Source organism: Chlorobium sp. (genome assembly GCF_021740465.1).
GTDB lineage: Bacteria > Bacteroidota > Chlorobiia > Chlorobiales > Chlorobiaceae > Chlorobium.
The window spans coordinates 1-87,017 of the sequence record NZ_JAIOZR010000009.1 but is presented as its reverse complement, the minus strand read 5'-3'; the positions used below and the strand labels follow the sequence as shown (position 1 = coordinate 87,017).

Below are 87,017 nucleotides of genomic sequence, written 5' to 3'. Positions count from 1 at the left end.
ACATACCATGGGGACTCAAGTCCCAAGGCCATCTGAAAAAGGGTAAGGTCGTTCATGAGCGTACTGGTTACTGGCTTAGTTGGTTACACCACAATATACGCTTCTGATATCATCACCCACTTGAAACAGCGAGGAGCCCAAAAAAAGTTGTTACGCGCCCCAATTGCTCGGGTTGGTCGGTTCCGGACAATGTGCCCTTATTCGTCCTGATTCGGCTTTATGTCTGTAATGGTTCTGGCGAAAGCCGCGTCGGGAAAAGGACGGTTTGCAATAAGGCCCGATGGTTCAGGGAAATAAGTAAATGACAAGGATCGTGCATCATGGCTGTTCAACATGAATCTCCCTACGTCGTTCATGTTTTTGTCTGTACCAATGATCGTGGCGGAGAAAGAAAATCATGTGCGGACGACGGCAGTCTGCCCGTAAAAGAGGCCTTGAAGCGGGCTGTTGACGAGAAAGGGTGGAAAGGAAAGGTGAGGGTTTCAGCGTCCGGCTGCATGGGGCTTTGCACCACGGGACCCAATGTGATGATCTACCCGCAGAAGGTACTGTTTTCGGGGGTATCGCCGGATGATTTCGAGAGCATTGTGTCGGCTGTTGAACGGTTCGTCGCCGATTCCTGAACATCGGTATTGGTCGCAGGTTTTTATTTGCAAAGCGTCACAAAACAGCGAAGCGCAGCTTTTCGGGCTGCGCTTCCTGTTTATGCGGCAAGGCGTTCCAGGTGATTAATCGTCTTCCTGGTCGCGGAGGTTCTCCAGCACGCCGAAATCTTCGAGCGTGGTGACGTCGCCCTTGATCTCGTTGCTTGTGGCAAGTTCACGCAGCAGTCTGCGCATGATTTTGCCGCTCCGGGTTTTCGGGAGGCCTTTTGCCCAGCGGATTTCGTCCGGTTTGGCGATAGGCCCGATCTCCTTGGCAACGTGGTTGCGGAGCGCTTCGCGGAGCTTCATGTCGCCCTCGTACTCGTCCTTGAGGGTAACGAACGCCACGAGAGCGTTGCCCTTGATGTCGTCCGGACGGCTGACCACAGCGGCTTCTGCGACTGCCTCGTACGAGACGAGCGCGCTTTCGACCTCGCTGGTGCCGAGACGGTGGCCGGATACGTTGACCACGTCATCGACGCGGCCCATGATCCAGATGTAACCGTCTTCGTCCTTGCGGGCGCCGTCGCCGGTGAAGTACATGTCCTCGAATTCCGACCAGTAGGTTTTTTCGTACCGTTCGTTATCGCCGTAAATGGTTCTGAGCATCGACGGCCAGGGTTTTTTGATGACCAGGTATCCGCCTTCGTTGGCCAGGCAGGGTGTGCCGTCCTTGTGCACGACATCGACCATGATGCCGGGAAGGGGACGGGTTGCCGTACCGGGTTTTGTCGGGGTCGCACCGGGAAGCGGAGAGACCATGATGCCGCCGGTTTCGGTCTGCCACCAGGTATCGACGATCGGGCATTTTTCCTGACCGACCACCTTGTGGTACCACATCCAGGCTTCGGGATTGATCGGTTCGCCGACCGTACCGAGCAGGCGAAGCGAGCTGAGATCGTGTTTGGTGACCCATTCGTTGCCGGCGCGGATGAATGCGCGGATGGCGGTAGGAGCGGTGTAGAGAATGGTGACCTTGTGACGGTTGATGATATCCCAGAAACGGTCCCACTGAGGGTAGTTCGGGGCACCTTCGTACATAAGCAGGGTTGCGCCGTTAAGCAGCGGTCCATAGACCATGTAGCTGTGTCCGGTGATCCAGCCTACATCGGCGGTGCACCAGTAGATGTCCTCGTCCTTGATGTCGAACACATATCTGAAGGAGCTTGCGGCATGAACCATGTAGCCGGCCGTCGTGTGCAGAATGCCTTTCGGCTTGCCCGTCGATCCGCTGGTATAGAGTACGAAAAGCGGATGCTCCGATTCGACGTGAACAGGTTCGCAGACATCCATGGCCAGACCCATGAGATCGTGCCACCAATGGTCCATTCCGTCGTGCATGCTGACCTCTTCGCCGGTCACTTTCAGGACGATGACGCTGCGTACCGAAGGGGTGTTGACGATGGCATCGTCGACAATTTTTTTCAGGTTGATGGAGCTTCCGCGACGCCTTGTGCCGTCACAGCAGATCACGAGCTTGGCGCGTGAATCGTTGACTCGTTCGGTAATGGCATGAGCGGAAAAACCTGCGAAAATGACGTTGTGGACGGCCCCAACCCTTGCACAGGCAAGCACGGCAATAACGAGTTCGGGAACCATGCCCATGTATATGGCGACGCGGTCGCCGGGCTGAATGCCTGCAATTTTCAGTACATTGGCGAATTTGCTGACCTGACGGTGCAGTTCGCCGTAAGTGATAACCTGCTGATTTCCCTCTTCACCTTCCCAGATAATGGCCGCCTTGTTCTTTCTCCAGCTCTTCATGTGCACGTCGACGGCGTTGTAGCAGATATTGGTCTGGCCGCCGTTGAACCATTTTGCATAAGGAGTGTTCCATTCGAGCACACTTTCCCATTTCTTGAACCAGTGGAACTGTTCAGCAATACCGGCCCAGTAGGATTCGGGATTTTCGGCTGCAGCGGCATAGAGCTTCTCGTACTCCTCCATCGATGATATGTGAGCGTTTTGCGAGAACTCAGCTGCAGGCGGAAATTTGCGTTTTTCCGACAGAACGGAGCTGATTGAATCCTGATTGGTTGATGTTTTTTCGTCTGTAGCCATTGATCCGGTTTTTATGGGTTAACTGAAAAAGAATATCTACATCACAGGTAAGTGAACAGCAAGATTGAACGGTGGCGGCGGAAATTACAGGCTCGGATAGCGAGTGCATGCACAATCCTGATTTTACATAAAAAAAGAATAGTTATCAATAATTGTTACCGGTACTATATGACATTCCTGTAGTTTCTTTTCGCCTATTTTACAGCAAAGTTTACAAGCTTGTCGGGAACCGTGATTTCCCGGACAATTGTCTTTCCTTCGAGGAATTTAACGACCGATTCGACGCGTTTTGCCTGGTCGAGAATTATCTCTTTCTCCGTGCCGGCAGCAGCGTTGAATGTTCCCCGGAGCTTTCCGTTGACCTGAACGGCAATTTCGACAACGGTGTCTGTGGACAGGCCGGAGTCGTATGCCGGGAACCGTTCACGGCTTATCGATCCGCCGTGGCCAAGTGCCTGCCATAGCTCTTCGGTAATATGCGGTGCATAGGGTGCAAGCAGCAGAAGCAGGGTTTCAACTGCCTCTTTGCTGCGCAGTCCGCTGCGCTGCAGTTCATTGACGAACACCATCATTTCGGCTATGGCGGTATTGAACTTGAGGGCCTCGGTGTCTTCTCCTACTTTTCTGATGGTTTTATGCATGCGCCGCAGCAGATCTTCGGGCATAGCCTCTCCGGACAGTTCAGCAATGGAGCCTTCCTGTTCCGGCCAGACGAGTCGCCATACCTTGCCGAGAAAACGACTGATCCCTTCGATGCCGTTGGTGTTCCAGGGCTTGACCTGTTCGAGAGGTCCGAGGAACATTTCGTAGAGTCTGACGGCATCAGCGCCGTAGGTTTTCAGTACATGGTCGGCAGGGATGACGTTGCCCCTCGATTTGGACATTTTTTCATTGTCCTCGCCGAGGATCATTCCCTGATTGAAGAGTTTCCGGAACGGTTCCGGGGTGGAGACCACGCCCAGGTCGAAAAGCACCTTGTGCCAGAAACGGGCATAAAGCAGGTGCAGCACGGCATGTTCGGCTCCTCCGATATAGAGATCGACGTTCATCCAGTACCGCTCCTTCTCCGGATCGATCAGCTTTTCGCTGTTTTGCGGGTCGATGAAGCGGAGGTAGTACCAGCAGCTTCCGGCCCATTGCGGCATGGTGTTGGTTTCCCTTCTGAATGCGCCATGCTCATCGGTTCCGTACAGCCAGTCGTGGATGGTGGCAAGCGGCGATTCGCCGGTTTCGGAGGGCTGATAGGCCTCGACTTCCGGAAGTGTGAGCGGCAGGCTGGTTTCGGTGCGCAGCGTGCCGTCTTCATAGTGTTTTACCGGAATGGGCTCGCCCCAGTATCGCTGGCGGCTGAAAATCCAGTCGCGGAGTCTGTAGTTGACGGTGCGCTTTCCGGCGCCTCTGCTTTCGAGCCACGAGGCCATGCGGTCGAACGCATCCCTGAAGAGCAGTCCGTCTATGCTGATTTCGCTGTTTGAGGAGTTGACCGGGACGCTCTCTTTTCCCTCGAAAACAGCTTCGTTGACATCATGAGGGCTTTTGATGACCTCGATGATGGGCAGGTTGAATTTTTTTGCGAACTCCCAGTCGCGGCTGTCGTGGGCCGGGACCGACATGATGGCTCCCGTACCGTAGCTTGTGAGCACGAAATCCGAAATCCAGACCGGAAGCGGCTCTCCGGTGGCGGGGTTGATGGCGTAGGAGCCGGTGAAGACACCGGTTTTTTCTTTCTGCAGCCCGGTGCGCTCAAGTTCTGTTTTTAACTTCGCGCGGCCGATGTAGGCTTTGACTTCCTTGAGGTTGTCCGCAGTGGCGAGTTTTTCGGCCAGCGGGTGTTCGGGAGAGACCACCAGATAGGTCGCGCCGAAGAGGGTATCGGGACGTGTGGTGTAGACCCGGAGGTTTTTACCGTGACAGCGCAGTTTGAAATCGATTTCCACGCCTTCGGAGCGTCCGATCCAGTTTCGTTGCATCTGCTTGACGTTCTCCGGCCAGTCGAGCAGGTCGAGGTCGGCCAGCAGCCGTTCGGCATAAGCCGTGATTTTCAGCACCCACTGTCGCAGCGGGCGGCGCACTACCGTATGTCCTTCGGCAATCTTTTCGTCCACCTCTTCGTTGGCAAGCACGGTTTTGAGCTCCGGGCACCAGTTGACGTCCACATCCGACATGTAGGCGAGCCCCATGTCATGGAGGCGCAGAAAAATCCACTGGGTCCATTTGAAGTAGGTTGGGTCGGTTGTATTGATCTCGCGTGACCAGTCGTAGGAAAAGCCCATTGCCTGGAGGGTTTCCCTGAAACTGCGGATATTGTTTTCGGTCGTCGTTTTTGGATGCGTGCCGGTTTTGATGGCGTACTGCTCGGCTGGAAGCCCGAATGCGTCCCAGCCCATCGGGTGAAGCACGTTGAAACCTTTGCTGCGTTTGTACCGGGCGATAATGTCCGAAGCGGTGTACCCTTCCAGATGCCCTACATGCAGGCCCGACCCGCTTGGGTAGGGGAACATGTCGAGCACGTAGTATTTTGGCCTGTCATGCTCTTCACCTGTACCGAATGTGTCGTTTTCCTGCCACGTCGCCTGCCATTTTTTCTCGATCGCTGAAAAATCGTACCGCATGATTTTCTTTTCTCTTCAAATTCCTGTTTTTGCTTTCGTAAGCATAAAAAGTATGCTGAAAATATGAATAGCCGTCCGCCGAAAAAACGGGGTTCCTAAAAAAAAAGCAGTGCAGGACGGCCTGCACTGCTTTTGGTGCGCAGATTTTTCTCTACTGGTTTTCCTTGTTGTTCTCTTGTGTAGCACCGTTGGCCGCGTCGATTTCGACCGCTCTCATTGAGAGCGCGAAGCGGGTTTTACCGGTACGGGGATCCTTGCGGACATCAACCAGCTTGACCTTTATGCGGTCACCGATTTTAAGATGGTCACTTACTTTGGCGACCCGTTCTGTTGCCGATATTTCCGAAATGTGAACAAGTCCGTCGGTTTTCGGAAGGAATTCAACAAAGGCGCCAAGCTCATCGCGTATGTCGCGAACCTTGCCGAGGTAGGTCGTGCCGACTTCGGGTTTGGCCAGGAGGGTCTTTATGGTGGCAAGGGCGGCGTGGGTGCCTTCGACGTTCGAACAGGCGATGGTCACGGTTCCGTCGTCCTCGATATTGATTTCGGCGCCGGTCTCTTCGGTGATGCTGCGGATGGTCTCTCCGCCCTTGCCGATAATGAGGCCGATGGCGTCAACCGGAATCTGGATGGTGGTGAGTCTCGGTGCGTAGGCGGCCAGTTCCTCACGGGAAGCAGGAATGGCCTCTTCCATTTTGCCGAGAATGTGGAGCCGTCCTTTGCGGGCCTGTTCGAGAGCGTTTTCAAGAATGTGGTAGTCGAGGCCGTCGATTTTGATGTCCATCTGGCAGGCGGTAATGCCGTCTGCGGTACCGGACACCTTGAAGTCCATGTCGCCGAGATGGTCCTCATTGCCGAGAATATCCGAAAGCACCGCGTATTCGGAGCCATCCTTGATAAGTCCCATGGCTATGCCGGAAACCGGTTTTCTGATGGGAACACCGCCGTCCATGAGGGCAAGCGTACCGCCGCATACCGAGGCCATGGAGGACGAGCCGTTCGACTCGAGAATGTCGGAAACGATCCTGACCGTGTAGGGGAACTCCTGTTCCGAAGGTGCGACCATCCTGATTGCCCGTTCTGCAAGGTTGCCGTGACCGATCTCCCTGCGGCTGGTTCCGCCCATGCGGCCGGTTTCGCCGACCGAGAAGGGAGGGAAGTTGTAGTGCAGCATGAACCGCTTGTCGGCGGTGTCGGTAAGGGTATCGACCGACTGGGCGTCTTTTTTCGTGCCGAGTGTGACCGTAACGAGCGCCTGTGTTTCGCCGCGGGTGAAGAGGGCCGATCCGTGCGCTCTCGGAATGACGCCGAGTTCGATACTGATGGGGCGAACCTGTTCGAGGCTTCTGCCGTCAAGGCGCTTGCCGTCGTCGAGAATCATGCGGCGCATGACTTTTTTCTCGATCGAGTGGATCTCGTCCTTGATGATATGTTCGTTGGTGCAGAGGGCTTTTGCCGGGTCGGCTTCTATCTCTTCGCTCTGGAAGGCTTCCTTGAAGTGATCGAGCGCGGCTTTCAGGGTTTCGTTGTAGATAAGCGCGGTTTCCGATGCGCGAATCTCTTTTGCGAGCGGGTTGTAGGCGAGTTCCTTCAGACGCTGTTCACAGAGCTGGCGGACTTTCTCCGTAAGCTCCAGAGGTACGGCAACCGGAGTGAACGGCCGTTTTGCCCTGGCGATTTCAGCAGCCATCTCATCCTGGACAGCACAGATTCTGCGGATGGCGTCGTGGCCGAATTTTATGGCTTCGAGCATTTCCGTCTCGGAAATTTCCTTCATCTCTCCTTCAAGCATGCAGACAGTATGGGCTGTGCCGCCGATGCAGATGTCAAGGTCGCTTTTCTGCAGCTCGTTGATGTCGGGGTTGACGATGAACTCGCCGTTGATCCTTCCGACGCGCACTTCGGACATGGCGTTCGGGAAGGGGATATCGGAAACCATGATGGCAGCCGAGGCTGCAATGCCGCCGAGCACGTCGGAATCGTTCAGCTGATCGGAAGAGATAACCGATACGATAACCTGGGTTTCATAATAGTAGCCGTCGGGAAAGAGCGGACGGAGAGCCCGGTCAATCAGACGGGCTGACAGAATTTCCTTTTCGGAGGGGCGGCTTTCGCGCTTGAAGAAGCCTCCGGGGAATTTGCCGGCAGCGGAATATTTTTCGCGGTATTCGACCTGGAGCGGAAAGTAGTCCTGATTAGGGGAGGGAGGTGTTTTGCTGGAGACGACCGTCGCAAGCACCATCGTGTCGCCAAGGCGGACAACTGCGGAGCCGTCAGCCTGTTTTGCCATTTTACCGGTTTCGATCGAGATTATTTTTCCCTGGCCAAGATCAATTACTTTGTTGATAATCATGGAAATCGTTTGAAAATTAGTGATAAAAGTGTTCCCCATCTCCTTTGCATAGCCTCGATGAGCCGCCTTCCGGGTTCTGTCGTTTGTTCCGGCAGCGGAACAGAAAAACAATCAATCCTTCAATATAATAAAAAAAGTGTTTCAAGGTAACCTGCTTTCGGGGGTGCCCCTCACGTTTTGAACAGACGGTTGTCGATCAGCCGGACGGTTCCGGCCCAGGCTGCAATCAGGAGCCGGTACTCCCTTTCCGGTTCGGCCGTTTCAGCGGTAATGAAGCTCCGGTCATCGACGAAACTGACATAGTCCGGCCGGCATTCGGGTTCACGCTCGATCATCGCTCTGATCTCCTCGGCGATAGCCGCAAGGTCGGTACGCTTTTTTTCAAGTTCCATGCCGGCCTGCCGTATGCCCCTGAAAAGCACCGATGCCGATTCCCTCTGTTCCCTGGAGAGATAGATGTTTCTGGAACTCACCGCAAGACCACTTTTCTCCCGTACGACAGGTGACGAAACGATATCGACATCGATATTCAGATCGCGCACCATCCGGAGGATTACGGCAAGCTGCTGGGCATCCTTTTCCCCGAATATGGCCGCATGGGGTTTGGTGATCTGCAGGAGTTTCGTGACGACGGTCGCGACTCCGTTGAAATGTCCGGGACGTTTGGTGCCTTCGAATCCTTCTGCGATGGCTCCTGCATGAATCGTGGTCTGGAAACCTTCCGGATAGACGGCCTCGGGGGAAGGGGCGAAAAGGTAATCGACGCCCGCGGCCTTCGCATGTGCGGCGTCCTGCTCGAACGGTCTCGGATAGCGGTGGAAATCCTCATCCGGGCCGAACTGTTTCGGATTGACGAAAATGGTCATGATGACCGTTCCCGCGATGCTGCGGGCTTTTTCCACCAGACTGAGATGGCCCTCGTGGAGCGCTCCCATGGTCATGACAACGGCGATGCGTTGCCGGTTCAGGCGCAGTTTTTCTACGGCTGCCTGCATCAGGCCGGGTTCAGTGATGATCTGCATGTTCCTCGTACTTGTTGGGTAAGGGGTTTTTCCCGGGGCTTGAGGCGCTTCCGGGATGAACGACCACGACAAACTCCCCTCGAACCTTCTCTTCCGGGAGCTTTTCGATGATGGTTTCGACGGAGCCGCTCAGATACTCTTCATGTATTTTGGTCATCTCCCTGGCGATAAAGATTTCCGCGTCGGGAAGCAGCAGGGCAAGTTCACCGAGCAGCTTTCTGACGCGGTAGGGCGATTCATAGAGCACAAAGGTGGCGCCAAGGGATGAAAGCTGTTCCAGGCGGGTTTTTCTTCCCTTCTTGTGGGGAAGAAACCCGGCAAAAAGAAAGCTGTTGACAGGCAGCGGACAAACGGAGAGCGCCGCAGTCAGGGCGCTGGGCCCCGGGATAGGAAGTACCGTGAACCCTTTTTCCCTGAGTGTGCGAACCATGAGAAAGCCGGGATCGCTTATGGCCGGGGTGCCTGCATCGGTAATGAGCGAGACATCGACGCCCTCTTCGAGCAGGCGGATGATGCGGCTTATGGCCGCCGGTTCGTTGAAATCGTGATAACTGATCAGCTGCTTTCCGCTGATGCCGAGATGGCGGAGCAGAATGGAGGAGCGCCGGGTGTCTTCGCAGGCGATCGCTTCCGAATTCTGAAGGGTTTTTATGGCTCTCAGTGTAATATCGTCGAGGTTGCCCAGCGGTGTCGCAACCACATAAAGGGTGCCGGTATGTCGGAGTCCAGAAGGCAAAATAGTTAAGACCGGATTGCGGCTCAGGTTTCTTATGATAGTTTCAGCATGCGTTTTATTATACTAATAAAAATAGGATAAACAGCTATTCCGGTAACGATGGACCCACAACGACAGCTTCTTTCGGCAAAGGATATTTTTGTTCATTTTCCCGTCAAGGCGGCAGGGCTTGGAGGCAGGCCAAGGCGTGTCAGTGCCGTCAACGGCGTGTCTTTCGAGGTCTACCGTGGGGAGACTCTCGGGCTCGTCGGCGAATCGGGATGCGGCAAGACGACGCTCGGAAGGGCCATTATGCGTATCGGTCACGGGATGGTGAGCGGCAGGATAGATTTTGACGGCCGGGAGATATCCTCTCTGGGAAACAGCGCGTTCAGGCCGTTGCGCAAGGAGATGCAGATGATTTTTCAGGATCCGTTCGGCTCCCTGAACCCGCGCCTTACCGTGGGCCAGATGCTTGGCGAGGTGCTTGCCGTTCATCGTATCGCAAAGGGTGAGGCCGCAAGGAAGCGGATACTCGAACTGCTCGATACGGTGGGCCTGAACCGAGAGTACGCCAACCGTTATCCTCACGAGTTTTCGGGAGGACAGCGGCAGCGGCTCGGTATTGCAAGGGCGTTGGCCGTCAATCCGAAGTTCATCATCTGCGACGAGCCGGTTTCGGCGCTCGATGTTTCGATTCAGTCGCAGATCATAAATCTCCTGAAGGATCTCCAGCGGGATTTTGGCCTTACCTATCTTTTCATTGCGCACGATCTCTCGGTGGTCGAATACATTTCGGACCGTGTTGCGGTGATGTACCTGGGAAAAATCGTGGAGATAGCTCCAGCCGAGGATCTTTACAGCAATCCGAAACACCCCTATACGCAGGCGCTGCTTTCCGCAATTCCGGTGCCGGAACCTGATGGCAGCAGAGAGCGTATTCTTCTGAAAGGGGATCTGCCCGGTCCGATGAACGTTCCGCCGGGGTGCGGTTTTCATCCCCGCTGTCCGGTCGCCATGCCGGAATGCAGCAGAAAGGAGCCCTGTCTCCTGCCCCAGGGAGGCAATGGCGACCATCAGGTAAGCTGCCTGCTTTATGAGAGATGCGAGGATGCCGTTGCATGTTGCTCCGTGTGAAGGGTTTGTCATGTTGATTGCCACTACTAATCCGATACTATGAAAGGAAAAAGCTGCCTGCGCAGGGGATGTCTGTTCTCGCTTGTCATTCCCGCCATTCTTGCCGTGCTGTTCTTCCTGCTCTTTCGCTCCTCGCACGATCTTCAGGACCGCTTCGTGCTTGTCGTCCCTGTTGGCGGCTCGCTCGAAGAGCGGAGCGCCGAATCCGTTTCGGTGCCTTTTCTCATGGAGGAGGGAGAGCTTTCGTTTCAGGATATGCTTTTCATGTTCAATCAGGCTGCCACGGACAAGCGGATCAAGACCGTTCTGCTTGAAATAGGCAACGTACAGGCATCTCCGGCCAAAATCACCGAACTGCGTCAGGCCATCGCCAGACTCAGGGCCGGCGGGCGGAAGGTTGTCGCATGGCTTCATTCCGCCGAGGACAGCGACTACATGCTGGCTGCCGCATGTGATTCCGTTATTGTGGAACGGGGCGGCTATCTGCTGCTCGACGGTCTCAAGGCCGAAACGCTTTACTATACCGGGGCACTCGGCAAAGTCGGCGTCTCCTTTCAGGCGGCGCAGTGGAAGAGGTACAAAAGCGGCGTCGAACCTTTTACCAGAACCGGAGCGAGCCCGGAATATATCGAACAGATCAATGCCCTGCTCGATGCCGTCTACAGCGATTATACGGCCTACGTTTCGAAACGGCGGGGCATAAGCCGCGATTCCATTGTTTCGATTATCGACAACATTGCCCTTGTCAAGGCCGCCGAAGCCGTAAGGCTCGGCCTTGTTGACGGCGTTGCCTCGAACTGGGAGCTGAAGCGCGCGCTTTCGCGCCGCATAACCGGCAAGCCGCCCGAGGAGAGCCTTGATCTTTTCGTTTCGGCCGGTGCATACCGCGAAACGCTCGACTGGCCGGTAAAGGCCGCGCAGAGGGATGCGGTTGCCGTTATCACGATTTCCGGTCCGATTGTACGGAGCGTCGGAGGTGCCGCCATGGCCAGTGATGAGGGCACCGATGTGGGCACGCTTCGTCGTTCGCTCGATGCGGTTCTTCAGGACGATCGGGTGAAGGCGCTGGTGCTTCGCATCGACAGTCCCGGCGGAGATGCGCTTGCCTCGTCCGACATGCTGCAGATGCTCGATTCCGCAGCGGTAAAAAAACCTCTCGTCGTCTCTATGTCGGGTATTGCCGCATCGGGTGGCTATATGGCGGCGCTTGCGGGCAAAACGGTTTATGCGCAGCCGCTAACCATAACCGGTTCGATAGGGGTCTATGCGCTTAAACCCGAGATCAGCGATCTTGCCGAAAAGATCGGCCTCGAAAGGAGCGTGGCGACCCGGGGACGTTTTGCCGACGCCAATACCCTGTTCAAGCCGCTTGAAGGCGAAGCGTATGAAAAATTTATCGGCGCTTCCGGCGATATCTACCTCGACTTCATCGGAAAGGTGGCAAGGTCGAGGAAGATGACCGTGGCTGCTGTGGATTCGGTAGCCGGGGGACGGGTGTGGACCGGCAGGGCGGCATTGCCGAAAGGGCTCGTCGATCGTGAGGGTGGCTTGTTCGACGCCATCCGGGCGGCTCGTTCGCTTGCGAAAATGGATATGGCGAAACAGCCCCGTATCGTGCTCTATCCTGAACGGAAAAGCTGGCTGCAGATGCTTATGGAGGGCAATCCGGCAGGCATTGCCGGAAGCCTGGAGCGCATGGCCGTGAGGAGAGTGGTGCGGGATGTAACGCCCCGGTCGCCATACGGCGCCATGCTCCGTATGCACGAAATGCTGCTGCGTAGCGGGGAGGTTGAGGTGCTTGCCGCCATGCCCTGCGAAATCATCATCCGCTGATTCGCGGCGTCTCCTGCGGAACCGGTAATCGGCTTTTCCGCAGGAGGCGTTGCTTCATGAACGTTCAGAACCGGTAGGTCATCGAACTCTGGGCTCTGAAGGCGTCGCTGTCGGGCGCGTTTTTATAATCCGTGTTCCATTTCGAAAGCTGCAGGCCGAAAATGAAGTTCGGTGTGATCTGGTTCACGTAACTGGCGAACAGGGAGCGGTTTGCCGATCGGGCATTGTCGGCAAGATCGCCGTCCACCGGATCATCGATCCCCCCTCCGATACTGATCGTTACGGCAGGGGAGTATGCGTACCTGAGCGCCGCCCACCCTCCACTCGACCGGATTTCCTCAGGCTCCGCCCCTTTTGCGTTTACGCCCTGAATGATCCCTCCTGCATAGTCGTCGAGGTTCGTTCCGGTGAAATACTCTCCTGCCAGCAGGAGCTTCGAGGAGAGGGGAAGGGAGAGTTCCACGTTGCATGACCATGAGGGCAGGGTGAGGTGCGTATTGCTGAGGTCGCTGTCCCACTCTTCCTGGCCGTAGTGGCCCGAAACGGCTATGGTCGCGGGTTTGCCGTCGGCAGTCAGCGGAGCGGAGAGCGCAATCCGCCCCTGAACGGTCGGCATTGCGGCGTCTTTTCCGGTATCGATGCCCAGCGAGTTTTTCTCCCCGATGCTTCTCGAAGCGGCTGCAGCGATTTCCAGACGGCTCTGTTCAGCAACGCTGAAGCCTTTGGTCAGGCGGAGCTGCGGATGGCGCATGCCGATATTGCCCGATGCCCACATGAGGCCGGGGTCATCGACGAACGGAAGGAGGGATGAGACGAGATCCCAGGTCTGACCCGCAATGATGCTGAAATCCGAAGCTGGCCAGTATGCCTTGAGGTAACCGTGCCGCAGCCGGGGATTGAGGTTGTTTTCCGTGCCTCCGCCGAGAAAATCGAGTTCGATATTGCCCGAAAGCTTCAGGTTTTCGCTGTCCGGCCCGCTGAGGTTGATGCCCAGCCTCGTGGCTCCCGCCGTCAGATTCCATTCGCCGTCGCTGTCCGCGCCGTTTTCAGGCTGTGCCCAGAGGGCGATATTGCCGGGGTAGATCTGTTCGCTATCGTACGACGCGTCAAAACGGGCAAATCCGTAGAGTTGCGCCCTGACTCCCGAAGCGGTGGTTACCGCAATACCGGCAGGAGGGGCAGGATTTGATGCGGGTGCGGCTGGAGTGGCCGGTGCGGCCATGACCGGGGCCTGAACCGGGGTTGTTTGCCGGACAAGTGTTTTCAGCTCGGCCAGTTCCTTTTCGAGCCGGATCACCCTTTCCTCAAGGGTTTCGGCGGCCGTCGCCGCCGGAGGGGCCAGCAGCAGGCCTGCCAGCATGAGCGCATACGGAAGGGCGCGTTTCCTGTTCATGGGCGAGTGTGCTTTCAGTGGTTTGTTGCTTCGGATGCAGGTCGCAGAAAAAACCTGAATATACATTCCGGAAGGGAAACCCCGGAACAGGGAAATTGCGGGAACGGAACTTCGGGCGGCTTTCCGTAACTCACAGTTGAGCCATCCACGATTGCACAAGTTTCCTGATTGTTGTTCGGAGCCTGTTGATGCCTTCCTTGTGCGGATGGTCAAGTTCGTTCATGAACGTGTCTGCATCCCGGAGCGGTTGCACGCGTGATCTTTTCTTTGACATGCGCTTCTCCTTACTCGATTCTGCAATTGACCGGATTATCGGCATGGCCTGGTTTCCTGTTCAGAAGCTCCAGAAGTCGCGGTCGAGGTTTCGGTACTGGATGCCCTGCACGAGATGGCGCATCTCCACACTTTCCGATCCGTCAAGGTCAGCGATGGTGCGGCTGACTTTGAGGATGCGGTCGTGCGCCCTTGCCGAGAGGTTCAGGAGGTTCATGGCGTCCATGAGCTTTTGCGAACTTTCGGGGGAGAGCGCGCAGAACTTTTTGATGAGCTTTGTGTTCATCTGCGCATTGGTGTAGACGCCGGTGCAGGAGGCTGCGGCGAACCGATCTCGTTGTACCTCCCGTGCCCGGATGACCCTCAGGCGGATGTTTCGGGAGCATTCGGAGGCGGCGGCAGAAAACAGCTCTGTGTTTTCCACTTTCGGTACGTCGATGTGGATGTCGATGCGGTCGAGCAGCGGACCCGAAATTTTCGAGAGGTAGCGCTGTATCTCCCTCGGCGAAGCGGTCAGGTTGCCGTCGCGGTCCTTGAGGGCGCCTGCCGGGCTGGGGTTCATTGCGGCCACGAGCATGAAGCCTGCGGGATAGCGGGTGGTTATCGATATTCTGGAAACCGTGACCTCGCGGTCCTCCAGTGGCTGGCGGAGCACCTCGAGCGCGCTTCGGCTGAATTCGGGAAGCTCGTCGAGAAAGAGGATACCGTTGTGCGCAAGGCTCACCTCTCCGGGTTTCGCGGTGGTGCCACCCCCGATGAGCGCGACATTGCTGGTAGTGTGGTGCGGGTTCCGGAAGGGACGGGTCACCATGAGGGGCCTGTCCTTTTCGAGCAGGCTCGCGACGGAGTAGATTTTGGTGGTTTCCAGCGACTCTTCGAAGCCGAGGGGCGGCAGGATGCCCGGCAGCGCCTTGGCCAGCATGGTTTTGCCGCTGCCTGGAGGTCCGATCATGAGCAGGTTGTGCCCGCCGGCAGCGGCGATTTCGAGGGCTTTTTTTGCGGCCTGCTGCCCTTTGATGTCGGCGAAATCCACCGGGTATTCCGGTTCCGAGGTGAAGAGTTCGGCAACGTTCACCTCTACGGGAGGCCGGCTCTCCTTTCCGTTCAGCAGCGCGACGGTTTCGTTGAGGGTTTCCACCCCGAAAACCTCGATGCCGGCGTTCGAGGCCGAAACCGCGACGGCAGCTTCAGCCGCGTTGCCGAGGGGCACGATGATCCTGCGGATTTTCTCCCTTGAGGCCATGATTGCAACCGGCAGCGCGCCGTTCACCCGGCGTATCGAGCCGTCGAGGGCGAGTTCACCCATGATGAGGGTGTCGCCGAAGTGGTGATCGACCAGCTTAAGGGATCCGAGCAGCCCGATGGCGACCGGCAGGTCGAAGGCGGTGCCCTCTTTCCTGATGTCGGCAGGGGCGAGGTTGACCGTCACTTTCTTGGGCGGCATGTCGAACCCGGAGTTGCGGATGGCCGTGAGAATCCGCTCGCGGCTCTCCCGGATGGCGTTGTCGGGAAGTCCGACGACGGTGAAGGAGGGGATGCCTCCCGAAACGTTGGTTTCCACATCGACCTTTACGGCGTCGATGCCGACAAGGGAGGCGGCAGCGAGTCTTGAGAGCATGGCTTGTACGGAAATGGATTGGCTGTTGTGCGCTTTTACAGGAATTGTACGTAAAAATAACCTATAACGTTACGTTTTTCCTGTTTTTTCGTGCCGCAGCAGCCTTGACGCAGGCGGATTCATCCGGTCGTGCGCAACCCTCCCGATATGGCATTGACCGTCAGGAAGAGTTCCGGCAGCATGCCGTCCGCCTCTTCATGCATGCCGCAACGGCGGAGTTCCCTCCAGTGTTTCAGGAGGGTGATCTGCTGCTGGTGCAGCATGGCGAGTCCTTCCCGTCGGGGGGCAATGAACCGGTTGACATTGAGCCGCTGGGTTTCAAGCGGCTGGGCGAAAAGCATTTCGATATATGTTTTGGTTCGCTGATATTCTGCTTCGATCATGCCGAGAATACGATTTCTTACGGTGCCGTCGGTGACCAGCGAAGCGTATTCGTGCATGATTTCCGGATCGGCGGAAGCGATGCTGGTGTCTGCATTGCTGACGATGTAGCGAAGGGGTGGCCATGCATGACCGCGGAAGCGGATTTCCTCGAAGGCTACCGGATCAATGCTCTGCAGCGCTTCAAGCGCAGAGCCGACCCCGTACCAGCCCGAAAGGGAAAAACGGGCCTGGTTCCAGCTGAAGACCCAGGGGATTGCCCGAAGATCCGCAAGAGTGGCTTGGCCGCTCCTTCTCGAAGGTCGTGAGCCTATCCGGGTCGATTCAATAATATCAATGGGAGTGGCTTCCCTGAAAAACGTCAGAAACCCTTCGATTTCGATGAGTTGCCTGTAGGCGAGATGGCTTTTTTCGGAGAGCAGATCCATTACTGTTTCGAGGGGGTGTTCCGCTTTTTCCCTTTTCCTCTGCCTGATTACGGCTCCGGCAGTTCCTGCAATGAACAGTTCGAGATTGTATACGGCACTGATGCGGTTGGCATATTTCTGGGCGATGGTTTCTCCCTGCTCGGTAAAGCACATTCCCGCATGAAACGAACCGTAGGGTTGAGCCTTGATGAACCTGTGGGTCGGTCCGGCACCCCGGCTGATGCTGCCACCCCTCCCATGAAAAAACAGGATATCCGTTCCGCAACGCCTGCCGGCTTCGAGCAGTGCTTCCTGTGCCCGGTAGAGTGTCCATGTACTTGCGAAAATGCCCCCGTCCTTGTTGCTGTCGCTGTATCCGATCATGACCTGCTGAACCCGCCCTCTGCTTCCCTTGTTTTTTCTCCGGTAGTCAAGGCTTCTTATGGTCACGGGATGGAGGAGGAACTCCTGCAGTATCGCCGGGCTTTTTTTCAGGTCGTCGATGGTTTCGAAAAGCGGAACGACGGGGAGTATGCAGGCGTCCCCGTCACCGGAAGGGGTCATCAGGCCTACCTCCCTGGCAAAAAGATAGACGACCAGAAGGTCGGAAACGTTTCTGGTCATGCTGACGATAAGGGAGCCCAGGCCGTCGGTTCCGTACCGTTTACCTTGATTGAGCAACACCCTGTAGCTGGCCAGTACAGCTTCAGCTTCGGGCCCGGCCGTCATATCCGGATGGGTGAATGGCCGGGGAGAGTGCAGCTCCCGGTCAAGAAACGCTCTTCTTTCGCATTCGTCCCACTCCAGGAATCCGTTTCCGTCGAGACCGGCTGCCGTCATCAGCTGGGAGAGGGCGAGATCGTGAAAGCGGCTGTTCTGGCGGATATCCAGTGTGCCGAGATGGAAGCCGAATGTCTGCACGATCCGGTAGACGGGCGCGACATCCGTATCGGCAATACAGTGAGCCCCGATTCCCATCAGCGACTCTCTCAGGAGAGCGAGGTCTTCAAGGAGCTCGGCCGCCTCCATGTAGCAGCATGGTTCGGAGGTCGTTCTGATGGTTTCGGATACTCCTGCTTCAAGCGGAAGAGAGGCGATCATGAGGTTGATGAACTGCCTCCATGGTTCATGTCGGTTTCTCCGCATGGCTTCCAGGCCTTTCTCTCCGAGCCTTCCGGCGAGATTTTCGATGCGACGTGCAAGCGAGGCTCCGGGGGCATGGAGCCTTTCGGAAAGACTCAGTTTCGACGCCAGTTCCCTGAGATGGCGGAGCAGAAGCATCAGGGCGTTACTTCGCATGTCGGCAAGGGTCTCTTCCGTTACCTCTGCCGTTACAAGGGGATGCCCGTCGCGATCGCCCCCGACCCAGCTCCCGAACGAGAGACGGGGCTGCGAGCGAGGATCGGAAAGTTTATCCGGATCGAATCCCGTACTCTTCCATGCCTGGAGGAGACGCTTGTCGAGCAGGGGCAGAACCTCCGGGAAAATATTGCAGAGGTAGTGAATCACGTTTCGCCGTTCGGCTGATACTTCAGGTTTGTCGAACAGAATTTCTCCCGTTCTCCATAGCCTTTCCATGACAACCTTGATTTCATTGCGTATCTCCTGCTGTTCCTGAGGGGTCCACATCTGGTTTTCCCGTTTAACCAGAAGCAGATAGAGTTGCCGGTGCTGTTCAAGTACGGTTTTACGTTTCGCTTCCGTAGGGTGGGCCGTCAGGACGGCATTGACGGCGATCTCCGGCAGGAGTGTCTGGATTTCGGTTTCAGCGATGCCAAGATCCCTGAGCCGGCCGAGGGTTCTTCCCCATAGGCCGGTGAGGTGCTCCAGTCCCTTTTCGGCTTCGAGCGCACGTCTGTTCTGTGCGGCGGAGTTCTCTTCCGCCATATTGAGAAGCTGGAAAAAAATGGAAAAAGCCTGCAGGGCGCGCTCGGTATCCGGATAGCGCTCAAGGGGGATGCCTGCATTTTCAAATGGCAGATGGTCCGCCAGTTCATGCTCTCCAAGGTCGCGAAGTACCTCCCGGAAGCATTCGAGCAGGAAGATCGTATCCCTCTCGGCTTTTTCGAAATCGATGATGCTGCTGGTCGCGTTGATCATGAGAGTACCTTTGCTATTAATTTGTTCCGAAACCCGATAACGGTGTTGTCCCGACAAGCCGGGATCGAAATCCTCATTTTCCGGGGGGTTTGACCCTGAACTACCGGCAGGTCGCTCCTCTGGAGCTTATGAAAAACATCTATCGAGCAATAAACAGATGTACGCATAAATATTCAAGGGGGTTCGAGGGTCTCCGGATTTTATTCCGTTCCCTGAGTATTTGCAAAAATCACGGAACATGCAACAGGTATAATTAATGGACATGAGTTCGATCTGATCAGGATGCTCTTGTATCCCTCCACGCCAGGGACTGCAGCCGGTTGGCATGAGCGGAAGGGGGGCTCATGCGGGCTCAATGTTTTTAAGCTTTATGTTTGCCGCCTTTACATATTATGCTTATCTTACTCAATAAAATATCTGTAAGCCACTAACACCTAATTCACTACCTGTCATGGACAACAAATCAAACGGAAAGCTTATTGCGCTTGCAATCGGTGGAGCTGTCTTAATGGGGGCTTTGTTTTTCGGGGTGTCGTTTTTAACCGGGTACAAGGTGCCGGCTGAGAACATCTCTTCGGTTCTGACTCCGTTACGGTCTTTTTCAGGGTGGTTCCTCCTGATTTTCTGCGCTTCGCTTATCATTATGACGCTGGGAAAGATGTCTTCGCGCATCAGCGACAAATGGTTTTTGAGCTTCCCGCTTGGCGCTCTCGGCATTGTTGCTCTCATGTTTATTATCCTCTGGATCAGACCCTCAGGTTTTCTTCTTCCCACTACCGGACGTACCACCACTCTCGAAGGGCAGTCCATCCGTTCGGTTTCCCAGCTGACCGCTTTTCTCGAGGGCGATGCGGATTTTGTGAATGCTACAAAAGCAAGTCTTGAAAAAGCCGCTGCCGACGAAGCTGCCGCCACCGCCGCAGCTCCCGCTTCAGGCGAGACCGCATCGATCGATTTCGACGCGGCCAAAAAGCTGGTCGACACTAAATGCAACAAGTGCCATACGCTCGATTCCGTAAAGGACAAGATGAAGAAGTACATCAAGCAGGGCGAGACCGAAAAAATCGTGCTGACCATGAAAGCTGTCCCGAACTCCGGCATTACCGACGCCGATGTGAAGCAGTTCGTCCCGTGGTTCAATGCGAAATACTGATTTTCCGTACCATTACGGCGGATAAAAAGGAAAAACCCGGTTTCATGCCGGGTTTTTCTGTTGGTGCAAACCTGAGAGCCGTTACCCTTTTCTGCCGCTGTATTCGACCGTTACGGTTTCGGTAATGCCTCCCCTGGCTTTCCATTCGCTTCTGACGGTCATCTCTCTCGGCTGTGATACCGCAACGAGATCGTCGAGAATGGTGTTGGTGACGTTTTCATAAAAAATGCCGGCGTTGCGGAAGTCGAGAAAATAGTATTTGAGCGACTTCAGTTCGATGCAGGTCTTGTCGGGTACGTAGGTGACGGTAATGGTGCCGAAGTCGGGCAGGCCGGTTTTCGGGCAGACCGAGGTGAATTCAGGGTTGACAATCTCGATCGAGTAATCTCTTTCGGGAAAGGTATTGTCAAATACTTCAAGAAGCTCTCTTCTCATAAGGTTTTCTCTTCGGTTTAGGGTATTGAAGCATCATGTTGCCCTGCAAAATAGAAATCCGGCATGATTTTCAGTAAATTCCTGCCGGATTTTTCTTTTTTCAGGGGGGAATCAACCGGGACGGCAATCAACGTACTTGACATATGAACATACAGCAGGGGGAGTGTAAACCAGATCTTGAACGCCTCTATCTCGAACTTGCCGCAGAGTATGATCTGTCGGAAACGCCCTACATGATAGGTGGTCGTTCGTTCAGCTTTCTGAGCGTTCTCGACAGTTATGCGCTTCTCGACAGGATTTCGCCCGAGGAGTTTGTAAAGGATGAACAGATGCCGTATTGGGCTGAAATATGGCCTTCGGCAATAATACTCTCCTCGTTCATTGCCGGGGAGCTTCCGGTGGCCGGAAAGCGAGTGGTGGAGATCGGGGCCGGCATCGGTATGGCTTCGGTTACGGCCGCCGCACATGGTGCAGCCGTGCTTGCGACCGATTACTCTCCCGAAGCTCTTCGCTTTATTCGTTACAATGCCCGGCGGAACTGCGTGCCGCTTGAAACAGCCCGCCTCGACTGGAGGGATGTGCATTGTACAGAGCGGTTCGATATGCTTTTTGCCGCCGATGTACTCTACGAGCGGGTGAACCTGTTTCCGATAGTCATGGCCATCGACAAGCTGATCAAACCTGGCGGTTCGGCTTTTATTGCCGATCCGCGACGCCGGCTTGCCGGACAGTTTCTCGAACTTGCCGGCGAAAACGGTTATTCCATTACCGCGCATACCTCCGACTATGATGGCGGCAAACAGCCCGTTACGGTCAATATCTACAGACTGAGGAAAGAGACCGATGAAGAGTAGTGAACAGGTAAGCCTGAGATGGGTCTACAATGGCGGAAGCGATGCCCGGATATGGCGGCTTTCGTTTACCCGAAACGGATTGCTTGTCTGCCAGAAGCGATGCCTGGAGGGGCGAAGTTCGCTTTTTTTCGTCATTGAAGAACGTTCGGGCAGGATAATACTCGACAACTATCTGCTGCTTCTCCCCGACGGGACGCAACCTGCGGGAGAGGGCTGGTTTACCGGGATCGAGACGGTTTCCGGGAATCTCGCCTATCTGCACGCGTACCAGGAGAACAGCCCCGAGCATCTCGGTCTGTGGGCTGTTTCTCCGGAAACCGGCCTGGTGGTCTGGTCGCATTCGAACATGGTTTACTGCGGAGTTCTCCAGGAGGGGTTGCTTGTCTATATTCCTTCTGTGTTTGCCGGTTTTCCGGAACGTCGCTATCTGATCGTCGATCCTTTAACCGGAGCTGAACTCCGGCGTCCGGACGCAGGCGGCGTCGAGATCAATGCCCTGAGGGAGAGGGTAATTGCGGAGGAGCGGCGGCAGGAGATCGTGCTTCCGGATTTTGCCCCGGAGGGAAGCCCGCTGTATGAAGTGCTTCAGGGTACCGGCATCGCCGAACCGGAGCGGTGCGAGTGCATTGCCACAGGATCTTTTGTTGTCGCAGCCTCTCACGATCACGATCCTCATTCCGGCAGATGGCGGAGCGTGATCCGCTTCTGGCTTGACAGGCAGCTTCTCCATGAAGATGTCATGTCGGAAAAGAGCCTCCGTCCGGCACTGAACAGTTTTCTTCTGCATGGAAGAGGGTTATATTACATGAAAGGGGAGTCGGAACTTGTTGCCATGGATATCCGAATATGACCATATGACGCATCAGCCGCCGGAACATCAGCCTCAAGGTGCCCGAAGCGAATGCTATCCTGAGATCAACAGCTTTCTCGATTACCTGGAGCACGAAAAAAACGTCTCTTCGCATACCCTGACGGCTTACCGTCACGATCTCGACCAGTTTTCCCGGTTTATCGCCGACCATCTCGATATCGCCGATATGCGGGATTTCGCACCCTCAGGGGTTTCGGTAGTCGATATACGCCTCTATATGGGAGTGTTGCTTAAAAAGGGCCTGCAGCCGAAATCCATTGCCCGCAAACTCGCTTCGCTCAAAAGCTTTTACCGATACCTGCTGCATACCGGAGTGATCGACAGCTCGGTTCTTTCCTATGTTTCCACTCCCAAGTATCCGCGGAATGTGCCCGGTTTTCTCACCGAACAACAGACTGAACAGCTTTTCAGGGAGGCTATTCCTCCAGCAGCGTCTTCTCCGGAGGGCTTGCAGGAGCTCGAAGCCTCATTCGTTCTCGAGCGCGATCGCTCACTGCTCGAGGTTCTCTACAGCTGCGGGCTCAGGATATCGGAGATCATCGGTCTCGAGTTGCAGGACGTCAGTATGGAGGGTGGTTCAGTGAAAATAACGGGAAAAGGCAGCAAGCAGAGGATCGTGCCGCTTGGCTCCTGCGCCATGGAAGCACTGAAAAAATATTTTGAAGTCCGGCGAAACTTCTTTAGAATATTCAGTAAGGGCGATGCCGGAGCCTTGACGTATGTGTTCGTAACGAAGAAAGGCAAAAAGATTTATCCCATGCTTGTCCAAAGGGTTACCAGAAAGTATCTGACTCCCGTTACCGAACAGAAAGAGAGAAATCCTCATATTCTTCGACACAGTTTTGCTACCCATATGCTCAACAGCGGGGCCGATCTGAAAAGCGTGAGTGAAATGCTCGGCCACAGCAGTCTGTCGACAACGGAAATCTATACCCACGTCACCTTCACCAGGCTGCGGGAGGTTTACCGGAATGCCCACCCTAAAGCCTGACCGCTTTGGCCCCCACCGATGTACTGGAAGGGGGTTTTGTTCCTTCACTCTGTTCACCATTTATCACTGGAGGTTTCCATGACTAAATCCGTCGATATCGAAACCATCAACGTACAGGTTACCCTGCGCCATTCCAATAATCACAACAGCGTCGAAGAGTATGCCCGAGATGCCGTGCAGTCGCTTGCCAAAGTGTTTCCGGGTATCATCTCCTGTCATATTATTCTCGATCATCAGAAAAACGATGTGGAAAAGAACAAGCTTGCCGAAGTAACCGTACATGTTCCCCAGCATGTCCTGGTTGCCCGGGAAGCCGCCGTGGCCTATGAGCCGGCTGTGGACAGCTGTGTCGAATCGCTTTCACGCCAGCTCCAGAAACACAAGGAAAAAATGGCTCCGTAACCTGCTGCCCGGGGAGCCTGCAGGCTCTGTCCTCCGGCTTCCCGGGCATTTCCTTTATCACTATTTACTCTTGTGCCATGAATCTCGACCAGAAGGGGATGAAAAAGCGATCGATAACGGTCGCCTATTTTTTTGAGAACATCGGCAGGAATCACGATATCAAGCTGCGCCGGCTGAACAGGGTGGATGAACAGAAACGCAGGATCACAGAACGGGAACTGCACCGTCCAGGTCTTGCGCTTGCCGGCTTTACCAATCTCTTCACCTACAAGCGGGTTCAGATTCTCGGTAATACCGAAACCCGTTTTCTCAACAGTTTCGGTGAAACCGAACGAAGGAAGGCTTTTGAGCATCTGGTGCGCTTCAAGGTGCCCTGTATTATTCTTACCAGTACCAACAAACTCAATCCCGAACTGCTCGATATGGCTACAGAGGCGGGTGTGCCGGTTTATGCCACCCGTCACTCCTCGACCAAAGCCATGTATCTGATTACCGATTTTCTTGACGATCAGTTCTCCCTGCATCAGCAGTATCACGGTTCCATGGTCGATGTCTGCGGTGTCGGTGTGCTTCTGACCGGCAAGAGCGGGCTGGGCAAGTCGGAAATTGCCCTCGATCTCATCGAGCGCGGTCACGGCCTTGTCGCCGACGATGTCGTGGTAATCCGCCGCAAGGGGGAGTCGCTGCTTCTCAATGCAAGGCGGAACGACATTATCGACCATTTCATGGAGATCCGCGGTCTCGGCGTTGTCGATGTCAAGGCGAATTTCGGCATCAGGGCAATCCGCGATATCAAGGATGTGCAGGTTGTCGTTGAGCTGCTCGAATGGAACAGGGAAACAGATTATGAACGTCTCGGCCTCGATATGAAGGCCATAAAAATTCTTGGCGTCGACGTTCCGCTGGTACAGCTGCCGATTTTCCCCGGCAAAAACATTGCGGTGATCATCGAGGTGGTTGCCCTGAACTTCCTGCTCAAGCACTATTCAAACTATGTGGCAGCTGAAGCCCTGACTGAAAGGATCAGAACGATAATCGACAAGGAAAAAACACCCGATGATGCGAGTTGAACACATTCAGATGCGATACGGCAGGGAAATCGCATTTTCAGCCATTCTGGCAGCACTCATGCTGCTGTTTAGCTCATGCGGACGGACACCCGGCAGCGGTGACAGGGGAGCTGCAGCGAGGGATTCGACGCTGGTCATCGCCATGCTTGGCGATGCCGATTACCTCAACCCCGTTATCGGTTCGAGCGTTACGTCGAGCAATATTTCCGGTCTGATCTATCCGGGGCTTCTGCAGAGCGAGTTCGATACCACAACCGGACTGCTGAATTTTCTGGCTCTCGAAAAAAAATTCCGCCCTTCCAACGGGGGCAGAAAACCTGAAGCTGCGCTGGCCAGAACATGGGTCATGTCTGCGGACCACAAGTCCATCACCTATATCCTGCGCAACGATGCCTTCTGGGACGACGGCAAACCGGTCGTTTCCGGGGATTTCAGGTTCACCTATCGCCTCTACGGCAATCCCGTGATCGCAAGTCCCCGTCAGCAGTATCTTGCTGAGCTTATCGGAGCGGACAGGGGATCGGTCGATTTTGACCGGGCTATCGAAACTCCGGACGATACCACGCTCATATTCAGGTTCTACAAACCTGTACCAGAACATCTGGCGCTTTTTCATACCTCGCTTACGCCGCTTCCCGCGCATCTCTGGCAGAACATCAAGCCGGAGGATTTCAGGAGCTCGCCGCTCAATCAGAAACCTGTTGGAGCTGGACCCTACAGGCTGCAGTCATGGGGAAAACAGCAGGAGATGGTGCTGGCTTCCAACAGAAAGTCGAACCTTCCCAAACCGGGAAACATTCCCCTCATCAACTGGCGGATTGTGCCTGATTACACGGTGAGGCTCGCACAGCTGCAGACCAATACCGTCGACATTGTCGAAAACATCAAGCCGGAGGATTTCAGTGCTCTGTTGAAGGCGAATCCGGGAGTCGAGACCAAGAGCGTCGGTCTCCGCGTTTATGATTATGTCGGCTGGTCCAACATCGATCAGGCTGCCTATCACAAAAACGGTCAAATTCTGCCGCATCCGCTTTTCGGTTCGTCGGAAGTGCGCAGGGCCCTCACCATGGCCATCGACCGTGAGGCGATTATCGACGGTTATCTCAAAGAGTACGGTTCCGTCTGCAATACCGATATTTCTCCGTCACTGAAGTGGGCCTACAACCGCTCCATCGCCCCCCATCCTTATGATCCCGCAGCAGCAGCGTCCCTGCTTGAAAAACAGGGGTGGCGTCCCGGACCGGACGGTATATTGCAGAAACAGGGGCGGAAGTTCAGTTTCGTACTCTACACCAACTCCGGCAATGCAAGACGGAACTATGCAAGCGTGGTCATTCAGCAGAACCTCAAGGCTCTGGGCATCGACTGCCGGCTCGATGTCCAGGAATCGAACGTCTTTTTCGAGAACCTGCAGAACCGGAAACTCGACGCATGGATGGCCGGCTGGTCGATCGGGCTTGAAATCGATCCGCTCGACGTCTGGGGTTCCGACCTGAAAAAGAGCACCTTCAATTTTACCGGTTACCGGAATCCGAGAATCGACGAAATCTGCGAACTGGCAAAGGAGAAACTGGTTCAGACCGATGCCGGCCCCTACTGGCTGGAGTACCAGGAGATTATCCACCGTGACCAGCCGGTTACCTTTCTCTACTGGATAAGGGAGACCCTGGGATTCAGCAAGCGAATCTCCGGAGAGCAACTCAATATTTCCGGTACTTTTTACAATATTGACGACTGGACGCTCACGCCCTCGTCAAACCTTGCCAGGTAGAACCGTATGCTGACCTATATTCTCAAAAGACTGCTGCTTTCGATACCGCTTATTTTCGGGGTATTGACCCTGACGTTTTTCATTATCAGGCTCGCTCCGGGAGATCCGGCGGCTTTTTTCATCCAGCCTGGTATCAGCCCCAATGTCGCCGAGCAGATCAGGGCGCAGTACGGGCTGAACGACCCGTTGCCGGTTCAGTATGTCAAATGGCTCGCCAATGTGCTGCAGGGTGATTTCGGTCGCAGTTTCAGCCGGGCCCAGCAGCCCGTTTTCGAGGTGATAGCCCAGGCCCTGCCGGTTACCGTGACGATTGCTGCCCTCACGCTCGTTGCCAATTTTACCTTCGGCATCGTTATCGGCATTATTTCGGCAGTTCGGCAGAACAGTTTTCTCGACCGGTTTCTGACGGTTACCGCACTGTTCTTTTACTCCATGCCGGAGTTCTGGTTCGCCCTCATGATGATTATCGTTTTTGCCCTCAAGCTTCAGTGGTTTCCGGCCTCCGGTCTCAATGAAATCGGCGCCGAAAGTTTCGGGCCCTTCGGTTTCCTTGTCGATAGGATATGGCATCTCGTGTTGCCGGTAACGGTGCTGAGCATCAACGGTGCGGCCGGCATAGCCCGCTATGTAAGGGGAAGCATGCTCGAGGTGATACGGCAGGACTATATCCGCACGGCAAGGGCCAAAGGACTTCCCGAGAATGTCGTGATTTTCCGCCATGCGCTGCGCAACGCCCTGCTTCCGGTAATTACCCTGATGGGAAGTTCGCTGCCCTTTATCTTCAGCGGCGCGCTCTTCATCGAGGTGATTTTCGCTTTTCCGGGCATGGGCCGTGTTACCGTTGAGGCGATTTTCGCCCGTGATTATCCGCTCATTATAGCCAATACCTTTATTTCCGGGACGCTGATTGTTTTCGGTAATCTTCTTGCCGATGTGCTCTATGCTGTGGCCGATCCGAGGATAAGACTGTGACCGATACCCTGAAGAACATAACGAAGGCAGGCTTCCAGTGAAAATCGAACTCTTGAATACTCCGGCAGACGCTCTTGAAATCAGGTTCGAGGAGCAGATCCGCCCGATAAAAATGGAGGATTTTACCGGCCAGCAGCGTCTGACCGATAATCTGAAGGTTTTCATATCGGCAGCAAGAAAGCGCGGCGATGCGCTTGATCATGTTCTTCTCTCAGGCCCTCCGGGACTCGGCAAAACCACGCTTGCTTTCATCATCGCCTCGGAGATGGGCAGCAGTATCAAGGCCACTTCAGGCCCGCTGCTCGACAAGGCAGGAAACCTTGCCGGTCTACTGACCGGACTGGAGAAAGGGGATGTGCTTTTTATCGACGAGATTCACCGCATGCCTCCTGCTGTTGAGGAGTATCTCTATTCGGCAATGGAGGATTTCCGCATAGACATCATGCTCGACAGCGGTCCTTCGGCCCGTGCCGTGCAGCTGCGCATCGAACCCTTTACGCTTGTGGGTGCGACAACCCGTTCCGGTCTTCTGACCTCTCCGCTCAGGGCGCGTTTCGGTATCAGCAGCCGTTTCGACTACTACTCCGCCGAAATTCTCGAGCAGATCATCGTGCGCGCATCGGGCATTCTCGGTATCGGTATAGAGCGGGATGCAGCCGCTGAAATTGCCGGTCGTTCCCGCGGTACGCCGCGCATAGCGAACCGGCTTCTGAGGCGTGCCCGTGATTTCGCCCAGGTTGCCGATGCGCCGGTCATCACCCGTTTTATTGCCATGACGACGCTTGAACGTCTTGAAATCGACGAGGAAGGGCTTGACGATATGGACAAGAGGATCATGGACACCATTGTCAACAAGTTCAATGGCGGCCCTGTAGGAGCGGCTTCACTGGCTGTTTCCGTTGGGGAGGAGCAGGACACTATCGAGGAGGTTTATGAGCCCTATCTTATCCAGGCAGGATATATCACCCGAACGCCGAGAGGCCGTATGGCAACCCGCAGGGCGATCAGCCGGTTCTCGCTACCGGGAAGCGGCATCGCTGAAGGTTCGCTGTTCGACGCACTTCCCTGAGAGTCGATTTCCTGCCTCGGGCAGCGTTGTTGCGGTACCCGGGTTTTCCGGCGGCAGCAGGATTCCGTTTTTTTCTTTCGGGCTTCTTCTGCTTTTTCTGCTTTCGGCGTGCAGTTCCCGACCGGCAGTAAAAGCAGGGGGGGGTTGGCCTGCAGCGAGTGAGGCAGCTGCTGAAAGTGCGAAAAACCGTTTTGTCTCGGCTCTTCTGCTTGCCGAAAAAGGTGATTTCTGGGGTGCGATTGACACCTATCGTACCGTCCGGATATCCGAGCCTGCCGCAAGGGCGGCGGTGCATCATGCCACAGCCAGAGCCTTTCTGGAACTCGGCGTAGCCGATTCGGCAAGAACCCATGCCGAAAAAGCTGCGGCAATTGAACCCGGGAACCGGCACTATCTTCTTCTGCTTGCCACCGTCGCCCATCAGATGAAGGATTACGGCCGCGCTGTCGCGCTCTACACCGATCTGGTGAAGCTTGAACCCGGCCGCAGCGATTATCTTACCCTGCTTGCTCTTGAGCACATCGCTTCAGGCGACCCGGAAAAAGCGCTCGGGGTTTTTCAGCGTCTCCTGCAGCTCGATCCCTCTGACGAGAACACCCGGGCCCAGGTGTTGCTGCTTGAAATCAAGCTCAAACACTACCACCAGGCCATCGAAACGCTTTCCGGACTTATCGAGGAGGGGGAGGAAAAAGCACGTTTGCAGCTTACCCTCGGCGAACTCTATGTGGAAACCGGTCAGACAGCTCTGGCCTCGAAAACCTTTAGGGAGATCATTGCAACCAACCCCCGTTTCGTCCCGGCATGGCTCGCCCTGCTCGAACTTTCGGTAGATACGAAAGACAGGAACGCCTTTCTTCTCGACCTCAACGCATTTTACACTACCTCCGGTCTGAAGCTGGAACAGAAAATAAGCCTCGCCGAACTGTTTTATGTTCGTGCGGCAAAAGACAGCGCTTATGTCCAGCCGCTTTATGGCATGCTTGCCGAGATCGGGAAGCGTCATCCCGGCGAACCGGCGGCGGCGATGCTCAAAGGCAAACTTAAACTGAGGGAAAAGAATCCTCTGGAAGCGGAGAGGGAGTTCAATGCAATTCTTCGGAAGCATCCGGCCCATATCGAGGCGTGGGAGGACCTTATTACGGCCTATATCATGCAGAAAGAGTATGCAAAGGCCACCAATGCCGTCGCAAGGGCAAAAAAAGTGGTCAGGGTAACCCCCATGAGGCTGCTCGTTCTGGAAGGTTATACCGCTTTTCAGTCAGGTGACACCCGGAAGGCCGTCAGGCTGCTTGAAAAAGCCCTGCAGGAGAAGCACAGGGAAAAGGATCGCTGGATATATCTCCAGGCAGCATCGACGCTTGCCATGAGTTACGACAAGCTGGGCCTGACGGAAAAAAGCCTTGCCATGTACCGTGCGATTCTGCTGCTCGATCCCGGCAACGCTCTTGCCATGAACAATTATGCATACATGCTCTCCCTGCAGGGCCGTGATCTTGCCGAGGCAAAAAAATTTGCCCTGACAGCCGTCGCCCAGGAGCCGGACAACCCGGTTTATCTCGATACGCTTGGTTGGGTGCTGTTCGGGCTGGGTGAGTACCGTGAGGCCCTTCAGTATCTCGAAAAGGCCTCATCGCTTGCAAAGGATGACCTCGAGATAGCCGGTCATCTGCTGAAAGTCTATGAAAAGACGGGAGATGAGCAAAAGGCAAGGCTGCTTCGCCAGAAGATCGGGATGATGGGCGAAAGCGGCAAATGAACGAATAATGTGCATAAATGCAGAACGGCGGGGGGTTCCCGCCGTTCTGCATTTATGGTCTCTGTGTGCCGTTTTCTTCAGGATCAGGATTTGATCTCGCTGAATGAACGGGCTGCAAGGTACTCGTAATGAGCCCAGCGAGCATCCACGGCTTTCTGAATTTCCGCATAGTATTGCTCAGCAAGAGCCGGATGGCTTTTCTTGAGCATTCTGAACCGGTTTTCATTGTTGAGGAACTGTGCAATCGGGATTTTCGGCTTTTTCGAGTCGAGTATCAACGGATTTTTTCCCTCTTTCAGGAGTTCAGGATTGTAGCGGTAGAGTAACCAGTGACCGGAATCAACGGCAGCTTTCTGGTTATCAAGGCCTGTTGCCATGTTGATGCCGTGGGCAATACAATGGGAGTAGGCAATGATGATCGAAGGACCGTCGTACGCTTCCGCTTCGAGGAATGCCTTGAGGGTCTGATCGTCACGGGCGCCGAGTGCCACACTTGCGACATAGGCCGTGCCATAGCTCATGGAGATCAGTCCGAGGTCCTTTTTGTTCGTGACACGTCCGGCAGCAGCGAATTTGGCAATGGCTGCTTTCGGGGTTGCTTTCGATGCCTGGCCTCCGGTATTGGAGTAGACCTCCGTGTCAAGTACCAGAAGGTTGATGTTTTTGTTGCTGGCCGTGACATGATCGACGCCGCCGTAACCGATATCGTAAGCCCAGCCGTCGCCTCCCACACCCCATACACTCTTTTTAACCAGCATGTCTGCAACCGAGAACAGATTTCTTGCATCGGCTGAATCGATATGCTGAAGTTTATTTTTCAGTACCGAGATACGTTTACGCTGTTCAAAAATTTCAGGTTCGCTGCTCTCTTTCGCGTCGAGAATCTCCGTAGCAAGGGATTCGCCAATTTCGGAAGCCATTCTCTTCACGAGTTCCATGGCATATTCCCGCTGTTTGTCGATCGAGCTTCTAAAGCCGAGCGCGAATTCCGCCGTGTCCTCGAAGAGCGAGTTCGACCATGTCGGCCCAAGCCCTGCAGCATTGGTCGAGTATGGCGTTGTGGGAAGGTTGCCGCCATAAATGGATGAACATCCCGTTGCATTGCCGATGACCAGCCTGTCGCCGAAGAGCTGGGTCATAAGCTTGACATAGGGGGTTTCACCACATCCGGCACAGGCTCCGGAAAACTCGAAGAGTGGCTGCTGAAGCTGCTGCTCCTTGATCAGGCGAACATTAATTTTGTTGCGGTCGTATTCCGGAATATTGAGGAAGTAGTTCCAGTTGTCGATTTCCGCTTCACGCAGTGGGGCCTGGGGTTGCATTTCCAGCGCTTTTCTTTCGGGGTTGCTGCGATCTTTTCCAGGGCAGACATGTGCACACATATCGCATCCGGTACAGTCTTCAGGGGCGATCTGGATGGTGTATTTCATCCCTGCCCAACTGGCGCCCTTTGCGTCGATGCATTTAAAGGTTTTCGGTGCATTGGCGAGGTATTTCGCGTCGTACACTTTCGGTCTGATTGCCGCATGCGGGCAGACCAGCGAGCATTTGCCACACTGGATGCAGAGCTCAGGTTCCCATACGGGAATGTTTTCGGCAAGGTTCCGTTTTTCGAATTTCGAGGTTCCCGTAGGATAGGTCCCGTCAACCGGCATATCGCTGACCGGAATATCGTCTCCTTCGCCGGCAATGATCCTTGCAAGCACATTGCAGACGAATTCGGGAGCTTCACCGACAATCGGTGAACGGAGCTCCTTGTCGCTTTCTGCAACCGAGCCAAGGGTTACTTCATGAAGGTTCGCAAGCGTGTTGTCAACCGCCTGGATGTTCTGGTTGACCACTTCGTCACCTTTCTTTCCGTAGGTCTCCCGGATGGAGTCCTTGATTTTCTCAATGGCCTCTTCACGCGGCAGAACACCGGAAATGGCGAAGAAGCAGGCCTGCATGATGGTGTTGATGCGCTGACCCATTCCGCTTGTCTGGGCGACCTTGTAGGCGTCTATGGTGTAAAGTTTCGCCTGTTTTCTTATCAGGTGTTCCTGAACGATTTTCGGCAGTTTTTCCCACAGCTCTTCAGGTGCGTAGTGCGAGTTCAGCAGCAGTGTGCCGTTCTCTTTGAGATTTTTCAGCAGATCGATCATTTCAAGGAAAATCCAGTGGTGGCATCCGATGAAGTGAGCCTCACTGACGAGATAGGTCGAATGAATCTGTTTCGGCCCGAAACGGAGGTGCGAAGTGGTGATCGAGCCGGCTTTTTTCGAGTCATAGACGAAATAGCCCTGGGCATAGTTCGGAGTGTTTTCGCCAATAATCTTGATCGTGTTCTTGTTCGCTCCAACCGTGCCGTCCGAACCGAGGCCGTAGAAGATAGCCCGGAATACATCATCCGGTTCTATGGAGAACGAATGGTCGTAATCGAGGCTTGTACCGGTGACATCGTCATTGATGCCGACAGTGAAGTGGTTTTTCGGCGAAGCGGAAGCCATGTTGTCGAAAACGGCCTTGACCATGGCAGGGGTGAACTCTTTCGAAGAGAGTCCGTACCTGCCTCCGGTGATTGCCGGTATGGCTTTGATAAGTCCGTTGTTGAACCCTTCGAGCAGGGCGTTTACGGTGTCGAGATAGAGCGGTTCTCCGGCACTTCCGGGTTCCTTGACGCGGTCAAGTACCGAAATGGATTTAACCGATGCCGGCAGAGCCTTGACAAAACGCTCAATATCGAAAGGACGGAACAGCCGGGCATTGATCACGCCGACTTTTTCGCCTGTATGGTTGAGAAATTCGACGGTTTCCCGCACGGCTTCGACTCCCGATCCCATGAGAATGACGACTCTTTCAGCATCGGGTGCGCCGTAATACTGATACGGTTTGTAGTGGCGTCCGGTCAATTCACCGAATTTGTCCATCAGACGTTCGATGATGCCGGGACATGCGTTATAGAAACTGTTAACGGTTTCCCTTCCCTGGAAATAGACATCCGGGTTCTGGGAGGTGCCGCGGATTATCGGTGCATCCGGGCTCATCCGACGGTTGCGGTGGGCAATGACGAGTTCGTCGCTGACCAGCGCCCTGATGACCTCATCGGGAACCACTTCGATTTTTGAAATTTCGTGTGAGGTTCTGAATCCGTCGAAGAAGTGCATGATCGGTATTCTTGACTCGAGGGTCGCTGCGGCCGCAATCAGGGCCATATCCATAACTTCCTGGACTGAACTCGAAGCAAGAAGGGCGAATCCGGTTCCGCGAACGGACATGACGTCGCCGTGGTCTCCGAAAATCGAGAGAGCCTGTGCTGCGAGCGAACGGGCAGAAACATGAATGACGCAGGGAGAGAGTTCTCCTGCGATCTTGTACATATTCGGAATCATCAGAAGCAGACCCTGCGAAGCGGTAAAGGTGGTGGTCAGCGCACCTGTTTGCAACGCGCCGTGCACGGCAGCCGCGGCGCCGGCCTCACTCTGCATCTCGTCTATCTTCGGGATGGTTCCCCATATGTTGGTTTTTCCTAAATCAGCCCATGCGTCCGAATACTCGCCCATGGGTGATGCCGGCGTGATCGGGTAGATTGAAATTACTTCACTGGTACGGTAGGAGATATGAGCTAAGGCTTCATTTCCCTCCATTGTCTTAAACGTCCGGCTCATATTGGCAGTTGTTACTGGATTTATTTGATAAATGAAAAACAGCGACTGAAGAAATAAAAATGGCACAAAACACAGTAATGTAAACTTCTGAGGACTGGAAAAAGTTACATCCGAAGTCGAAAAAAGTGCCAAATGAGAGTGACCTAAAAGATATAAAAAAAATCGAATTCAAGTCAATTTAATTACATTCGAAGTGATAACCGGAACAAAACAGTTTTTCAGCGGAGTGGTGCTCCACTCCAGCCATCGGCGAGCGCCACTCCGGACACTCCATACAAGTTAGATATGTACACAGAACAGTCTGAAAATGTTGTTTATGGCCGCAATGCGGTTCTCGAGCTGCTTCAGAACAAGCCTGACAGTATCGAGAAAATCTATTTTCAGTTCAATACGTCGCACCCGAAGCTCAAGGAGATCGTCATAACCGCCCGGCGCCTTAAGCTGGTCAGCGGCAAGGCCCGTCTTGAGAAACTCACCCAGATTGCCGGTTCGGCAAAGCATCAGGGGGTCTGCGCCCTCATCACCACCGTATCCTTCTATACGCTCGAGGATGTTCTCGCTTGTCCCCGGAACACTTCTCCTCTCCTTGTCGTGCTTCAGGGGCTTGAAGACCCTCACAATATCGGCGCGATTATTCGTACCGCCGAAGCCGCGGCCGCAGATGCCGTCGTGCTGATCGAAGGCCGCGGAGCGCCGGTCAACGCCGCGGTGCACAAAGCTTCTGCAGGAGCCCTGTCGCATATGCGGATATGCAAGGTGAAAAGCCTGGTGCGCACCCTCGAATATCTTCGTGAACGCAATTTCCGGGTTTTCGCCGCCGATATGGATGCCGAGCTCAATTACACCGATGCCGATCTTAAAGGATCGACGGTGCTGGTGCTGGGTGCCGAGGGAAGCGGGCTTTCACCCGAAGCCATGAAGTTCTGCGACAGCACCGTGCGAGTTCCTATTGCCGGATGCGTCGAGTCTCTCAACGTCAGCGTAACGGCCGGAATTCTGCTCTATGAATCCATGCGTCAGCGTCTTTTATAAGGGAACCCTTCTTTGTTTGTTTTGCTCCGAAATCCGGTTACAGCGTCAAGGGGTTTATGCCCTGCGCTACCGGTTCCGGCTTCTCCGGAGCTCATGAAAGACCCGCTTATCGTCGAAGAACAGAGGTGCCCGAAAGCTGCGGAGTGCAGCTTTGATATGCAAATATCCGGGCATGTTTCAGCTCTTTGAAAAATATATTACCTTGACCTTCAAGCTTTATCAGCATTTTCTCAAGCCAACTCTTAACAAGGTTATTTTCCCATGACTATTCCTGACGATCTTCGCTACACCAAAGACCATGAATGGATCAAACTGCTGGAAGACGGCAGCTCCGCACTTGCAGGCATTACCGATTTCGCGCAGTCCGAGCTTGGTGACATTGTTTTCGTCGAGCTGAAGCCTGCCGGAACGAAACTCAAAGCGCATGAGGTTTTCGGAACGGTTGAAGCGGTCAAAACCGTCGCCGACCTTTTCGCTCCCGTGGCCGGCGAGATTCTGGAGGTGAACGGTGCACTCGACGCTGCTGAAATCGTCAACCAGGACCCCTACGGAGAGGGATGGCTGGTGAAGATACGCATCGACGATCCCGCCTCGGTCGCCGAACTTCTCGACGCTGCGGCCTATCGTCAGCTTACCGGCGAGTAACCTTTTCAACCCTATCAGTTTCTACCTGAACCAATGCCATTTATCGTCAATACCGACCGGGACCGAGAGGATATGCTCCGGAGTATCGGGGCCGCATCGTTCGATGATCTGATTGCCGACATCCCGCAGGAAATCCGCCTGCAGCGGGTGCTCGACCTTTTTCCGGCTCTCGGCGAACAGGAGGTCCTGAAGCTGCTGGAAGGTCTTGCCTCGGCCAACCGCAGCAGCGCCGGTTATGTCAGCTATCTCGGAGGGGGAGCCTACGACCATTTCATCCCTTCGGCCATCAAAAGCATCGTTTCGCGCAGTGAGTTCTATACCGCCTATACGCCTTACCAGGCGGAGGTTTCGCAGGGGACGCTTCAGGCGATTTACGAGTACCAGAGCATGATGTGCCGTCTCTACGGCATGGACGTCGCCAACGCCTCGATGTACGACGGAGCGACCGCTCTGGCCGAAGCCGTGCTCATGGCCATGAACGTTACCGGCCGCGAGCAGGTTGTGCTTGCCGGCAGAATGAACCCGTACACCGTCAGTGTCCTGAAAACCTATCTTGAAGCCTCCGGTCACGGCGTGATTCTGCAGAACAGGCTCGAAGATGGAGTCGGCAGTCTCGAAGGCCTCAAAGAGCTTGTAAGCGATCGTGTCGCCGCAGTTGTCGTCCAGCAGCCGAATTTTTACGGATCGCTTGAAGAGGTAGAGGTGATCGGTGCCGAAGCCCACGAGAAAGGTGCGCTTTTCGTTGTTTCTGCTGATCCGCTTTCTCTCGGCATTCTTGCCGCTCCCGGCAGTTACGGCGCCGATATCGCGGTTGGCGAAGGACAGCCTCTTGGCAATCACCAGAATTTCGGTGGGCCCTATCTCGGCATCTTTACTGTACGGCAGGCCTGTGTCCGCAAGATTCCGGGTCGTCTTGTCGGCATGACGAAAGACCGTGAAGGCAACGACGGATTCATTCTCACGCTTCAGACTCGCGAGCAGCATATCCGCAGGGAAAAAGCTACTTCGAACATCTGCACCAATCAGGCACTCTGTGCTCTTCAGGCTGCAGTCTATCTTTCACTGCTCGGCAAGCAGGGCATCCGTGAAGTGGCCGAACAGTGTGCACTCAAGGCGCACTATCTGGCAGGCAGGATCACCGGGATTCCCGGCTATTCACTGAAGTATGGGGCACCGTTTTTCCGCGAATTCGTGCTGGAAACGCCGCTGCCCGCAGCTGAAATTATCGGCGCCATGCTCGACAAGGGCATTTTTGCGGGTTACGACCTTTCCGCGTGCGGGGAGAGCGGCCTTCTGGTCGCCGTTACCGAAAAACGCACGAGAGCGGAGCTCGACAGTTTCGTTCAGGCTCTCTTGCTTCTTTAGAGGCTTTTGCAACAGCAGTAAAAAAGCTGTCCTTTTCGGGGGACAGCTTTTTTATTTCGTTTTTTTTGTGCTTTTCAGCGCCGAGGGAGCCTTCAGAGGAGTCCGAGGTTCTGCAATTCCTCTTTCAGGACAAGCCTGTTTTCATCCGCAAGAGGCACCAGAGGCAGCCGGTAGACCTCTTCGATCATGCCCATCAATGCCAGCGCGTATTTAACCGGTACCGGGTTGCTTTCAATGAAATTGAGCCTGAAGAGACGACGGTAGCGGCTGTTGATGGCTCGTGCTTCATCGAGTCGGCCGGCTCTTGCAGCTTCGACCAGCTGCTTTACGGCTGTCGGTACCTGGTTTGCCGCTACGGAAATCACTCCGTCTCCGCCCATGGCCATGAACGGAAGTATCAGCATGTCCTCTCCGGTCAGTACGGAAAAGTGTTCGGGTCTCTCCTCAAGCAGTTCCGTAATCTGGGCGATATTGTCCGAAGCCTCCTTGACTGCGGCGATGTTTCCGAAGTTTCGGGCAAGCCTGAGTATGGTCGAAGCGGCAACATTGCTGCCGGTTCGACCGGGAACGTTGTAAATGATGACCGGAACGGAGACCGCTTCGGCAATGCAGCGGTAGTGCTGGTAGATTCCCTCCTGCGAGGGCTTGTTGTAGTATGGCGCTACCGACAGGATGGCCGAAGCTCCGGCTTTTTCGGCATTTTTCGCCAGTTCGACGGCATGGTCGGTAGCGTTGGTTCCGGCACCAGCCGCAACGATGAGGCGCTCACCGGCCTCCTCCCTGACGGTACGGATAATGAGAGTCTGTTCCTCTGCCGAGAGTGTCGGCGATTCACCGGTCGTTCCGCAGGGGATGACCATATCGGTTCCGGCTTCGGCCTGAAAGCGAACCAGCATTCTGAGCGAATCGGTATCGACACTCCTGTCCTGCCTGAACGGGGTGACCAGGGCAACGGCGGAGCCTGAAATGAGTCGTGTGGACATACGAAGTAAAACACCTTGTTAATGGTCGCTTCCATCGGAGCACACCCTCCTTTTTCCGATGAAGAAGGAGGGCGCGGTACTCAGGTGTCGATAGAAGCGTCCTGATGGCAATAATCGGTTATGGTACGAATAATAAGGCAAACTTCCCGCATTTTCTAAGCTGATTTTGCGCCAGTTACCAGTTCTCCGGCAAGTTTGAGCGAGGAGTCTGAAATATTGCGGCCGCTGATGAGTCCTGCGACTGCGCGGATATGGCCCTCTGCATCGAGTTGCACCACTCCTGCTGATGTTCTTCCGTTCTCGGTGGTTTTTCCAATAGAAAGATGGGCGTCGGCCATGGCGGCAATCTGCGGTAGATGGGTGATGGCGATGATCTGGTGCAGGCGGGAAAGCCTTTTCAGGCTTGCAGCTACGGCATGGGCCGTCGTGCCGCTGATACCGGTATCGATTTCATCGAATACGAGAATCGGCAGTGCAGCCGATTCGGCAAGGGCGCTTTTCAGTGCGAGCATTACCCGTGAAATTTCACCTCCCGATGCGGCTTTCGCCAGCGGCTTCAGCTCTTCGCCGGTGTTGGCCGAAATCAGGAATTCGATTTTTTCATGTCCGTTTCCAAAGGCCCTGAATCGTAACCCGTCGATGGTAATGTCGCCCAGAGGGTCTTTTTCCGCACTGAACGTCGTCCGGAATCGTGCTCCGGCAATACCGAGCATCGAGAGTTCCCGTTCGAGAGTTTCATCAAGCTTCGCGGCTGCGTTTCTTCGCTTTTCCGACAAGGCAGCCGCAGCTTCGGAGAGTTTCAGTCGCTGCAGGTCGGTCTCCCTTTCGAGACGGTCGCGTTCTTCGGTAATGGACTCTTCGAAGCCGAGCCCCAGGGATAGTTCGTCTCGCCATGCAATCAGATCGGCGATGACTCGGCCATATTTTCTCTGTGTCCGTTGGAGCAGGAGCTGGCGTCCTCTCAGGGTGTCGAGCCGGTCGCCATTGAATTCTACGGCTGCCGTGTACCGGTTGACAAAGCGGTAAAGCTCCTCAACCATGCTTTCGGCGGAACGGGTATCCTCGAGCCGGCTTTCGAATCGTTTGTCGATTGCGGCGAGTTTCTCAAGAATGTGGCGGGCCGAGGAGAGCGCCGAATATGCCGAACGTTCCTCTTCGTAGAGCAGACTGCCGAGTTCCGTGCCAAGCCCGAAGAGCGTTTCGGCATTTTCAAGGAGCGTTATTTCGCTTTCCAGCTCATCCTCTTCGCCTTCCTTCAGCTCGAGGGCGTCGAGTTCGTTGAACTGGAACTCCATCATCTCTTTTCTCTCTCTGAACTCTCTGGCGCGTTCCTCGAGCTGTTTCTGCCGGGCGGAGAGCGCAGCGATACGCGAAAATGCATCCCGGTATGCCGAGCTTTCCTGTGCGCTTTGGGCGAAAGCGTCGAGCATTCCCTCATGAGATGCGGCATTGAGCAGCAGTTGATGGTCGTGCTGGCCGTGCAGGTCGATGAGCAGCAGGCCAGCCTGTTTCAGCAGTCCCGCCGTGCAGGGGGTGTCGTTGATGAAGCATCGCGACTGTCCGGAAGCGGAAATGTCCCTGCGTAGCAGGGTTTCGGGAGCGTTTTCTATTCCGGCCTCTTCCAGAAGGGGTCGCAGCCTTTCGGGAAGAGTACCGGAGAATATCGCTTCGATGACCGCCTTGTTTTCCCCCGAGCGGACAAGGTCGCTGCTGGCGCGTTCTCCAAGTACCAGGCTCAACGCCCCGACAAGCATGGATTTTCCCGCGCCGGTTTCACCGGTAATTATGGTCAGGCCCGGAGAGAATTCCACGGTCAGTTCCCGTATCAGGGCGAAATTTCTGATGTATAGGCTGCTGAGCATGAGCCGTAGTCCTGGTTGGAGATAACTGCAGGAAAGATAAAGCTAAAACAGGTTGAATAAAAACTAACCGAAAAGCCCTTCAGGGAGGGCTTTTTCAGGTGAACGTGCAGGTTCAGGATTTCGATTCCGTCGGGTTTTCCGGAGTTTTTTTTGGTGGTTCTTCCACAACCTTGTTGAACTCATCCTCGATTTCAGTCTGGGCTTTTTTGAACTCCTTCATGCCTTTGCCCAGGCCGCGAGCAAGTTCAGGCAGCTTTTTTGCACCGAACAGAAGCAGTATGATCAAGAGAATAAGTATGAGTTCCTGACCGCCTAATCCGAACATGATCTCTCTCCGCGAATTAAAACGTTGAAAAGTATATTACTTGGTATTTATATAATCATTACTCCATCCGAAACCAAACTTTTTCGGGATGCAAACCGGGGTTCCGGAGCCTCAGAAGCGCGCGATTACTGTTTCTCCGGCTCTTGTCCGCTCGCCAGCCCTGACGGTCACCACTGCTTGTTCCGGAAGAACGATATCGACCCTCGAACCGAACCTGATCATGCCGAACCGGTTTCCCTGCACCACCCGATCACCCTGATCAAGCAGGCAGACTATCCGGCGGGCCATGAAACCCGATACCTGGCTGAAGAGCACCTTCATTTCGCCGTTTTCTATGCCGATCTCCATTTTTTCATTGCTCTCCAGGCTTCGGTGATCGAAAGCCATCATGAAAGTTCCTGGATGATAGCGGAGGTGCGTGACCGTTCCGTCAAGAGGTATGCGGTTTACATGCACGTTCAGTGGAGACATGAATATGCTTACCAGCGTCGATGAAGGGCCGGTAAAGCTGTTGACGGAAGGCTGTACCAGAAGTATCTTTCCGTCGGCCGGGGCGACGATGGTGCTTTTTTCATCCGGCGGATTCCTCCTGGGGTCCCGGAAAAAATAAAGCGTGAAAAGCAGGAGAGTCAAAGAGAGCAGCAGAGCTGCCGGAAGAAAGGGCATGGCAAAAAAAGCCGTAAAGCCCGAAAGAAGGATGGCGATGAGGCCGGTTTTCAGAATGGTCGGGTAACCCCAGGGAGTGAACATGGCTGGTCTGATCAAGGTGATGGAGACGGTTGCGGCGCGGCAGCGTCAGGTCGCCGGCGTTTTTTTCCTTGTCGGGGTCTGAAGATACCATTTACGACGGTTAATGGCAGTCCCTTATGGTAATACGGATGAAAAAATACATTTTAGTTATTCTCTGCAAACATTGAACAGCGGAAAATGCCGTGAACCGTCTCGAAAAAAAATTTCTGCAGCAACTGCGCGACCGTCAGCTTGTCACAGGAGGGGATCATGTGCTTGCTGCGGTTTCGGGAGGTCCCGACTCCATGGCGCTTCTGCACCTGCTCAAAGAGGTCGCTCCCGTTGTCCCTTGCCGGATCAGTGCGGCTCACTGCAACTTTCAGCTTCGAGGAGAGGAGAGCCTGGGTGACGAGCGCTTTGTCAGGGAGCAGTGCACTCTGGCTGAAGTTGAGTGTTTTATTGTCCGTTTCGACACTGCGGCGGCGTCTGCATTGCGGAAGAAATCGCTTGAAGAGACCGCCAGAGAGTTGCGGTATGGATGGTTTGCCTCGCTCCTTGAAGAGCACGGCATGACGAAAATCGCAACCGGCCACCATGTCAGCGACAATGCCGAAACCATGCTGTTCAATCTCTTTCGGGGCACCTCGCTGCTCGGCCTTAAAGGCATCCGGGCCATGCATGGAAGGGTGACGCGTCCACTGCTGCTGCTCAACAGGAGCGAGATAGTCGACTACCTCCATGAAAAAAAGATTCCGTACCGTACCGACGACAGCAACTTCGGCATCGATTACGACCGCAACTTCATCCGTAACCGGGTTATTCCGCTTGTCGAGGAGCGGTTTCGCCACAAACTGCTCCCATCGCTGCAGCGACTTTCGGAGCAGGCCGGGGAGCTTGAAGCGTTTCTTGAAGAGTATTTCGAACGCCTGACAACCTCACGTCCGGGCCTTTCTTTACTGCAGGGCAGGCTCGATGCCCGGGAGCTGGGGCAGCTCTCAGTCTTCGAACAGAAAGAGATATTCAAAAGGGCACTTCAGGAATCAGGAGCATCGCCCGATGCTGCAATGCTGCAGCGCCTCGTTTCGCTTCTGCACTCGCAGCCGGGTCGGAAAATCGTTGTCAGCGGCAGGCTTGTCGTAGCATGGAAAGGGCGGTACCTCTATTTTCAGACAATTCCGTGAGCTTCTTTTCAACGTTCGCTTCCGGTTTTCCTGAAAATATTTTCCGGCAGGTTGGTATGGATGATGACCGATTCGAGATTCTGCTGAATGCTGACCCTGTCGAGCAGTTCTCTGGTCTGCCGGTTTGTTCTCGATTCGGAAAGGCCGGAGAGCCTGGCTGCGCCCCAGAGGAAGGTAGAGGCGAAAAACGCCGCCCGGCGCGTCCTGTAGACCCATTCGGTTTCGGCTTCGATACCGTCCCTGAATTTTGCCGACAGGGCGAGGTGGAGGATACGGTTCAGATTTCCCACCCCCTTCATGTCGCTGTTTGCCGAAGTGAGGCTCTGCAGCGCACTGTTTGTCCATTCTGCTGAAGGCAGGGCAAACCAGAGATGCGATTTATAGACAGCCTTGTCGATCAATGCGGCAGAGAGCGAGTCCCGCTCGAAAAAACTGCCGGAAGGTTTCAGGAACCCCTGGAGCATCTGCCGGCTGCTGGCTATCGCTATTCTTCGCGGGCCAAGAGGGCAAACCCAGAAATTCCGGTCAAGGGCATAGCAGTTACGGTCTTCCGCCGGAGCGCTCTCCAGACTTTTCAGTTTCAGAAAGGATTCGGGGAGTTTGTCGGAAAAACTTCCGGAGGCCACCGCTATGAAGTCGTTCTTTTTAAAGCCGGCCCGGCGGAAACTCAGAAGCAGGGTGTCTATGTCTTCCGACATGACGATTCCCCGGCTGTTCATGAGGCTGTCGATTTTCCCCCCCATTCTGATGATCGGGGCCTTTTTCATGGAATCCGGCATGACCTTTCGCCAGAATGAACTGTTTCGGATATCCTTCATGCCGAGGTAGATCAGCGCATCCGACTTTCCCGGAATGCGCTCGATAAGATTTCTGACATCCCTGTTCAGCGGTTCCGGTTCGATACGGGGCTTGGACCAGTTTACCCATACAACAACGCCAAGAAAGAGCAGCATGCTTATCATGCTGATCGAAATGAGCAGCCCGGGGCCTTTTTTAAGGGAGCGTTTCTGTGGCGTCTCTTCAGGTCCGGTGGTGCTCTGCATGGCTCAACAGGTCAGGAGTTGTTTTTGATTGCCTCGCGGGCAAGTTCGTCGCAACGGTTGTTGAAGACGTTGTTGCTGTGGCCTTTGACTTTGTGAAAGGTAACCTCGTGCAATGTAACCAACTTCAGTATTTTTTTCCACAGGTCGATATTTTCGACACTTTTTTTTGCCGCAGTGAGCCAGTTGTTTCCGGTCCAGCGCTTCAGCCATCCCTGGTTTATGGCATTGACCAGATAGGCGGAATCGCTGTACAGATCGACCATACAGGGCTCCTTCAGGGCTTCGAGTCCTTCGATTGCCGCCGTGAGCTCCATGCGGTTGTTGGTGGTGGCGCGCTCGTAGCCGGAAATCTCCCGACACTGGCTTTCATACATCAGAAGAGCCCCCCAGCCGCCTTTGCCGGGATTGCCGCTGCAGGCTCCGTCGGTGTAGATGATGATTCTTTTTTTCATAGACTGAAAAAGGCTCAATCCGGTTATGGATTGAGCCTTGGGAAAGCAGTTGTGATGTACTCCGGGAAGAAGCTTATTTCAGGAGTGCAGCAAGCTTGGCTGTTCCGGTTCTGGAGATGATTTTCATGGCTTTCGCGGAAAGCTTCACCTTGACCCAGCATTTTTCCTCTTCAATCCAGATTCTTTTTGTATGCAGGTTCGGTTCGAAACGGGTACGGGTGTGGTTATTGGCATGGGAAACATTATTGCCATATTTCGGTCTTTTTCCAGTAAGGACACAAACTTTGGACATGGTGCAGGTCTATTGGTGTTAAAAAAACGAAACGGAATATAACAATAGTTTTGAAAACCTGAAATCCCTTGTTTCATCACAGGATCGGTTCATGATGCAATCGTATGGTGCAGGCAGATCAGTGTCCGTTTTTTCACGGGCGTATGCCCGCCGCACACACCATCATGGACAGCACATAAAGCAGGGTTCCGAATGCGTTGTACCAGACAGCCTTTTCCCGTGGGCTGGCTATCAGGATTTTCTGCATGGGAAGCTGGGCAAGAAGCAGCAGGACGGCAAGTGCGGTCGTTATCCATGCGGCTTTGGCTATGAGAATCGAGATTGCGGCGATCTGGGCCAGATCCATGATTACCGATGCAAGTATAGCCGCTTTTTTCTCTCCAAGCTGTACGGGAATGGAGGCCACCTTCCGGATGTTATCGCCGACGACCGATTTGAAGTCGTTGAGCGTCATGATTCCGTGGGCACCGAGCGAGAAAATGATGGCAAGCGCGATGGTTTCAGACGAGGGTATGCCCTGGGTGATGGCAAAACAGCCCGTCAGCCATGCAACGCCTTCATAGGCGAGTCCGACGATGAGATTGCCAAACCAGCCGTTGCGTTTCGCCCTGATCGGCGGTCCGGAGTAGGCGTGTGACATGAGCACTCCGACAAAAGCGATGGCGACGACATAGGGGTGGATGGAGAGGGCGACCAGAAAGCCCGTGATAATGAGTCCAAAGGTGATGAGCCAGCTGGCCGATTTCGATATCTTGCCCGCAGGAATCGGGCGATCGGGTTCGTTGATAGCATCCACCTCGCGGTCGAAATAGTCATTCATGGTCTGCGACATCGCGCACATGAGCGGTCCGGCAAGAATGACGCCCCGCAAGAGGATCGACCAGTTCGAGGCCAGATCCTCACCGGTCGAGACAACCCCGCAGGCGAACGCCCACATCGGGGGAAACCAGGTGACGGGTTTCATGAGCGGAAGAATGGCCGACGGCTCGATCCTGAAACCCGGTTTGTTGACATTTTCCAGTGCCTGCTGAATGGCTTGCTGCCGGGTAGCACTCACTCCCGACATGCGCAGTTTGTCACTGATGCTGTGCTGGATATCAGGATGCAGGGTGTCGTTTCCGTTCATGATGACAATTAAAAACTCACTTCAGCTGCAGAGAACGCAACAATAATACAAGTTTTTTGGAAAAAATGTAAGCCCTTAGTTTACGGCTTTCCTGTAACGGTCGGAAAGTTCCGCATTAAGGTTCAGAATCTCCCGAAACTTCCTTCCGGCTTCACCGCTTTCCAGCGCCTCTTTCGACAGGGTGAACCCGTCATCGATGCACTGGGCATTTCCCGATACGTAACAGGCCATTGCCGATGTGAAGAGCGCTGCATCGGTCTGTGCCGGCGAAGCGCTGCCGTCGAGAATGTTTCTGATGATGGCGGCATTCTCCTTGCGGTCTCCGCCCTGAATGGCCGGGAGCGGGTGGCGCTGAAGCCCGAAATCCTCAGGGTAGACCGTATGGCGGCAGACATAGCCGTTCTGGATTTCAACGATCCAGGTAGGGCCGTCGAGGCTCGGCTCGTCGAGCGGGCAGCCATCGCCGGTCAGGGAGTGCACCACCATTGCATGGTGTGTGCCGGTTTGCAGCAGCACTTCCGTATAGAGCTCCATGAGTTCGCGGCTGTAGACGCCTACGAGCTGGCGCTTCGAACGTGCGGGGTTGATGAGAGGGCCGAGCATGTTGAAGAGCGTTCGGATGCCGAGCTCCCTGCGTACCTGCGCGACCCGTTTCATTGACGGGTGATAGAGCGGCGCGAAGAGGAATGAAAATCCTGTTCCGGCGAAAAGTTCCCTGGTTGCTTCCGGAGGGAGATCTATGCGGAACCCGAGCTCCTCGAGCACGTCGGCGCTGCCGCAGCTGCTGGTAACCGAACGGTTTCCGTGTTTGGCAACCGGTACGCCGGCACTGTTGGCGATAATAGAGCCTATGGTGGAGATGTTGAACGTTCCGGCATGATCGCCGCCAGTGCCGCAGGTATCGACGGCATCTTCTGAGAGATCGATGGCGGTTGCCCTGGCGATGAGGCTGTAGTAGGCTCCGGCTATTTCCGTCGAGGTCGCCCCCTTGCGTTCGAGCAGCGCAAGCAGCGCAGCAATGACCGTATCGGGAAAAACGCCGTTCATGATGGCGTTCATGCACTGTGTCATCTCTTCCTGCGTGAAATGTTCACCGGAGAGCAGTTTGTGAAGAAAATCCTTGTGGGCCATGAAAAAAATGGTTGGCAAAGAGAGTGAATATGTATAAATCTAAAAGGAAGCCCTGCCGGCAATTGCCATGAACGGGTTGCAGGTTCCGGAGAAGTGCCTTGACCGGGTGAAGGCGCGCAATCCAAAAACAGAGCAATCCTGAATTATAACAAGAATATGGCGTATTGCAAGCGTCCGGGCCATTGCCTCCGGTATTTTTCACGCAGTTGAACAAGTACGCATGGATCATCAGTTTCTTGACGGATACCGTGAAACGGACCTTGGCAAGGTTCGAGAAAAAATGAAGGCACAGAGTCTCGGGTCGCTGATTGTCTCCGATCTTTCCGTTATCCGGTGGCTTTCAGGTTTCAGCGGCTCCAGCGCCCGCTTGCTCGTCACGCCGGAGCGGTTTGTTCTTTTTACCGATTTCCGCTACCGCGAGCAGGCAGCCAAAGAGGTCGGGCTTGCCGAGACGGTCATCGCTTCCGACGGTTTCGCACAGGAGGTCGTTTCCGGCAGCTATCCGCTCGGATCGGCTGTCGGCATACAGTCCGACAGCATGACGTGGGATGAGGCGCAGCGACTTTGCGGACGGCTCGGCCCATTGATCGCCGCGGTACCGCTCGTTTCTTTTTTCGATGACCTGAGAATGGTGAAAAACCGTATCGAGCTGATGCACCTGCAACGCGCAGCATCGATCAGCGAGCAGGTGCTCGAGATGATTCTTCCTCTTATCTGCCCGCAGGTGAGCGAACTTGATATAGCTGCCGAAATCACCTATCAGCATAAAAAACTCGGGGCCGAAAAAGACTCGTTCGATCCTATCGTGACTTCAGGTGCACGGGCGGCCATGCCTCATGCAAAGCCGACGGCCGAGCACTTCCGGCCGGGTGAGCTTATCGTTATCGATATGGGCTGTGTCTGGGAAGGCTACGCTTCCGACCAGACCCGAACGGTGGCTCTCGGCAGGGTGTCTCCTGAAGACCGGGCGATATACCGTATCGTTGCCGAAGCTCAGCAGCTCGGGCTCACCATTGCCCGATGCGGCATGAGTGCAGCCGAGCTTGACGGAACAGTTCGGGGTTATATCGATCGGCGCGGATATGGTGAGGCATTCGGCCACAGTCTCGGCCACGGTGTCGGCATCGACGTGCACGAAGAGCCGCGTATCAGTTCGAAAAACTGCCGGCTTCTCGTTGAAAACATGGTGTTTACTATCGAGCCCGGCATCTATCTTCCCGGTCGGCTTGGCGTTCGCATAGAAGATACCGTTGTGCTCCGCAGCGATGGGGCTCAGCCTTTCCAGCGTTTCACGAAAAAGCTCCTCGAACTATAGGCCGCACCCCGGTATCAGTCAGTTTTTGCAACCCAAAAGGATATGTTGCCATGAACGAAGAGTACTGCGTGGTCGTTACGACAATTCCAGGAAGGGAGGATGCTGAAAATCTCGCCGAAGGGATTCTCAACAACCGGCTTGCCGCCTGTATCCAGATGACCGGTATCCGCAGTTTTTTTCTCTGGGAGGGAGAGATGCAGCGCGAGGCCGAAATGCTGCTTCTGATCAAAACAACCGCAGCGCGCTATGAGGCTCTCGAGTCGTACATCAGCGAGTATCACCCCTACGATGTTCCTGAAATCATCCGGATACCAGTCACCGCAGGGCTTTCCGGCTATCTGTCATGGCTCAGCGCCACAACCAAGCCTTCTGCCTGAAAACGTTGTCGTATCCATTCCTGCGGAAGGAGGTCATCTTCCGGTATTTTCCTGCATCTCGCTTTTCTCGTGCCGTGTACGGCCCAGAATACCCGGAAGGGCCGAGATTGCAGATATGCCGAAAAAAATCAGCGAAAGCGCCACGCCGGTGCTGGTATCGAGGGAGAGATAGTCGAGAAGGTAGTAGAAGGTTATCTCCCTTGCTCCGGCTCCTCCAACCGTTACCGGCAGGACGGTTGCAATGCTTGAGATGAGAAAGATCGCCAGATAGTCGATGGCGTGATGGGCCGGGGAGATGGCCTTGAGGATGAAAAGTGCGGAGATGACCTGGGTGACCTGGATCAGCATCGATTCCCATGCGGTAACGGCGAAACTCGGCAGAAATTGCTTGTAAAAGAGCCTGTTGAGCAGGAACGAAACCGGGTAGAGGAGTGCCATCGCAGCCCAGGCGTAAGGCACCAGTTCAGGAAGTTTCTGTGCGAAGGTGCTGGGAATCAGCAGGATAAGCGAAAGTACGGCAAGCGCGATGATGCCGCAAAGGCGGTCCCAGAAAACGGCATGGAATACGTTGAGCATTTTTATGCCGTGGTTTTTCTGAAGGATGTAGATTTTATAACCGTCGCCTCCGATCCCTCCGGGAAGGAAGAGGTTGTAGAACATGCCGAGGTAGTAGAGCTTCAGGTTGTACAGTACGGAGAGTTCGATGCCGATATCCCTGAAAAAGCGGTTCAGCCGAAGGGCATTGATGATTTTCGAGATATTGAAAAAAACGAATGCAAGAAGGAGATACCAAGGGTTTGCCCTCCGGATGATTTCAAGCAGCTTGGCCGTATCGATTTTCGTCAGAACAAGGTAAAGGGCCAGAGCAGTGACCAGAAGCTGAACAAGGGTTTTGAGAAGCTTCGATATGTTTTGCTTACGGTTTGTCAACGATTTTTCTGATGATGTAGGGTTTCTTGTTCTGCGATTCGTAATAGGTGCGCATGATGAACTCGGCGACAAAGCCGGTGGTGATGAGCTGAATGCCGATAAAGGTCATAATGATGCCGAGTGAGAGCAGGGGACGCCCGCCAATCTCCTGTCCCAGAATCTTCAGGGCGAGCAGGTAGAGGTTGACGGCGATTCCCAGAAAAAAGGAGATGAACCCGAGGGTTCCGAACAGGTGCATGGGTTTCTGCCCGTATTTCTGGAAAAAGACCATGAAGAGCAGGTCACTGAGTACCTTCGAGGTTCTGCCGATGCCGTATTTCGAACGGCCATACTTTCTCGGGTGGTGCCGAACATCCACTTCCGCCATCCTGGCGCCGTAGAGCTGCACGAGCACCGGAATGAAGCGGTGCAGTTCGCCGTACAGCCCAAGGTTTTTGGCGACATCCTTCCTGAACACCTTCAGGGTGCAGCCGTAATCGCGGATATGCACGTCTGTGAGGGTTCTGATCATGGCGTTGGCGATGGCACTCGGGATTTTGCGCAGCATCATGCCGTCTTTCCTCGAAGCGCGGCGTCCGGCAACCACATCGAGCTCCTGTTCTTCGAGATAGCGCATCATCATGGGAATATCCGCGGGGTCGTTCTGCAGGTCGCCGTCCATGGTGGCGATCAGCTCTCCCTCAGCATATTCGATGCCTGCCGCCATTGCGGTTGTCTGTCCGTAGTTTTTGTTCAGGACTATCAGTCGGGAGTGAGCGGGAGCGCAGGCTTCGACAGCCGCAATGGTACCATCGGTCGAGCCGTCGTCGACGAGAATGATTTCGTGATCGACAGACCCGAGCGAAGCCGAGAGCGCCTCGAAAAGCGGCCGGATGTTCTCCGTTTCGTTCATGACCGGTATGACGACAGAGAGCTTCATGGGCGGGGTCTCATTTCGTTGTTTTTTACCAGGACGATCCCGTGCTTGCTGTAAAGCAGCTCCGGATTTTCAAGCCTTTCAAGGTGTTTGACGGTCGTCAGCACGATTTCTCCCTTTTCAGGTGCCCTTTTTTCAGCAAAAGACTGGGAATATAGCAAAAAAGAGGGGTAGTAGACTTTCCACATCACAACTTTGTACCCTTCCTTTTTCGAAAGCAGGGCGGCTTCCTTAACCGGTTCCTGAAGCAGCCGCGCGGCGAGCGGCATGAGGTAGAGGTTGATGCAGAGGCAGAACACGAGGCTTTCGGCAACAAGCCTGCTTCGGGAGGAGAGGGCCGGGACGAACTGCAGCGCCGCAATCAGGAGGGCCGCACCGGCAAGCAGAATCGTGTGGATTGTACCGGTGAGCCGGAGGGCGCTCCGGAGCACGGTAAGGATGTAGAGATCCTCAATCCGTGCTGCTGCCACCGGAATGAGGAGCGGCAGCGCGGCAAACAGCAGGAGAAAAAGCAGCGGCCAGATCACCTGTAGGCGAGGTTTTTTCACTTCCCCAAAGAGCCGGGCCATGAGGATGAAGAGCGGCGTATAGCCATAAATCATGTAGTGCGGCAGTTTGGTGCCGGAGAGCGAAAAAAAGAGGAAGACGAAGGAGAACCAGATGAGGAGATAGCGGTTCAGCGGTTCACGGAGCAGGTTTTTCAGGTTGAAGAGCGTGGTGAACAGCATGCCGGTAAAGGGCATCAGTCCGATCAGCAGCACCGGGAAATAATAGAAGAGCGATCCTGAGTGCCCTTCAAGTGAGGAGCTGAACCGGTTGACGTTGTGCTTGAAAAGAAACCCTTCGACGAACGCCATTCCCTGGTCGAGGTATTCGAGAGTGTACCAGGGCATGACGATGCATAAAAAGAGCAGGATCGCCCGAATGTTCAGTACGGTTCCGAACCAGTTTTTCAGCATTCCCTGCTGTATGAAAAAGAGAAAGGAGACGGCACCGGGGATCAGGATGGCAACCGGTCCCTTGGTCAGTACTCCAAGTCCGGCGGCGGCAAATGCAAGGAAACGCGATGCCGGCGAGCCGGTTCTGTAGTGCTTGTACACGGCGAACATGGTGACTGCAAGGCAGCAGTTAAGGAGTCCGTCGGCGATTGCGGCCTTTGCGATAATGGTTACCTGCAGCGAGAGCACCATAAAGAGTGTGGCCAGAAAAGCCGTTTTGCGGCCGAGTTCATTGCGGGTGAACCGGTAAAGCGCTGCGGCCCAGATTGCCGATGCGGCTGCCGAGGGAAAGCGGAAGGCGAACTCGTTGAGCCCGAACGTTTTCACGCTGAGCAGCTGGAGCCAGTAGATCAGCACCGGTTTGTCGAAGCGGGGATGGCCGTTCAGGTAGGTGGTCAGGTAGTTGCCGCTTGCGAGCATTTCGCGCGTGGCTTCGCTGAAGGCTCCTTCATCGACGTCGAAGAGCGGAGCGGAGCCGAGCCCGGCGAAAAAACTTATGCCGACAAGCAGTGCCAGCAAGAGTGCCGGCCTCAGTTCACCGGATTTTTGAAGGGATGAGAGCATGGGATGGAGTCTTGAAGTACCGATGATAGAGAAACGCCGTTGACGCCGCGCCGAGCAGCGATCCGGCAAGTACGTCGCTCAGGTAGTGCTGGGTTGTTGCCACGCGGCTGAAGGCGATCAGCGTCGCCCACAGGAAGAAAACGATCCGGTATTGCGGAAAGAGGACACAGAGCGTCGAGGCAACGCTGAAGGCTGTTGCCGAGTGGCCTGAAGGGAACGATATCCATGCGTGCTCAAGATGGAAGAGGTCAAAGCCGTAGATCGTTTCGCTGAAGTAGAGTTTCGGCCGTGCCCTTCCGAGCAGGAATTTGACGAGATCTGCGGCAAGTCCCGAGAGCGCCACGGAAGAGAAGAGCAGCAGTCCTGTCGATGCGACGGCCGGTTTCGTTTTACGAAGCAGCAGAAAGGAGAGAAGGCCAGCGGCAAGATACCACTGCGACTCTCCCATCCGCGTCAGGAGTTTGAAGGTGCGGTAAAATCCGGTCTCTTTAAGGCCGTTAAACCAGAGTGCTACGGGTATATCGAGATAAAAGTAGCTCATGATTCCCGCCAGAAGCAGCGCTACGGAAGCGGTTATCCAATAGTAGCGTGTAGTCATGATGCCTGATATTGCTCGTCTGAGGGTATTATGGCCGGATACGGAACGTTGAAATTTTTCATGGAGAACAACTGTTTTTAAAAATACATTAAATTTTATCTGACTCATAACCTTCAGGAAGTTTGCTCCGGAAGGGCTTTTTTTTCACCATGCAGCACGTTTCATGACCATTTCCGAGCCAGTAGCCATTCTGCTTCTCTCCTGCCCCGACCGGGCAGGACTTGTTTCCCGCATCTCGCATTTTATTTATGAGCGAGGAGGCAACATTCTCGATCTTGACGAGCATGTCGATACCGTCGAAAAGATGTTCTTCATCAGGGTGTCCTGGAGTACCGCTAATTTTTCCATTCCGCCGGCCGAGCTCGACGAGGCATTCAGCCCGCTGGCAAAGGAGTTCGGCGCATCGTGGAAAATCCGCCTCGGCGGCAGAAAGATGCGCATCGCGCTGTTCGTGTCGCGCTACGACCACTGCCTGCAGGAGCTGCTCTGGCGACACAGTATCGGGGAGTTCCGGATCGACGTTCCGCTGATCGTTTCGAACCATTCAGACATCGAGCCGCTTGCTCTGCGTTACGGCATTCCGTTTCATCTTTTTCCGGTAACGGCAGCCTCCAAGGCCCAAACGGAACGGCAGGAGATGGAGCTTCTCGAACGTTACGAGATCGATACCGTCGTACTTGCCCGGTACATGCAGGTGCTCTCTCCGCAGTTCGTTGAGCGTTATCCCGCAAGGATCATCAACATCCACCACTCCTTTCTGCCCGCCTTTGTGGGAAGCAGTCCCTACCGCCAGGCCTATGAGCGCGGGGTGAAGATTATCGGGGCAACCAGCCACTATGTGACAGAAGATCTCGACCAGGGGCCCATTATCGAGCAGGATATCATCCGGATAAGCCACAAGGATACCCTCGACGATCTCATCCGCAAGGGTCGCGACCTCGAACGGCTCGTGCTCGCACGAGCAGTACGTTTGCACAGCGAGCACCGGATACTGGTAAACGGAAAGAAAACCGTGATATTCGATTGAGGGTGGTACAAGGAGTCAGAGATGCGAGCTTACAGCTGTCGGCAAGACCTGACTGTGATCTTGCCGCTTTTCAATCGGGAAATCGTCGGGTATTCAACGAGTAGTCGGTTAACCCATGAGAGCACCCTTCCCGTCGATTTGGACATGGCGTTTCTGCATCGTCAACGTTATCCTGCATTCTGTTTGTGGCGCTCAGGGTGAAAGCAAAGTATACGGTATGATTCAGAGTATGAGCGGCGGGGCTGTTCACCATTGAAGACTTTCGGGGTATACCTGTTTGTCATGCTACATCGCAACAGGGTATTCAATGACGCTGATTTTTCGGCAATTGTGGACTGGGCAGGGTGAGCCATGCAGAAACTGCCAGGGAAAATGTCTCCTGAAAAGGCTGTCATTTTGAAAGTGCATGACAGTCAATCTCATCAAATCTGCAAGTCATGCTGTTACCGAGCTTTTCCACTCTCTGTCGTAAAGTATTACTGTTAAACGGATAACACAATATTGTGGCATGGGGCATGGTTTTTGCAGAGATGCTTGAAAGCAGCAACATTGGCGGGGAAACGAAAAGGAAGGACGATCGCATCGATATAATGCCATGTCAAACGCAATATTGTCTAAACCACCGGTCTCCACATCCAGGCATCGGAAGTCTGTAAACATATTGAACATCAGTGTAACCAATATCACTGAAGCCGAGTTGTTGCAGTCACTGGAGAGCGGCATGCTGGTAACTCCGAATGTTGACCACTTTGTACACCTCCAGACAAACGCAGCATTCTATCGTGCCTATAAAACGGCAGAGTGGGTCATCTGTGACAGCAGGATCATTTTTTTTCTTTCCAAGCTGCTGCCTGAAGCGCTTCCGGAGGCTATTCCGGGGTCGAGTTTTTTCAGGTCGTATTACACCTATCATAAAAACGACACCGACTGCAGGATTTTTTTACTGGGCGCTGCCGATGGCGTTGCTCACAAGGCTATGGAGTTAATCAATGAGCGGGTTGGTTGCAGGATGGTGATCGGAGCGCACTCTCCCTCGTACGGTTTCGAAAAAAACGAGCCTGAATGTGAAGAGATTGTCAATATGGTCAATAAGTCAGGAGCGACGGTTCTGGTTGTCGGAGCCGGTGGGGTGAAGCAGGAGATATGGCTGGCGAAGTACAGGCACATGATGCCGCATGTGAAGCTGTTTATGGCGCTTGGAGCAACGATCGATTTTGAAGCGGGCAATGTCAGACGGGCGCCTGTATTCGTTCGTAAAATCGGCATGGAATGGTTATTCCGGCTACTGATGGAGCCGAAACGGATGTACCGGCGCTATCTTGTTAACGATCCTGTTTTTTTTCGTTATTTTGCTTTGCAGCTGGTGGGGCGGTACAGGGACCCTCTTGAAGATCGTGGAGCGGGATCGGTGAGTTGAAGACGGGGAAACGAAGATCGGTTTACGGGTTAAGCTTCAAGGATTAAAGATGAAGATGCTGGATAGATAGTGTCATGTCAAGATTAAACTGACGGATAAAGCCTCTTCAATTTTATTCGTGCATCTTCTGTTGTAAAGCGCCAGTTGATAACGGCTTCCTTGTTATTGCGTTCTTTCTCCCAAGCACTAACCTGACGACGCACCTCAGTTATGGTATCGATTCGACGATTCAGGCATTGATTTGACAGCACCCTTAACTCAATCTCTGCCATATTCAACCAACTGCCATGCTTCGGGGTATGAATAAATTCAAATCGGTACAGCAACGTCTTGGCTTTCTTGGGCTTGAAGGTCTCATAAAGAGAACCTGGTTTATGGGTGTTCAAGTTGTCCATTACCAGCGTGATTTTTTCGGCATAACGCTACTTTCGTGCAATCTCTTCAAGAAATCTTGCCCAGTCCTGCTTTTTCCGGGTGGAAGTCACCCTTACGATACGCTTACCCATCAACGGTTCTGTAGCTATGAAAATGTTGCATACTCCTTTACGGCTGTACTCATAATCGTAACGTGCCAACTGCCCAGGCTTTGCTGGAATTGGCTGCTTTGTTTCGGCAATCAACTGTTTCGGTGACTCGTCCATGCACACCAATGGATACAAGGGATCATACGGCAGTTTGTACATGTCCAGTACCATTTCCATCTGGGCGACAAAATCACCGTCCTGAGATGGTGGAATTATCCAGCCTTCTGCTTTCCACGGTTTAATGACGTTTTTTTTAAAGTCTGCCGAACAGTTTCATGGGAAATCTGATCAACATACTCCAACTCAACTGCCTTATCGGCAAGAAGCCTAAGAGACCAGCGTTTGTAACCAACCGGAGGCTCAGAGCAGCTCATGGCAATCAAGTGTGCTTCAAGATCTCCATCAATCTTACTTTGAAACATTCTTGTTGATGGCTTTCTTTGCAGGACAGCATCCAGACCTTCTTCGACAAACCGTTTTTTGACTCGGTCAATAGTTTTCATACTGACGTTCAAAACGCAGGCAATCGTCTCATTGATTGAGCGTTGGTGTTGAAATTTCCCTTCGTCGCATGCGAGGAGGATCAGAGCATTCAGTACCGTTTGAGCGGCATGTTTTCCCTTGCTGCTAATCGCCTCCAGTTCTTCGCGTTCTTCTTGGGTCAGAGTTACTTTGTATTTCTTCATGATCATTCCGAGTTTGGGTTGAATATGAAGAAAATATAAGCTTTTTATGCGACACTATTATCTTGACATGACACTAGTTAGCGAGATGGCTGCAGAAAGGACATGAGCTGTAAACCTGCACGGATATTCTTTTGCAGTCGGTACTCATTGTTTTCCCATACCGTTTTGCTGTGTAATTGGAAAAACGCTATTCCAGCACTGAATTCAAGCTTTGAAAATAACCTCTCCGGCAACCTCAACAAATGAACGTTGAGCAGGTGCTCCAGATTCATGATCAGGAAGATGATCAAGATGTTGTCGACCGGCCCAGTGGCATGCCGCTTAACCTGATTCCTCACTTCTTGCGTCACATCGTGTTGGCTAATATCCGGTAGATCTTGTCGACATGCACTGATTCGGGGTAGTGCCCATATCGCTCGCGATAGCGTTCGAGATCCCTGATCAGATCGAATCCTTCGTTGTCACAGCTGGTGAAACTTCGGCTGGGACATGGATTGGCGTTTTCTGTGTGCACGGTTTTTGAAGTGACTTGATTTTTTTCAGGAGGTCCTTGATTGTTTTTTTGATTTCAGAAATGTTTCACCTGATCGAAACAAAGCTCAGATTATTGGCGATAGAGTCCGTAATAGAGCTTGTCAAAGCCCGTTGATCGATATAAAAAAAGTGCAGCACAGCCGTCGACAAAGCCGGTGAAGGCTGTTCGATGTCTCCACTATTCGGAAGCTGGCAGGGTGTTTCTGGATGAATTCCCAGGCTAATCGCTTTAGGGAATGGATTATCACTTCCTGTTTCGGGGTAATCGTTCTGGCCTTGTCGAAACATCGCTATTGTTTTAGGGGTATATGGTTACTGCAGGTTGATCCGAATACTCAACACTTGCCCTGCTTCTCACGTTTTTTAACAATTCAGCCGGAATTTTTTGCATGAAGGTTAACCATGGATTTTTACGAATTGGCGTTTGTTGACGTATGTGTTCCCGAGCCCGGTGATCGGGGTTGTTGCTGTATTATGACTCCGTCGATCCGTAGACCGAGGAAATGCGCTTTGCGGTATAGCCGATTGCTCCGAAAAACAGTAACATGGGAATGGCGAGGGCGAGGGCTGGTGCCATCCCTACGCCAACGAGCATGTCTTTTGAAGGGATTACCATTGAATGGCCAACATACATCGGAAGGGACAGGATGCCTGCTATGCTGAGGAAACGGGTGCTCCTGCTATAGAAAGGATTCCTGTGTTTTTTCCTGATATGCATGAATGCCGCCAGGAGCATGAGGGTGAGGCCGAAATAGACTTGTATTGCCCAGATGTGGGCGACGACCATCGTGAACCATTCCTGCGCTGTTCCGCTGTCTAATGATATGATGATGCCGAAGAGGAAGAGTAGCAGCCCCGTGGCTGTATACACTTTTTCCATGTCAGATGATTGAACATGTTTGCGTAAATGGATGCCCGTTGCCACTCCGAGCATGACGGTCCCTGACATGGTAAAGTAGTTGTAATTGGCTTTCATCATAAGACGTAACAGGTTGAGCCCCGCAATTGATTGCGTTTCAGGCAGCATCGCTTTGAAAAGCATGCCGAGAGCGAAAAAAATGACCGAAGTGACAAGGGCACCCATAATTTTGTCCCCGAAGCCTGAAAGCGCTTGGTACCAGAGACGGATGCTGTTGACAGCCAGGAAATAATAGAGCAGAACCGAGTAAAACAGAAATGTAGGTAGTGGGACAGTCAGGACTGTCTGACCGGTTGATAGAGTGGCGAAGTTGATTGCTGCCAGTAGCAGAATACCTCCCGCGACAAGCTTGGAGGCAAACCTTATGTTCTTTGTAGCCAGGGCGGCATTGTTTTCCAGTTGATGGAAAAAAAAGAAACCGACGTTGAGACCGAACACGATCGCGAAACCCGGAGTTCCCAGGCGATAGGCGGGGTTCAGGAGTGTGTTCATGCCAGAAAATATCTCCGGGAGCCGTTCCCATACGCCCGGAAGCCAGTGTATGGCAACCAGCCAAAGAACCATAAGCCCTCGGGTAGCGTTGATGGCATCGGAGGTATGTGCGACCCGGTGTTGTTCCGTTGATGAAGTTTGATCGTTTTCGCTGGCTGGTTTTTTGTTGCCATTGGTGATCTCTGCTATGGTTTTTCCTTCAAAAAAAGCCTGGGCTGTTTTTCTGGGGATACCGGCTTTTTCGAGCTTCAGCATCATTTTGAGCGACGAAAGCGAGTCGCCTCCCAAATCAAAGAAGCTCGTATGGATGGATACGGGACGTATGCCGAGGACATCTTCCCATATTGCGACGATGCTTCGTTGTTCTTCGGTAAGGGTTTGATCTTCCTCAAGGAGAGGAGGTTCTTGTACCGATGGGGTGAGTGGCTTTTCTGCAGTGAATCGTTCGGTCAGCAGCTTGCGCTGGATTTTGCCTGTTTCGGTTCTTGGGATAGTATCGATTTCGATCACGTGTAATGCTTCGCCTGCATGAACATTGAGTTTGGCGAGAATGTCTGATGTTGCGGCTATTATGGATTCACGTGACTGCCCTGCATCCTTTGTGAAAGCTATCAGGAATCCGTCTCCGCGAAGGGCATCGGGAACCCTTGTTACCGCTATTCCCGTCTTGATGTCGAGAGCTTTCAGCAGTTTCGTTTCAATCTGTTCGGGATACAGCTTGATGCCACTGCAGTTGATAACATCGTCTGCACGCCCCTTGAAAAAAAGATAGTCGTTCTCTATGGCTCCGAGGTCTGTCGTCGTAAGCCAGCCATCGGTATCAGCAAGCGGGAAGATGCCATTTTCGCTGATTGTTCCCGTTGCAATATGGGGCCCCTTGATCTGTATCCTTGCATCACTGGTCAGCCTTAGTTCAGTTTTTCCTAAGGCTTTGCCTACAGATTCAAGCATGGGCCCTTCGGTGCTCGATATGTCGAGCAATGTCGAACGGGAGGCCTCGGTCAGCCCATAGTGCTGTACTATCCTTGCTCGTGGGAACAGCAATTTCATGGCCTCCTTTTCCTGGCGGGACATGTACTGACTCCCGATTTCTATCCATAAGACATTTTTTCCCAGGGTGCCGATCACTTCAGGGTTGGCAAGAAGAATGCGCCATAATGAAGGAACGGTCGAGATGGCGTTGATTTCGCCTTTGCGGAGCATGGTCGAGATTTCGAACGGATCGAATCCTTTGGGTGGAATGTAGGCCTTTCCTCCGACCATCGAACAGGCCCTGAATCGTCCAAATCCAAACGAGTAGTATACGGGAACCCCGACGTATTCTTTGATGGAGCTGTCAATTTCCATGATGCCGTTGAGGCGTTCGATCACATCTGCGAGAGCTTTGTATGTCAGGGCGATGCCTTTTGGTTCGCCTTCCGTTCCTGAGGTGAAGGAGATCTGGGCAAGTGTGTCATCGGTTCGAAACGTTTGTTTTTCGGTAAACCAGCCTGGTTCTGGCGATGGTTCGACGATATCAGAAAAGATGATGCCTTTCAGGCGTTTGGCAAATTCACGGCTTTGCAGGGGAACGACGATCTGTCCTTTTGCATAGGCACTGAACATTTCCCTGATGAACCCGGTGCTGTTTGAAGCCAGGATGCCGATGGCCTCTATTGCTTTACCCTCAAGGCTTCTGCTTTTTTGTTCGGGGCTTGTGGCAATCATTTTCATCATCGAATCTGGGGAGTTAAGGTGATGTATGGATTGAATACTCTGGTAAGTGTATTTTTTATTTGACGAAGTCCGGTGGATTCAGATCCATTCTCAAGATTTTCGGATAGCCGAGGCTGGAGTTGAGCACACAGGAACCTATATCCGGATTCTGCAGCCAGGAACTCCCGACGATGGAAACCCCTCACTCTATGGAGGGGAGTAACAGAAACAACATGACGGTGTTTTGATCTGTTGTCCATCCGGTATGCCTTAATTCTTCTGTGGTTTGCGCCACCCGACCATCATTTCCGGAAGGTCGATGATGGAAACCTGATCAAAGTATTGCGGCAGATTCATGGATGTTGCCTTTAACTATCAAGTTCGCTGGGGCTTCATACCGTAAGATATTCCAGACGTTGGGCTGCCCGTGTGGACACGGTTTTGCCTCAAAGATGCGAATGCGCTTGCGGAAAAGGAACGGGGCCATCAATGCAATCTTGTGGCTCATGATATCGGTGACACAAAAATGCCATCGGTTTGTCTGGGCATCTATTCGGGGGTCGACCTGGAGTCGAGGTTTTCCAGTGCTGTCGTAAAGAAACTCGACATTGTTAAGCCCTTCAGCAAGGCCGATTCCGATGGCTTTTAGATACGCTTCCTTCAGTGTCCACAACGACAGTGCTCGTTCAGGTCTGAGGGCGGGGGGCAAAGAAAATAGTTTTTGTATTTCTTTCTGAGAAAAGCAACGGTCCATAACCTCCATAACGTCAGCAGCCCTGCTCCATTGTTCGATATCAACTCCGACAGGGCCTGAAAAACTCACAAGGCAAACGGCGAGTTGGCATGTGTTCGAGATATTGAACTCCAGACCGCATGATGGTGACAGTGATGGTTTGCCGAACTGGTTATTATCAAAACACAGATCGGCAGGTTTTCGGGATAGATGACTGGAAAGTACGGTACGAACGAGATGTCGGGTTATCAGGAACTCGTTGCGTCTGCCTGCATCTGGTAATTTTCCGTATCGATTCCGTTCGGTATCAGACAGGAGAGGCAAAATGTTTTCAGCTTCGTACGGTGTCAATGTACGAACGTTGGTGTACCAGAGGTGCAGTTCTTTATGCTGAATTACCATTCTGTGCTTAAACCATATTCGTGTGATTGAACTGTTCTGTGCTCTTGTCGTTTCGGTGTTTCCGTTTGTCGACGTCGCTATCGCTCTTTGAATAGCTTGCTATACTGGCAGATTTTATACCCTGCCATCAGGCAATTTTGTGGTTAAGCTGTAAATCAGGTTCGCTTGCCTTTTTCAAAAAAAGCTTTACTACGCTCAGTTACAGCATTATCTATCGTACTGAAGTTTACATAAGATGGTGAGTTTGCTGAATAAGCAATGCTGCGAAGCATTACTATGGGGGTTACAGCGTTTAAATATAGGAAACATGGAGAGATTTCATAACTGATTGTATCAATAGACAGTATCGGTTGTATCGATTCAAAGCAACCGCAATTTGAACTCGCAGAAAAAAAAAGTGCATACGAATAAAGGATCCTCGAAGCAAGCTTCGAGGTATTAGAAGAGCGACAACTGCTGCTTATGTAGCTGTTTGTACTCTTTTTCTCTGCCCTGATTTTTCACATATTCTTTTATCGTATTCTCGTCACCATGACGTCCCACGGTATTCACATAAAAACCTTTCGACCAAAACTCACCACCCCACAACTGACGCTTAACCTCAGGATGCTTTATAAAAATCTCTCTGGCCGTGATACTCTTTACCGTCTGGATGATTTTTATCGGACTGTCTGTCGGAACACTCTGAATCAGAAAATGCACATGATCTTTATCCGTACCTATCTCGATAAACTCAATCTCATATCTTTTTAATATTTCAAGACATACACACTTTATACTCTCATCAACAGCTTCGCTGAACACCACCCTTCGATACTTCAATGGGCATACATAATGGTACAATAGCACTGACACATTGTGACTCCGATGGATATATGTGCTCAATTTTAGCTCATTTTTCGAAGCAAGCTTCGGGGAATTTGACCCTTAGAGATTAAAGATGCCAAAGCCTTTGGTTGAAAATGATTCGTTAATAACCCAGTCGTGAAATCCTGCCCAAGCAGGTTGGGTGCAATCGGTTCTTGATGGTTTGAGTCAGCCTTGACCTTGAAACTTCTTCCAGGTCTTCGAGTGAATACCAATAAAGAACATTAATCGTACGGTTCGGGATTGACTGCACCTGAATCGCTTTTTCAGCAATAAGAGGACTTCCATGGGTCTGGTGAATGCTTTGGTGGCTGTCCTTGATTTCATCCATCTGTTTCATGTTCTCTTGTGCTTCTGCTTACTGTAGTGAAAGCCGTTTCATTGTATTTTTTAGTGTTCGCATGCTTTTGATGAACGGGCTGAGAAAAGGCATCCTATCCCAGAGCGAGATTTCGTGCAAGTCGGTGCGGGAGCTTCGCTGGTAAGCGATGCTCGGATTGAGGATGTAGGTTGTTATGCCCGGATTCTGCATGCGGAAGGTGGAGATGGCGCCGTCGTAGTGCATGGGGCCACCGTCGGGATGGCCGGGAGGTCGCTGGAGAAGCTGCTCGAGGAAGGCGAGGAAGCTCTGGAAGATGGTGCTGTTAACAGCATAGCAGTGGGCGAGGAGCAATGGTTCGTGGATTGCAAGGAGTCGCTCTTTCCTGCTGGAGTCAACCGGGTATTCGTGCCCGAGATAGAGGAATCCCCACTCTTTTCCTGCGAGTTCCAGCATGGCTTCGGCGAGAATGGCGTTTGCCGATGGTGTGAAGGCGATATCGTCTTCCATGACGAGGATGTTTCCGAGTTGGTACTGCTGTGCCTGCCTGATGACCTCCATGTGGCTGAGGAAACAGCCCCGAACGCCGATCGATGGAAAGCCTGCGGGTTCGGCGGGTTTGACGGCCGGGAAGAATGCCGTTTTATGGTTGTCTATGGTGCAGTTTATCCGTTTGCATTCCGCAATAGTTTCGGTTCTCCTGTCTTTTCTTTCTGGCAGGTTGATGATGGCCGTTTTCTGGAAGTGGTCTGTGATGTTCATGGTTATGATCATGTTTTTCAGGGTGTTAACGGCGTAACGGGCTTTGGCCGAGGAAGAGTATACGCGATGCGTTGTGTTTTGATGCGATGATTTCAAAGAGTATCGGGCCGGTGACGCCGGCTATCGTTCCTGCCGTGAAGAGCATCCAGATATCGGTTACCCCGATTTTCATGAGCGCTATCCTCGATGCGGCAGTGAAAAAGACGTGGAAGAGGTAGATGGCGTAGGAGTAGTTGCCGATTGCGGCAAGCCATGGAGATTCGGCTTTTGTGAGCAACAGTGCGATGCATGCTGCGGTGCCGATGATGAGTGCATTGAGTGAACGACGTTCCCCGGCGTATTCATGCCCGAAAAACACGAGGAAAAGAATAACGAAGGTTATGGTGATATAACCTGTAGCACGGGCATGTCTGACCTGGAGTGGGAAGCGGGTGCAGTAGAGACCTGCGAGGAAGTAGGGGAAGAGATAGAAGGCACCGACAATGGAGAACCAGGGGATTCCGGTATTGGTGACGTAGGCGATTGCCGAGGCGACGTATATGACAGCAAAGCCTGTCCGGGTGTGGAGCACTTTCCAGTATTCGAGCAGCAGGATGGCGAGAAAGATGACGAAGAGCGACTCGATGAACCAGTAGTGGGCAACCGGCAGGATGTGCAGGTAGTGCCACTCTTTGATCTGGGAGTTGGTGCCGGGTGTGTAAGCCTGGAAGAGAGCGAAGATGGTGCCTACGACGAGCATGGGCACGATGAGGCGGCGTACCTTGCCGTTGATGAAGGCTTTCCAGTCGTCGGAGAATGGGCGCCAGCCGTAGACGAGTCCGGAGAGGAAGGTAAAGAGGGGCATACGGATGTAGGCAAGAAGTTCGTTTGCGTCCTTTAGAAATCCTTCATGCAGCCTGAGGCCTGTTTGGGGTGTGTTGCCGATGACGTGGTAGGCTACCAGCATGATGCAGGCCATTCCCCGAAGCGTGTCTACCGGTATGTTGCGTTTTTTTTGTTTCGTCGCCATGGTTTCAGCTGTTGGTGTCGGGTTCGCGTGCGGTTCTGATCCAGGCTTCGCTTTTTTTGCGGATGAGCATCGCTGCGTAGATAGGGATTTTCCAGAGTACGTAGAGCGGGGCGGAGAGTAGTACGGCCCATGTCGAAAGGGGGGCCTTGCGCTGGATCTGGCCTGAGGCTACGTAGAAGAACAGTATGGCCCACCAGGAGACCGGTACAAGCAACCACCGGGGGTCGCCGGGAAGAAGGGCGAGAATGGTGCCGCCGAGGAAGAGCAGCACGAGCAGAGAGAGAGGCGGAACGACAAGCTCTGCAAGGGCAACAAGGTATTGTGGACTGCCTGTCGTCATGAAACGTTTGAAGAGGGGTAGGGTCAGTTCTGCAACAAGGTTGAAGCGCCCGCCTTCCCAGCGGCTGCGCTGGCTGGAGGCGTTTTTGCCGCTCCTGACCATTTCGCTACGGATGACGGCTTCGGGGTTGTAGTGCACGCTTGTGCCTTGCTGGAGCAGCAGAAGGCTGTATTCCATGTCTTCGACGATGGAGTGGCTGGGCCATCCTGTACTCTGGAGCAGCTTCGTACGGAAAGCCATACCGTTGCCTTTAAGCATGCAGCTTCCTCCGAGGAGAAAGGCCCCCGCAACGCGAAGGTGGTTGAAAACGTTGAAGGCTGCGTCGATAAGCCCCGGTCTCCATCCTGCTCGGGGGTTGCTGACGCCGTTGTATGCTTGCACTGCCTCTATTCGGGGTTGGCTGAGCGAAAGGCTGATTTCACGCAAGAAGCCGATTTCCGGTGCGGTGTCTGCATCGATAATTGTGATGACGTCGGTATCGCGGTAGAGGTTCATGTGGTTTCGCAGGAACCAGTCGAGCGCCTGGCCTTTGCCCCGGTTGATTGTGTCGGTGCGTTCGCATACCGTAGCCCCGGCGTTGCGGGCGGCATTGGCGGTGTGGTCGGTGCAGTTGTCGGCGATAACAAAGATTTCCCGCCGGTTTGCCGGGTAGTCACAGGCAAGCACGTTCTGGACAGTACGGGTGATGCCTTCTTCTTCGTTGTGGGCGGGGATAAGTACGCCGATATTGAGGAAGTGGTTCGGTCCGTTCTCCTCTTTTCTGAAGAAGTACGCGGCGATGGTAGTCAGGAAGAGATAGAGTGCCGGCAGTGAGAGCAGGACAATTACTATGGTGATGATGATGTCCATGATGCTCAGGGTTGTTTATGCTGGTTCCGGAAGTGGTCGCCAAGCTGTGAGTTGTTCTGGTGTTGGTTGTACCGTTCGATCACCTTTAGCCTGCCTGCCTTGCCGTACTCCCTACGCAGTGCGGAATTGGCAAGGAGAGCTGTAAGCTGCCGGGCGAGGTCTTCGGGATCGCCTGGTATGGCGAGCAGCCCGTCGTGTTCGTGGTCAATGAGTTCGGGGATGCCGGTGATGCGTGTCGAGACCACCGGTATTTCCTTGGCCATGGCTTCCATGAGCACGACCGGTACGCCTTCAGCAAAGCTTGCGAGCACGAAGATGTCGGCCTGGTCGTACTGCAGGCGGACCTTATCCTGTCCGAGTGCACCGGTGAAGGTGACGAGATCCCGGATGCCGTGGGTTCGCGTATGCTCTTCGAGCGAAGTCCGGTCGGGGCCGTCGCCGGTGAAGGTGAGCCGGAACGGCGTGCCTTCGCGCTTGAGGATGGCGCAGGCTTCAAGCAGGATGTGCTGGCCTTTGGCGGGTACGAGTCGGCCGACGCAGAGCAGCCGGGGAATGACGTTGTCGGGATCCGGGCGCGGGGAGTAAAGTTCCGGGTCGATGCCGCAGCGTACGATGTGAAAGCGGTTCCAGATGACCGGATCGGCAAGACGCATGACCTGACTGCGGCAGTAGTGGCTGATGCAGCGGACGAACGATGCTTCCCTGATTTTTTCCTGGAGCATGGCGGTGTCGACAGTGTAGAAAATGTCGGGGCCGTGCACGGAGATACTGTAGGTGATGGCTCCGTAGCGTTTTATGAGCATGGCGACGATTGCCGTGGGGTTGGCAAAGTGCTCGTGAATGTGCGTGATGCCGTTATGCTGAATCCAGGGGATGAGGATGCCTGCTTCGACGAAGTAGGCGGCTGCCCGTACCGGGTCTTTGGGTCCGGATACCGTGAGGCGGAAAGCGGTGGCAGCCATTTTCAGGTAGCCGGCGGGGTTTTTCAGGAGACAGCCGAGGTGTGCGCGGATGATGGCCGATACCGGCTGGCTCAGTACCATAAGGGTATTTTGCGCCTCTTTCTGTTCGTCAGGGGTCATGATGTCTACCTTTTCGGGTCTGCGGATCGAGGCGGTGTGCACTGTGAACCCGTTCTGGCGGAGCGACTGGATTTCCCTGTAGATGAAGGTGTGGGAGATGGCCGGGTATTCGCTGCAGAGGTATGCTATGGATTGGCTGTTCATGCTTTTGTGGTTGATAGTCCCGTCTTAAGGGTATTGCGTCTGTTTCTGAGGGGGTTCCCGGTTAACTGTCCTGCGTGGTAGCGGATGATGCCGAACAGTTGTGGCAGCACCACGAGCGAGCAGTGCCATGCGTATTTTTTCGCATCGGTGCGGTTCAGCTGTTGTTCGCGCATGAATTGGCCGACTTTTGTTATGCGCGGTTTGAAGAGCAGGAACAAGCCGCCGGCGAGGCTGAGCAGCGAGAGAATTGTTCCCCGGAGATTATGCTGCAGTAAAGGGATGAGCAATGCACCGGCAACACCGGCAATGAATCCTCCGCCTTTGGTGGTGATACGCCGCTGTTCGGCTTTCCAGAAACTGTCGCCTGTCGGGGCGATCCGGGTTTGCACGGCAGCGAATCCGTATCCGGAGCGATAGGCGCGTCGCAGGTATTGCGATGCTTTAAGCATGGCGAGGTCGTGGCGGGTCATGAGGGCGTCGAGCATGAGGATTTTCCAGCCAGCCCGGCTGATGCGCCAGCCGAGTTCCGGGTCTTCGCCGCCGACGAGGTTTTCGTCGTAACCGCCGGTTTCTTCGAGCGCTTTGCGCCGGATGAGCACGTCTCCTCCGAAGCTTTGGCACAAACCTGGCCGGTCGTTCCATTCGAGGTCGCCGAGCCAGTTGTAGAAGGAGCGTTCGGGGTGCATTTCGCGCCGGTAACCGCGTACGGCGCCGAGTTCCGGGTTTTCATGCATGGTTTTTGCAGAGAGGGCAAGCCAGGATGGGTCCATGATCGTGTCGGAGTCGAGGAATTGCACGAATGGGGCGCTGCCGGCTTTCCAGCCGGCGTTCCTGCCGAGTCCGGGGGTCGGGTATTCGGGGTTGAGCTCAAGTACGGTGACGCCGGTGAACTGTCGGGCTATGGTGGTGCTTCTGTCAGTGGAGCCTCCGTCTGCATAGAAGATGCGGATCAGGTCAGCCGGATAGCTGCCTTCAAGGATGGAGCGGATGCATCGCTCGAGGGTTTTTTCGCTGTTGACCCCTATGATGACGCAGTCCACTGCGGAAGGTCCGCTGACGGGCTTGTGGTTTTGGAGTGCCTGTTGCATGGGGTTAGGGTGTTTTTGTGCTGCAGGGTGCATGGGTGCGGGACCCGTGCAGCGGAGTTATCCTGTTCTGTTCATGCAAATGCGGTGCCAGTGTCGCGATGCCGCGGAAGCGCCTGTTCCGGTCGGGCTCTGTTTCTCTGGCGTTGCCGTGTTGTCTCGCATGCGGAGAGGATTGTTTCATGGTGTTCTCTCCGATTGAGAGATGTTTGTCTTGCTGCTTTCTTCGTATTGTTCGTTGTAGTGGTGCTTCAGGCGCATGATGAACCCGGTTGCCATACCGAGGAGTACGCCGATGTTGTTGAAGAGGGCGTAGAGGGCGTTGAAGCCGTTGTCGCTTACTATCATGTGAAGAGTTTCGAGCAGGTAGCCGAGAGGCATGATAGCCGAGGAGACAAGGAAGGCTGCTTTGCGGTTGTCGAGCAGCACCATAGGAACGAATGAGAGTATGGCGTAGAGTGCGATATGGATGATGGGATCGATGAAGAGGATTCCGAGACCTCCGGGAGTGAAGGGCATGAGACTTCCGGCAGCGAGGACAAGGAGCGATAGCGCCCAGTAGCTGATGAGCCTGGGAGCTTGGTTCCAGTCGGTTTTGATGATGTGCCGGTTCTGCTTCATGGTGTTTCTTTCTTGTTTCTTTTCTCCGGTATTTGCTGTTCAGCTGATGAATCGTGATGGTATCTGGCATGTTGCCGTAATGTACCGGGTTGCGGAAAGCGGTTCCGGATAGAGATGGTGACTGGTTGAACTGTCGTGTTCATCCAGTGTGTTTGTCGCATATGCCGGCTGATGGATCAGCATGCTCGTGAGTCCTCCGCAGAAGAGCATGTAGATAGGGTTGATCATGGCATTGAGCAGGTTGTCGATCATGTAGATGCTCAGGTATATTGCCATGACCGCCGGAGCTGCCATTCGTTTTTCTTTCCACCTTTCCGGCTTTATGCGCATGGTAAAGAGCAGTACAGGCAGCTGGACTGCAATGGTGAGTGTGGCAAGGCCGTAGATGCCGCTGGTTCCGAGTACGATTATCCAGAGCCCGTCGGTGACGCTGATGTCTTTTCCTTTATCGTTGTGTACCCTCGATCGTCCGTAGCCACCCCAGCCAAAAAAGGTGCCCTGCATGGCTTTGTCGATAAGGATAGCTTCGTTGTCGAAGCGAAACTGGAGCGATTGTGCCCGTGTTGCGCTGAATTTTTCTTCGACAAAACCGGAGAGGTTCCGACCGTCCCAGATGCCGGTCGAGCGGGTATAGGCATAGAGGGTCGGGACGCTGAGCAGGATGATGACGGGGATGGCCGATTTGCCGCGTGTTGAGATAACCATGACGGCAAGACCGATGAGGAGCAGCGTGATGGCTCCCATAGATTGCATCATGAGGGTTGTCAGGAATAGTAACCCGAGGAGGTAGCGCGAGGGGAGCCGGAGAATTTTAGGCGGCAGTTCCTTGATAATGAGCAGCCATGTGCCGAGAAATACCCCGAGCACCATCCACATTGAGGTCATGAGGCCGTGATCCATGTAAACCATGGGCCGGAAGCCGCCGCCGTCCCGCATGGTCTGGAGGAAGTTATGCTGGTGGTAGCCGTAGGTGATGCGGTGCAATTGCGGACTCATGATCAGTTCGAACCAGCAGAAGGGGATATAGACAATAGCTCCGATGAAGATGGCCATGGCAAGCAGCCAGAGCGAACGGGTATCGCAGAAATAGATTCGGGCGATGTAGTAGGGCAGTCCCCAGGTGACGCTTTGGGCAAAGGCCGCCGAAAAGCCGTCATATGCTCCGAGTCCGTTGAATACCGAGGAAAAAAATGGTGCGATGCACCAGAGTACCATGGGGATGTCGAGCGAGTTGAAGGTGAAGGATGAGAATCTTGCTTTGTCGAAGAGCCAGGCTCCGGCAAGAATGCCGACACAGGTTGCCGATGTTTTGGTATAGTCGGGCAGAACCGGGAACTTGAATGATGCAACGGGCAGGAACATCCAGCCAGAAACGAAGGCTATGACAACCGCCAACCGGGCTTCAAATTTTTTGAAGAGCAGGATGACGAAGGGTATCCAGCCGAACATGGCTATGGGTACCATGATGTTTCCCTGTGCTCCGCTCATGGTGTTTTCTCTTTGCTGACGATTTTTGCCGGTATGCCGGCCGCCGTTGCGTTTTCAGGTATGTCGTCGATTACAACGGCGTTGGCGCCGATGCGGGCATGCGATCCTATGGTGACGCCTCCGAGGATTTTTGCTCCGGCACCGATATCGACATGGCCTCCAATCCGGGGCGTACCGGCTTTCGGGCCTCCGGTACCTATGGTTACCTGCTGGAAGATGAGGCAGTTCGGGCCGATTTCTGCGTCGGGGTGTACGACAATGCCGTTGGGGTGGGGCATGAGCAGCCCGCCTCCGATTCGGGAGTTGACAGGGATGTCGGCGCCGCTGACGGCACTCCAGAAGCGGTGGCGCATGACATGGAACGGTTTTGCGAGTTTGCCGATGATGCCACCTCGTTTTGCGGCATGCTGATAGCTTCTGACTGCCGCCATCAGGTATTTTGCCGGTTCATAGCGGCCGGGAACGATGTTTTCCCTGTTCCAGTCGGGTTCCGTTGCCGATATCATGCTTGTTCGTGTGTCTGGTTCCAGAGTTGCGGATAGCGTTTTTCGAGCAGAAGCGCCCGTTGCATGGCGACGTTCTGCCAGGTAAAGTCCATGGCTCGCTGTTGTGCTGCCGCGCCAAGCAGGTTGCGTTTTTCAGGGTTTGTTGCCATATCGGTCAATGCAGCTGCCCAGGAGTCTGGATCGAGATCGGGCAGGACAATGCCGTTTTTGCCGTTTTCAGCTATCGCTCCGGCTCCCATTGCGGTTACGATTGGAGGGATGCCGTGTGCCATTGCTTCGTAGGTGACCATGGGGCCGCCTTCTTCGAGGCTGGGGAAGACGAATGCATCGGCCATGCTGAAGATCTGGCCGATGTTGCGGGTGTAGGCTATGTGACGCACCGTTCCGGTAGCCAGCTGTTGTTCGACAAGCTGACGCATGGGTTCATCGATTTTGCCGCAAAGTACCAGTTCGGCGTCGAGCGCGGCACGGTTCCATGCTTCGAGGAGCAGGGGTATGCCTTTGCGCATACAGATCGTTCCGGCAAAGAGGAATACCGGTTTCGGGTTTTCCTTTTTATCGGGCGAGATGGAGGGAAATCGTTCAGGAGCCCATCCGTAACTGCTCGGGAGCAGTTTGCTTTCCGGGATGTTGTTCTCAAGCATGGATGCTTTTACCATTGGGCTTGGACAGAAAATGGCATCGGCGATGTCAAGCTTGTGGTTTTCGTCGTCGATTTCCTTTTGGGGGAATGGTTCGGGTGTCGGTATGCCCCATGTTTCCGCGGCCTGTTTCAGAATGTTGCGGGAGGTTGCGCGGTGGCAGTTGATCCGTTCGATGATAATGCTTGCACCTTTTTCCCGGAAATGCCGGAAGATGTCGAGTGAGAGGCCTGCCCAGAGATAGACCGGGGATGATGATGCTTCGCGTCTGAAAAAAATCGCTTCGGTTATTGCCCGTGACTGCCCGGGGTTGGTGAGTTTGTAGAGCGCTGTTCTTGTGAATCCTGATGTTACCGGGTTCAGCCATGGATAGCTGAATGCCGGGTCTGCACCGGGTACGGTGAGTGTAGCAGGTCGTCCTGATTCGTTCCAGAACCGGCAGAGCGACAGGGGGATGTGGCTGTTTCCTATGTTCGAGGCATGGTAGCCGAACAGTACAGGCAGGTGTTTCATGTCGTTCCTGTTATGATGGATCCTTTTTCTTTTTCCGATGCCGTGTCGCCGTTTTCCTGATGGCGGTGATGATTGGCTGTATCTTTTCTCTGAGGATGGCGAGCAGCTGGTTCGGAGGCGGCAGGTTCCGCAGGAATTTTTCGATGCTTCCGGTATTGATTTTGCTGATGATACCGGGTTTTGATTCGAGCAGCCGGTCGATATTCATGCTTTTGCGGATGCCTCCCTCGTTCATGATGATGGCAATAGCCGGTATTTCGAGTTTGACAAGTGATTCGGCGGCTTGTCGCAGGGTTCTGTACCGGGTGCTGTTGCCAAGGCAGATGAGGCAGACCAGATCGCTATGCAGGGCAATGTGTGTCGTTATGCTGCTTTCGAGCGCCGGCGGGCAGTCGATACAGATAACATCGTATGCGGCTTTTGCCTGTTCTATCAGTTCGCCGAAGCGGTATTGCAGGGCAGAAGCTTCGCGCGTGCTTCCTGCGTAGAGAAGATCGGGCATGTGGCTGCCTGCTGAGAGCGTGTAATCACAGAGGGGCGATGACGAGTCGAGGAAACCTGCAAGACCTTCGTTGGGAGCCGGCATTCTGTCAAGTGTATGCAGCGACGAGTTTCCGATGTTAGCGTCTATAAAAAGAATGTTCGGTTTCATTCTTGCAAGTGCCTGTGCGCAATTGAGGGCTATTGTTGTGGTTCCGACTCCTTCGTCAACACCGGAAAAGATGATGATTTTTACGTTGTTCCTGTTCTGTTCCTTGATGAAGTGTACGGCGATGCTGCTGATGGTTAGTGCAGCGAGGTCGCCGGGGGCATCGGTTGCCATCCGATGTGGTGGAATGCCTGCGGCTGCTTTTACGATGGTGGGTAACGGCGGGTAGCCGAGCGCCAGCTTGATCTCTTCAGGACGGCGGATGCGGTTGTCGAAAAATTCGATGCCGAGAAAGAGCAGGGTCACGCTGCCGAATGAGGCGGCAAAGAACATTATCAGAAGTTTTTGCGTGTTCGAACCTATTGGAACTTCTGGCTCGCGGGCACGTGATTCTATCGATAACCGTAATGGCGCTTTGCCTTCGATTTCGAGTTCGTTGATACGGGTATCGATCTGTTCGAGCAGGGTGCGCTTGTGTTTGAGCTCTGCTTCCAGAGCTTCGCCGAGATGGAGCCCAAGTGAAATGCGAACCGATTCTTTTTTCAGGCTGTCGAGTTCACTGTGAATAACGGTTTCCTGTTTTTTAGCATGTTCCGACTGGTTTGTTGCCGCTATGAGATCTTTTTTGAGTTCATAGTCGCGTTTGCCGTAGAGAATGGTTTTTGCGGTTTTACGGACGTCGTTGAGCAGTTTTTTTTCGTATTCCTGCATGGCCTTCATTCGCTGTTCAACGTAAATCCGGTCGGGGTTATTTGGCGTAAGGCCATCCGTTGTGCTCCTGAGCTGCTGCTGCTGCTGATAGGTCCATGAGCTGGTTACATCAAGCGAGGGGTCGCCCATGACCATCTCTTCGATCATCGGGTCAAGCGAGAGTTTTGAGAGGTCTTTTCCGCTTTTTTCAACTTCTTCGAGGTGATGTTCAGCTGTCAGGCGTGCCGTGAATGCGTTGATGTACTGCTTCTGCAGTTCTATGGTACTGAGGTTGGCAAGGTTGAAGTTTTCGGAATAATCGGCGGTGGAGATCTCCTTGGTGAGGATGTTGAGCTTTTCTTCGATGGTGCCGATATCGGTCGTCAGGGCTTGTTTTTTCTGCTGCAGGAAGGTCAGTCGTTCACTGTCCTTCATTTCATTGTCTTTCCTGATTTTTTCAAGAAATACCTGCATGAAATTGTTGATCAGCGGTGCAAGACCCTCCTTGCGAGGGCTTGAGGCTGTGATTTCAAGCAAGTGTGTTCCGGGGACGGTCTTGACATGGATGATTGCGTTGAGGATGTTCGCACAGATCTCCGATGGCAGGGCTTTTGGCAGTATCGCGGCTTTCTGGTCGGGCGTGAGCCGTTCGACGGTTTTTTTCAGAACATCGTGGTCTTTCATGCGCCGGGCCTGCGTGTTGGCGTAGTCCTGGTAGTAGTTGATAATCGACGGGTCTTCGGATTTGGTGATGAGTGACGGGATAACCGGATCGATTCTCATGAGTGCACCTGCTTCGTAGTTCGGCTTGCTCAGGAGCAGCACGACCGGTACGGAGAGGGTAAAGAGGAATGATCCGATAACGATAACGAAGAGTCCGTATCGGCGAAGAAAGCCTTGCAGGTCGAGAGATTTCAGAGGCTTTCCGAATGGGAGCGCTTCCCTGGGAGCCTGTTCATTCATAATGAGCCTCTCCTTGTGAATGGCAGTATTTCCTTTGCTCTCTGTTTTTCCCCGTCATTGAGGACGAACGTCCAGAAGAGTACTGAACAGGCCAGAACGTAGCTGGTTCCGCAAGCAAGAACGAGCAGGATCGACTGGAGCCGGCTTATCTGTTCAAAGGTTATGGCTACTGCACTGACCGCTGCTGCGGGGAGTATGGGTATGGCCAGAGGTGCAATGGTGCGATTTATGAACTCTCGCGGTTGCACTTTGAGCGTGGCGTTGCTTCGCCAGATGAAAAACAGCGTACTGATTGCCGAGCTGCAGGTGATGGCAGCGGCAGATCCGGTTAGTCCCCAATTTCTGGTTCCTGCAGGGATCCAGACCACCATGAGGATGAGTTGGACCAGCATGTATTCTAATTCCCTGCCATTGCGGTCGATGCCTCTGAATATCATGGTGATTGGCCCGGTGCAGAGCTGTATGGCATAGGCTGTGGAAAGGAAGATCATGATCTCTGCCGCGTGTGCGTACTCTTTGCCGACCCAGGCATGGATGAGCGGGTGCGCCATGGCTACAAGAAAGGTGAAGAGCAGCGAGTTGATGATGTTGGTGAATCGGATGCCGTTCAGGTAGAGTTCCTTGAGCTCGACGCTCTCCAGCCTACTTGTCTCCCGGAGGTTCCTGTTGAGCAAGATGAGCAGCAGCAGGGCAACCAGCGCTGCTGCCGGTGTAATCCACAGGCCTACAAGCGGGGGGATAGCCAAGGGTGAGGCTGGCAGAAAGGAGAGGGGGAGAAGTGCTGTCGCAGCTGCAGATAGGATGATAATAATGTAATTTGACAGACGTTCCCGGGTAGAGTGAGTTTTTCCGCTGTCCCAGCTGCCTTCATGATGCGCTGCTGTTGACAGAAACGGGCCAAAGACCGAGGATGAGATGCTACCTGCGGTCGATGGCAGTTTCCGGGCGATTTCGAACATGCCTCCGGCGGTGAGCCCTGCAATTGCCGTAATGAACATTCTGTCAACGACAGTAAGAAAGATGCTGAAGATGCCGAGGAGCTGTACTTTGCCGCCGAATCCTATGAAGAGTTTGAAGTGTTCGCCGCTAATGAGCTTTGTTGATACCTGCAGGGAGGGGAGCAGCCTGCGGGCGATCGTCCAGCAGGCGATGGTTTCAATGATGACCTTGAAGGAAAAGGCATAGAGCAGCCCCTTGATGCCGGTTCCGAGCATCAGCAGCAGGATGATCGCTCCGACTTCAAGCAGGCCGCCAATGATCGATACGGTTTTTTCTTTCGAGAATTCATGCATGCCGTTGATGATGAAGCGGAAGCCACCGAGAGTGAGTTCAAGGCTTGTTACTGCTGCCGTACCGAGGAAGAGCGTGACGGCCATTTCCTGCTGATCCTGTGCGATGTGAAATCTGTCGATAATCAAGGGCATGCCGAGGTAGAGTGCAAGCATGAAAAGCAAGCTGAATGCGAACATGTAGGCAACGCCGGTGGAGAGCAGCTTGCTGATATCGTTTTCCTTGCCTTCGGCAAGGTAGCGTGCCGAGTAGCGGATGTAGGTACTGTTGACGCCGAACCCGCCCATGCCGGCGTAGGAGAGGATGATGAAGCAGAGTGCCCATAGCCCGAATTCCGCCAGCGAGAGGTAGTGCAGTGTAAAGGGGGTAAGCAGAAAACGGCTGACCATGTAGATGACGTTGGCCACCATGCCTGAGAGGGCATTTGTAGCCAGTTTCTTATGTGCGTTTTCTTTCAGGTTTGTCATGATCATCTTTTCCGTTACTGCTTGCTCAGTTGTGGGTCAGGTTTTTGAGTTGTTGTTTAATCGCCATTTTCATCTCTGTCGGTACCATTGCTTTCAGGATGTTGACAGGGCGAAGGTCCTCGTAGATAGCAAACCTGTAAGGCGTCATCCTGAGGTAATGCCAGTAGAGGTGTTTATAGGGATGCCTGTTTTTGCTATGCCAGGGTTTCGACCCTCCGGTGTAATGGATGATGACCGGGTTGTTTTTCGCTTCACGGAGTTCGTCTGTGTCGAAGCAGTCGAATTGCTGTTCGAAGTTATCGCTGAAGATTGACGACTGCTGGTTGAACTTCAATGGTGTTTTTTTCCACCTGCCGTTGATGATGGCATTCAGACCGCATTGATCCGGGAACCATACCGCTTCGGGGTTTTTTTCTATGAAATCGATCACCTGTTTATGCAGTGAGGTTTCTTTCCATTTCGCAAGGTTGATGAGCATCATGCCGGAGTTGAAGTATTTCGCGTCCTTGTGCATGCCAAGCTGTTCTTGTCGGTTGAAACCTGGATCTTCGATGGCGCAGACGTATGTGTCGCCAAGGTCTTGGTAGTAAAGTTCCCTGATTGATCCGTTGACGATGATGTCGCAGTCGAGGTAAAGGAGTTTCCCTGCATCGATGAGATCGGGAATGAGCAGCCGATAGTAGATCCCTTTGGGGTACATGGAGTGTTCTGTGGCCAGTTCGATAAAGAGCTGATCGGATATGGTGATATGGCTGATGCTGCAGTCGAACGGTTTTGCTATGGTCTCGATGATGCGTCGCTGCCGGGCTGTTATGCCGCTGCTGATGATGGTTATGGTAAGAGAGAGTTCCCTGTTGTTGGCAAGGAGGGAGATCAGCGCTGCACAGAGGTGCTGGATATAGTTACGGTCAGTTGCAAAGACGATGTTTGCGGTTTCGTTTCGTTTCATGGCTGCATTTCTTGTATTGGCTTGCTGGATACCATGGAGAGCAGGTGTTCGGTTCTTTTTGCAAACGTGGATTCGAAATCGTGTTCCTTGGCAAACAGGATGCTGTTCCGGGCTTTTTGGGCAATTATTATTCTTTGCTTGTCGAGTTCGATGATGAGGTCCCTGATGCCGTTGAGGTCGCCTGTAGGCGCCGACCACCCGATATCGCCGGAGGCAAGCAGGCCACTGAACGCCCTGTTTGCGTAACCGACGATCGGCACGCCGCAGGAGAGCGTTTCAAGGTATGTGCATGAGGGATCGCTCTGACGGTGCAGGCAGACGAAGAGATCGGTGTTCCGGCTGATCTCGGGCAGGAGTTCCTTGCGGAAGTCGAGGGCGCCCGGCATTCTGATGTGGTTGCCGAGATGGTGCTTTGCTATGAACGCATTCATCCATCCTTCGAGCTCTCCTTTTCCGTAGATGGTGAGCAGGAAGGCCATGCCGCTCTGTTTGAGTATGAGGGCAAGCCTGACGAGGTGGTCCGCTCCCTTCATGGAGATCAGCCGACCGGAGAATGCAAGGCGTAAGGGTTTTCCTTCGTTGAGTTTTTCGAGTCTTTGTTCAAGTGCATCGGTGGTGATTAGATCTTCTTTAGAGACTCGCGTGTCGAAATAGAGGAGCCGGTTTGTTGCCTGGTGATAGTGTTCGTATGCTGGCGTTCCGTTGGACTGGAGTGCGTCGGCTGTGATGAAGGCCTGTTTGCGTTTCTGTTCCTGATTCCAGATGAAGAGAAAATGGCGCAGGAGTTTCAGGGGGTTTCTGGTTGTGAGTGCTGCAATCTGGTAGCGTGTTTCAGGGATATATTCTATGACATAAACACATGGTATGCCCAATTTTCTGCACACTCCGGCAATATGGAGCTGGTTGTATGCATCACCCGATGCAAGCACGATGCTCGAGCCGGCGAGGTGGGCTTTACCGATTTCTGTACCTGATGCAATCAAGGTGCAGCTGAAGGGTAGCATGCCGGGCTTCATGCGCACGATACCGAAATCGGGCAGCTGCACGGGCCCTTCTGTCATGATGCATCTGACCGGGCCTGGCCATGCATGGCAGTAGTGGATGACTCCATCGTAGAATTTGCGGTCGAAAAGGAGTTCGCTACCTTTTTTCCAGACCGGTACGGAGGGGATGATGCTCAGCTGTGGTTGCAGCATACAGCTTTTACTCCTTTTGCTGAAGCGGGTTTCGCTGCAGCAGGGTTTCGATGACGACAGGTTTTCATGGTGTTTATTCGTTGTTGCTGCTGTTGACGAAGCCTTCCTGCCCCCAGAGTTTTTTTCGCAGTTCCTGCATGACTCCGAATGTTTCGAGGTTTGTAGTGCCGAGGTTGAGCATCTGCAGAGATGGGAGCAGCTTTTCAAGAGCGTAATTGAATTTTGCCATGCCGCTTGGGCTTACAAATACGATGTCTTCTGGCTGGAGGACGTAATTAGCCGAGAAGTTACCCTGTTCCAGCAGGTTTTTCAGGTCGACCCTGATGACTTCTCCCTTACTGTTCTGCTGCCTGATGACGAATATTTTTTCGGGATTTGCGGATTTATTCATTCCCCCTGCCAGCATGACGGCTTTCATCACGTTCATGCCACTTTTAAGCTGTATGGCACCTGGCTTTACCACTTCACCGAGTACATATACAAGTTCATCGGACGATTCGGGTATATAGATGATATCGTTGTTCCTGACCGGTGCGTTGAGCGCCATGTTGCCGTTGCGGAGCAGATCCTGCAGGTCAATCCAGATGATGGTGTCGTTGCCGCGGATGATGGCGCATTTTGTGAGCGAGTTTTCTTCGCGCTGGTCGGGGATGCCTCCGGCAAGTGCGAGTGCTTCGAGCAGGGATCCTTTGCCGGGGAAGTTCACTACTCCGGGTTTGCTGACCCTGCCGAGCACGAATGCCTTGTTATTGTGGAATTGTAGTACCCGTATTGTGACTTCGGGCTTGATATAAAAATATTCGAGCTTTGCGGTTACCTGTCGTTGTACCTCTTCGGGTGTGCGGTTGAGTACGTTCAGGGTTCCGATTCTTGGTACAGGAATGAACCCGTCCGGCGAGACGATGATGCCATCCAGGGAGAGTTCGGGGCGTTTCCATACCTGTATGCTAAGGACATCGCCAGGACCTACCCGGTAGGTGTAGTGTTCATAGGGTGTGACGGCAGCAATTTTTTCGGGTGTAGCGAATTCCTGGACAGTTTTGGGGGCTTCAGTTTTGAAGCTGTTTTGTGTGGAGGATTTGGTCGTTTCACGAGGAGATATGCTGCTGCATGCGGCGAGTAGTATCAGATGCACGGCCGCGCAGAAGATCGCCAGGGTATTGACGATGCGCGTAGACAGGGCAGTGTGGGATGTGGTGCTGCTGTACTGCATAGTGTATGGTGTACGCGAGGTTTCGGGGTGTTTCACGCCCTGATTTATAGCAAAAATCGCGCCTGAACGTTGGGTTTTGACAAGTTGTTTATTTATAGGGGTTTATGTTTTTTGGTCGGTTGTTCTCCGGCTGTCAATCAGCGAGTTTATGACGATTGTTCTCTCAGGTTGATAGAGTCCTGGGTTCCCGTTCCAGAGGCTGCTACCGATTGTTTTTTTGTATGATCCGGGCGGGGATGCCAACAGCGATGGAGTTGTCGGGCACGGAGGTAATGACGACAGCGTTGGCGCCGATGTCTACGTTGTCGCCGATGGTGATGTCGCCGAGCACTTTTGCTCCGGCTCCGATGTTGACGTTATTTCCTATTTTCGGAGCGGCTTTTTCTTCGACGTTCTTGAGGCCGATAGTGACGCCGTTGCGGATGATGCAGTTGTCTCCGAAGCTGGCGTAGCCGCTGATGATGATGCCGCCGAAGTGGTCGATGCGGAAGTTCCTGCCGAGGGGTACTTCGCAGGGGAGCTCGATGCCTGTGAGCACCTGTACAACCTTGTATAGCAGCCTGTAGAGCATTGAGAAGGGTTTGCGCAGCATGCTGTTGGGGATAGTGTATCGCCAGCGTCCAAAGCGGTAGACCACCATGGCCCAGAATCCCTGGCAGCCCCAATCTCCCTGATATACTGCGAGGTCATCGCGTATGTTTCTGAACGGTTTCATAGTGTATTACCAGGGAGTTTTCGGCGAGAGGGTTCCGAATTTCGTGTCTCTGAGGGAGCGCATGATCTGGCTGATTGTGGCGGATGCAGCTGCCTTTTTTTCGTGTGCTCCTGGAGAGGGCAGAATCAGGTTTTTTGTGTAGCGGATGGCGGACCAGCCGAGTTCCACACCGGAGCTTGCGACGAGTTGCATGAGACCGTGGTTTTTGCGGTAGTAGAGCCATTCGCTACGCATCCTGAAGGAGAGTACCTGCGAGGCTCCGGTGTCGAAGGTTTTGTCTTTTCTTGTTTTGCTGCATGCTCCGCCGATGTGCATGACTTCTGCGTCGGGGATGAAGAAGATGCTCCATCCGGCTTTTTTCGCGCGGAGGCAGAGGTCGGTCTCTTCATAATAGATGAAGAAGCGTTCGTCGAACTCTCCAATCTCTTCAAGCATTTTTTTGCGGATGATGGTGAAGGTGCCGGGCACCCAGTCGACTTCGAGCGGGCGGTCGTGCGCGAATCCTCCGAATTCGTGCCTGTTGAGTATCGGAGAGTCAGGGAATCGGACGCTGAGGCCCGTGATGGTGAGAAGTTTGGAGAGCGGGGAGGGGAAGCGTCGCGCAGAGGGTTCGAGCTTTCCTTCGGGTGAAATGATTTTTCCTCCGCAAAGCCCGCATTGGGGTTTCTGATCCATAAACTTTACGGCGTTCGGGATGGACGAGGGGCCGACATATGCATCGGGGTTGAGCAGGATGATATAGCGGCCTCTTGCCAGCATGAAGGCCTGGTTGTTGGCTGCAGCGAAGCCGAGGTTTGCGTTGTTGGCAATGAGTCGTACCTGTGGAAATGTTTTGCGGACCATCTGAGCCGAGTTGTCGCGGGAATCGTTGTCGACGACGAAGACTTCCATGTCTATGCCGCCGCTTCCGTTGTAGAGGGCTTCGAGGCAGTTCTGCAGGATTTCCCTGGTGTTGTAGCTGACGATGACGATGGTGACCATTGGCTCAGAGCTGTTTTGACATGGTAATGATGTTTTCACCGTTTTCCCTGATGTAGCTGACCGTGTCCATGACGGTGCGAATGAGCATGAGTCCGTACCCTCGTTCGGGGTAGTTTTCTATGCTTGGTTCGGGTGTTTCTATGCTGAAGGGTTCATTGGTGTCGCGTATGGTGGCCATGAGCCTGTGTTGTTCCAGAGTGAAGGTGATGGTGACTTTCTGGGAGGCGGTTTTCTCTGTCGAATAGAAAACTGCGTTGGAGAAGGCTTCGCTGATGGCGAGTTCGAAGGCGTGGGAGAATTCCCAGTTTCCGGTGTCTGCATTGCAGGTGCTGGCCAACAGGCTTGCGGTATTGGCGGCCATTTGCGAGGCAAGCCGGGTGAAGCGGATGTCGCAGGGCAGGGCGAGGGTGATGACGCTTTTCATTAGCCTTCGTTGTGTGTTGCTGCGTATTCGACTGCTGCGGACGTGTCGTCGAAGATGTGGAAAAGTTTTACGGTACCTGTGATATCGAAAACTTTCCGGACACGAGGGTTCATGCAGGAGAGCAGAACGGCGGCCTTAGCTTCCTGTTTAAGTCGCAGGGTGCCGACCAGGGCGCCGAGTCCGCTGCTGTCGAGAAAGTCAACTTTTTCGAGGTCAATAACGACGGAGCGTAAGGTGTCGGCAATTGCCGGGCTTTTGTGTAATTCAGGTGCTGTTGATGAATCGATGGTGCCACAGAGCGCGACGATTGTAATGCTGCCGTCTGATGTTTCGGTTATGGTCATGCTACCTTCCTTTCGTGAGTCTGTTGATGAGAGCCTTGATGGTCATGCCGATGTCCTTGATGGGTGTGCTGTGCACAGCATGAAAGCGTTCGACGATAGCAGCGTCGCTGCCGTTGACCGGCCAATCTTCGGCTTCGGCGTAGCTGAATACCGCAAGTCTGCTCAGTGGACCGGAATCGGGATAAGAGTGCTTTCCAGCGCATGTGCTTCGTGACGAGCTGCCGATGATGTCGAGCTTTCCGGTAATGACCTTCAGGAGGAGTGGGAACCGGTCGAGTGAGATTGCCACAGCGAGGGCTCCTGCCAGTCCGGTTTCCTGCATGTATGGGTCATCTTTCCATTTTCCCTGCAGTTTGAGCAGGGGAAAGAGCAGGATGAAGGGGATGAACTGCAGGACAAGCAGTATTGTCGCTGCGAGGGCATGGATAGTTTTACGTTTCAGGATTGCGGTTGTCGCCCAGGTTTTTATGCCGACGAGCAGGTGGGGGTCTTCCATTGTTAATGAAACTCCGCTTGTCGGGTCGATGAGCGTGTTTCCTGCTGCGATGCGCATGTCGATTTCAAGGTTTTCGCCGATGTAGGTATTGTCGATGATGATGCTGCCGGAAACCGAGCAGCCGTTGTCGATGACGACATTGCTTCCAATGATGGCCGAAGGGCCTATGATCGTTTTCGGGAGGATCTGGACGTTGTCGCCGATGCTGACAGGTTTGCGGATTTGTGCGGTTTTGGAGATGATCACATTTTTGCCGATCGAGCAGTCGGGTTCACTGCCATAACCGGGGAGCACGTACCGGGAGGAGCCGGTTTGAAGGGTTTCCATGGAGATACGGAAATAGCTTTGCACGCTGTCGAGCGGTGTGATCGAAAACGGTGCGAGAGGGGATTTTTCACTTGCGCCCGATTCGGGTGGGCCTTTGAGGGTGATGGTTCCCCCGGGGCATGAGGCTATAGGGGTGTCGGTTGCAATGGTTGCAAGATCGAGGTAACTTTTTTGCTTGTTGTAGCTGATAAAGTTGTAGCCTGTGAGGATCATGGTTCTGCCGCCGCCGCAGAATTTCCGGTTTTTGTCGAGCAGTTGCTGCTGATCGTCTGCGGGATGCAGGTTCGCATAGGAGAGCTCAATGCCCCATCGGCTGCCGGTACCGCAGTGCTCTTCTACTTCAGTGAGTTGCCCGTCGCTGAGCAGACGGACTTCACGGCTTCCTGCAAGGATGGCGAAATCGATGAGGTATTCGATGAACGGTTTGTTGCAGAGCGGCAGGAGCAACGGGTGCATGGCCGGGAATGCTTCGTGTACCCATGTATGGTACTGTTCCTTTATGGCTATCAGTGTTTTCATTGTGTCTTTGAGGAGACAGGGGATGCTGCAAACGAGGCGGCTGCTTCGCCGGCGTTGGAAAAGATCGAAAACAGCTTTTTTGCTTTCGTGAGTTCGAATACCATGGCGACTTTGGCGTTGAGGCCAGCCAGCTTGATGTCTCCGTTTTTTTCGAGTGCTTTGCGCAAGCAGCCGACGATGGTGCCGAGGCCACTGCTGTCGATGAAGTCGAGATTCGAGCAATCGAAGACGAGAAAAGGGGTCTTTTGTTGCCAGTCGCTACAGGTTTTCTGGAGGATGGTGCTGTTTTCCGCTACGAGCCGTCCGTTGAGCTCGGCGATGCCGACGGTTATGCCGTTTAGTGTGTCGAGCCTGAATGCCATGGTTGTTCTCCTTTTTTAGTAGGCGCCTCTGCCGGTGAGCACCGCAGGGATGGTTTTCAAGAGCAGGCGGATGTCGTTCAGGAGACCTGCACTTTTTATGTATTCGAGGTCGAGCCTTACCTGGTCGGTGAAAGGGATGTCACTTCTGCCGCTGACCTGCCAGAGACAGGTGATTCCGGGGATGACGTGCAGCCGTTTGCGCTGTTCGAGGGTGTATTCCGAAACTTCGCTGGGGAGTGGAGGTCTGGGCCCGACGAGGCTCATGTCTCCGTTGAGTACGTTGATAAGTTGTGGCAGTTCATCGATGCTGAATTTACGTATGATTCTGCCGGTGCGCGTTATACGAGGGTCATTTTTCATTTTGAAGATGACACCTGCCCTCGATTCGTTCTGTGCGGCAAGTTGTGCCTTGATTTTATCGGCGCTCATGATCATCGAGCGGAATTTGTAGAACCTGAAGTGCCGTCCGTTTTGCCCGACTCGTATCTGGGTATAAAATACCGGGCCGGGGTCTTCGATGCGGATTGCCAGTGCCGTGAGGAGGAAGAGCGGTGAGAGTGCGATGATGGCGGCTGTGGAGATGGTGATGTCGAGCAGCCGTTTCATGAGATAGGAGAGATTCACCGTGGCTTCCCAGGCTGTGACCTTCATTCGGCTCCTGATGCGGAGGGATGGTTTGATTGTGCCGCTGATCTGGCGGATGAGTTCCTTGCGTACGGTCGGGTCGAGTTCCATGGCGGTTCAGGTGTTGCTGCTTACTTCTGTTTCGCGTTCATTTCAAAATGTTGTAGAGAAAAAGGGTGGCGGCAAGTGTTGCCGCAAATCCGATTGCCCGCATTATGGGCAGGGATGTTGCCGGGTAGATGTTGAAGAACTGACGTTTCCTGTTGTTTCTGTCTGTTTTTTTTCCTTCTCTCAGGGTTATTTTCGGATTTCTTGGGATCCCGATTACCGGTTTAATAGCCTTCTTGCCGCCGTTGATCAGGGTGTGGTTGATGATGTTGTCGGCATGGGCGAAAAATGTTCCGTAGCTGCCGAGGAAGATGAGTCCTGCCGAACGGAGTTTTTTTTCGTTTTCCTCTTCAATATTCCGTATGAGGCAGATCATGTTTTCGGGGGAGAATTTTTGCCTGACTCGGTCGAGCAACCCGATGCTCAGTTGTTCGGAAAAGCTGTCAGTCATGACAGCAAGCCCGAATGGTTCCTTACCAGGCCCTGTTTTTTCGAGTTCGTGCGCCATCTCTGCAAGGGTAACCTGGCTGTAGGTGTTTTCGAGCAACCTGCAGATGTCGCTGACTTGTTCTTTCCTGCCGAGGATGACAGCTCTCGTCATGCCAACGGAGCCCAGAGAGTGCTTGAGCGCTATGCCTGCCGTATGAAACATTGGGGGTTTCTTTTTGATATTCTTACCGCAAGAACAGTGCCAGCAGTGAGTCGTTTTTTCGGGAGCTTTTCGGGTGTGCCTTTAGCGGATCCGTACTTTGTATTACGCAAGTTGATGCCTGTCATGTTGCGAGATTCGTTTTCGGCAGTCTCTCAGCGAGAGAGAAGGCTAAATGTTTGCCGTGGGTGAAAAACTTACAGCAGTTACCATGCCAACAAGCGATCAAGCTTACGGTTGAGCTATATGCTGTAGAGTTTTATGCGCCGGTAAAGGGTTGCTTCGCTGATGCCGAGGAGGTTTGCTGCGGCTCTGCGGTTGCCGGTTGTCTGGTTAAGGGCTTTGCAGATGGCTTCTTTTTCGTGGTATGCCATACTTGATGGTTGTACGGCGGCCTGGGTATCTGAGTCGGGCTGGAAAGCAATATAGAGGTCCTCGGGCTCTATGGTAGCGCCTATCGAAAAGGTCAGGGCGCTCCTGATGATATTTTCGAGTTCCCTTATATTTCCTGGCCAGTCATATTTACAGAGTGCACTGAGTGCCGATGTTGAGAGCGTTTTTTCGGGGTAGCCTTCGTCGGCGAATTTACGGGTGAAGTGGTTGCAGAGCTGGGGGATGTCACTGAGCCGTTCACGCAGAGGTGGGGCATACATGGTAACGGCATTGAGTCTGTAGTAGAGATCCTGGCGGAAGTCGCCTCTTTTTACGGCCTCGGCGAGATTGCAGTTTGTGGCGGCTATGATTCTGATATCGACAGGGTAGAGGGTAGGCGAGCCTACCGGTTTTACGGTGCGTTCCTGGAGGGTCCTGAGGAGTTTTGCCTGAAGTGTGAGGGGCAATTCCGCTATTTCGTCGAGGAAGAGCGTGCCTCCGTCGGATGAGCGGATGAGCCCGAGGGTGCTGCGGTCGGCGCCGGTGAAGGCGCCTTTGGTGTGCCCGAAGAGTTCGCTTTCGATGACGCTTTCGTTGATTGCTGCGCAGTCAACCGGCATGAATATGCTGCTGTTTCGGAGGCTGTGGGCGTGGATGGCCCGGGCAATGACCTCTTTGCCTGTGCCGCTTTCTCCCTGCAAAAGGACAGTGGTAATGGTGGGGGCGATTTTAAGGATAATCTCTTTGAGCTTGTGAATTTCCCTGCTTTTGCCGATAAGCCCATCGTAATGGAATTGTTCGATGGGTGGCCCTGGTTTCAGGGGGCCGGCTTGTTGTGGCGGGGTGATCAGCAGGTTTTTGATTTGTGCTGCGGTGAGTGTTCTGAATGCCTGGAATGAGTGGAGCAGTTCCTGCCAGGCGGGGAAGATCATGATTTTCGCTGAAGGGTGGTTTTCAAGCATGCGTCTGACTGACAGGCCTGCAGCCGTGCTTTCACTGTCGAAGACGGCCAGCACGAGGTGTGGAGGAGTTTGTTTTATCCGCCGTTCCGCTTCCAAGGGTGTGGGAGCATAGATCACCCTGAGATGGTTTTCTTCCTGGCCAAGAGGTTCGGGCAGAATGGGCTCGGTCTGGTTTCCGATGATGAGTATCGTCAGGGGCATTTTCGTATGGGGGTGGTTTTTTACGGTTATGGCGCTTTCTGCAAGTGGTTTTCCCGGATGCTGATGATGATGCAGGTGACGTCGTCTTCGAAGCTTTCAGAGAGGCAGAAGGCGGTCAGTTCCTGCCTGATTATGTCTATGATTCTGCATACAGGGAGCTCGGAGTGTTTTTCTATGATCGATGAGAGTCGTTCGATGCCGAACATTTCTCCTTCGGGCGAACGGCTTTCGGTGATGCCGTCTGAGTAGAGAACCAGGAGGTCACCGTTTTCGACAGGGAAAGTGTCTTCGCTGTACTCTTCCTGTTCCATCATGCCTATGGGAAGGTTGCTGCCTTTGCGGAGGATGCTCTGTCCGGTGCGGTATTGCAGATGGATGAGCGGATTGTGTCCGCAGTCGATCATGCGGCATTGCTGTTTCATGAGATCGAGGCGCATGCAGAGGATGGTGGCGAAAGTGCCGAGTTCGATCAGTTCATGGATGCAGCGCCGATGGACCTGGGTGAGGATCTGCTGCAGTGACGGAAATTCCTCGATGTCGCATTGGCGTTGTGCGAGAGTTTTGAGGAAGAGCGATTTAAGTCCTGCTGCGACCAGCGCGGATTGTATGCCGTGCCCCATGACGTCTCCGATGAGGAGATCGGCATGATGGGGGTTGTAAACAATGAATTCAGTAAAGTCTCCGTCGAGATGGCCTGACGGCTGCATCAGGCGACTTATTTCAGCACCTTGGAGCGTGTGTGGCACGTTGCTTTGGAGCAGCTTTTTTTCGATTTCCGATTCCAGCTCTTTTTGCATGTTTTCGTAATGCTGACGACTTTTTTGTTCTTCAATGCGGGTGGTGATATCGCGTGCGATGATGACGCTGTGCGGCCCGTTTTCAAGGTGTACGCAGCCTTTCGAAATTTCCAGGGGTAGCTTCGCGCCGTCTCTGCTGATACCTTCGGTTTCGAGTACCCGGTTATTGTCGCCTTGAAGCGTGCCGCATGGGGCATGCAGATCTATTTCCTCAGGATGAACCGGGATGAGCTCGCTGAAGCGCTGGAGGGAGTGTGTGGTTCTGGGATATCTGAACATTTTTTCTGCTGCGGTGTTGCGGTAGATGATTATGCCATTTTCATCGAGCATGAAGACTGCGTCGTGTGCGGCGTCGTTCATTGAACGGAACTGTTCTTCACTCCTTTTAAGGTTTGCAGCGAGTTTTTGCAGTGTCTGGTTGGCTTCGGTAAGCTGACCGTTTTTTATCGATAGTTCATTGAAAAGCTCTTCGCGTTCTGTTTTGAGCCTGTAGTAGTCTATGGCGTCGTTGATTATGTTTTTGAACGAGCCAGGTTCTACGGGTTTTGGTATGAAGCGAAAGACTTCACCGGTGTTAATGGCTTCGATGATCTGTTCGATGTCCTGTGACCCGCTGAGCATCATGCGGATGGTGTCGGGGTTCCTCCGCTTGATTTCGCTGATGAGCTCGAGTCCGCTCATACCTGGCATGCGAAGATCGGATACGATAATATCGACAGGAGTTTCATTCATTATGCCAAGTGCTGCTGGTCCGTTTTCTGCAAGGAGTTTCCTGTATGGTTCCCTCTTGAGAAACCGTTTCAGGGAGCTGAGGATGTCCGGTTCGTCGTCAACAAAGAGTATGGTCAGTTCTTCTTGGTTTTTCATTGTTCAGTTTATGCTTTTCGTGCATTCAGGGGCAGGGTGAGGGTAAATGCCGAACCTCCGGAGGGAGGGCAGGAAACGAAAAATTTTCCTCCGTGCTTGTGGGTTATGATGTCGTATGATATGCTCAGGCCAAGCCCGGTGCCTTTTCCCGGTTCTTTTGTGGTAAAGAATGGTTCGAAGATTCGCCTCCTGGTTTCGGACGGAATGCCGGGACCATCGTCGGCGATGGTGCAGGTGACGATGTTGTCGCTGCATGTCGTCGAGATAGTGATCTTTCCTTTTTCGGCTCGTTTTTGCGATGCTATGGCGTGGGCGCTGTTGATGATGAGGTTCAGGAATACCTGGTTGATCTGTTCGGGGTTGCAGGGTACGTGAGGCAGCTCTCGGAGATCGGTTTCGATTTCAGCATGGTAACGGTATTCGTTGCGTGCTATGATGAGTGTGTCGCGTATACCTTTGTTGATGTCGAATGGTACCCGCTGATCAATGGCATGACGGAACGAGAAGTTTCTCATGCTGCTGATAATGGTGCTGATGCGTTCGAATCCTTTTTCCGATTCCTCGAAGATGGCTGGAAGGTCTTCGAGGAGCTGGTCTATGGAGAGCTGTTCTTCGAGTTTCCTGATTTTCTCCAGATCTTCAGGTGATGGTGTTCTTGTGAAGTGGACCCCATTGAGCAGACAAAAAAAGGTCAAGTTTAAGGTGGTAACCCACCGGTTGGTTATGCAGCTTCTTGTTGCTGCCCTGTAGTCTCCGATGACCCTTCGGAGGCACTTTTTTGAGAGAACTTGTCAAC

Annotated in this window: 76 protein-coding genes and 1 pseudogene; 21 read left to right on the top strand and 56 right to left on the bottom strand. The window is 53.7% G+C overall.

Features of this window, described 5'->3' with window-relative positions; translation table 11 throughout:
• Positions 1-320 precede the first annotated feature (320 nt).
• Positions 321-623: a (2Fe-2S) ferredoxin domain-containing protein gene (locus K9G39_RS06015; protein ID WP_292004029.1), complete on the top strand. Its 303-nt coding sequence runs from the start codon at positions 321-323 to the stop codon at positions 621-623.
• A 105-nt stretch (positions 624-728) separates the two neighbouring features.
• On the opposite strand, the gene acs is transcribed toward K9G39_RS06015, so the two are convergent.
• From acs to rsmI, 5 genes are all read right to left on the bottom strand, one after another.
• Positions 729-2,705 carry an acetate--CoA ligase gene (gene acs, locus K9G39_RS06010; protein ID WP_292004028.1) on the bottom strand — a complete coding sequence of 659 codons (1,977 nt, stop codon included), beginning with the start codon at positions 2,703-2,705 and terminating at the stop codon, positions 729-731.
• A gap of 194 nt (positions 2,706-2,899) precedes the next feature.
• Positions 2,900-5,317 carry a leucine--tRNA ligase gene (leuS, locus tag K9G39_RS06005; RefSeq protein ID WP_292004027.1) on the bottom strand — a complete coding sequence of 806 codons (2,418 nt, stop codon included), beginning with the start codon at positions 5,315-5,317 and terminating at the stop codon, positions 2,900-2,902.
• A 151-nt stretch (positions 5,318-5,468) separates the two neighbouring features.
• Positions 5,469-7,670 carry a polyribonucleotide nucleotidyltransferase gene (locus tag K9G39_RS06000; protein WP_292004026.1) on the bottom strand — a complete coding sequence of 734 codons (2,202 nt, stop codon included), beginning with the start codon at positions 7,668-7,670 and terminating at the stop codon, positions 5,469-5,471.
• Positions 7,671-7,840: 170 nt separating this feature from the next.
• Positions 7,841-8,692: a pantoate--beta-alanine ligase gene (gene panC / locus K9G39_RS05995; RefSeq protein ID WP_292004025.1), complete on the bottom strand. Its 852-nt coding sequence runs from the start codon at positions 8,690-8,692 to the stop codon at positions 7,841-7,843.
• Positions 8,676-9,428 carry a 16S rRNA (cytidine(1402)-2'-O)-methyltransferase gene (gene rsmI / locus K9G39_RS05990; protein ID WP_292004024.1) on the bottom strand — a complete coding sequence of 251 codons (753 nt, stop codon included), beginning with the start codon at positions 9,426-9,428 and terminating at the stop codon, positions 8,676-8,678. Before rsmI ends, panC begins: the two co-directional genes overlap by 17 nt.
• Positions 9,429-9,527: 99 nt before the next feature.
• Between rsmI and K9G39_RS05985 the strand changes: the two genes are divergently transcribed.
• Positions 9,528-10,544 carry an oligopeptide/dipeptide ABC transporter ATP-binding protein gene (locus K9G39_RS05985; RefSeq protein WP_292004023.1) on the top strand — a complete coding sequence of 339 codons (1,017 nt, stop codon included), beginning with the start codon at positions 9,528-9,530 and terminating at the stop codon, positions 10,542-10,544.
• 39 nt (positions 10,545-10,583) lie between these two features.
• The gene (locus K9G39_RS05980; RefSeq protein WP_292004022.1) at positions 10,584-12,377 is read left to right on the top strand and encodes a S49 family peptidase; all 1,794 of its coding nucleotides are present in this window, start codon (positions 10,584-10,586) and stop codon (positions 12,375-12,377) included.
• Positions 12,378-12,441: 64 nt separating this feature from the next.
• Here K9G39_RS05980 and K9G39_RS05975 read toward each other — a convergent pair whose 3' ends face one another.
• The 4 genes from K9G39_RS05975 to K9G39_RS05960 all read right to left on the bottom strand — a co-directional run bounded on the left by K9G39_RS05975 (position 12,442) and on the right by K9G39_RS05960 (position 18,549).
• Positions 12,442-13,770: a hypothetical protein gene (locus K9G39_RS05975; protein WP_292004021.1), complete on the bottom strand. Its 1,329-nt coding sequence runs from the start codon at positions 13,768-13,770 to the stop codon at positions 12,442-12,444.
• A gap of 130 nt (positions 13,771-13,900) precedes the next feature.
• Positions 13,901-14,044 carry a hypothetical protein gene (locus K9G39_RS05970; protein WP_292004020.1) on the bottom strand — a complete coding sequence of 48 codons (144 nt, stop codon included), beginning with the start codon at positions 14,042-14,044 and terminating at the stop codon, positions 13,901-13,903.
• A gap of 60 nt (positions 14,045-14,104) precedes the next feature.
• The gene (locus K9G39_RS05965; RefSeq protein ID WP_292004019.1) at positions 14,105-15,661 is read right to left on the bottom strand and encodes a YifB family Mg chelatase-like AAA ATPase; all 1,557 of its coding nucleotides are present in this window, start codon (positions 15,659-15,661) and stop codon (positions 14,105-14,107) included.
• Positions 15,662-15,780: 119 nt separating this feature from the next.
• Positions 15,781-18,549 (bottom strand): phosphoenolpyruvate carboxylase, encoded by a 2,769-nt coding sequence (locus tag K9G39_RS05960; protein ID WP_292004018.1) that lies wholly within the window; start codon positions 18,547-18,549, stop codon positions 15,781-15,783.
• A gap of 451 nt (positions 18,550-19,000) precedes the next feature.
• Here K9G39_RS05960 and K9G39_RS05955 point away from each other — a divergent pair, with 451 nt between their 5' ends.
• Positions 19,001-19,702 (top strand): photosystem P840 reaction-center cytochrome c-551, encoded by a 702-nt coding sequence (locus K9G39_RS05955; RefSeq protein WP_292004017.1) that lies wholly within the window; start codon positions 19,001-19,003, stop codon positions 19,700-19,702.
• Between the two features lie 81 nt (positions 19,703-19,783).
• Here K9G39_RS05955 and queF read toward each other — a convergent pair whose 3' ends face one another.
• A complete protein-coding gene (gene queF, locus K9G39_RS05950; RefSeq protein ID WP_292004016.1) occupies positions 19,784-20,137 on the bottom strand; it encodes a preQ(1) synthase in 354 nt (117 codons plus the stop codon).
• A gap of 143 nt (positions 20,138-20,280) precedes the next feature.
• Between queF and K9G39_RS05945 the strand changes: the two genes are divergently transcribed.
• The 9 genes from K9G39_RS05945 to K9G39_RS05905 all read left to right on the top strand — a co-directional run bounded on the left by K9G39_RS05945 (position 20,281) and on the right by K9G39_RS05905 (position 29,893).
• The gene (locus K9G39_RS05945; RefSeq protein WP_292004015.1) at positions 20,281-20,991 is read left to right on the top strand and encodes a methyltransferase domain-containing protein; all 711 of its coding nucleotides are present in this window, start codon (positions 20,281-20,283) and stop codon (positions 20,989-20,991) included.
• The gene (locus K9G39_RS05940) at positions 20,981-21,841 is read left to right on the top strand and encodes a DUF4905 domain-containing protein (RefSeq protein ID WP_292004014.1); all 861 of its coding nucleotides are present in this window, start codon (positions 20,981-20,983) and stop codon (positions 21,839-21,841) included. The genes K9G39_RS05945 and K9G39_RS05940 overlap by 11 nt, the downstream gene beginning before the upstream one ends.
• A 4-nt stretch (positions 21,842-21,845) precedes the next feature.
• Entirely contained in the window at positions 21,846-22,853 is a 1,008-nt protein-coding gene (locus K9G39_RS05935) for a tyrosine-type recombinase/integrase (RefSeq protein ID WP_292004013.1), read from the top strand.
• A gap of 78 nt (positions 22,854-22,931) precedes the next feature.
• Positions 22,932-23,255 (top strand): HPF/RaiA family ribosome-associated protein, encoded by a 324-nt coding sequence (locus K9G39_RS05930; protein ID WP_292004012.1) that lies wholly within the window; start codon positions 22,932-22,934, stop codon positions 23,253-23,255.
• Between the two features lie 77 nt (positions 23,256-23,332).
• The gene (gene hprK / locus K9G39_RS05925; RefSeq protein WP_292004011.1) at positions 23,333-24,325 is read left to right on the top strand and encodes an HPr(Ser) kinase/phosphatase; all 993 of its coding nucleotides are present in this window, start codon (positions 23,333-23,335) and stop codon (positions 24,323-24,325) included.
• Between the two features lie 58 nt (positions 24,326-24,383).
• Positions 24,384-26,096 (top strand): peptide-binding protein, encoded by a 1,713-nt coding sequence (locus K9G39_RS05920; RefSeq protein WP_292004032.1) that lies wholly within the window; start codon positions 24,384-24,386, stop codon positions 26,094-26,096.
• Between the two features lie 6 nt (positions 26,097-26,102).
• Positions 26,103-27,068 carry an ABC transporter permease gene (locus tag K9G39_RS05915; RefSeq protein ID WP_292004010.1) on the top strand — a complete coding sequence of 322 codons (966 nt, stop codon included), beginning with the start codon at positions 26,103-26,105 and terminating at the stop codon, positions 27,066-27,068.
• Between the two features lie 37 nt (positions 27,069-27,105).
• Complete coding sequence (ruvB, locus tag K9G39_RS05910; RefSeq protein ID WP_292004009.1) at positions 27,106-28,137, top strand: Holliday junction branch migration DNA helicase RuvB; 1,032 nt, start codon at positions 27,106-27,108, stop codon at positions 28,135-28,137.
• Between the two features lie 289 nt (positions 28,138-28,426).
• Positions 28,427-29,893, top strand: coding sequence for a tetratricopeptide repeat protein (locus K9G39_RS05905; RefSeq protein ID WP_292004031.1), 1,467 nt, complete (start codon positions 28,427-28,429; stop codon positions 29,891-29,893).
• Positions 29,894-29,976: 83 nt separating this feature from the next.
• Here the strand turns inward: K9G39_RS05905 and nifJ are convergent, their stop codons facing one another.
• A complete protein-coding gene (nifJ, locus tag K9G39_RS05900; RefSeq protein ID WP_292004008.1) occupies positions 29,977-33,537 on the bottom strand; it encodes a pyruvate:ferredoxin (flavodoxin) oxidoreductase in 3,561 nt (1,186 codons plus the stop codon).
• Between the two features lie 285 nt (positions 33,538-33,822).
• Between nifJ and rlmB the strand changes: the two genes are divergently transcribed.
• From rlmB to gcvPA, 3 genes are all read left to right on the top strand, one after another.
• The gene (gene rlmB, locus K9G39_RS05895; protein ID WP_292004007.1) at positions 33,823-34,569 is read left to right on the top strand and encodes a 23S rRNA (guanosine(2251)-2'-O)-methyltransferase RlmB; all 747 of its coding nucleotides are present in this window, start codon (positions 33,823-33,825) and stop codon (positions 34,567-34,569) included.
• A gap of 261 nt (positions 34,570-34,830) precedes the next feature.
• Complete coding sequence (gene gcvH, locus K9G39_RS05890; protein WP_292004006.1) at positions 34,831-35,214, top strand: glycine cleavage system protein GcvH; 384 nt, start codon at positions 34,831-34,833, stop codon at positions 35,212-35,214.
• A 33-nt stretch (positions 35,215-35,247) separates the two neighbouring features.
• Positions 35,248-36,579: an aminomethyl-transferring glycine dehydrogenase subunit GcvPA gene (gene gcvPA / locus K9G39_RS05885; protein ID WP_292004005.1), complete on the top strand. Its 1,332-nt coding sequence runs from the start codon at positions 35,248-35,250 to the stop codon at positions 36,577-36,579.
• Between the two features lie 92 nt (positions 36,580-36,671).
• On the opposite strand, the gene dapA is transcribed toward gcvPA, so the two are convergent.
• The 4 genes from dapA to K9G39_RS05865 form a co-directional block, all read right to left on the bottom strand.
• On the bottom strand, positions 36,672-37,562 hold the full coding sequence (dapA, locus tag K9G39_RS05880) for a 4-hydroxy-tetrahydrodipicolinate synthase (protein WP_292004004.1): 891 nt from the start codon (positions 37,560-37,562) through the stop codon (positions 36,672-36,674).
• Between the two features lie 155 nt (positions 37,563-37,717).
• Positions 37,718-39,424: a DNA repair protein RecN gene (gene recN / locus K9G39_RS05875; RefSeq protein ID WP_292004003.1), complete on the bottom strand. Its 1,707-nt coding sequence runs from the start codon at positions 39,422-39,424 to the stop codon at positions 37,718-37,720.
• Positions 39,425-39,536: 112 nt separating this feature from the next.
• Positions 39,537-39,749 (bottom strand): twin-arginine translocase TatA/TatE family subunit, encoded by a 213-nt coding sequence (locus tag K9G39_RS05870; RefSeq protein WP_292004002.1) that lies wholly within the window; start codon positions 39,747-39,749, stop codon positions 39,537-39,539.
• A gap of 111 nt (positions 39,750-39,860) precedes the next feature.
• A complete protein-coding gene (locus K9G39_RS05865; protein WP_292004030.1) occupies positions 39,861-40,499 on the bottom strand; it encodes a phosphatidylserine decarboxylase in 639 nt (212 codons plus the stop codon).
• A gap of 182 nt (positions 40,500-40,681) precedes the next feature.
• On the opposite strand from K9G39_RS05865, the gene tilS reads away from it, so the two are divergent.
• Positions 40,682-41,659: a tRNA lysidine(34) synthetase TilS gene (gene tilS / locus K9G39_RS05860; RefSeq protein ID WP_292004001.1), complete on the top strand. Its 978-nt coding sequence runs from the start codon at positions 40,682-40,684 to the stop codon at positions 41,657-41,659.
• An 8-nt stretch (positions 41,660-41,667) separates the two neighbouring features.
• Here the strand turns inward: tilS and K9G39_RS05855 are convergent, their stop codons facing one another.
• From K9G39_RS05855 to trpD, 5 genes are all read right to left on the bottom strand, one after another.
• The gene (locus K9G39_RS05855) at positions 41,668-42,702 is read right to left on the bottom strand and encodes a hypothetical protein (protein ID WP_292004000.1); all 1,035 of its coding nucleotides are present in this window, start codon (positions 42,700-42,702) and stop codon (positions 41,668-41,670) included.
• Between the two features lie 11 nt (positions 42,703-42,713).
• Positions 42,714-43,154, bottom strand: a complete 441-nt coding sequence (gene rnhA, locus K9G39_RS05850; RefSeq protein WP_292003999.1) for a ribonuclease HI — start codon at positions 43,152-43,154, stop codon at positions 42,714-42,716.
• Between the two features lie 73 nt (positions 43,155-43,227).
• Complete coding sequence (gene rpmB / locus K9G39_RS05845; RefSeq protein ID WP_292003998.1) at positions 43,228-43,446, bottom strand: 50S ribosomal protein L28; 219 nt, start codon at positions 43,444-43,446, stop codon at positions 43,228-43,230.
• 133 nt (positions 43,447-43,579) lie between these two features.
• Positions 43,580-44,572: a chlorophyll synthase ChlG gene (gene chlG / locus K9G39_RS05840; RefSeq protein WP_292003997.1), complete on the bottom strand. Its 993-nt coding sequence runs from the start codon at positions 44,570-44,572 to the stop codon at positions 43,580-43,582.
• Positions 44,573-44,647: 75 nt separating this feature from the next.
• Complete coding sequence (gene trpD / locus K9G39_RS05835) at positions 44,648-45,703, bottom strand: anthranilate phosphoribosyltransferase (RefSeq protein ID WP_292003996.1); 1,056 nt, start codon at positions 45,701-45,703, stop codon at positions 44,648-44,650.
• A gap of 220 nt (positions 45,704-45,923) precedes the next feature.
• On the opposite strand from trpD, the gene K9G39_RS05830 reads away from it, so the two are divergent.
• The gene (locus tag K9G39_RS05830) at positions 45,924-47,018 is read left to right on the top strand and encodes an aminopeptidase P family protein (RefSeq protein ID WP_292003995.1); all 1,095 of its coding nucleotides are present in this window, start codon (positions 45,924-45,926) and stop codon (positions 47,016-47,018) included.
• Positions 47,019-47,068: 50 nt separating this feature from the next.
• Complete coding sequence (cutA, locus tag K9G39_RS05825; RefSeq protein WP_292003994.1) at positions 47,069-47,395, top strand: divalent-cation tolerance protein CutA; 327 nt, start codon at positions 47,069-47,071, stop codon at positions 47,393-47,395.
• Positions 47,396-47,428: 33 nt separating this feature from the next.
• On the opposite strand, the gene K9G39_RS05820 is transcribed toward cutA, so the two are convergent.
• The 4 genes from K9G39_RS05820 to K9G39_RS05805 are packed head-to-tail and all read right to left on the bottom strand — an operon-like array spanning position 47,429 to position 51,401.
• Positions 47,429-48,325 carry a lysylphosphatidylglycerol synthase transmembrane domain-containing protein gene (locus tag K9G39_RS05820; RefSeq protein ID WP_292003993.1) on the bottom strand — a complete coding sequence of 299 codons (897 nt, stop codon included), beginning with the start codon at positions 48,323-48,325 and terminating at the stop codon, positions 47,429-47,431.
• Positions 48,312-49,244: a glycosyltransferase family 2 protein gene (locus K9G39_RS05815; protein ID WP_292003992.1), complete on the bottom strand. Its 933-nt coding sequence runs from the start codon at positions 49,242-49,244 to the stop codon at positions 48,312-48,314. Before K9G39_RS05815 ends, K9G39_RS05820 begins: the two co-directional genes overlap by 14 nt.
• Positions 49,241-50,803, bottom strand: coding sequence for a glycosyltransferase family 39 protein (locus tag K9G39_RS05810; RefSeq protein WP_292003991.1), 1,563 nt, complete (start codon positions 50,801-50,803; stop codon positions 49,241-49,243). The genes K9G39_RS05815 and K9G39_RS05810 overlap by 4 nt, the downstream gene beginning before the upstream one ends.
• On the bottom strand, positions 50,775-51,401 hold the full coding sequence (locus K9G39_RS05805; RefSeq protein WP_292003990.1) for a phosphatase PAP2 family protein: 627 nt from the start codon (positions 51,399-51,401) through the stop codon (positions 50,775-50,777). The genes K9G39_RS05810 and K9G39_RS05805 overlap by 29 nt, the downstream gene beginning before the upstream one ends.
• A gap of 163 nt (positions 51,402-51,564) precedes the next feature.
• Here K9G39_RS05805 and purU point away from each other — a divergent pair, with 163 nt between their 5' ends.
• Positions 51,565-52,428, top strand: a complete 864-nt coding sequence (gene purU, locus K9G39_RS05800) for a formyltetrahydrofolate deformylase (RefSeq protein WP_292003989.1) — start codon at positions 51,565-51,567, stop codon at positions 52,426-52,428.
• Between the two features lie 595 nt (positions 52,429-53,023).
• A complete protein-coding gene (locus tag K9G39_RS05795) occupies positions 53,024-53,845 on the top strand; it encodes a WecB/TagA/CpsF family glycosyltransferase (RefSeq protein WP_363319364.1) in 822 nt (273 codons plus the stop codon).
• Positions 53,846-53,928: 83 nt separating this feature from the next.
• Here the strand turns inward: K9G39_RS05795 and K9G39_RS05790 are convergent.
• From K9G39_RS05790 to K9G39_RS05635, 32 genes and pseudogenes are all read right to left on the bottom strand, one after another.
• Positions 53,929-55,055: pseudogene (locus tag K9G39_RS05790) on the bottom strand (IS630 family transposase).
• 77 nt (positions 55,056-55,132) lie between these two features.
• A complete protein-coding gene (locus K9G39_RS05785; RefSeq protein ID WP_292003987.1) occupies positions 55,133-55,405 on the bottom strand; it encodes a hypothetical protein in 273 nt (90 codons plus the stop codon).
• The gene (locus K9G39_RS05780; RefSeq protein ID WP_292004033.1) at positions 55,402-55,569 is read right to left on the bottom strand and encodes a hypothetical protein; all 168 of its coding nucleotides are present in this window, start codon (positions 55,567-55,569) and stop codon (positions 55,402-55,404) included. The genes K9G39_RS05785 and K9G39_RS05780 overlap by 4 nt, the downstream gene beginning before the upstream one ends.
• A gap of 492 nt (positions 55,570-56,061) precedes the next feature.
• Positions 56,062-58,716, bottom strand: coding sequence for an AMP-binding protein (locus tag K9G39_RS05775; RefSeq protein ID WP_292003986.1), 2,655 nt, complete (start codon positions 58,714-58,716; stop codon positions 56,062-56,064).
• Between the two features lie 313 nt (positions 58,717-59,029).
• Positions 59,030-59,830, bottom strand: a complete 801-nt coding sequence (locus K9G39_RS05770; RefSeq protein ID WP_292003985.1) for a 4'-phosphopantetheinyl transferase superfamily protein — start codon at positions 59,828-59,830, stop codon at positions 59,030-59,032.
• Positions 59,831-60,268: 438 nt separating this feature from the next.
• On the bottom strand, positions 60,269-60,715 hold the full coding sequence (gene tnpA, locus K9G39_RS05765) for an IS200/IS605 family transposase (RefSeq protein WP_292003984.1): 447 nt from the start codon (positions 60,713-60,715) through the stop codon (positions 60,269-60,271).
• 85 nt (positions 60,716-60,800) lie between these two features.
• Complete coding sequence (locus K9G39_RS05760) at positions 60,801-61,037, bottom strand: hypothetical protein (RefSeq protein WP_292003983.1); 237 nt, start codon at positions 61,035-61,037, stop codon at positions 60,801-60,803.
• A gap of 18 nt (positions 61,038-61,055) precedes the next feature.
• On the bottom strand, positions 61,056-61,778 hold the full coding sequence (locus tag K9G39_RS05755) for a glycosyltransferase family 25 protein (protein ID WP_292003982.1): 723 nt from the start codon (positions 61,776-61,778) through the stop codon (positions 61,056-61,058).
• 25 nt (positions 61,779-61,803) lie between these two features.
• Positions 61,804-62,787, bottom strand: a complete 984-nt coding sequence (locus K9G39_RS05750; RefSeq protein ID WP_292003981.1) for an acyltransferase — start codon at positions 62,785-62,787, stop codon at positions 61,804-61,806.
• A 4-nt stretch (positions 62,788-62,791) separates the two neighbouring features.
• On the bottom strand, positions 62,792-63,976 hold the full coding sequence (locus K9G39_RS05745) for a glycosyltransferase family 2 protein (protein ID WP_292003980.1): 1,185 nt from the start codon (positions 63,974-63,976) through the stop codon (positions 62,792-62,794).
• Between the two features lie 5 nt (positions 63,977-63,981).
• Positions 63,982-65,202, bottom strand: coding sequence for a glycosyltransferase family 4 protein (locus K9G39_RS05740; protein ID WP_292003979.1), 1,221 nt, complete (start codon positions 65,200-65,202; stop codon positions 63,982-63,984).
• Positions 65,199-66,290: a glycosyltransferase gene (locus tag K9G39_RS05735; RefSeq protein ID WP_292003978.1), complete on the bottom strand. Its 1,092-nt coding sequence runs from the start codon at positions 66,288-66,290 to the stop codon at positions 65,199-65,201. The genes K9G39_RS05740 and K9G39_RS05735 overlap by 4 nt, the downstream gene beginning before the upstream one ends.
• Before the next feature lie 177 nt (positions 66,291-66,467).
• The gene (locus K9G39_RS05730; RefSeq protein ID WP_292003977.1) at positions 66,468-66,908 is read right to left on the bottom strand and encodes a hypothetical protein; all 441 of its coding nucleotides are present in this window, start codon (positions 66,906-66,908) and stop codon (positions 66,468-66,470) included.
• Positions 66,909-66,947: 39 nt separating this feature from the next.
• Complete coding sequence (locus K9G39_RS05725) at positions 66,948-68,396, bottom strand: hypothetical protein (protein WP_292003976.1); 1,449 nt, start codon at positions 68,394-68,396, stop codon at positions 66,948-66,950.
• A complete protein-coding gene (locus tag K9G39_RS05720) occupies positions 68,393-68,902 on the bottom strand; it encodes a serine acetyltransferase (protein ID WP_292003975.1) in 510 nt (169 codons plus the stop codon). Before K9G39_RS05720 ends, K9G39_RS05725 begins: the two co-directional genes overlap by 4 nt.
• Positions 68,899-70,056, bottom strand: coding sequence for a glycosyltransferase family 4 protein (locus K9G39_RS05715; protein WP_292003974.1), 1,158 nt, complete (start codon positions 70,054-70,056; stop codon positions 68,899-68,901). The genes K9G39_RS05720 and K9G39_RS05715 overlap by 4 nt, the downstream gene beginning before the upstream one ends.
• 10 nt (positions 70,057-70,066) lie before the next feature.
• The gene (locus K9G39_RS05710) at positions 70,067-72,358 is read right to left on the bottom strand and encodes an AAA family ATPase (protein ID WP_292003973.1); all 2,292 of its coding nucleotides are present in this window, start codon (positions 72,356-72,358) and stop codon (positions 70,067-70,069) included.
• Positions 72,355-74,115 carry a polysaccharide biosynthesis C-terminal domain-containing protein gene (locus K9G39_RS05705; protein ID WP_292003972.1) on the bottom strand — a complete coding sequence of 587 codons (1,761 nt, stop codon included), beginning with the start codon at positions 74,113-74,115 and terminating at the stop codon, positions 72,355-72,357. The genes K9G39_RS05710 and K9G39_RS05705 overlap by 4 nt, the downstream gene beginning before the upstream one ends.
• 25 nt (positions 74,116-74,140) lie before the next feature.
• The gene (locus K9G39_RS05700) at positions 74,141-75,064 is read right to left on the bottom strand and encodes a glycosyltransferase family 8 protein (protein ID WP_292003971.1); all 924 of its coding nucleotides are present in this window, start codon (positions 75,062-75,064) and stop codon (positions 74,141-74,143) included.
• Positions 75,061-76,260, bottom strand: coding sequence for a glycosyltransferase (locus tag K9G39_RS05695; protein WP_292003970.1), 1,200 nt, complete (start codon positions 76,258-76,260; stop codon positions 75,061-75,063). The genes K9G39_RS05700 and K9G39_RS05695 overlap by 4 nt, the downstream gene beginning before the upstream one ends.
• A gap of 73 nt (positions 76,261-76,333) precedes the next feature.
• A complete protein-coding gene (locus tag K9G39_RS05690) occupies positions 76,334-77,509 on the bottom strand; it encodes a polysaccharide biosynthesis/export family protein (RefSeq protein ID WP_292003969.1) in 1,176 nt (391 codons plus the stop codon).
• A 166-nt stretch (positions 77,510-77,675) separates the two neighbouring features.
• Entirely contained in the window at positions 77,676-78,188 is a 513-nt protein-coding gene (locus K9G39_RS05685) for a DapH/DapD/GlmU-related protein (RefSeq protein WP_292003968.1), read from the bottom strand.
• 6 nt (positions 78,189-78,194) lie between these two features.
• Positions 78,195-79,169, bottom strand: a complete 975-nt coding sequence (locus tag K9G39_RS05680; RefSeq protein ID WP_292003967.1) for a glycosyltransferase family 2 protein — start codon at positions 79,167-79,169, stop codon at positions 78,195-78,197.
• A gap of 4 nt (positions 79,170-79,173) precedes the next feature.
• Complete coding sequence (locus tag K9G39_RS05675) at positions 79,174-79,593, bottom strand: ATP-binding protein (protein WP_292003966.1); 420 nt, start codon at positions 79,591-79,593, stop codon at positions 79,174-79,176.
• Entirely contained in the window at positions 79,593-79,937 is a 345-nt protein-coding gene (locus K9G39_RS05670) for an STAS domain-containing protein (protein WP_292003965.1), read from the bottom strand. Before K9G39_RS05670 ends, K9G39_RS05675 begins: the two co-directional genes overlap by 1 nt.
• A gap of 1 nt (position 79,938) precedes the next feature.
• Positions 79,939-81,279, bottom strand: a complete 1,341-nt coding sequence (locus tag K9G39_RS05665) for an NDP-sugar synthase (RefSeq protein ID WP_292003964.1) — start codon at positions 81,277-81,279, stop codon at positions 79,939-79,941.
• Positions 81,276-81,641 carry an STAS domain-containing protein gene (locus tag K9G39_RS05660; protein WP_292003963.1) on the bottom strand — a complete coding sequence of 122 codons (366 nt, stop codon included), beginning with the start codon at positions 81,639-81,641 and terminating at the stop codon, positions 81,276-81,278. The genes K9G39_RS05665 and K9G39_RS05660 overlap by 4 nt, the downstream gene beginning before the upstream one ends.
• Positions 81,642-81,656: 15 nt before the next feature.
• Entirely contained in the window at positions 81,657-82,376 is a 720-nt protein-coding gene (locus K9G39_RS05655) for a sugar transferase (protein WP_292003962.1), read from the bottom strand.
• Positions 82,377-82,413: 37 nt separating this feature from the next.
• Complete coding sequence (locus tag K9G39_RS05650) at positions 82,414-83,025, bottom strand: hypothetical protein (RefSeq protein ID WP_292003961.1); 612 nt, start codon at positions 83,023-83,025, stop codon at positions 82,414-82,416.
• 239 nt (positions 83,026-83,264) lie between these two features.
• On the bottom strand, positions 83,265-84,557 hold the full coding sequence (locus tag K9G39_RS05645) for a sigma-54 dependent transcriptional regulator (RefSeq protein WP_292003960.1): 1,293 nt from the start codon (positions 84,555-84,557) through the stop codon (positions 83,265-83,267).
• A gap of 26 nt (positions 84,558-84,583) precedes the next feature.
• The gene (locus K9G39_RS05640) at positions 84,584-86,221 is read right to left on the bottom strand and encodes a SpoIIE family protein phosphatase (RefSeq protein WP_292003959.1); all 1,638 of its coding nucleotides are present in this window, start codon (positions 86,219-86,221) and stop codon (positions 84,584-84,586) included.
• Between the two features lie 8 nt (positions 86,222-86,229).
• A complete protein-coding gene (locus tag K9G39_RS05635) occupies positions 86,230-86,916 on the bottom strand; it encodes an ATP-binding protein (RefSeq protein WP_292003958.1) in 687 nt (228 codons plus the stop codon).
• Between the last annotated feature and the right edge of the window lie 101 nt (positions 86,917-87,017).

Bases quoted from the DNA above. Each gene is read 5' to 3' on its own strand.
- K9G39_RS05855 (WP_292004000.1), bottom strand. From the start codon at position 42,702: ATGCAGAGCACCACCGGACCTGAAGAGACGCCACAGAAACGCTCCCTT.
- K9G39_RS05760 (WP_292003983.1), bottom strand. From the start codon at position 61,037: ATGAAACAGATGGATGAAATCAAGGACAGCCACCAAAGCATTCACCAG.
- queF (WP_292004016.1), bottom strand. From the start codon at position 20,137: ATGAGAAGAGAGCTTCTTGAAGTATTTGACAATACCTTTCCCGAAAGA.
- K9G39_RS05975 (WP_292004021.1), bottom strand. From the start codon at position 13,770: ATGAACAGGAAACGCGCCCTTCCGTATGCGCTCATGCTGGCAGGCCTG.
- K9G39_RS05675 (WP_292003966.1), bottom strand. From the start codon at position 79,593: ATGAAAAGCGTCATCACCCTCGCCCTGCCCTGCGACATCCGCTTCACC.
- leuS (WP_292004027.1), bottom strand. From the start codon at position 5,317: ATGCGGTACGATTTTTCAGCGATCGAGAAAAAATGGCAGGCGACGTGG.
- K9G39_RS05685 (WP_292003968.1), bottom strand. From the start codon at position 78,188: ATGAAACCGTTCAGAAACATACGCGATGACCTCGCAGTATATCAGGGA.
- acs (WP_292004028.1), bottom strand. From the start codon at position 2,705: ATGGCTACAGACGAAAAAACATCAACCAATCAGGATTCAATCAGCTCC.
- rlmB (WP_292004007.1), top strand. From the start codon at position 33,823: ATGTACACAGAACAGTCTGAAAATGTTGTTTATGGCCGCAATGCGGTT.
- K9G39_RS05720 (WP_292003975.1), bottom strand. From the start codon at position 68,902: ATGATATCGGCAACGGAACCCGACTGGAACAGGGAAAACATCGTTCCC.
- chlG (WP_292003997.1), bottom strand. From the start codon at position 44,572: ATGAACGGAAACGACACCCTGCATCCTGATATCCAGCACAGCATCAGT.
- K9G39_RS06015 (WP_292004029.1), top strand. From the start codon at position 321: ATGGCTGTTCAACATGAATCTCCCTACGTCGTTCATGTTTTTGTCTGT.
- K9G39_RS05930 (WP_292004012.1), top strand. From the start codon at position 22,932: ATGACTAAATCCGTCGATATCGAAACCATCAACGTACAGGTTACCCTG.
- K9G39_RS05970 (WP_292004020.1), bottom strand. From the start codon at position 14,044: ATGTCAAAGAAAAGATCACGCGTGCAACCGCTCCGGGATGCAGACACG.
- K9G39_RS05665 (WP_292003964.1), bottom strand. From the start codon at position 81,279: ATGAAAACACTGATAGCCATAAAGGAACAGTACCATACATGGGTACAC.
- K9G39_RS05640 (WP_292003959.1), bottom strand. From the start codon at position 86,221: ATGAAAAACCAAGAAGAACTGACCATACTCTTTGTTGACGACGAACCG.
- K9G39_RS05940 (WP_292004014.1), top strand. From the start codon at position 20,981: ATGAAGAGTAGTGAACAGGTAAGCCTGAGATGGGTCTACAATGGCGGA.
- K9G39_RS05740 (WP_292003979.1), bottom strand. From the start codon at position 65,202: ATGAACAGCCAATCCATAGCATACCTCTGCAGCGAATACCCGGCCATC.
- K9G39_RS05865 (WP_292004030.1), bottom strand. From the start codon at position 40,499: ATGTTCACTCCCTGGGGTTACCCGACCATTCTGAAAACCGGCCTCATC.
- K9G39_RS05985 (WP_292004023.1), top strand. From the start codon at position 9,528: ATGGACCCACAACGACAGCTTCTTTCGGCAAAGGATATTTTTGTTCAT.
- hprK (WP_292004011.1), top strand. From the start codon at position 23,333: ATGAATCTCGACCAGAAGGGGATGAAAAAGCGATCGATAACGGTCGCC.
- K9G39_RS05870 (WP_292004002.1), bottom strand. From the start codon at position 39,749: ATGTTCGGATTAGGCGGTCAGGAACTCATACTTATTCTCTTGATCATA.
- trpD (WP_292003996.1), bottom strand. From the start codon at position 45,703: ATGGCCCACAAGGATTTTCTTCACAAACTGCTCTCCGGTGAACATTTC.
- gcvPA (WP_292004005.1), top strand. From the start codon at position 35,248: ATGCCATTTATCGTCAATACCGACCGGGACCGAGAGGATATGCTCCGG.
- K9G39_RS05775 (WP_292003986.1), bottom strand. From the start codon at position 58,716: ATGATGAAAATGATTGCCACAAGCCCCGAACAAAAAAGCAGAAGCCTT.
- K9G39_RS05745 (WP_292003980.1), bottom strand. From the start codon at position 63,976: ATGGACATCATCATCACCATAGTAATTGTCCTGCTCTCACTGCCGGCA.
- K9G39_RS05755 (WP_292003982.1), bottom strand. From the start codon at position 61,778: ATGAACATCACAGACCACTTCCAGAAAACGGCCATCATCAACCTGCCA.
- cutA (WP_292003994.1), top strand. From the start codon at position 47,069: ATGAACGAAGAGTACTGCGTGGTCGTTACGACAATTCCAGGAAGGGAG.
- K9G39_RS05695 (WP_292003970.1), bottom strand. From the start codon at position 76,260: ATGCTGCAACCACAGCTGAGCATCATCCCCTCCGTACCGGTCTGGAAA.
- K9G39_RS05730 (WP_292003977.1), bottom strand. From the start codon at position 66,908: ATGAAGCAGAACCGGCACATCATCAAAACCGACTGGAACCAAGCTCCC.
- K9G39_RS05815 (WP_292003992.1), bottom strand. From the start codon at position 49,244: ATGAAGCTCTCTGTCGTCATACCGGTCATGAACGAAACGGAGAACATC.
- K9G39_RS05645 (WP_292003960.1), bottom strand. From the start codon at position 84,557: ATGCCCCTGACGATACTCATCATCGGAAACCAGACCGAGCCCATTCTG.
- K9G39_RS05670 (WP_292003965.1), bottom strand. From the start codon at position 79,937: ATGACCATAACCGAAACATCAGACGGCAGCATTACAATCGTCGCGCTC.
- K9G39_RS05680 (WP_292003967.1), bottom strand. From the start codon at position 79,169: ATGGTCACCATCGTCATCGTCAGCTACAACACCAGGGAAATCCTGCAG.
- K9G39_RS05715 (WP_292003974.1), bottom strand. From the start codon at position 70,056: ATGAAACACCTGCCTGTACTGTTCGGCTACCATGCCTCGAACATAGGA.
- K9G39_RS05920 (WP_292004032.1), top strand. From the start codon at position 24,384: ATGCTGCTGTTTAGCTCATGCGGACGGACACCCGGCAGCGGTGACAGG.
- K9G39_RS05725 (WP_292003976.1), bottom strand. From the start codon at position 68,396: ATGAGCGGAGCACAGGGAAACATCATGGTACCCATAGCCATGTTCGGC.
- recN (WP_292004003.1), bottom strand. From the start codon at position 39,424: ATGCTCAGCAGCCTATACATCAGAAATTTCGCCCTGATACGGGAACTG.
- purU (WP_292003989.1), top strand. From the start codon at position 51,565: ATGACCATTTCCGAGCCAGTAGCCATTCTGCTTCTCTCCTGCCCCGAC.
- K9G39_RS05810 (WP_292003991.1), bottom strand. From the start codon at position 50,803: ATGCTCTCATCCCTTCAAAAATCCGGTGAACTGAGGCCGGCACTCTTG.
- rnhA (WP_292003999.1), bottom strand. From the start codon at position 43,154: ATGAAAAAAAGAATCATCATCTACACCGACGGAGCCTGCAGCGGCAAT.
- K9G39_RS05980 (WP_292004022.1), top strand. From the start codon at position 10,584: ATGAAAGGAAAAAGCTGCCTGCGCAGGGGATGTCTGTTCTCGCTTGTC.
- K9G39_RS05655 (WP_292003962.1), bottom strand. From the start codon at position 82,376: ATGGAACTCGACCCGACCGTACGCAAGGAACTCATCCGCCAGATCAGC.
- K9G39_RS05660 (WP_292003963.1), bottom strand. From the start codon at position 81,641: ATGGCATTCAGGCTCGACACACTAAACGGCATAACCGTCGGCATCGCC.
- K9G39_RS05805 (WP_292003990.1), bottom strand. From the start codon at position 51,401: ATGACTACACGCTACTATTGGATAACCGCTTCCGTAGCGCTGCTTCTG.
- K9G39_RS05650 (WP_292003961.1), bottom strand. From the start codon at position 83,025: ATGTTTCATACGGCAGGCATAGCGCTCAAGCACTCTCTGGGCTCCGTT.
- K9G39_RS05705 (WP_292003972.1), bottom strand. From the start codon at position 74,115: ATGACAAACCTGAAAGAAAACGCACATAAGAAACTGGCTACAAATGCC.
- K9G39_RS05795 (WP_363319364.1), top strand. From the start codon at position 53,024: ATGTCAAACGCAATATTGTCTAAACCACCGGTCTCCACATCCAGGCAT.
- K9G39_RS05750 (WP_292003981.1), bottom strand. From the start codon at position 62,787: ATGGCGACGAAACAAAAAAAACGCAACATACCGGTAGACACGCTTCGG.
- gcvH (WP_292004006.1), top strand. From the start codon at position 34,831: ATGACTATTCCTGACGATCTTCGCTACACCAAAGACCATGAATGGATC.
- rpmB (WP_292003998.1), bottom strand. From the start codon at position 43,446: ATGTCCAAAGTTTGTGTCCTTACTGGAAAAAGACCGAAATATGGCAAT.
- K9G39_RS05955 (WP_292004017.1), top strand. From the start codon at position 19,001: ATGGACAACAAATCAAACGGAAAGCTTATTGCGCTTGCAATCGGTGGA.
- nifJ (WP_292004008.1), bottom strand. From the start codon at position 33,537: ATGAGCCGGACGTTTAAGACAATGGAGGGAAATGAAGCCTTAGCTCAT.
- K9G39_RS05945 (WP_292004015.1), top strand. From the start codon at position 20,281: ATGAACATACAGCAGGGGGAGTGTAAACCAGATCTTGAACGCCTCTAT.
- dapA (WP_292004004.1), bottom strand. From the start codon at position 37,562: ATGTCCACACGACTCATTTCAGGCTCCGCCGTTGCCCTGGTCACCCCG.
- K9G39_RS05960 (WP_292004018.1), bottom strand. From the start codon at position 18,549: ATGATCAACGCGACCAGCAGCATCATCGATTTCGAAAAAGCCGAGAGG.
- K9G39_RS05830 (WP_292003995.1), top strand. From the start codon at position 45,924: ATGGATCATCAGTTTCTTGACGGATACCGTGAAACGGACCTTGGCAAG.
- K9G39_RS05735 (WP_292003978.1), bottom strand. From the start codon at position 66,290: ATGCAACAGGCACTCCAAAACCACAAGCCCGTCAGCGGACCTTCCGCA.
- panC (WP_292004025.1), bottom strand. From the start codon at position 8,692: ATGCAGATCATCACTGAACCCGGCCTGATGCAGGCAGCCGTAGAAAAA.
- K9G39_RS06000 (WP_292004026.1), bottom strand. From the start codon at position 7,670: ATGATTATCAACAAAGTAATTGATCTTGGCCAGGGAAAAATAATCTCG.
- K9G39_RS05965 (WP_292004019.1), bottom strand. From the start codon at position 15,661: ATGCTCTCAAGACTCGCTGCCGCCTCCCTTGTCGGCATCGACGCCGTA.
- K9G39_RS05700 (WP_292003971.1), bottom strand. From the start codon at position 75,064: ATGAAACGAAACGAAACCGCAAACATCGTCTTTGCAACTGACCGTAAC.
- K9G39_RS05915 (WP_292004010.1), top strand. From the start codon at position 26,103: ATGCTGACCTATATTCTCAAAAGACTGCTGCTTTCGATACCGCTTATT.
- K9G39_RS05935 (WP_292004013.1), top strand. From the start codon at position 21,846: ATGACGCATCAGCCGCCGGAACATCAGCCTCAAGGTGCCCGAAGCGAA.
- K9G39_RS05710 (WP_292003973.1), bottom strand. From the start codon at position 72,358: ATGAATGAACAGGCTCCCAGGGAAGCGCTCCCATTCGGAAAGCCTCTG.
- K9G39_RS05770 (WP_292003985.1), bottom strand. From the start codon at position 59,830: ATGGTAATTCAGCATAAAGAACTGCACCTCTGGTACACCAACGTTCGT.